This is a genomic window from Plantactinospora sp. BC1 (assembly GCF_003030345.1).
In the GTDB taxonomy this organism is placed as follows: domain Bacteria; phylum Actinomycetota; class Actinomycetes; order Mycobacteriales; family Micromonosporaceae; genus Plantactinospora.
Window position 1 is genome coordinate 7990447 of the sequence record NZ_CP028158.1, and the last position, 115343, is coordinate 8105789.

General features: G+C 71.8%; 101 protein-coding genes and 5 pseudogenes (2 of these 106 only partly in view). 58 read left to right on the top strand and 48 right to left on the bottom strand.

The window, feature by feature from the left end; genetic code table 11:
- Both C6361_RS38640 and C6361_RS35095 read left to right on the top strand, forming a co-directional pair.
- On the top strand, positions 1-4162 hold the 3' portion of the coding sequence (locus C6361_RS38640) for a WG repeat-containing protein (protein ID WP_234359193.1). The gene continues 386 nt to the left of window position 1, outside the view; only the last 4162 of its 4548 coding nucleotides appear in the window; the start codon falls outside the window, past its left edge; its stop codon occupies positions 4160-4162.
- Between the two features lie 129 nt (positions 4163-4291).
- The gene (locus C6361_RS35095) at positions 4292-5290 is read left to right on the top strand and encodes an aldo/keto reductase family protein (protein WP_107261608.1); all 999 of its coding nucleotides are present in this window, start codon (positions 4292-4294) and stop codon (positions 5288-5290) included.
- Positions 5291-5363: 73 nt separating this feature from the next.
- Here the strand turns inward: C6361_RS35095 and C6361_RS35100 are convergent, their stop codons facing one another.
- Entirely contained in the window at positions 5364-6161 is a 798-nt protein-coding gene (locus C6361_RS35100; RefSeq protein ID WP_107261610.1) for a site-2 protease family protein, read from the bottom strand.
- 5 nt (positions 6162-6166) lie between these two features.
- Entirely contained in the window at positions 6167-6367 is a 201-nt protein-coding gene (locus C6361_RS35105; RefSeq protein WP_107261612.1) for a hypothetical protein, read from the bottom strand.
- 148 nt (positions 6368-6515) lie between these two features.
- Here C6361_RS35105 and C6361_RS35110 point away from each other — a divergent pair.
- The 3 genes and pseudogenes from C6361_RS35110 to C6361_RS35120 form a co-directional block, all read left to right on the top strand.
- A pseudogene (locus tag C6361_RS35110) lies at positions 6516-8582 on the top strand (bifunctional adenosylcobinamide kinase/adenosylcobinamide-phosphate guanylyltransferase); the annotation flags it as partial.
- A gap of 160 nt (positions 8583-8742) precedes the next feature.
- Positions 8743-9549, top strand: a complete 807-nt coding sequence (locus C6361_RS35115) for an adenosylcobinamide-GDP ribazoletransferase (RefSeq protein ID WP_107270454.1) — start codon at positions 8743-8745, stop codon at positions 9547-9549.
- A gap of 83 nt (positions 9550-9632) precedes the next feature.
- Complete coding sequence (locus tag C6361_RS35120; RefSeq protein WP_107261618.1) at positions 9633-10925, top strand: DUF2314 domain-containing protein; 1293 nt, start codon at positions 9633-9635, stop codon at positions 10923-10925.
- A 16-nt stretch (positions 10926-10941) separates the two neighbouring features.
- On the opposite strand, the gene gcvT is transcribed toward C6361_RS35120, so the two are convergent.
- Positions 10942-12129 carry a glycine cleavage system aminomethyltransferase GcvT gene (gcvT, locus tag C6361_RS35125; RefSeq protein ID WP_107270455.1) on the bottom strand — a complete coding sequence of 396 codons (1188 nt, stop codon included), beginning with the start codon at positions 12127-12129 and terminating at the stop codon, positions 10942-10944.
- Positions 12130-12291: 162 nt separating this feature from the next.
- Between gcvT and C6361_RS35130 the strand changes: the two genes are divergently transcribed.
- Positions 12292-13875, top strand: a complete 1584-nt coding sequence (locus tag C6361_RS35130; protein WP_107270456.1) for a leucyl aminopeptidase — start codon at positions 12292-12294, stop codon at positions 13873-13875.
- Between the two features lie 45 nt (positions 13876-13920).
- On the opposite strand, the gene C6361_RS35135 is transcribed toward C6361_RS35130, so the two are convergent.
- Positions 13921-14247 carry a hypothetical protein gene (locus tag C6361_RS35135; protein WP_107261624.1) on the bottom strand — a complete coding sequence of 109 codons (327 nt, stop codon included), beginning with the start codon at positions 14245-14247 and terminating at the stop codon, positions 13921-13923.
- Positions 14248-14515: 268 nt separating this feature from the next.
- Here C6361_RS35135 and lpdA point away from each other — a divergent pair, with 268 nt between their 5' ends.
- The 4 genes from lpdA (at position 14516) to C6361_RS35155 (ending at position 19484) form a co-directional block, all read left to right on the top strand.
- Positions 14516-15904: a dihydrolipoyl dehydrogenase gene (lpdA, locus tag C6361_RS35140; RefSeq protein WP_107270457.1), complete on the top strand. Its 1389-nt coding sequence runs from the start codon at positions 14516-14518 to the stop codon at positions 15902-15904.
- A 71-nt stretch (positions 15905-15975) separates the two neighbouring features.
- Positions 15976-17847 (top strand): 2-oxoglutarate dehydrogenase, E2 component, dihydrolipoamide succinyltransferase, encoded by a 1872-nt coding sequence (gene sucB, locus C6361_RS35145; protein ID WP_107270458.1) that lies wholly within the window; start codon positions 15976-15978, stop codon positions 17845-17847.
- 141 nt (positions 17848-17988) lie between these two features.
- Positions 17989-18891: a TIGR01777 family oxidoreductase gene (locus C6361_RS35150; protein ID WP_107270459.1), complete on the top strand. Its 903-nt coding sequence runs from the start codon at positions 17989-17991 to the stop codon at positions 18889-18891.
- A 185-nt stretch (positions 18892-19076) separates the two neighbouring features.
- Positions 19077-19484, top strand: a complete 408-nt coding sequence (locus C6361_RS35155) for a hypothetical protein (protein ID WP_107270460.1) — start codon at positions 19077-19079, stop codon at positions 19482-19484.
- Between the two features lie 38 nt (positions 19485-19522).
- Here the strand turns inward: C6361_RS35155 and C6361_RS35160 are convergent, their stop codons facing one another.
- Together C6361_RS35160 and C6361_RS35165 are read right to left on the bottom strand one after the other, a co-directional pair.
- Entirely contained in the window at positions 19523-19915 is a 393-nt protein-coding gene (locus tag C6361_RS35160) for an SCO5389 family protein (protein WP_107261634.1), read from the bottom strand.
- Positions 19916-20020: 105 nt separating this feature from the next.
- Positions 20021-21013 (bottom strand): ATP-binding protein, encoded by a 993-nt coding sequence (locus C6361_RS35165; protein WP_107270461.1) that lies wholly within the window; start codon positions 21011-21013, stop codon positions 20021-20023.
- Between the two features lie 117 nt (positions 21014-21130).
- Here C6361_RS35165 and C6361_RS35170 point away from each other — a divergent pair, with 117 nt between their 5' ends.
- Positions 21131-22969 (top strand): DUF2079 domain-containing protein, encoded by a 1839-nt coding sequence (locus tag C6361_RS35170; RefSeq protein WP_107270462.1) that lies wholly within the window; start codon positions 21131-21133, stop codon positions 22967-22969.
- An 82-nt stretch (positions 22970-23051) separates the two neighbouring features.
- On the opposite strand, the gene C6361_RS35175 is transcribed toward C6361_RS35170, so the two are convergent.
- On the bottom strand, positions 23052-23576 hold the full coding sequence (locus C6361_RS35175; RefSeq protein WP_107270463.1) for a hypothetical protein: 525 nt from the start codon (positions 23574-23576) through the stop codon (positions 23052-23054).
- 93 nt (positions 23577-23669) lie between these two features.
- Here C6361_RS35175 and lipB point away from each other — a divergent pair, with 93 nt between their 5' ends.
- Positions 23670-24326, top strand: coding sequence for a lipoyl(octanoyl) transferase LipB (gene lipB, locus C6361_RS35180; protein WP_107270464.1), 657 nt, complete (start codon positions 23670-23672; stop codon positions 24324-24326).
- Positions 24327-24669: 343 nt separating this feature from the next.
- On the opposite strand, the gene C6361_RS35185 is transcribed toward lipB, so the two are convergent.
- The 5 genes from C6361_RS35185 to C6361_RS35210 all read right to left on the bottom strand — a co-directional run bounded on the left by C6361_RS35185 (position 24670) and on the right by C6361_RS35210 (position 29559).
- Entirely contained in the window at positions 24670-25323 is a 654-nt protein-coding gene (locus tag C6361_RS35185; protein WP_107257803.1) for an O-methyltransferase, read from the bottom strand.
- A 44-nt stretch (positions 25324-25367) separates the two neighbouring features.
- Positions 25368-26156: a nucleoside triphosphate pyrophosphatase gene (locus tag C6361_RS35190; RefSeq protein WP_107270465.1), complete on the bottom strand. Its 789-nt coding sequence runs from the start codon at positions 26154-26156 to the stop codon at positions 25368-25370.
- 94 nt (positions 26157-26250) lie between these two features.
- Positions 26251-27369: a type VII secretion-associated serine protease mycosin gene (mycP, locus tag C6361_RS35195; protein ID WP_234359194.1), complete on the bottom strand. Its 1119-nt coding sequence runs from the start codon at positions 27367-27369 to the stop codon at positions 26251-26253.
- Between the two features lie 1407 nt (positions 27370-28776).
- The gene (locus C6361_RS35205; RefSeq protein WP_107270468.1) at positions 28777-29241 is read right to left on the bottom strand and encodes a hypothetical protein; all 465 of its coding nucleotides are present in this window, start codon (positions 29239-29241) and stop codon (positions 28777-28779) included.
- A 90-nt stretch (positions 29242-29331) separates the two neighbouring features.
- Positions 29332-29559 (bottom strand): acyl-CoA carboxylase subunit epsilon, encoded by a 228-nt coding sequence (locus tag C6361_RS35210; RefSeq protein ID WP_107270469.1) that lies wholly within the window; start codon positions 29557-29559, stop codon positions 29332-29334.
- A gap of 91 nt (positions 29560-29650) precedes the next feature.
- Between C6361_RS35210 and C6361_RS35215 the strand changes: the two genes are divergently transcribed.
- The 7 genes from C6361_RS35215 (at position 29651) to C6361_RS35245 (ending at position 36403) form a co-directional block, all read left to right on the top strand.
- Positions 29651-31789: a serine/threonine-protein kinase gene (locus C6361_RS35215; protein WP_107270470.1), complete on the top strand. Its 2139-nt coding sequence runs from the start codon at positions 29651-29653 to the stop codon at positions 31787-31789.
- Between the two features lie 59 nt (positions 31790-31848).
- The gene (locus C6361_RS35220) at positions 31849-32109 is read left to right on the top strand and encodes a hypothetical protein (protein ID WP_107257807.1); all 261 of its coding nucleotides are present in this window, start codon (positions 31849-31851) and stop codon (positions 32107-32109) included.
- Between the two features lie 534 nt (positions 32110-32643).
- Positions 32644-32865 carry a winged helix-turn-helix domain-containing protein gene (locus C6361_RS35225; protein WP_107270471.1) on the top strand — a complete coding sequence of 74 codons (222 nt, stop codon included), beginning with the start codon at positions 32644-32646 and terminating at the stop codon, positions 32863-32865.
- Between the two features lie 42 nt (positions 32866-32907).
- Positions 32908-33648 (top strand): M50 family metallopeptidase, encoded by a 741-nt coding sequence (locus C6361_RS35230; RefSeq protein WP_107257809.1) that lies wholly within the window; start codon positions 32908-32910, stop codon positions 33646-33648.
- Between the two features lie 71 nt (positions 33649-33719).
- Entirely contained in the window at positions 33720-34745 is a 1026-nt protein-coding gene (locus tag C6361_RS35235; RefSeq protein WP_107270472.1) for a ketopantoate reductase family protein, read from the top strand.
- Between the two features lie 169 nt (positions 34746-34914).
- Positions 34915-35415 carry a SigE family RNA polymerase sigma factor gene (locus C6361_RS35240; protein WP_107270473.1) on the top strand — a complete coding sequence of 167 codons (501 nt, stop codon included), beginning with the start codon at positions 34915-34917 and terminating at the stop codon, positions 35413-35415.
- The gene (locus C6361_RS35245) at positions 35408-36403 is read left to right on the top strand and encodes a hypothetical protein (protein WP_159079633.1); all 996 of its coding nucleotides are present in this window, start codon (positions 35408-35410) and stop codon (positions 36401-36403) included. The genes C6361_RS35240 and C6361_RS35245 overlap by 8 nt, the downstream gene beginning before the upstream one ends.
- A gap of 16 nt (positions 36404-36419) precedes the next feature.
- Here C6361_RS35245 and C6361_RS35250 read toward each other — a convergent pair whose 3' ends face one another.
- Positions 36420-38012 (bottom strand): acyl-CoA carboxylase subunit beta, encoded by a 1593-nt coding sequence (locus C6361_RS35250; RefSeq protein ID WP_107271381.1) that lies wholly within the window; start codon positions 38010-38012, stop codon positions 36420-36422.
- 176 nt (positions 38013-38188) lie between these two features.
- On the opposite strand from C6361_RS35250, the gene C6361_RS39380 reads away from it, so the two are divergent.
- Together C6361_RS39380 and C6361_RS35260 are read left to right on the top strand one after the other, a co-directional pair.
- Positions 38189-39265 carry a biotin--[acetyl-CoA-carboxylase] ligase gene (locus C6361_RS39380; RefSeq protein WP_107270475.1) on the top strand — a complete coding sequence of 359 codons (1077 nt, stop codon included), beginning with the start codon at positions 38189-38191 and terminating at the stop codon, positions 39263-39265.
- A 243-nt stretch (positions 39266-39508) separates the two neighbouring features.
- Positions 39509-40105 carry a PH domain-containing protein gene (locus tag C6361_RS35260; RefSeq protein ID WP_107263806.1) on the top strand — a complete coding sequence of 199 codons (597 nt, stop codon included), beginning with the start codon at positions 39509-39511 and terminating at the stop codon, positions 40103-40105.
- 77 nt (positions 40106-40182) lie between these two features.
- On the opposite strand, the gene C6361_RS35265 is transcribed toward C6361_RS35260, so the two are convergent.
- The 3 genes and pseudogenes from C6361_RS35265 to C6361_RS35275 form a co-directional block, all read right to left on the bottom strand.
- Positions 40183-40683, bottom strand: coding sequence for a MaoC/PaaZ C-terminal domain-containing protein (locus tag C6361_RS35265; protein WP_199853164.1), 501 nt, complete (start codon positions 40681-40683; stop codon positions 40183-40185).
- A 424-nt stretch (positions 40684-41107) separates the two neighbouring features.
- A pseudogene (locus tag C6361_RS35270) lies at positions 41108-41537 on the bottom strand (GtrA family protein); the annotation flags it as partial.
- Positions 41538-41599: 62 nt separating this feature from the next.
- Complete coding sequence (locus tag C6361_RS35275) at positions 41600-42094, bottom strand: GtrA family protein (RefSeq protein ID WP_234359195.1); 495 nt, start codon at positions 42092-42094, stop codon at positions 41600-41602.
- A 457-nt stretch (positions 42095-42551) separates the two neighbouring features.
- On the opposite strand from C6361_RS35275, the gene C6361_RS35280 reads away from it, so the two are divergent.
- From C6361_RS35280 to C6361_RS35295, 4 genes are all read left to right on the top strand, one after another.
- Positions 42552-44423: a phosphoenolpyruvate carboxykinase (GTP) gene (locus C6361_RS35280; protein WP_107257816.1), complete on the top strand. Its 1872-nt coding sequence runs from the start codon at positions 42552-42554 to the stop codon at positions 44421-44423.
- Positions 44424-44545: 122 nt separating this feature from the next.
- Entirely contained in the window at positions 44546-45436 is an 891-nt protein-coding gene (locus tag C6361_RS35285) for a hypothetical protein (protein ID WP_107271382.1), read from the top strand.
- A gap of 11 nt (positions 45437-45447) precedes the next feature.
- Entirely contained in the window at positions 45448-46596 is a 1149-nt protein-coding gene (locus C6361_RS35290) for a geranylgeranyl reductase family protein (protein WP_107270477.1), read from the top strand.
- Positions 46597-46613: 17 nt separating this feature from the next.
- Entirely contained in the window at positions 46614-47384 is a 771-nt protein-coding gene (locus C6361_RS35295) for an isoprenyl transferase (RefSeq protein ID WP_107257818.1), read from the top strand.
- A gap of 45 nt (positions 47385-47429) precedes the next feature.
- On the opposite strand, the gene otsB is transcribed toward C6361_RS35295, so the two are convergent.
- The 3 genes from otsB to C6361_RS35310 form a co-directional block, all read right to left on the bottom strand.
- Positions 47430-48254, bottom strand: a complete 825-nt coding sequence (gene otsB, locus C6361_RS35300; protein ID WP_107257819.1) for a trehalose-phosphatase — start codon at positions 48252-48254, stop codon at positions 47430-47432.
- Positions 48255-48505: 251 nt separating this feature from the next.
- Positions 48506-48877, bottom strand: a complete 372-nt coding sequence (locus C6361_RS35305) for a hypothetical protein (RefSeq protein WP_107257820.1) — start codon at positions 48875-48877, stop codon at positions 48506-48508.
- Positions 48878-49036: 159 nt separating this feature from the next.
- A complete protein-coding gene (locus C6361_RS35310) occupies positions 49037-49477 on the bottom strand; it encodes a helix-turn-helix transcriptional regulator (RefSeq protein WP_107257821.1) in 441 nt (146 codons plus the stop codon).
- 264 nt (positions 49478-49741) lie between these two features.
- Here C6361_RS35310 and C6361_RS35315 point away from each other — a divergent pair, with 264 nt between their 5' ends.
- The 6 genes from C6361_RS35315 to C6361_RS35340 all read left to right on the top strand — a co-directional run bounded on the left by C6361_RS35315 (position 49742) and on the right by C6361_RS35340 (position 55288).
- A complete protein-coding gene (locus C6361_RS35315; RefSeq protein ID WP_107270478.1) occupies positions 49742-50101 on the top strand; it encodes a hypothetical protein in 360 nt (119 codons plus the stop codon).
- 162 nt (positions 50102-50263) lie between these two features.
- The gene (locus C6361_RS35320; protein WP_107257823.1) at positions 50264-50596 is read left to right on the top strand and encodes a hypothetical protein; all 333 of its coding nucleotides are present in this window, start codon (positions 50264-50266) and stop codon (positions 50594-50596) included.
- Positions 50597-50958: 362 nt separating this feature from the next.
- Positions 50959-52377, top strand: a complete 1419-nt coding sequence (locus tag C6361_RS35325) for a PhoH family protein (protein ID WP_107270479.1) — start codon at positions 50959-50961, stop codon at positions 52375-52377.
- 305 nt (positions 52378-52682) lie between these two features.
- Positions 52683-53372 (top strand): lytic transglycosylase domain-containing protein, encoded by a 690-nt coding sequence (locus C6361_RS35330; protein WP_107257825.1) that lies wholly within the window; start codon positions 52683-52685, stop codon positions 53370-53372.
- A 190-nt stretch (positions 53373-53562) separates the two neighbouring features.
- The gene (locus tag C6361_RS35335; protein ID WP_107263809.1) at positions 53563-54207 is read left to right on the top strand and encodes a rhomboid family intramembrane serine protease; all 645 of its coding nucleotides are present in this window, start codon (positions 53563-53565) and stop codon (positions 54205-54207) included.
- Positions 54208-54319: 112 nt separating this feature from the next.
- Positions 54320-55288 (top strand): NAD(P)/FAD-dependent oxidoreductase, encoded by a 969-nt coding sequence (locus tag C6361_RS35340; protein ID WP_107257826.1) that lies wholly within the window; start codon positions 54320-54322, stop codon positions 55286-55288.
- Here C6361_RS35340 and C6361_RS35345 read toward each other — a convergent pair.
- A complete protein-coding gene (locus C6361_RS35345; RefSeq protein ID WP_107271383.1) occupies positions 55267-56007 on the bottom strand; it encodes a TetR/AcrR family transcriptional regulator in 741 nt (246 codons plus the stop codon). The two genes, C6361_RS35340 and C6361_RS35345, sit on opposite strands and share 22 nt — an antisense overlap.
- A gap of 172 nt (positions 56008-56179) precedes the next feature.
- On the opposite strand from C6361_RS35345, the gene C6361_RS35350 reads away from it, so the two are divergent.
- The gene (locus C6361_RS35350; protein ID WP_107270480.1) at positions 56180-57106 is read left to right on the top strand and encodes an NAD-dependent epimerase/dehydratase family protein; all 927 of its coding nucleotides are present in this window, start codon (positions 56180-56182) and stop codon (positions 57104-57106) included.
- Between the two features lie 34 nt (positions 57107-57140).
- Here C6361_RS35350 and glpX read toward each other — a convergent pair whose 3' ends face one another.
- Positions 57141-58172 carry a class II fructose-bisphosphatase gene (glpX, locus tag C6361_RS35355; RefSeq protein ID WP_107270481.1) on the bottom strand — a complete coding sequence of 344 codons (1032 nt, stop codon included), beginning with the start codon at positions 58170-58172 and terminating at the stop codon, positions 57141-57143.
- A gap of 212 nt (positions 58173-58384) precedes the next feature.
- Here glpX and C6361_RS35360 point away from each other — a divergent pair, with 212 nt between their 5' ends.
- Both C6361_RS35360 and C6361_RS35365 read left to right on the top strand, forming a co-directional pair.
- The gene (locus tag C6361_RS35360; RefSeq protein ID WP_107270482.1) at positions 58385-59032 is read left to right on the top strand and encodes a DUF4245 domain-containing protein; all 648 of its coding nucleotides are present in this window, start codon (positions 58385-58387) and stop codon (positions 59030-59032) included.
- Positions 59033-59113: 81 nt separating this feature from the next.
- Positions 59114-59920: a hypothetical protein gene (locus tag C6361_RS35365; RefSeq protein WP_107270483.1), complete on the top strand. Its 807-nt coding sequence runs from the start codon at positions 59114-59116 to the stop codon at positions 59918-59920.
- A 114-nt stretch (positions 59921-60034) separates the two neighbouring features.
- Here C6361_RS35365 and C6361_RS35370 read toward each other — a convergent pair whose 3' ends face one another.
- Both C6361_RS35370 and xseA read right to left on the bottom strand, forming a co-directional pair.
- Positions 60035-60271 carry an exodeoxyribonuclease VII small subunit gene (locus tag C6361_RS35370; protein WP_107257831.1) on the bottom strand — a complete coding sequence of 79 codons (237 nt, stop codon included), beginning with the start codon at positions 60269-60271 and terminating at the stop codon, positions 60035-60037.
- 62 nt (positions 60272-60333) lie between these two features.
- The gene (xseA, locus tag C6361_RS35375) at positions 60334-61554 is read right to left on the bottom strand and encodes an exodeoxyribonuclease VII large subunit (RefSeq protein WP_107257832.1); all 1221 of its coding nucleotides are present in this window, start codon (positions 61552-61554) and stop codon (positions 60334-60336) included.
- Between the two features lie 190 nt (positions 61555-61744).
- Between xseA and C6361_RS35385 the strand changes: the two genes are divergently transcribed.
- A complete protein-coding gene (locus tag C6361_RS35385; RefSeq protein WP_107270484.1) occupies positions 61745-62779 on the top strand; it encodes a 4-hydroxy-3-methylbut-2-enyl diphosphate reductase in 1035 nt (344 codons plus the stop codon).
- Positions 62780-63102: 323 nt separating this feature from the next.
- Positions 63103-63573, top strand: a complete 471-nt coding sequence (locus tag C6361_RS35390) for a hypothetical protein (RefSeq protein ID WP_234359196.1) — start codon at positions 63103-63105, stop codon at positions 63571-63573.
- Positions 63574-63788: 215 nt separating this feature from the next.
- On the opposite strand, the gene C6361_RS35395 is transcribed toward C6361_RS35390, so the two are convergent.
- Together C6361_RS35395 and rmuC are read right to left on the bottom strand one after the other, a co-directional pair.
- Entirely contained in the window at positions 63789-67061 is a 3273-nt protein-coding gene (locus tag C6361_RS35395) for a S8 family serine peptidase (RefSeq protein WP_107270485.1), read from the bottom strand.
- 192 nt (positions 67062-67253) lie between these two features.
- Positions 67254-68435, bottom strand: a complete 1182-nt coding sequence (gene rmuC / locus C6361_RS35400) for a DNA recombination protein RmuC (protein WP_369930999.1) — start codon at positions 68433-68435, stop codon at positions 67254-67256.
- 71 nt (positions 68436-68506) lie between these two features.
- On the opposite strand from rmuC, the gene C6361_RS35405 reads away from it, so the two are divergent.
- Positions 68507-69307, top strand: coding sequence for a hypothetical protein (locus C6361_RS35405; protein ID WP_107270486.1), 801 nt, complete (start codon positions 68507-68509; stop codon positions 69305-69307).
- A 112-nt stretch (positions 69308-69419) separates the two neighbouring features.
- Positions 69420-70067 (top strand): hypothetical protein, encoded by a 648-nt coding sequence (locus tag C6361_RS35410; protein WP_107257837.1) that lies wholly within the window; start codon positions 69420-69422, stop codon positions 70065-70067.
- Positions 70068-70191: 124 nt separating this feature from the next.
- On the opposite strand, the gene C6361_RS35415 is transcribed toward C6361_RS35410, so the two are convergent.
- Positions 70192-72027 (bottom strand): glycoside hydrolase family 3 protein, encoded by a 1836-nt coding sequence (locus tag C6361_RS35415; RefSeq protein WP_107270487.1) that lies wholly within the window; start codon positions 72025-72027, stop codon positions 70192-70194.
- Positions 72028-72289: 262 nt separating this feature from the next.
- Here C6361_RS35415 and C6361_RS35420 point away from each other — a divergent pair, with 262 nt between their 5' ends.
- Complete coding sequence (locus C6361_RS35420) at positions 72290-74134, top strand: serine hydrolase (protein WP_159079634.1); 1845 nt, start codon at positions 72290-72292, stop codon at positions 74132-74134.
- Between the two features lie 138 nt (positions 74135-74272).
- Positions 74273-75295, top strand: coding sequence for an endonuclease domain-containing protein (locus C6361_RS35425; RefSeq protein WP_234359197.1), 1023 nt, complete (start codon positions 74273-74275; stop codon positions 75293-75295).
- A 50-nt stretch (positions 75296-75345) separates the two neighbouring features.
- On the opposite strand, the gene C6361_RS35430 is transcribed toward C6361_RS35425, so the two are convergent.
- The gene (locus C6361_RS35430; protein WP_107270489.1) at positions 75346-76056 is read right to left on the bottom strand and encodes a DUF4386 family protein; all 711 of its coding nucleotides are present in this window, start codon (positions 76054-76056) and stop codon (positions 75346-75348) included.
- A gap of 66 nt (positions 76057-76122) precedes the next feature.
- Here C6361_RS35430 and C6361_RS35435 point away from each other — a divergent pair, with 66 nt between their 5' ends.
- Complete coding sequence (locus C6361_RS35435) at positions 76123-76746, top strand: TetR/AcrR family transcriptional regulator (protein ID WP_107270490.1); 624 nt, start codon at positions 76123-76125, stop codon at positions 76744-76746.
- Here the strand turns inward: C6361_RS35435 and valS are convergent.
- Positions 76743-79355 (bottom strand): valine--tRNA ligase, encoded by a 2613-nt coding sequence (gene valS / locus C6361_RS35440; protein ID WP_107270491.1) that lies wholly within the window; start codon positions 79353-79355, stop codon positions 76743-76745. The two genes, C6361_RS35435 and valS, sit on opposite strands and share 4 nt — an antisense overlap.
- A 227-nt stretch (positions 79356-79582) precedes the next feature.
- Here valS and C6361_RS35450 point away from each other — a divergent pair, with 227 nt between their 5' ends.
- Positions 79583-80503, top strand: a complete 921-nt coding sequence (locus tag C6361_RS35450; protein WP_159079635.1) for an aminoglycoside phosphotransferase family protein — start codon at positions 79583-79585, stop codon at positions 80501-80503.
- A gap of 35 nt (positions 80504-80538) precedes the next feature.
- Here C6361_RS35450 and C6361_RS35455 read toward each other — a convergent pair whose 3' ends face one another.
- From C6361_RS35455 to C6361_RS35470, 4 genes and pseudogenes are all read right to left on the bottom strand, one after another.
- The gene (locus C6361_RS35455; protein WP_234359198.1) at positions 80539-82422 is read right to left on the bottom strand and encodes an ABC transporter ATP-binding protein; all 1884 of its coding nucleotides are present in this window, start codon (positions 82420-82422) and stop codon (positions 80539-80541) included.
- Positions 82423-82499: 77 nt separating this feature from the next.
- Positions 82500-84386: an ABC transporter ATP-binding protein gene (locus C6361_RS35460; RefSeq protein WP_107270495.1), complete on the bottom strand. Its 1887-nt coding sequence runs from the start codon at positions 84384-84386 to the stop codon at positions 82500-82502.
- Between the two features lie 171 nt (positions 84387-84557).
- Positions 84558-85070, bottom strand: a complete 513-nt coding sequence (locus C6361_RS35465; RefSeq protein ID WP_107257845.1) for a methylated-DNA--[protein]-cysteine S-methyltransferase — start codon at positions 85068-85070, stop codon at positions 84558-84560.
- 508 nt (positions 85071-85578) lie between these two features.
- Positions 85579-86731 (bottom strand): annotated as a pseudogene (locus C6361_RS35470) (bifunctional transcriptional activator/DNA repair enzyme AdaA); the annotation flags it as partial.
- Between the two features lie 323 nt (positions 86732-87054).
- Here C6361_RS35470 and ychF point away from each other — a divergent pair.
- From ychF to C6361_RS35500, 5 genes are all read left to right on the top strand, one after another.
- Complete coding sequence (ychF, locus tag C6361_RS35480; RefSeq protein ID WP_107257846.1) at positions 87055-88143, top strand: redox-regulated ATPase YchF; 1089 nt, start codon at positions 87055-87057, stop codon at positions 88141-88143.
- A gap of 83 nt (positions 88144-88226) precedes the next feature.
- Positions 88227-88466 (top strand): hypothetical protein, encoded by a 240-nt coding sequence (locus C6361_RS35485; protein WP_107270498.1) that lies wholly within the window; start codon positions 88227-88229, stop codon positions 88464-88466.
- Positions 88463-88858 (top strand): PIN domain-containing protein, encoded by a 396-nt coding sequence (locus C6361_RS35490; RefSeq protein WP_107270499.1) that lies wholly within the window; start codon positions 88463-88465, stop codon positions 88856-88858. The genes C6361_RS35485 and C6361_RS35490 overlap by 4 nt, the downstream gene beginning before the upstream one ends.
- A 132-nt stretch (positions 88859-88990) precedes the next feature.
- Entirely contained in the window at positions 88991-89293 is a 303-nt protein-coding gene (locus C6361_RS35495) for a DUF1905 domain-containing protein (protein WP_107257847.1), read from the top strand.
- 79 nt (positions 89294-89372) lie between these two features.
- A complete protein-coding gene (locus tag C6361_RS35500) occupies positions 89373-90068 on the top strand; it encodes an HAD family hydrolase (protein ID WP_369931006.1) in 696 nt (231 codons plus the stop codon).
- Between the two features lie 23 nt (positions 90069-90091).
- Here the strand turns inward: C6361_RS35500 and C6361_RS35505 are convergent, their stop codons facing one another.
- Positions 90092-90967 (bottom strand): SDR family oxidoreductase, encoded by an 876-nt coding sequence (locus tag C6361_RS35505; protein ID WP_107270500.1) that lies wholly within the window; start codon positions 90965-90967, stop codon positions 90092-90094.
- 189 nt (positions 90968-91156) lie between these two features.
- Here C6361_RS35505 and C6361_RS35510 point away from each other — a divergent pair, with 189 nt between their 5' ends.
- Complete coding sequence (locus C6361_RS35510; RefSeq protein ID WP_234359704.1) at positions 91157-91498, top strand: helix-turn-helix domain-containing protein; 342 nt, start codon at positions 91157-91159, stop codon at positions 91496-91498.
- Positions 91499-91523: 25 nt separating this feature from the next.
- Here the strand turns inward: C6361_RS35510 and C6361_RS35515 are convergent, their stop codons facing one another.
- On the bottom strand, positions 91524-91886 hold the full coding sequence (locus C6361_RS35515; RefSeq protein ID WP_107257849.1) for a PH domain-containing protein: 363 nt from the start codon (positions 91884-91886) through the stop codon (positions 91524-91526).
- A 56-nt stretch (positions 91887-91942) separates the two neighbouring features.
- The gene (locus tag C6361_RS35520; RefSeq protein WP_107257850.1) at positions 91943-92254 is read right to left on the bottom strand and encodes a 4a-hydroxytetrahydrobiopterin dehydratase; all 312 of its coding nucleotides are present in this window, start codon (positions 92252-92254) and stop codon (positions 91943-91945) included.
- Between the two features lie 269 nt (positions 92255-92523).
- Between C6361_RS35520 and C6361_RS35525 the strand changes: the two genes are divergently transcribed.
- A complete protein-coding gene (locus C6361_RS35525; protein ID WP_234359199.1) occupies positions 92524-92910 on the top strand; it encodes a (deoxy)nucleoside triphosphate pyrophosphohydrolase in 387 nt (128 codons plus the stop codon).
- Between the two features lie 84 nt (positions 92911-92994).
- Here C6361_RS35525 and C6361_RS39385 read toward each other — a convergent pair.
- The 8 genes and pseudogenes from C6361_RS39385 to C6361_RS35560 all read right to left on the bottom strand — a co-directional run.
- Positions 92995-93234 (bottom strand): annotated as a pseudogene (locus tag C6361_RS39385) (succinate dehydrogenase/fumarate reductase iron-sulfur subunit); the annotation flags it as partial.
- Between the two features lie 57 nt (positions 93235-93291).
- Positions 93292-94080, bottom strand: a pseudogene (locus C6361_RS35530) (succinate dehydrogenase/fumarate reductase iron-sulfur subunit); the annotation flags it as partial.
- On the bottom strand, positions 94080-96005 hold the full coding sequence (locus tag C6361_RS35535; RefSeq protein ID WP_107270502.1) for a fumarate reductase/succinate dehydrogenase flavoprotein subunit: 1926 nt from the start codon (positions 96003-96005) through the stop codon (positions 94080-94082). The pseudogene C6361_RS35530 and the gene C6361_RS35535, both read right to left, overlap by 1 nt.
- 12 nt (positions 96006-96017) lie before the next feature.
- A complete protein-coding gene (locus C6361_RS35540) occupies positions 96018-96839 on the bottom strand; it encodes a hypothetical protein (RefSeq protein WP_107270503.1) in 822 nt (273 codons plus the stop codon).
- Positions 96840-97131: 292 nt separating this feature from the next.
- Complete coding sequence (locus tag C6361_RS35545; RefSeq protein WP_107270504.1) at positions 97132-97884, bottom strand: hypothetical protein; 753 nt, start codon at positions 97882-97884, stop codon at positions 97132-97134.
- 80 nt (positions 97885-97964) lie between these two features.
- Positions 97965-99353 (bottom strand): TldD/PmbA family protein, encoded by a 1389-nt coding sequence (locus C6361_RS35550; protein WP_369931009.1) that lies wholly within the window; start codon positions 99351-99353, stop codon positions 97965-97967.
- A gap of 31 nt (positions 99354-99384) precedes the next feature.
- Entirely contained in the window at positions 99385-100821 is a 1437-nt protein-coding gene (locus tag C6361_RS35555) for a TldD/PmbA family protein (protein WP_107271388.1), read from the bottom strand.
- Positions 100822-100906: 85 nt separating this feature from the next.
- Positions 100907-101461, bottom strand: a complete 555-nt coding sequence (locus C6361_RS35560) for a Uma2 family endonuclease (RefSeq protein ID WP_107257857.1) — start codon at positions 101459-101461, stop codon at positions 100907-100909.
- Between the two features lie 679 nt (positions 101462-102140).
- On the opposite strand from C6361_RS35560, the gene C6361_RS39390 reads away from it, so the two are divergent.
- The 3 genes from C6361_RS39390 to C6361_RS37365 are packed head-to-tail and all read left to right on the top strand — an operon-like array spanning position 102141 to position 103931.
- On the top strand, positions 102141-102932 hold the full coding sequence (locus tag C6361_RS39390; protein WP_369931011.1) for an RHS repeat-associated core domain-containing protein: 792 nt from the start codon (positions 102141-102143) through the stop codon (positions 102930-102932).
- Positions 102929-103525, top strand: coding sequence for a hypothetical protein (locus tag C6361_RS37360; protein WP_159079636.1), 597 nt, complete (start codon positions 102929-102931; stop codon positions 103523-103525). The genes C6361_RS39390 and C6361_RS37360 overlap by 4 nt, the downstream gene beginning before the upstream one ends.
- Before the next feature lies 1 nt (position 103526).
- Entirely contained in the window at positions 103527-103931 is a 405-nt protein-coding gene (locus tag C6361_RS37365) for a hypothetical protein (RefSeq protein WP_159079637.1), read from the top strand.
- A 343-nt stretch (positions 103932-104274) separates the two neighbouring features.
- Here the strand turns inward: C6361_RS37365 and C6361_RS35570 are convergent, their stop codons facing one another.
- Positions 104275-105027: a DNA-binding transcriptional regulator gene (locus C6361_RS35570; RefSeq protein ID WP_107270506.1), complete on the bottom strand. Its 753-nt coding sequence runs from the start codon at positions 105025-105027 to the stop codon at positions 104275-104277.
- A gap of 355 nt (positions 105028-105382) precedes the next feature.
- On the opposite strand from C6361_RS35570, the gene C6361_RS37370 reads away from it, so the two are divergent.
- The 6 genes from C6361_RS37370 (at position 105383) to C6361_RS35595 (ending at position 112110) form a co-directional block, all read left to right on the top strand.
- Entirely contained in the window at positions 105383-105553 is a 171-nt protein-coding gene (locus tag C6361_RS37370; protein WP_234359200.1) for a hypothetical protein, read from the top strand.
- Between the two features lie 434 nt (positions 105554-105987).
- A complete protein-coding gene (locus C6361_RS35575) occupies positions 105988-107064 on the top strand; it encodes an ABC transporter ATP-binding protein (protein ID WP_199853165.1) in 1077 nt (358 codons plus the stop codon).
- A complete protein-coding gene (locus C6361_RS35580; RefSeq protein ID WP_107270508.1) occupies positions 107061-108089 on the top strand; it encodes an ABC transporter ATP-binding protein in 1029 nt (342 codons plus the stop codon). Before C6361_RS35575 ends, C6361_RS35580 begins: the two co-directional genes overlap by 4 nt.
- Positions 108090-108142: 53 nt before the next feature.
- Positions 108143-109201: an ABC transporter permease gene (locus C6361_RS35585; RefSeq protein WP_234359201.1), complete on the top strand. Its 1059-nt coding sequence runs from the start codon at positions 108143-108145 to the stop codon at positions 109199-109201.
- Between the two features lie 12 nt (positions 109202-109213).
- On the top strand, positions 109214-110212 hold the full coding sequence (locus tag C6361_RS35590) for an ABC transporter permease (RefSeq protein WP_107270509.1): 999 nt from the start codon (positions 109214-109216) through the stop codon (positions 110210-110212).
- A gap of 137 nt (positions 110213-110349) precedes the next feature.
- The gene (locus C6361_RS35595) at positions 110350-112110 is read left to right on the top strand and encodes an ABC transporter substrate-binding protein (protein ID WP_107270510.1); all 1761 of its coding nucleotides are present in this window, start codon (positions 110350-110352) and stop codon (positions 112108-112110) included.
- 52 nt (positions 112111-112162) lie between these two features.
- On the opposite strand, the gene C6361_RS35600 is transcribed toward C6361_RS35595, so the two are convergent.
- The 4 genes from C6361_RS35600 to metH all read right to left on the bottom strand — a co-directional run.
- Entirely contained in the window at positions 112163-112651 is a 489-nt protein-coding gene (locus C6361_RS35600) for a type II toxin-antitoxin system PemK/MazF family toxin (RefSeq protein ID WP_107270511.1), read from the bottom strand.
- Between the two features lie 125 nt (positions 112652-112776).
- The gene (locus tag C6361_RS35605) at positions 112777-113376 is read right to left on the bottom strand and encodes a TIGR03086 family metal-binding protein (protein ID WP_107270512.1); all 600 of its coding nucleotides are present in this window, start codon (positions 113374-113376) and stop codon (positions 112777-112779) included.
- A 234-nt stretch (positions 113377-113610) separates the two neighbouring features.
- Positions 113611-114213: a hypothetical protein gene (locus tag C6361_RS35610; protein ID WP_107270513.1), complete on the bottom strand. Its 603-nt coding sequence runs from the start codon at positions 114211-114213 to the stop codon at positions 113611-113613.
- 105 nt (positions 114214-114318) lie between these two features.
- Positions 114319-115343, bottom strand: the 3' end of a protein-coding gene (gene metH / locus C6361_RS35615) for a methionine synthase (RefSeq protein WP_107270514.1). 2623 nt of this gene lie beyond the right edge of the window; only the last 1025 of its 3648 coding nucleotides appear in the window; its start codon lies off the right edge, out of view; it ends in the stop codon at positions 114319-114321.

A 115343-nucleotide genomic window follows, 5' to 3' on the forward strand; every position in this document is an offset into this window, starting at 1 on the left:
GGGGCGTCCCGGACAGCCGGCCGGGGCACACCCGTCGGCCCGGGGCGACGGGCCGCCGCGCGAGACGCGTACCGGACGGCTCGACCGCTGGGACAGCCGGTCCGCCGGCTGGAACCCGCCGCCCGACTCCCGGGACGACGGCCCGGACTCCTGGGACCAGCCGTCGAACGGACGTGGCCGACCCGCCGCGGAGTACCGCGGCGGCGGTCCGGTGCCAATCGGCCGGGACGACCGGCGGCCGCCCGGTGGCGAGCCCGGACCGCGCGGAGGTCGCGGCGAGAGTGGCTTCGCCGGTGGCCGGGCGGCGTCGCAGCACGATCCGCACCGCCCCGGCGACGATCGCCCGGGCCGGGCCGGCGACGACCGGCCGGGCCGCTCAGGCGCCGCGCCAGAGCGGCGTGGACGCTGGCTCACCGGACCGGCGTCCGAGGAGACCCAGCCGCTGCCGGACCGGCGCCCGATGCCCTCCGATGGCCGGCCCGGACCACGGGACGGCCGGGGGCGGGTCGGGCCGGGTGCCCGCCCGGCCATGCCGGCGGCGTTCGACGGCCCCACCGGTCCGGAGCGGGGCGTTCCCGGGCCGGACCGCGCCGATGGTTGGGCGGCGCGCTCGGCCGGCCCACCGCATCCGGGGAGCCGCGAGATGCCACCGGGCCGGGAGATGCCACCCGGCCGCGAGATGCCACCGGGCCGGGAGGTACCACCGGGCCGCACTCCGCCCCGGGCCCGGCCCGACCGGCCCGGCTCCGAGCCTCCGGTCCGGCGCCCCGCCGCCGGACCGTCCGGTGCACCCAGTTGGCCGGCACAGCGCGGTCCGGCCCAGGAACCGCGCGAGGGCCGGCGCTTCCCCGACCTGGGCTCCGGCCGTCCACCGGTACGCGACCCGCGCGGCACCGATCCGGCCGTCCGGCCAGGCCCGGCGCCCCGGGGCGACCGAGTGGGACCGCCGACCCCGCCCGGCGTCGACCGGCCCGCCGCCGAACTGGCCCCGGGATACGGCCGACCGGAGCGGACCCCGGTCTCGGGTCCCGACCGGGTCCCGCCGCGCAGCGGCCAGCCCGACGACGCGCCGGTCCGCCCGGACCGGGTCGCCGGGTATCCGGTCGTCGCCGCCGGCACGGCGAGCCCGACCGATCGGGTCGGCCCGACCGTACCGCCCCGGCCCGGCGAACCGCCCCGGCCCGGCGAACCGCCCCGGCCCGGCGAGACCCCCCGGACCGGGGAACCCGCCCGGGCCGCCGAGCAGCCTCGCCCGGTCGAGCCCGCCCGCCGGATCGAACCGGCGCACCCGGTCGAGCCGGTACGCCGGGTCGAGCCGGTACGCCGGGTCGAGCAGTCCCGGCCGATCGAGCCCCGCCCGGTCGACGCCGGACGCCCGGTGGAACCACCCCGTCCCGTCGAGCCGGCCCGCGCGGTCGAGCCGGCCCGCGCGGTCGAGCCGACCCGGCCGGTGGAGCCGACCCGGCCGGTGGAGCCACCGCGCCCCGTCGCGCCACCCCGACCGGTCGAACCACCGCGCCCCGTCACGCCACCCCGGCCCGTCGAGCCGGCACGCCCCGTCGAGCCGCCCCGGCCGGTCGAGGCGGCCCGGGCTGCCGAGCCACCCCGCCCCGTCGAGCCACCCCGCCCCGTCGAGCAACTGCGGCCGGCCGAGCCACTGCGGCCGGCCGAGGCGGCCCGGGCCACCGAGCCGGCCCGTACGGTCGAGCCGGCCCGGCAACCGGATCCGGTCGAGCCGCCCCGGATCGCCGAGGCGGGACCCTGGCTCACACCGCCTCCGGTCGAGCCCGCCGGACCGGTCGAACCGGCGGAGCCGCCGCGCGAACGGGCAACGGGCTGGCTGACCCCGGCCACACCGTCGGACCCGGCCCCCACGCCGCCCCGCCAGCCGTCCGCGGAGGAGACCGGCGAGCGACCGCCGGTCACACCACCCCCGACCACGGGACTCCGGCTGGAGTTCCTGCCCGCGCCGACGCCCGCCGGCACACCGTCCCCGACCACGCCCGTCGAGTCGACGCCGCCCGCCAGCCCGCCCCCGGGCGCAGCGGTCGGAGCGGAGACCGGCGGACCGGTCGAGCCCGCCGCCACCCCGGAGGCGGGTCCCGCCATCGAGCCCGCCTCGCCCGTCCCCTCGTCCGGTCCTCCGATCGAACCGGCCGCCGCCGGGCCCGTACCGGAGGCCGGACGGGCCACCGATTCGAGTGAGACTTCCGTACCCTCCATGCCAAAGACCGGACCTGTCGCGGACCGTGCTCCAGTCGGACCGCTCACCGATGCCGCCCCGGCGGCCCCCTCCCCCACCGAGCCGGAGACCGGCCCGTCCTCGGCCGCCGACGGAGGTACCGGCGCTGCGGACCAGCCGCGCGGCGGCGACCCGGAGCTGACCGTCGACGCCGGGGCACCGGCGTCCCCGGCGGACGACCCGGCGCCCGAGGCCGTACCGGGTCCGCAAACCCCGACGGACGCGGCGGCGCGGAGCGCGCCGCCGGCGGCCACAGCCGCCGCAGCAGTTCCGGAGGAGCTGGCACCCGGCGCCGACACCCCGGCCTCCGCGCCCACCTCCGGCCCGGCCGCTTCCGGCCCGCCCGCCTCCGCGCCCGTCTCGGGGACACCGGCCGAGGCGCCCACGTCCGGGCCGCCGGCCGAGGCGCCCACCTCCGGTCCGCCCCTGGCGACCTCGCCGCCGGGTTCGCCGGTCGTCGAGGCGAGCCCGGACACGGTGCTGCCGACCGGGCCGGCCGCCGGGGCGGCGACCGCGCTGAGCGCGCCCACCATGCTCACCCCGATCATCCGGCCCGGCGAGAAACGCGGACCGGTCGAGCCGGAACCGGCCGACGTCACGCCGGAGCCGGCCGCCACCGACCCCGAACAGGTGCTCGCGTCGTACGAGTGGCGGTTCCACCACGAGACCCTGCGGGAGCTGGTCGAGGACCCCGAGTCGCTACGGGCGATCCGGGACCGGTTGACGGAGAAGCTCGAACCGGCGAAGGACAACGGCACCCGGGCCCGCCTGCTGAGCCTGCGCGCGGTGGTGTCCCGCATCCTCGGCGAGCTGGGCAAGGCGCTCTCCGACGGCAAGCTGGCGCTGGCCCACGCGGAGGCGACCGGCCAGTTGCGACGGATCGCGATCGCCCAGGCCCGGTTGGCGCACGTCCTCCAGTGGCGGGGCGACTTCGCCGAGGCGGACCGGCTCTTCGCGGAGGCGAACTCCTCCGAGCTGCCGGACCGGCTGCGGGCCACCATGCACGAGCACGCCGGGCGGTCCTGCTACGACCAGGGCCGCTACATGGAAGCCTGCAACCACTTCGAGAAGGCGCTGGAACTGCGCAAGGTCGAGGACCCGGATCTGATCGCCCGGACCGAACTCGCGCTCGACGCGGTCTTCAACAAGGTCGCGCAGAACGGCTGGGGCCCGTACCCGCGCGACCGGGACGAGATCCTCCAGGTGCACAAGCCGCCGGTGCCGAAGTTCAGCGAGAAAGTGCAGCGCTGGGGGTACGCCGACCCCGACGGCCAGCTCGCGATCGCGCCGAGCTACGCGGACGTGCAGCCGTTCCGGGACGGGGTGGCCTGGGTACGCCGGCCCGAGACGCGCACCTGGGAGCTGATCGACGAGACCGGTGAGCTGCTGATCGAGGCGTCCACCGGTTACCTGGGCGTCGGCTCCTTCTCCGACGGGCTGGCCTGGGTGTCCCGGGACGGCACCGGCGGCTGGATCGCGATCGACAAGGCCAACAAGGTGGTCATCCCGGCCGGCTTCGAGGACGTACGCCCGTTCCGGCGCGGTGTCGCCGCGGTCCGTCGGGGCGGCTGGGGCGCGGTAGACCGGACCGGCAAGGTGGTGCTGCCGACCCGTTACACCGGCTTCACCACCGCCCTCACCGACGGGCGGTACGTCGACGGTTTCACCGACGAGGGGCTGGCGATCGTCGACGCGGGCGGCCGCAAGGGTGTGGTGGACCGGTCCGGGCAGGTGCTGGTCGCGCCGGCCCACCCGGCGCTGGTGATCCACCCGGTCGCGTTCCTGATCGGCAACGGGACCGGGCAGTGGGGTGCGCTCGACCGCCGGGGCGAGCCGCTGATCGACCCGGTGCACCCGAGCCGGAACGACGTGATGGAGGAGATCGACCGGCTGCTCGCCGACACCAAGCCCGTGCTGTAGCGCAGCCAGCCTGTGTCCGTAGGGCAGCGAGTTCGGGCCCGTAGCGCAGCCAGGCCGTGCTGTGATCTGCGTTCCTCACCCCGTCGCCCAACCTGATCCACTCGGGGTACGAGGACTAGGGTCGTTGGTATGGAATTCCGACACCTTGGCCGCTCGGGCCTGCTGATCAGCGAGATCTCGTACGGAAACTGGATCACCCACGGCTCCCAGATCGAGGAGGACGCCGCGCTGGAGTGCGTACGCGCGGCTCTCGAGGTCGGGATCACCACCTTCGACACCGCCGACGTCTACGCCGGCACCAAGGCGGAGGCGGTGCTGGGCCGGGCCCTCAAGGGCGAGCGCCGGGAGGGCCTGGAGATCCTCACCAAGGTCTACTGGCCGACCGGCCCGGGTCGCAACGACCGGGGCCTGTCCCGCAAGCACATCATGGAGTCGATCAACGGCTCGCTGCGCCGGCTCCAGACCGACTACGTCGACGTCTACCAGGCGCACCGGTACGACTACTCCACGCCGCTGGAGGAGACGATGGAGGCGTTCGCCGACGTCGTGCACTCGGGCAAGGCGCACTACATCGGCGTCTCGGAGTGGAAGGCGTCGGAGATCCGGGCCGCGCACGCGCTCGCCCGCGAGCTGAGGATCCAGCTCGTCTCGAACCAGCCGCAGTACTCGATGCTGTGGCGGGTCATCGAGGAGGAGGTCGTACCGACCAGCCAGGAACTCGGCGTCGGCCAGATCGTCTTCTCGCCGATCGGCCAGGGCGTGCTGACCGGCAAGTACCTGCCCGGCCAGGAGCCGCCGGCCGGCTCCCGGGCGACCGACACCTCCGGCGGGGCGGGCTTCATCGCCCGGTTCATGTCCGACGAGGTGCTGACCCGGGTGCAGCGGCTCAAGCCGCTCGCCGAGCAGGCCGGCCTCAGCATGGCCCAGCTCGCGGTCGCCTGGGTGTTGCAGAACCCGAACGTCTCCTCGGCGATCATCGGCGCCTCCCGGCCGGAGCAGGTGCGCGACAACGTCAAGGCGGCCGGGGTGAAGCTCGACGCCGAGCTGCTCAAGGCGATCGACGAGATCGTCGACCCGATCACCGAGCGGGACCCGGCCAAGACCCAGAGCCCCGCCCAGCGCCCGTGATCTCGCGGCCGTCCTGACTGCGGCGGTCCTGACTGCGGCAGGCCCGCCCCGGCGTCACGCCGGGGCGGGTCGGTCAGCCCTGCCAGAAGCGGATCAGGCGCAGGCCCTCGACGTAGAGGTAGTCGGGCAGGCCGATCAGGTCACCGACCGCGAAGACCCCGTCGAAGAACCAGCCGCCGACGCGCGGATTCCAGAGCAGGGCGAAGAGCAGGATGAAGCCGAACGGCGCCATCAGGTCGTAGCCGCGCCGCCACTGCGCGTTCAGCCAGGGCTGGATCACGTTGCCGCCGTCCAGACCCGGTACCGGCAGCAGGTTGAGCACGCTCGCGGTCAACTGGAGGAAGGCGAGCAACGCGACGGCGGACCAGAACTCCGGCCGGGCCAGCACGTCCACCCCGATCGCGAACGGGATGACCAGCAGCAGCGCGAAGAGCACGTTGGTGGCCGGGCCGGCGAGGCTGACCAGCGAGTGCCGGAGCCGGCCGGGAATCTGGTGCCGGTCGACCCAGACGGCACCGCCGGGCAGGCCGATGCCGCCGAGCAGTACGACCACCACCGGCAGGATGATCGAGAGCAGCGGGTGGCTGTACTTCAACGGGTTGAGGGTCAGGTAGCCGCGGTGCGCCACCGCACGGTCACCGGCCCGGTACGCCACCACGGCGTGCGCGTACTCGTGCAGGCAGAGTGAGACCAGCCAGCCCGAGACGACGAAGAGGAAGACGTCGAGCCGGACGTTGCCGAACCCGTTCCACGCCATCGCGCCGCTGGTCACGAAGAGCGCGACCAGGGCCAGGAAGATCGGGCTGGGCCGGAACGCCTCCCGGGGCACGCCGAGGACCAGCCGGTCCCGGCCGCGTTGGTCGAAGTCCATCCGCGTCACTCGGCCGCGGGCAGCAGGCTCATCCGGTATTCCACCCGGTCGTCCTCGACCAGCAGCACCGAGGCGACACCCGAGGCGGCGAGCTCACGCCAGGTCTGGCCGATCCAGGACTCGGCGTCGGCCTGGCTGCTGAACGCCTCGGTCGGTCCGTTCACCGGATCGCCGTCCGCGCCCTCGTACCGCCAGCTCCACGGCATGTCGCGTCTCCCCTCGCCGATCTTCGCGCCGACAAACCTCCGCCAGCCTAGTCGGCCGGCCGGTGCCAGCCAGTCAGAGCGGTCCGGAGCGGGTTGCACACCCGTACCTCACCGCGAACTGCCCAGCCGAGCGCTCTAAGGTACGGGCATGTCCGTAGACGGGTGGAGCAGGCTCCTGGTGCTGGGCGGGATCCGTTCCGGCAAGTCCGAGTTCGCCGAGTCGCTGCTGAAGGACGTACCGGTTGTCCGTTATGTCGCGACAGCCGTGACCGATCCGGACGACCCGGAGTGGACGGCCCGGATCGATGCCCACCGGCTGCGCCGGCCGGCGGGCTGGACGACCGAGGAGGCCAACGCCGACCCGTCCCGGCTCGCCGGCCTGATCGCCGACGCCGGGCCCGGCGACACGCTGCTCGTCGACGACCTCGGCGGCTGGGTGACCGTGCTGCTCGACCCGGCGCACCAGCCCGCCGACGACGTCGCCACCATCGGCGAACTCGGGGCGGCGATCCGGGACTGCCCGGCCCGGCTGGTGCTGGTCAGCCCCGAGGTGGGGCTCTCGACGGTGCCGGTGACCCCGCTCGGGCGGGCCTTCGCCGACGCGCTCGGCACCACCAACCAGACGGTCGCGGACGCCTGCGACGCGGTGGTGCTGGTGATCGCCGGCCAGCCGGCCTGGTTGAAGGTCGGGGCGGACCAGCCGCCGCCGTCCCCGGACGGCGCCGGCCAGCCCGGGGTACCGGCGCAGGCCGACCGAGCCACCACCGACCGAGCCGCCGACGATCAAGCCGCCGCCGACCGAGTCACCACCGACCGGGCCACCGACGACCCGGCCACTCCGGCCGGGTCGGCCTGGACCGAGGTACTGGGCGCTGTGCCGCAGGTCCTCCGCCCGACCGTGATCCCGGCCCCGGCGGCCGAATCGGCGCCGCCGAGCGGGCCGGGGAAGACGGCGGGCTGGACCGCGCCGACCATGGCGCTGCCGATGGTCGCCACCGGCCTGGTCATCCAGCCCGGGATGGACCTGCCGATGCCGGACGAGTACGCCGGACCCGCCGCCGTCGACCGGCTCGGCACCCTCGACCTGCCCGGCGCCGGCCTCGGTCACCTGGAGCGGGTCGTCTCGTTCGCCGCCGCCACGCAGGGTACGGCGACCCCGCAGCCCTGGCGCTCGGTCCGGGTGCTCCTGCTGCACGGCGACCACTCCGGCGGTGCCGCCGCCGGCGCGGTACCCGGCGAGTCGGCCCGCCGCGCCGAGCAGGCCCGGCAGGGCGCCGGGCCGATCGCCCGGCTGGCGGCCGAGGCCGGCGCCACCCTCCAGGTGGTCGAGGCACCGCTCTCCCGCCCCGTCGAGGAGGGCCCGGCGCTGAGCGCCGAGGAGGTCGACGCGGCCCTGCGCTACGGCTGGCGGCTCGCCGAGGAGGCCGTGGACGCCGGAGTGGACCTGCTGGTCCTCGCCGCCACCGGTGCGGGTACCGAGGCCGCCGCCGCGGCCGTACTGGCCGCCACGGCCGGCGCCGAACCCGCAGCGGTACTCGGCCGGGTGGTGACGCTCGGCGGGAAGGTGGACGACGAGGCGTGGATGCGGCGCTGCGCGGCGGTACGGGACGCGATGCACCGCACCCGGCGCAGCCCTCGGGACGCCAAGGACGTACTCGCCGAACTCGGTGGCGGCGACCTGGCGATCGCCACCGGCGTACTGCTCGGGGCGACCGCCCGGCGTACCCCGGTGCTGCTGGACGGGCCGGTCGGGGTGGCGGCGGGCCTGGTCAGCCGGGACCTCGCCGGCCAGGCCCGGCACTGGTGCCTGCTGCCGGACCACGGCGACCACCCGGCCGTCAAGCTCGGCGCCGACGTGCTCGACCTGACCCCGCTGTTCGACTTGCGACTCGGCCTCGGCGAGGGCGCCGCCGCGCTGGCCGCGCTGCCGCTGCTGCGCTCGGCGCTGACCCTCGCCGGCACCCTGCCGGTGCACCCGAGCCTGGCCACCGGCGAACCGACCGACGGCGAACCGGCGAACCCGGCGGACGGCGGCGGGACCGAGCCGGCACCCGAGGACTCGCTCCCACCGGTGCCGGACCCGGCCGAGCCATGGGCACCGGGTCCGGCGACCGACCGGCCGGGGCAGGGCGACGACAGCCCCGACGACGACCAGGAGTTCATCGAGCCTCCGCCGGCCGGCCCCGGCCCGACCACCGTGCCGGAGGAGAGCACCGGGCCGGCAGACACCACCGGGCAGCCGTCGACGGACGCGCCGCTGCCGGGAGAGTCGACGACCGACACGCCGCCACTGCCGGGGCAGCCGTCGACCGGCCGCACCGGGCCGGCGGACGACCGGGACGCCGGGCGGGTCGGCGGCGCCACCGTGCCGCCGGGTGTCTGAGGACCGGTCCGAGGGCCGGTCCGAGAGCCGGTTTGAGGGCCGGTTCGCGGCCGGCGGCCGGCTGGCCCTGACCACCTTCACCGTCGCGCCGCTGCGGGCCGGTCGGGTCGACCGCGCCACCGCCGGTACGGCGATGACCCTGGCCCCGCTGGTCGGCGCCCTGCTCGGGGTACTCCTCGCCGGGCTGCTCGGCGGGCTGGCGGCGATCGCCCCGCCACTGGTCGCCGGTGTGGTGACCGTGGCCGCGGCGGCGCTGCTGACCCGGGGACTGCACCTGGACGGGCTGGCCGACACCGTGGACGCGCTCGGCTCGTACCGCTCGGGAGAGGCGGCGCTGCGGATCATGCGGCAGCCGGACGTCGGCCCGTTCGGGGTGACCGCGCTGCTGCTCGTACTCCTGCTCCAGGCGGCGTCGTTCGCGGCGCTGGCGGCCCGGCCGTGGACCGCGCTGCTCGCGACGCTGGCCGCCGGTGCCGCGACCGGCCGGCTGGCGGTGAGCTGGGCCTGCCGGCGCGGTGTCCCGGCGGCCCGCCCGGAGGGGCTCGGCGCGCTGGTCGCCGGTACCGTCGGCCCGGCGGCGCTGCTCGGGCTCTCCGCCGGGGTGGCGCTGCTCGCCGTGCCGGCGGTGCCGGGCCGCCCCTGGCAGGGGCCGCTCGCGGTCGCCGTGGCGCTGGCCGGCACCCTGCTGCTGCTCCGGCACGTGGTACGCCGGATCGGCGGCATCACCGGTGACGTGCTCGGCGCCAGCGTCGAACTCGGCGGCACGCTGTTCTACCTCGGGGTCGTGCTGACCGGCTGACCGGGCAGGCGTTCGCGGGTAGCGTTCGCGAAAGGGACACCGGCACGAGTGGCAGGCCGACAGGCGGTCGAGCGGGGGACGTTATGCTCATCACGGACGATTTCCTGCCCGTGCCGGTCCCGGAGTCGTTGACCGCGACCTATCTGGTGCCCACCACCGGCCAGGTCGACCCGGCCCCGGCGGAGGCGGTGGCGGCGCTGGGCGGCCGGCTCTCCGGGCCGGTGCACGACCTGGCCCGGCAGATGCTGGACAGCCCGCTGATGACGGTCGACACCCGGCCGATCGCCGAGTTCCCGCACCTGCCGCCGGACCTGCTGACCGCGTTCGGAGCCACCGACACCCAGCTGGCCCGGCTGGACGCCGCCACCGACCTGGTGGTGGTGCAGGCCAGCTACCGGCCCGGCTGGCCACCCGCGCACGAGTGGGCGGCCCGGACGGTCGCCTGCGCCGTCGCCGAGTCCCTCGGCGCCGACCTGGTGGACGTCTTCGCGTTGCAGTTCCTCGACCCGGCCACCGCGCTGCGCTCGCTGCCCGACGCCGAGGGCCGGGTACGCCTGATCGACTGGGTCCTGGTGCCGTACTCGTCCGACGACGGCGGGCTCTGGTTCACCACGAAGGGACTGCGCCGGTTCGGGCTGCTGGAGTTGCAGGCGCAGGGGGTGCCGACGCATCTGACCCGGGCCTGGGGCGCGGTGATGACCGGGGCGGCCCGACGACTGCTCCGGGCCTGGACCGACGGGCTCACCGACAGCGAGGTGCCGGCCTTCGTCCAGTTGCCGGTGGTCACCTCGGTCACCGGGCACGACATCGCGGTGGCGTACGGCAACCCGCAGCAGCACGACACCACCGGTCCGGCGGCGCTGCGGCTGGAACTCGACCCGGCCACCGACCCGGACGCGGACTCGTTCCTGACCCTGCTGCCGCCCTCCGGGCACCCCGGCCCGGCCGGGCGGTACTTCGCCGCCGTCTGCGCCGCCCTCTTCGGTGCCGCCGCCCAGTCCGACGTCCGGTACGCCCGCCCCGACGACGCGATGGCCCGGGCGATCGCCACCGCCCGGGACGGGCTGCCCGGCATCCGGGAGCGGTTCCTCGCCGGCACCCTGCCGGACGGGGTACAGCTGCTGGTCAAGTACGGCCTGCCGACCGACGAGGGGCCGGAGTTCGTCTGGGCCGGGGTGACCTCGTGGGCGACACCGGAACGGATCGTCGGGGCCAGCGCCAGCGACGCCACGGCCGATCCGGCGGTCCGGGTCGGCCGGCCCGTCGTGGTGGACGCCGTCGACGTGGTCGACTGGGCCCTGCTGGACGGCAGCGGGGTGATCGAGGGCGGCTGGACGCAGGCCGTACTCGACGCGGGCGACCGCTCCCAGCGCTGACCCGGCGCGGGGGCCGCTACCTGACGGAGGGTTGCACGAACGGTGGCCGGACCACCCGCATCGTCGCGCGGCGGCCCCGGACGTCGACCACGACCTCGTCGTCCTGGCCCAGCCCGGCGGCGCTGTCCAGCAGGGCGAGGGCGATGCCGGCCTTCCGGGTCGGCGAGAAGGTGCCGCTGGTGACCGTGCCGACCGGCGTGCCGTCGGCGGAGAGCACCGCCATGCCCGGCCTCGGGATGCCCCGGTCCAGCGCCAGCAGCCCCCAGAGGGTACGGCGGGGCCCGGCCGCCTTCTCGGCGAGCAGCGCGTCCCGGCCCCAGAACGCCGGCTTCTCCCAGCCGACCGCCCAGCCCGCCCGGGCCTGCACCGGGGTGATCTCCGGGGAGAGGTCCTGGCCGTGCAGCGGGTAGCCCATCTCGGTCCTCAGGGTGTCCCGGGCGCCGAGCCCGCAGGCGCGGATCCCGTACGGCTCGCCGGCCGCCAGCAGCGCGTCCCAGACCGTGGTCGCCGCCTCGGCCGGGACCACGAGCTCGTACCCGTGCTCGCCGGTGTAACCGGTCCGGCAGACCACCAGCGGCACCAGGTCGCCGGCCGGGGTGGGCGCCCCGGCGCTGGAGAAGCCGAGTTCGGCGGTGGAGAAGCTCATGTAGCCGTGCCCGGTCGGCAGTCCGAGGGTGCCGAGCAGCTCTGCCGAACGCGGCCCCTGCACCGCCAGTACGGCGTACGCGTCGTGCTCGTTCGTCACGGTGATCCCGGCCGGGGCGGCGGCACGGAGCCGGCGTACCACCTCGGCGGTGTTGGCGGCGTTCGGGATCAGGAAGACGTGCTCGGGGCCGTGCAGGTAGGCGATGATGTCGTCCACCACGCCGCCGGTGGTCTCGTCGCAGCAGAGCGTGTACTGCGCCCGTCCCGGCCCGATCCGGCCCAGGTCGTTGCTGAGGCAGGCGTTGACGAAGTCGGCCGCCCCCGGACCGGTGACCCGGGCCTTGCCCAGGTGGGAGACGTCGAACACACCCACCCCGGTACGCACCGCGGTGTGCTCCCGGAGGACTCCGCCACCGGCGTACTCCAGCGGCATGGACCAGCCGCCGAAGGCGGCGAACTTGGCGCCGAGCGCGGCGTGCCGCTCGTGCAGCGGCGACTGGCGGAGTGCGTCGGCGGAAGGTTCCGGGGTCTCGCCGGTCACCTGCGTCGGGTCGGTCATGGGTCGCAACCTACCTGCGATCCGGCTGATGGTTAGCATCGGCGGGACCCCTCCGGCGGACCGTCGGCGGGACAGCCCCTTCGTCCGGCGGGTAGGTTGCGCCGGAGACCACAACGCCCGGCCGCAACCAGGCGGCCGGCCACGCCCGTCCGGAGCCGCGCAGTGACATCGCCCAGCACCAGCCTCAGCCTGGTCGACACCGACCCCGCCGAACTCGCCGTCGACGCCGTCGTCATCGGGTTGCACAGCCAGACGGCGGACGACCCGGGCTCTGGCGCCGACGCCGCCGCGGCCCTGCTCCTCGCGACCGGCGCGGAGAGCATCGCCGCGGCGTTCGACGGCCGGCTGACGGAGACCCTGGCGCTGCTGGGCGCCACCGGCGGCCCGGGTGAGGTGATCAAGCTGGCCACCCTGGGCACCATCACGGCGCCGCTGGTCGTCGCCGTCGGGCTCGGTGCCGAGCCCACCGGCGCCGCCCCGGCACCGGAGACGCTGCGCCGGGCGGCCGCCTCGGCCGTCCGGGCGCTGGCCGGCGCCGAGCGGGTCGCGCTGACCCTTCCGCTGCCCGACGACGAGGACGGTCCGGCCGCGCTGCGCGCCACCGCCGAGGGTGCGCTGCTCGGGGCGTACCGGTTCGCCGGCTACAAGACCCGGCCGCAGCCGACCCGCCGCTCGCCGGTCGCCGCGATCGCGGTGCACGTGCCGGACGCCGGTGACGACCGGGCCCAGGCGGAGATCACCCGGGCCGGTGTGGTGGCCCGGGCCGTCACCCGTACCCGGGACTGGGTGAACACGGCGCCGAACGAGCTGCGCCCGCCCTCCTTCGCCGACTCGGTGGCCGCCGCCGCCCGGGAGGCGGGGCTCGGCGTGGAGGTCCTCGACGAGCAGGCGCTGGCCGCCGGCGGCTACGGCGGCATCCTGGCCGTCGGGCTCGGCTCGGAGGCGCCGCCCCGGCTGGTGAAGCTCAGCTACGAGCCGGCCGCCGCCGGTGCCGCCGGGTCGGTGAAGCGGCTCGCGCTGGTGGGCAAGGGCATCACCTTCGACACCGGGGGCGTCTCGATCAAGCCGGCCCAGGGCATGTGGGAGATGAAGTCCGACATGGCCGGCGCGGCGGCGGTCGCCGCGACGATGCTGGCGGTCGCCGAGCTGAAGCCGGCGGTGGCGGTGACGGCGTACCTGCCGATGGCCGAGAACATGCCGTCGGCCACCGCGTACCGGCCGGGCGACGTGGTGACGATGTACAACGGCAAGCGGGTCGAGGTGCTCAACACCGACGCCGAGGGGCGGATGATCCTCGGTGACGCGATGGCCCGGGCCTGCGAGGACGGCTGCGACTACCTGGTCGAGACCTCGACGCTGACCGGCGGCCAGGTGGTGGCGCTGGGCAAGCGGGTGGCCGGGGTGATGGGCAGCACCGACCTCTGCCAGCGGGTCCAGCAGGCCGGCGACGCGGCCGGCGAGCCGACCTGGCCGATGCCGCTGCCGGACGACGTCCGCAAGGGCATGGACTCCGAGGTCGCCGACATCTCCCAGGTGAACGCGTCGATGGACCGGGCCGGTCACATGCTCCAGGGCGGTGTCTTCCTGCGCGAGTTCGTCGCCGACGAGGTGCCGTGGGCGCACATCGACATCGCCGGGCCGAGCTACCACTCGGGCGAGCCGACCGGGTACTGGACCAAGGGCGGCACCGGGGTGCCGGTGCGTACCCTGCTGGAGCTGGTCGACGACATCGCCGCGAACGACTGACGCCGTGCGCCGCCGACCCCTCCGGCGGGGTCGGCGGCCGGGCGGTCAGGCCGTGGGCCGCCGCTTGCGGCGCTCGTTGAAGTCGCGCATCCGCTGCGGATAGCCGACCAGCCGCACGTCGTAGATCGGGATCGCCATCTTGTGCGCGAACCGCCGGGCGCCGTCCGGGCCGTCGATCCGGCGCCGGGTCCATTCGCCGTCGTGCGCGATCAGCATGACGGTGGTCTCGGTCACGGTCGTCCGGGGCTCGATGAACGCCTCGACACCGCGCTTCGACCGGACGAACTGTTCAAGATGGTCAAGATCGGCACGGCTGGCGGGACGGTCACCCGCCGTGACAACAGCCTTCTTGCGTCGGCGAAACCAGGCCAACCCGACCCTCTCCTCCCCGGCACGGCCGCCCCGCGACGAAACTGGCGACTTCCGGCAAGCGTACGTCCCGACGACGTGTCCTTGGGCACCTCGGTACGCGGCCCGCTTCCACTAGTGACAAGATGACCGAGGTGGGCGCTCCCCGGTCGGCGACTGTCAGTTCCGGAGAAAGTCCACGCCACGCCGGGCGGAGAACCCGACCGGGGTGGCGGTATGCCCGGTTGACCGGCATCACCCTCGTAGCAGCGACGCGACCTGGGAGTTAACTGTGAGCGAGCCGAACGGCGGAACGTTCGATGTCGTCATCCTCGGGGGTGGCAGCGGCGGGTACGCGGCGGCGCTGCGCGCCGCCCAACTGGACCTCTCGGTCGCGATGATCGAGAAGGGCAAGGTCGGCGGCACCTGCCTGCACAACGGCTGCATCCCCACCAAGGCGCTGCTGCACGCGGCCGAGATCGCCGACCAGACCCGCGAGTCGGAGCAGTTCGGTGTCAAGGCCGAGCTGGTCGGCATCGACATGGCCGGCGTCAACTCGTACAAGGACGGCGTGATCTCGCGGCTCTACAAGGGCCTGCAAGGACTCATCAAGGGCGCCAAGATCACCGTGGTCGAGGGTGAGGGCAGGCTCGTCTCCGCCGACACCGTCGAGGCGAACGGCGCCCGCTACACCGGCCGCAACGTCATCCTGGCCACCGGCTCGTACGCCCGGTCCCTGCCCGGCCTGGAGATCGACGGCGAGCGGGTGATCACCAGCGACCACGCCCTGACCCTGGACCGGGTGCCGACCTCGGCGATCGTGCTCGGCGGCGGCGTGATCGGCGTCGAGTTCGCCAGCGTCTGGAAGTCCTTCGGCGTCGACGTCACCATCATCGAGGCGCTGCCCCGGCTGGTCGCGGCCGAGGACGAGGAGTCCTCCAAGGCGCTGGAGCGGGCGTTCCGCAAGCGCGGCATCGCCTTCAAGACCGGCAAGCGGTTCGAGAAGGTGGAGCACACCGAGAAGGGCGTCAAGGTCACTATCGAGGGTGGCGAGACCTTCGAGGCCGAGGTGCTGCTGGTGGCCGTCGGCCGTGGCCCGAACACCGCCAACCTCGGCTACGAGGAGCAGGGCGTCAAGCTCGACCGGGGCTTCGTGATCACCGACGAGCGGCTGCGCACCGGGGTGCCGAACGTCTACGCCGTCGGCGACATCGTGCCCGGCCTCCAGCTCGCGCACCGGGGCTTCCAGCAGGGCATCTTCGTGGCCGAGGAGATCGCCGGCCGCAACCCTGCCGTGATCGACGAGAACGGCATCCCCCGGGTCACCTACTCCGACCCGGAGCTGGCCTCGGTCGGGCTCACCGAGGCCCGGGCCAAGGAGCAGTACGGCGCCGACAAGGTGAAGACCTACAACTACAACCTCGGTGGCAACGGCAAGAGCCAGATCCTCAAGACCGCCGGCTTCGTCAAGCTGGTACGGGTCGACGACGGTCCCGTGGTCGGCCTGCACATGGTGGGGGCCCGGGTCGGCGAGCTGGTCGGCGAGGCGCAACTCATCTTCAACTGGGAGGCGTACCCCGCCGAGGTGGCGCAGCTCATCCACGCCCACCCCACCCAGAGCGAGGCGCTCGGCGAGGCCCACATGGCCCTGGCCGGCAAGCCGCTGCACGCACACGCCTGACCACAGAATCTCCGCGCCCGCCCGGCACCAACCGGGCCAGGAACGCACAGGCCACGAAGGAGTCTTGAAAGATGCCGGTATCGGTCACCATGCCCCGGCTGGGCGAGAGCGTCACTGAGGGCACCGTCACCCGGTGGTTGAAGCAGGAGGGCGACCGCGTCGAGGTCGACGAGCCCCTGCTGGAGGTTTCCACCGACAAGGTCGACACCGAGATCCCCTCCCCGGCGGCCGGCGTGCTGGCCCGGATCGTGGTGAGCGAGGACGAGACCGCCGAGGTCGGCAGCGAGCTGGCGGTGATCGACGGCGACGGCGAGGCGGGCGGCGAGGCCCGGCCGGCCCAGCCGGAGGCGGCCGAGGCGGAGCAGGCACCCGCCGAGGCGGCGGCCCCGGCCGAGGAGCCGGCCGGCGAGCCGGAGCAGGCCGAGGAGCAGCAGCAGGCCGAGCCGGAGACGGTGGCCGCGCAGACCGCGCCGGCCGGCGACTCCGGCACCGTCCTCAAGATGCCGGCGCTGGGCGAGAGCGTCACCGAGGGCACGGTGACCCGCTGGCTGAAGGAGGTCGGCGACACCGTCGAGGCCGACGAGCCGCTGGTCGAGGTCTCCACCGACAAGGTGGACACCGAGATCCCCTCCCCGGTCGCCGGCACCCTGCTGGAGATCCGGGTCAGCCAGGACGAGACCGCGCCGGTCGGTGCCGACCTGGCGGTGATCGGTGCCGCCGGAGGTGCCGCCCCGGCCGCCGAACCGGCGAAGCCGGCTCCCGAGGCCGCGAAGCCGGCACCTGAGGCCGCGAAGCCGGCACCCGAGCCCGAGCCCGAGCCGGAGCCGGAGCCGGAGCCCGCGAAGCAGGCGGCACCGGCGGCCGGTGCGTCGTACCAGACCCCGGCGCCGGAGACCGAGCGTTCCGAGCAGCCGGCCCGGACCGAGCGGGCGGCCCAACCCGCCCCGACCGGTACCCGGGCTCCCGCGCCGGCCCCGGCGCCCTCCGGGGAGAACGGTGCCGGCTACGTCACCCCGCTGGTACGCAAGCTCGCCAGCGACCAGGGCGTCGACCTCTCCACCGTCAGCGGTACCGGGGTCGGTGGCCGGATCCGCAAGCAGGACGTACTCGAAGCGGCGGAGCGGGCCCGCGCGGCCGCGCAGGCCCCGGCCGCCCAGCCGGCCGCGGAGGCCGCCGCACCGGCCCCGAAGGCGGCACCGAAGGCGGAACCGAGCCCGCTGCGGGGCAGCACCCAGAAGCTGCCCCGGATCCGCGCGGTCATCGCCAAGCGGATGCAGGAGTCGCTGCACGAGATGGCGCAGCTCACCACCGTCGTCGAGGTGGACGTGACCAAGGTGGCCCGGTTGCGGGCCAGGGCCAAGGACACGTTCCTGCAGCGGCACGGGGTCAAGCTGTCGTTCCTGCCGTTCTTCGCGCTGGCCGCCGTCGAGGCGTTGCAGACCTACCCGGTGGTCAACGCCCGGATGGACCTCGACGGGGGGACGATCACCTACCCCGAGGCGGAGCACCTGGGCATCGCCGTCGACACCGAGCGCGGCCTGATGGTGCCGGTGATCCACAACGCGGGTGACCTGAACCTGGCCGGGATCGCCCGGCGGGTCGCGGATCTCGCCGAGCGGACCCGGACCAACAAGATCAGCCCGGACGAGATCGCCGGGGCCACCTTCACGCTGACCAACACCGGCAGCCGGGGTGCGCTCTTCGACACCCCGATCGTGCCGGCGCCGCAGTCGGCGATGCTCGGCACCGGCGCGGTGGTCAAGCGTCCGATGGTGGTCACCGACCCGCAGCTCGGCGAGGTGATCGTGCCGCGCTCGATGGTCTACCTGGCGCTCTCCTACGACCACCGGCTGGTCGACGGCGCGGACGCCGCCCGGTTCCTGACCGCGGTCAAGGAGCGGCTGGAGGCCGCCCAGTTCGAGGCCGAACTCGGGCTCGCCTGACCGCAGCAGCGTCTCGTACGGGGCGTCCGGCCATCGGCCGGGCGCCCCGTCGCCATTGCGGCGCCACCCCGCTCCGCCGTTCCGCCGGGGCGCCCGGAGCCGACCTCGGCCGATCCGGACGGAGTGGGCGAAGATACAGGGATGCGTATCCTGATCGCCGGCTCGTCCGGTTGGCTCGGCACCCGTCTGACCGATCGGCTCCGGGCCGCGGACCACGACGTCGTCCGGCTGGTCCGGCGCCGGACGCAGGGCCCGGACGAGGTGCGGTGGGATCCCGGCGCCGGTCAGCTCGACCCGGCGGTCCTGGTCGGCGTCGACGCGGTGGTCAACCTGGCCGGTGCCAACATCGGCGACCGACGCTGGACTCCCCGCTACAAGGAGGTGCTCCGGTCAAGCCGGGTCGACAGCACCGGGACGCTGGCCCGGGCCATCGCCGCACTGCCGGCCGAGCAGCGTCCCCGGACCCTGCTGAACGGCTCGGCGATCGGCTGGTACGGCGACACCGGTGACCGCCCGGTCGAGGAGGACGAGCCGGCCGGGGAGGGCTTCATGGCCGACCTGTGCCGGGTCTGGGAGGCGGCGACCGCCCCGGCCGAGCAGGCCGGGGTACGGGTGGTACGCCTGCGCATCGGCCTGCCGCTGGAGCACTCCGGCGGCCTGCTCAAGCCGCAGCTGCTGCCGTACCGGCTCGGCATCGCGGGCAAGTTCGGCAGCGGTCGGCAGTGGATTCCGTGGATCTCGATGGCCGACTGGCTGGCCGCGATGACGTTCCTGCTGGATCGCGAGGAGATCGCCGGGCCGGTCAACGTGGTCGGGCCGGCGCCGGTGACCAACGCCGAGTTCACCCGGGCGCTGGGCCGGACGCTGCACCGGCCGACGGTGATGCCGGTACCCGGGATCGCGCTGCGGATCCTGCTCGGTGAGCTGTCGGTCGAGTCGCTGCGCAGCCTGCGGGTGCTCCCCGGGGTGCTGAACCGGGCCGGTTTCGCCTATCGGCATCCCGACCTGGTCAGCGCGCTGGAAGCGGCGTTGCCCGGCCGCTGAACTGCCCCGTCGAACGCGGATCGAGGGTGCCGAAGCCGCCAAAGAGCCGACAGAAGCGAGAAGGTGTGCAAAAGTAGTTTCACCTTCCGTACCGGACAAAGCATCTGGTGTCCGGACATCGCAGTGGGCGGTCCGGCCGGGAAGGCGACCCGCGCCGCGAGCGGCGCCGCCAGGCTGGAGGCTCGATGACCGCCGAGGACCGGACCGGCCGACCGACCGTCCCGCCGCCACCACCGCGCAGGGCGGTCGCCGCCGCGCTCGCGCTCTCCGCCGGCCTGGCCGTCGCCGGTACGACTGTCGCGACCGTCAGCTGGCCGGGCGACCCGACCGGCATCACCGTCGCCGCGCCGGAGCCCGCAGAACCCGGCACGGTCACCTTCCGGGTGGTGCCCGCGCCGACGACCGCGGCACCGACGCCGCGACCGCCCACTCCCCGGCCGGCCCCCACGGGCCACCTTCCGGTCACCGGCGGCGGCGACCCGGTGCCCGGTTGGCTGCCGGCGCTCGGCGCCCTGCTGGTGCTGACCGGTGCCGTGACCGTCGTGGTCGCCCGCCGGTCCCGCCGCCCCGGCGGCGCGGAGCCGACCGGATAACCGGCCGGACCCCGCGCCGGGCGGTCGGGAGTCAGCGGTCAGCAGTCGCGCAGCTCCGGCGACTGGTTGCGGATCTGGGCGAGCGGCGAGACGAACCGCTGGTACGTCGTACCGCCCACCGCCCCCGGCCGGAACGCGGCCACCCGGTGGCAGTTCTGGAACGCCAGGCGTACCCCGAAGTGGCGTTCCAGCCCGCCCCGGATGGCGTCGCTGGCCAGTGCGCGGAGCAGTTGGCCCCGCTCCGCCTCACTCGGCGGCGGTACGGCATGGTCGGCGTAGTCGGCCGTGGTCGCGTGGACCCGGGCCGACACCTCGGCGACCACCGCCCAGGCGTACGGCAGGGAGCGCCGGACACAGTCGACGAACTCCTCGTCGTCGACCCGGCCGGCCTCGGCCCGCTCCAGCAGTGCGGTGGGTACGTCCAGGGACATTGTGTTCCTCCTGTCGTGGATTCGACCCGACCCGGGCTGGCTGGCCCGGACCGGCGGCACATCTCCGACCGGCACCACCGTTCGGGGTGCCGGCCACCGGGGCGGTCAGCGAACCGCCGCCTCCGACCCGGCCAGCGCCGGCGGTCCGGGCAGGTAGTCGGGGTCCACCTGGCCGGCCAGGTCCTCGCCGACCCGGTCGTTCGCCCAGGCGGCCGCGTTGCGCAGGTGGAACTCCACCGCGTGCCGCTGGAAGGTCGCCCAGTCCTGCACCTGTTCGTCGACAGTGACCCGGAGCAGGTCGAGCGCGGCCCGGTTGCCTGGCTCCAGGGCGTGCACCGGTGCCGGTACGCCCCGCTCGGCGCTGCGCACGTAGTCCGAGCGGGTCAGCCAGGTGAGCAGGTCGGCACCGACGTGCTGGCGCAGGAACTCGACGTCGCCCGCGTCGTCGACCTTGTTGCCGACCACGTGCACCCGGACGCCGTACTCCCGGGCGTAGCCGACGTACTGCCGGTAGACGCCGACGCTGCGCAGGGTCGGCTCGCAGACCAGGAAGGTCGCGTCGAACCGGGTGAAGAGCCCGGAGGCGAACGAGTCGGCCCCGGCGGTCATGTCCACCACCACGTACTCCCCCGGACCGTCGACCAGGTGGTTGAGCAGCAGCTCCACCGCGCCGACCTTGGCGTGGTAGCAGGAGACCCCGAGGTCGTCGGCGCCGAACGGGCCGGTCACCGCGAGCCGGACCCCGGCCACCTCGCGGACCACCGCCGCGTAGAGCGGGTTGTCGCCGTCGACCGGCAGCAGCCGGGAGCCGCGCCCCGGCGGGGTGGTCTTGACCATCGCCTCGACCGAGGAGATCCGCGGGTTCTCGCCGCGCAGGTACTCCTTGATCTGCGGCAGGTGGTCGCCGAGCGTCGGCAGCCGGGCCGCCTCCGCCTCGGTGGCGCCGAGCGCCGTCCCGAGGTGCTGGTTGATGTCGGCGTCGATGGCGAGCAGCGGCGGGGAGCCGCCGGCCGGGCCGGACGCGGCGAGATGCCGGGCGAAGAGGGCGGCCAGGGTGGTCTTGCCACTGCCGCCCTTGCCGACGAACGAGATTTTCACGGTACGGGTCCTCCGGTGCACTCTGCGACGTTAATCCAATTGGAAATCATTTCCATTGGACCCGTCAAGCTGCCCGCTTCCTCGGCGTGTCGGGCCGGGGTTGGTAACCTCCGGCCCGTGCCGCACTCCCCGCCCGCGCTCGCCGGGCCGACCTCGCCCCCGTCGCCGCCGTCGCCCACGCCCCCGGGCGCCCGACGGAGCCGCCGGACCGACCTGCTCGTCGCGCTGGTCGCGATCGTCGGAGCGGGCTGGGTCACCAGCGGACTCTGGCTCGACCCCAACGGCCGGGCGATCACCGTCAACTCCAGCGACCAGGCCCTCTTCGAGTGGCTCCTCGCGTACGGCGCGCACGCGCTCACCCACGGCCAGAACCCGTTCTTCACCGAGCTGGTGAACGTCCCGGACGGGGTCAACCTCGCGGTCAACACCTCGGTCACGGTCTACGCCGCCGTCTTCGCCCCGCTCACCTACTCCGTCGGCGCCCCGGCCACCTTCCTGGTGATCCTCACCGGCAACATCGCCGCCACGGCGTTCGGCTGGTACTGGCTGCTCTCCCGGAAACTCGTCCGGAGCACCCCGGCGGCGGTACTCGGCGGGCTCTTCATCGGCTTCGCCCCCGGCATGGTCGCGCACGCCAACGCCCACCTGAACTGGAGCGCCGGCTGGGTCGTCCCGATGCTGCTCTGGGGGATACTCCGGCTGCGCCGGCCCGGCCGGTGGCTCCGCAACGGACTGCTGCTCGGGCTGCTGGTGGCGATCGCCTTCTCCATCGCCGCCGAGGGGCTCTTCTTCACCGCCCTGGCCTGCGCGGTCTTCTTCGGCACCTGGGCACTCGACCGGCACCGCCGGGCCGAGGCGAGGGCGGCACTGCCGGACTTCCTGCGCGGGCTCGGCGTCACCGCGCTGGTGGCGTTCGTGCTGCTGGCGTACCCGCTGTGGCTGCACTTCCTCGGGCCGCAGCGGTTCCACGGCACCGGATTCGATCCGGTGATCCATGCCGAGGACATCGCCGCGTACGGGGCGTACCCGCAGCGGACCCTGGCCGGGGAGGCCGGGCTCGGCACCTCGCTGGCACCGAACCCGACCGAGGAGAACTCCTTCCTCGGGCTGCCGCTGCTGGTGCTGGCCGTGGTCTGCTTCGTCGTGCTGTGGCGGCGCGCCGGCCCGGAGCGCCGGGCCACGGTACGGGCGATCGGGGTGAGCACGCTGGTCTTCGCCGTACTCTCCTGGGGCCCCCGGGTGAAGATCTTCGGTACCCACACCGACGTGCCGCTGCCGTACGCCCTGCTCGGTCACCTGCCGGTCTTCAACGCCGCCCTGCCGTCCCGACTCGCCCTGGTGGTGGCCCCGCTGGTCGGGCTGCTGCTGGCGCACACCGTCGACCTGCTCCGGGCCGCCGCACCGTCCCGGCGGGCCCGGGCCGGCTGGATCGCCGGGTTCGCCGTGGCACTCTTGCCACTGCTGCCGGTGCCGCTGCTCACGACAGCCCGGGAACCGATCCCGGAGTTCGTCACCGCCGGCACCTGGCGGCAGTACGTCTCACCCGGCGGGGTATTCACCCCGCTGCCGCTCACCCTCGACCTGGCGCCGGACGGGCAACGCTGGCAGGCGTACGCGCTCAGCCACCGGCAGGGCGAGTTCCGGATCCCGTCCGGCTTCTTCCTCGGCCCCGGCGGGCCGGACGGCCGGGGCCGGATCGGGCCGGTGCCCCGGGCCACCGACGCGCTGCTGATGCGGGTGGCCGAGACCGGCGAACGGCCGGTGATCACCGACGCCGACCGGGCGGCCGCCCGGGCCGACCTGCGCTACTGGCGGGTCGAGGCGGTGGTGCTCACCGACCGGGCGCACGGGGCGAAGTTCCCGATCCACACCGACGCGCTGCGCGAGGTCACCACCGCGCTGCTCGGCCCCCCGGAGCGGGTCGCCGACGTCTGGCTCTGGCGCCTCACCCCCTAACCCCCACCCCCAACCCGACACCATCATGATCACGTAGCGTCCGGCCGACCGGGGGCAGCCGGACGCTACGTGGTCATGACGCTCACGCCGCTCCGGGATGTGCGGCGAGGATGCCGAGGGTGTAGGCGGCGGCGACCAGGCCGAGCATCAGCACCGCGACGCGGCGGAACCGGCGGGCCAGCGCCGGCAGTTCGGTCGGCAGCGCGAAGACCCGGCGCGGCCAGCCCCGCCAGGAAACCCACCAGAAGAGCGCGGTCGCGGCGGCCAGCAGCACCGCCTTGGCGGCGACCAGCAGCCACCAGCCGGTCGAGCGGTCGCCGGCCAGCAGCACCAGGACGAGTCCGGTCGCCCAGAGCACCCCGACCAGCCCGACCACGGGCCACCGGTTACCGTGCGCCAGCACCCGCTGCGCATCCTCCACCCGCTGCGCGTCCTCCGCCTCCTGCGCGTCATCCGCCTCCTGCCGCTCATCGGTTCTGCCGGAGGAGCCGCCGAGCATCCGGGTCAGTTTCGGCGCCACCACGAAGAGGCTGTACGCCATCGAGCCCAGCCACAGCGCCGAGACCCCGGCATGCAGCAGGATCATCGTGGTCGACAACGCGTCCATCCGGGCATCATCCCCGCCCCGGCCTCCGACCGCGCGCCGGTGAGCCCCGCCACGAACCGGAGCGACCCGCCGGTAGCCCACTAAGCTGGAGCGGTGACCAGCACAGTTGCCGGCTTGACCAGTCTCCGGCTCGGGACGGTCGACTATCTGGCGGCCTGGGACGAGCAGCGTCGGGTGCACGAGGCGGTGGTCGCCGGGGAGCGCCCGGACACCGTACTGCTGCTCGAACATCCCGACGTCTACACGGCCGGCAAGCGCACCGAGCCCTGGGACCGGCCGATCGACGGTACGCCGGTGATCGACGTGGACCGGGGCGGCAAGATCACCTGGCACGGTCCGGGGCAGCTCGTCGGCTATCCGATCCTCAAGCTCCCCGGCGCGGACACCGGGCTGCCGGTGGACGTCGTCGCCTTCGTCCGGCGCACCGAGCGGTTGCTGCTCGACGTCTGCGCCGAACTCGGCCTGCACACGGCGATGCTGGTCGAGGGGCGCAGCGGGGTCTGGGTGCCGGCCGACGAGCGCGGGCCGGAACGCAAGGTGGCCGCGATCGGCATCCGGGTGGCCCGGGGCGTGACCCAGCACGGCTTCTCGATCAACTGCGACTGCGATCTCGCCGCGTACGACCGGATCGTCGCCTGCGGGCTGCGCGACGTCGGCGTCACCTCGCTCAGCGCCGAACTCGACCGCCCCGTCACCACCGCCGAAGTGCTCCCCATCGTCGAGCGGCACCTCCGCACCCTGCTCCCCTGAGAGAGTGTTGTGATACCTCGGCGTGACCTTTGCTGACTCTTTGGACGAAGATCACTTCTGTGTCGTTGTGTTTGTAAACCGGCGTACGAGTCGTCGCTGACTGATCGGCAGTGGGCGGTGATCGAGAGCCGGGCGTTACGGTGGGCCATAGAGACCTCCGGTAGGTATGGGCGTCAGCACCTCACACCTCGCCGGAGGTCTCTCCATCGATCAAGCCGACACGCCGTCAACAACGCTCATGGTCACTACAGCTAGCTCCCCATCGGGTACGGGGTGGAGTCGGCTGCGGCGCCGGTTCCACCCGTACCGGTATCGGCTGGGCCCCAGTCGGTGTCGGCGGTGGTCAGCGGCGGCGGGCCAGGGTGAGGCCGTCGGCGATCGGCAGCATCACCAGGTCGACCCGCTCGTCGGCGAGTACCGCCTCGTTGAAGTCGGCGATCGCCCGGTCGGCCACGGTCTCCGGGGCGAGGACCCGGCCGCCCCGCAGCACGTTGTCCACCACGAGCAGCCCACCGGTACGCATCCTCGGCACCAACTCGGCCCAGTAGGTCGGGTAGCCCGTCTTGTCGGCGTCGACGAAGGCAAAATCGAGGTGTGGCTCGGAGGGGAGGGACCGTAGCGTCTCGGCGGCCGGGCCGATCCGCAGCTCGATCCGGTCGTCGACCCCGGCCCGCGCCCAGTACCGGCGGGCGACCGCCGTGTACTCCTCGGAGATGTCGAAGCAGGTCAACCGCCCGTCGGCGGGAAGGCCACGGGCGATCGCCAACGAGGAGAGCCCGGTGAATGTGCCGACCTCGACCGCCTGCCGGGCGTTCACCAGCCTGGTCAGAAAGGTGAGCAGCCCGGCTTGGTCCGGAGCGATCTGCATCCCGGCGTCGGCCGGCAACAGGGAGACCGTCTCGTCGATCAGCTCTCGGACGAGGGCGTCCGGCGGTGAGCCGTGCGCCAGGACGTACGCGTGGAGGTCATCGGTGAGCGGGATCGACTTCGTCGGCACCGCTCGACGCTATGCCAGGTTGGCGGCGGACGGTAGCGGTTCGGTCAGTGTGGGTCGTCCGCCGCTGTCGTCTCCGTCCCGAAGCCGGCACCGTTCGGGGCTGCCCGGTCAGTCCAGAGGTCGGTGATCCGCAGGTCGAGTTCGCCGAGCAGGTTGCGGAACAGCGGCAGGGAGAGCCCGATCACCGCCCCAGGATCGCCGTCCACCCGGTCGACGAACGGACCGCCCAGCCCGTCGATGGTGAACGCGCCCGCCACCTGCAACGGCTCGCCCGTCGCGACGTACGCGGCGATCTCGTCATCGGTGACCTCGGCGAAGTAGACGCCGGTGGCGGCGACCCGGGCCACCTCGCGCCCGGTCGACAGGTCGATCAGGCAGTGCCCGGTGTGCAGCACGCCGCTCTTGCCCCGCATCGCCTGCCAGCGACGGGTCGCCTCGTCCGCGTCGGCCGGCTTGCCGAGAATCTCCCCGTCGAAGGCGAGCACAGAATCACAGCCGAGGACGAGCGTACGGAGGTTGTGGTCGGGCTGCCTCCGGCTCTCGGCGCTGCTGCCGCTGTCGGTGCCGGCGCCACTGCCGCTGCCCGCGCTGGCGCCGCTGCCCGTGGTGGTGACATTGCTGTCGGTCAGGTCCGCGCCGAATCGCTCGGCGACGGTTCGGGCCTTCATCTGGGCCAGCGTGAGACTCAGCGCTTCGGGGGTCGACGGGTCCACCTGTGACTCGTCGACCCCGCTGACCAGCACCTCCGGCTCGATGCCAGCGGCCTGTAGGAGCTTGCGTCGGGCCGGGCTCGCGGAGGCGAGCACCAGCCGCAGCCGATTTTCCGTTCGCACGACGGCCAACGCTACCCGGCCCGACGAGGGCTACCCGCGCTCGGGCCGGGTGTGCGCATCGGTTCGATTCGGGACGGTTCGATTCCGGAGCGGCTCAGAGGCGTGGCTGCCGTCGCCGTAGCAGGAGCACCACCAGCAGGGTCACCAACAGACCGAGTACGACAAGCGCTATCAGGACACCGATCAGGATCGTCGAGCCGGCGTTCGACTTGTTCTCCGGCTCTGGAGCGGCGTTGTCAGCAGGCTGCGTCTGGGTGGGGCTGGGCGCGGCGCTAGCGCTCGGGTTGGCACTTCCCTCCAAGGGAGGTACGTCGGCCGTCAGCGCCTTGACCAGGTTCAGTACGCCGTACCCGTACTCCTCGTCGCGTCCCGGCGTTCCCTTGTCGTCGGCGGTAGCGGTGAGCCGATGTACGACTTCCTCAGCGGACAGATCCGGAAACTTGCTCCGTACGAGCGCAGCCGCCCCCGAGACGATAGCAGCAGAGTCAGACGTGCCTGAGGTTTTGCTATACCTGCCACCTTTGGCAGTGCTGTGAATATCAATGCCCGGCGCGGCAAGGACTACCTTTTTGCCAGTGACCGACGTGGTCGAGTAGTTGCCTTTGCGATCAGTGGCGCCGACCGCAACGACTCCTTCGAAGGCGGCAGGAAATCCAACGAGTATATGTCCCGGGCGATTCCCAGCCGATGCTACGACGACAATGTCCGCCTGGAGAGCAGCCTCGATTGCTTCACGGAGCCTCGACGACGATGACATGACGGCAGAGATGTTAATTACATCCACTTTCTTAGAAATTGCCCACTCTATCGCCTTCGCCGTATCGTCGGGGTCGCCCCCGCTCTTGCTCTTCGAGTCACGGATCGGGATAATCTTGGCCTTCGGAGCAACGCCTAGAACACCATTTGGGCCTCTCCCATGGGCTGCTATGAGCCCGGCCATGCTTGTTCCGTGTCCGCCTGGGTCACCATCCTCGCGGCCGTCGCCCGTTCCCCCTGAATATGCGACGGTGCCGGATAAGAGATTGTTGCGAAGGTCGGGGTGAGGATCAACACCGGTGTCGATTACGGCGATGGTGACCCTCTCGCCTTGGCTTATCTCGTGCGCATCAGCGATTTTGAGATATTTGAGGTGCCATTGATTGTTGCGTACCTGATCGGCGCGTGCTGGGGCGGCCGGCAAGACGGCGACGGCCGTGGCGCACAAGAGCGCCACGGCCGCACGTGCGGTGCGAGAAATCACCGCTTGTGGCCAATCGTTGGGCCTGGATCGATTCTGGTGCTTTCGCGACTTGGCATCATAACCGGCGCTACACCCTCGTCCGTCTCCCAAGGATTGTCGGGGTCCCAGTGTCGCCCTATTTCGTCGTCTTTGTTGTGATGGCCCGCTCGTGCTCCCGGGCCCATCCCAACGGTCTGACCTGTACTACCAAGGGACCGCCCCGACCCTGGGCGCTGTCCAGCCCCACCCGGTGTGGTGCCGCTTCCACCAATAACACCGCCAACTGGGTTGATGCGCTGTGCTGCTCCAGATATCGGAGCAGGTTGCGATAGGCCTATCCCCGGCTTTCCGCCGATCAGTCCTCCTGGAGGCATTGCCCGCGGACCTGTTCCAGCATTCGGGTTGAGGCCGGACTTAATCCCATTTTGCGTTAACGTCGAGGTCGTAGGATAACCAGAAGGTAGCGCGGACGGCTTGACTCCAGGCGGCAAACCCGGTGGCCGAGTGCCGGGCGGCAATCCAGGGGGAACCGGCGGAGGCGGCAGGCCCGGACCAATGGTGGGCGGTGGCGGTGGGATAACGCTTGGCGGCGTAGGTGGCACGGCCGGAGGTGCTATCGGGCCAGTGCCACCAAGGATCGGACCCATGCCAGGTACAGATGTGGTAGGAACGACGGTATGGACGGCTGGAGTTGCTGAGGGCGCATAGCTCGCCCCGCCGCCGGCTGGCATCGGCACAACGGGAGGAAGGACCGGAGGGCCGGAACTGCCCATAACGCTGCTCGTGCCACCTCCCGAGGGATCTTCTGAACCACCCGTCTGCTTATCGGTCTTCTTATACACGGGAGGCTTGCGCAGCTGTACCTGAGCGGTGGCGAGTTCGCTACTAAGTCCATACATAATGTGACGGGCGCGCCAGTTCAGGTCTTCCAGGTCGGCCTGGGTGGTCGGCTGCTGGCCCTCAGGAGGACGTCCGTTATTAGCCGTGACCGCAGCGTCGTACTGCTGCTTGGCCTTTTCCTTCGCGAGGTATTCCTTGTGGATTTCCTCAAGGTCCCTGCGTGACTCCCAAATTGCCTGGGTCACACCCGTTAAGGTCTGCTGGTTGGCGGCGGCCGTATCGTAGACGCCCTGTACCGTCTCGATGAGGTAGTCTAGTCGGGCGACGTAGGCTTTCGAGGCCTCGTTCTTTTCTGGCGGCCAAGCCTCGGCTAGATTCTCGCGGTATTGTTTCAATCGCGACAGGTGTAGCAAGGTGAGTTCGGAAGTCTTCCGCCAACCGCTCACGTGCTGCCAGTGCGTATCCGACTCTTGGTTCGCCAGCAGGGCCCACATCTGCGAGACATTCTGCGACGTCCAGTTGGTCGTACCGGAGATCTGGCCGCTCCGCCCGCCTCCGTCATCAAGCATCGGGGCTCCCCGTGTTTTCTGGGCCGCCCTGCGGCGGCGCTGCGCTCCGCGACCCGGGTGGCGGCGGTGCCGCTGCACCGGTCTGATCCAGCGCGTTCTCAACCTCCCGGACGCGGGCGTGCGAGAAGGCGTCGGAGTTGACGTAGTTCTTGCTGACGGTCTCAGCGGCGGTGGCGAGGCCGCCGGTGCCGTCGCCGACGTCCCAGATGCGGTTAGAGGTGTCCTGCTGGACATTCCGATGTGTGTCGAAGAACGACACGAGCTCGGGGAAGCCTTCGCTGGGCCGAGGCGGCTCGGGCAGCATGTCCGACTGGACTTCTTCCATGTGTGGGACGTAGTTCTTCTGGACCTCGGCCAGGAGCTGCTGGGCGAACTCTTCCATTCGCTGGATGTCAGCCTCTATGGCGCCGCCGTAGTCGCGCAGCCACGCAGGGCCGCGGTCTTCCTCAGGTATCACGTCTTCTCCCCAGGTGCTACGTACTGCCCCACACCAAGGTTAGTGGGTACGGGCCGGCGTGGGCAGCCCCGTCGGGGCGCCGAGAGCAGGTCAGTGAGGAAGGCCGGAGACCCGCCAGGCGTCACCACCGGTGTGGGCCGGCATGCCGGACCGGGACACCGTACCGGGGCGACCGCTCTGTGCCCAGGTCGACACGGCGGCGGGTCGGGCCGATGTGGTCGGTCGTGGACGGAGGAAGATCGCCCCGACCAGGGCGGCCAACTCCTCCGGGGTGGGGGTACCTCGGACCACCCGGAGCAGCGGTTCTTCGTCGGTCATGCCATTGAGGGTACGTCCTCGTCAATTGGTGGGCGTCTCAGATAGGCGTGCCGAGGGTGTGACTCTTGTTGCCGTTGGGTACCGTCCACGGGTGTCTAGTGCGCCTCCACAACTCATCGCTGACCGGTACCGACTTGTCGAGCCGCTCGGCCAGGGCGGGATGGGTCGGGTCTGGAAGGCGCGTGACGAGGTGCTGCACCGCGACGTCGCGATCAAGGAGTTGGTTCCGCCGCCGGGGCTGACCGAGGACGAGCGTCGGGAGATGCGCGAACGCTCGCTCCGCGAGGCACGGGCGATCGCCCGACTCAACCACGCGAACGTGGTCCGGGTCTTCGACGTACTGCGTACTGACGGTGATCCGTGGATCGTCATGGAGTACATCCCGTCGCGGTCGTTGCAGGACGTACTCGCCAGTGACGGGCCGGTGTCGCCGACCCGGGCCGCCGAGATCGGGCTCGGGGTGCTCGGCGCGCTGAAGTCCGCGCACCGGGCCGGGGTGATGCACCGGGACGTGAAGCCCGGCAACGTGCTACTCGGCGACGACGGCCGAGTGGTACTGACCGACTTCGGCCTCGCCACCGTGCCGGGTGACCCGAACGTGACCCGTACCGGACTGGTACTGGGGTCGCCCGCGTACATCGCGCCGGAGCGGGCGAAGGACGGCACGGCCGGGCCGGAGGGTGACCTCTGGTCGCTGGGCGCGACGCTCTACGCCGCCGTCGAGGGGCAGTCGCCGTTCGCCCGGCCCTCCGCGATCGCGACGTTGGCAGCGCTGGCCACCGAACCGCCGCCGGTGTCGCGCCGCGCCGGCCCGCTCAAGGCCGTGCTCGCGGGGCTGTTGCGCAAGGATCCGACGACGCGGATCAACGCCGAGGTGGCGGAGCGGTTGCTCCGTCGCGCGTCAGGCCGGCGCAGGAACCCGGGGCTGTCACTGCTTGACGGGGTACGCCGACCGGGGCCGCACGGCCCGCGCGAACCGGGCGAGCCGCGTACCCGGATCGTGCCGTTGCCGTCGCCCCGGCAGGCCCCCGCCGCGCCACCGACCGCACCGCCCCCTGCCCCGGCGACGCCGCCGGCCGCCGAGACGACCAAGTTGCCGGCGTCTCCACCGGCTGCCGAGACGACCAAGCTCCCGGCCGCCCCGCCGGCTGCCGAGACGACGAAGCTGCCCGCCCCGCCGGCCGAGAAGGAGCCGGCGGCGGAGGCACCCGCAGCGGAGGTGTCGGAGGAACCCGCCAGCTCGGACAGCGCCCGCCCGCCCGCCGAGCCGACCGTCGTCGTGGTGCCCGGACAGTCGGCCGACGAGGTCGAGGCGAAGTCGGAGCCAGCGCCAACTGCGGTCCAGCCGAAGGCGGAAACCTCGTCCTCAGAGCAGTCGCCGGCAGACCACCAGGCAGACCAGGCAGCTCGGCAGGCAGACCAGGCGGCGCAGCCGGAGAACCTGGTGGCGCAGCCGGCGGGCCGGGCGGCGGTCCCGACGAGCCGCGACGAAGAGTACGGCGACCGGCGTGGCCCGCTGGCCGCCGTCGCGGCCGGCAACCGCCGGATGTGGCTGCTCGGCGGGCTGGTCGTACTCCTCCTGCTCGCCCTCGTCGTGATCGTGCCGCTGACCCGCGACGGCGAGTCGGGCAGCGAGGACCGGAACCCGAGTTCCGGTTCCGCACCGACGAGCCAACCGCCGGGTACGCCGTCCGCCGATCCCACCAGCGCACCCCCGGAGCCCACACCGGCGGCGACCACCGCTCAGCCGGCCCAGCCGCCGGTGACGCCGACGGGTCAGGCCGCTCCGCAGCTACCGGCGGGTTGGAAGCTGCACCAGGACCGAACCGGGTTCGCCGTGCCGGTGCCGAACGGGTGGACGGTCAGCAGGGAGGGGCCGCGGGTCAAGTTCAACGATCCCGACAGCCGCCGCTTCCTGATGATCGACCAGACGAACGATCCTCGGCCGGATCCCGTCGCGGACTGGACGGAGCAGGAGCGGTATCGACGGGGCGACTACACGAATTACCAGCGGGTGACGATCCGGTCGGTCGACTACTGGCTGAAGGCCGCCGACTGGGAGTGGCTGCACGACGAGGGCGGAGTGCGGATGCACGTCCGTAACCGGGGCTTCGTCACCAGCAGCAAGAAGGCGTACGCGATCCGCTGGGACACCGAGGCGGCCGACTGGGACCGTGAACTCGCCACCTTCAAGATCATCGCGGACGGGTTCCGACCCGCGAAGAGTTGACAGGCATGACCTCACTTTCATCGGGGTAGTGATGATCTCGACGGAAGGAGGTACGACTGATGCGTTCCCGACATCATGCGACGAAGCCGAGCATTGCACTGTGGATGCTGGTTGCGATCGGCGATCTCGCCATACTGGTGGCGAGCGTCGGAATGGTCGCGCTGATCGCGCTCGCGAGCGTCGTCACCGTGGCCGTCGCTACGGTCGGCGCTTGGTTCTTGCTGCGGCGAGGCGTGCAGAACCAGACGGCGGTGCCAGCCCAGGTCGCCATGCCCACGACGGGCCCGGCGCAGGCGGGGTCCGCCGCGCAGCTCCGCTGAGACTGGACAACGAGGGATAGCGACAGCGAGGGATAGCGGCAGCCGGATCAGTTATCGACCGGAGAGGTGATGACAGGTCCCGCTGCCGCTAACTCATGTCAGGGCTGCGGCCAGCGGCTGTTGAGTCGTCGCGCCACCTCCGCGATGTCGTGCCGGTCCCGGGCGAGCAGGTCACTGCGGGCGTCGCGGTAGCGTGGACAGGGCCAGCGACGCCGGCACGCGACACACCGCCACAAGCCGAGTAGCCGCCACAGTGGCGCCGGGCGATGTCGTTCGACGATTGCCATGGAGCGGTCGCGTTCCATTGCGGACCTCCGGCGGTTGTGGGGCGCGCGACGGCTCGCCGGGCTGTCGGAGGGAGACGAGCCGCCGCGCGGGAGACCGACCCACCAGGCTGCGGACCAGGAGAAATCGGCTACCTGAACATAGGGCATCTAGATGCTTCAGGCAACCCTTGATGCATCCTTAGGCATCCTTAGGCTTGTGCAGGCACGAGGCGCGTGATCGAATACTCCTGCGGACCAGGGAGTATCGGTGACAACATCAAAGACCCAGAAGATCATTGATGACATCACCCGCAAGATCGCGGCGGGTGAACTGAAGCCTGGCGACCAAATCCCCAGCGCGGCCGACCTGCGTGCCGAATACGGCGTCTCCATCACGGTGGTTCGGGGCGCCATCAACTGGCTCAAGGCAACCGGCGCGGTCAAGGGCGTGCCGGGTGTCGGAGTCTTCGTGGCCGAGGGCAAGGAATAGGCAGCCCGCTGGGCAGCGGCGACGTGAGCTAGGCTCGCTCGGATGTCAGTGGACGGCTTGACAGACCTCTGGGACAAGCTCTTCGGGGCGCAGCCCGACCCACCCCCGCTGCTGGTCCTGATCACCGGGCTGGTGGCCCTCACCGTGGTGCTCACTCGGCTGCCCTGGCGGATCGGCCGCAACGCCATCACGATCGCGCACGAGGGTGGGCACGCGCTCGCGGCCGTACTCACCGGACGTCGTCTCCAGGGCATCCGGCTGCACTCGGACACCTCCGGGCTGACCCTGTCGGCGGGCCGGCCGACCGGTCCCGGGATGGTATTCACCCTGCTCGCCGGCTATCTGGCACCGTCGCTGATCGGGCTGGCCGGTGCCTGGGTACTCGGCGGAAACCGGATCACTCTGCTGCTCTGGGTCGCGGTCGCACTGCTGCTCGCCATGCTGGTGATGATCCGCAACGTCTTCGGCATCATCTCCATCGTGGTCACCACCGGGGTCGTACTCGGGGTCTCCTGGATGGCGTCGCCGGAGGTACAGGCGGCATTCGCGTACACCGGGGTCTGGTTCCTGTTGCTCGGCGGCGTACGGCCGGTGGGTGAACTCCAGACGCTGCGGCGGCGCGGTCAACTGCCGCAGTCGGACGCCGACCAGCTCGCCTGGCTGACCCGGGTACCGGGCCTGGTCTGGGTCGGGGTCTTCGGCGCGGTCAACCTGATCGCCCTGCTGGCCGGAGCCGCCCTGCTCACCGGCCCGATACTGAACTCCACCGGCCTGCCCGGCTGACCAGCGGGCCGGGCCGAACGCCGACCACGCCGAGCCGACCACGCTGAGCGGCCGAGGAAACAGGGGACGAGATGCGTTACGTGATCATCGGTGCCGGCGCGGTCGGCGGCACCATCGGGGTACGGCTCGGCGAGGCCGGCCGGGACGTGACCCTGGTGGCCCGGGGCGCGCACCTGGCCGCGATCCGGGCGCACGGGCTGACCCTGAACACCCCGGACGGCGAGTACGTCGGCCGGCTCCCCGCCATCGGCGACCCCGCCACGGACCGAGTCGACCAGCCGCTGACCCCGGACACCGTGCTGGTGTTGACGGTGAAGTCGCAGGACACCGAGGCCGCGCTGCGGAGCTGGGCCGACCTCCCGGTCCAGGGCGGCGGCACGGCGGCAGAGCGGCTGCCGCTGCTGACCGCGCAGAACGGGGTGGCGAACGAGCGCGCCGCCGCCCGGCTCTTCGACCGGGTCTATCCGGTCTGCGTCTGGCTCCCGGCGACCCACCTCGAACCCGGACGGGTGGTGGCCAGCGGTCACCCGTACTCGGGGATGCTGCATCTCGGCGCCTTCCCACACGGTTCCGACGACCTCGCGCGGCGGATCGGCGCGGACCTGGCGGCGGCCCGGTTCCTCGCCCCGGTCCGCGACGACGTGATGCGCTGGAAGTACGGCAAGCTGCTGCGCAACCTCGGCAACGGCGTCCAGGCGCTCTTCGGCCTCTCGGTCGGCGGTACCGCATCCGGGGCCGACGACCGGCGGGCGGCCCGGGCGGCCGAGCTGCTCGCGGCGGTACTGGCCGAGGGGGAGGCGGCGCTCGACGCGGCCGGGATCGGCTACACCTCGCGGGCGGAGGAAGCCGACGAGCGCGGTGACCGGGTCGAGGCGGTACCGGTGGCCGGGCAGCCCCGGCAGGGCGGCTCGACCTGGCAGAGCCTCGCCCGGGACGCCGGATCGGCCGAGACGGACTACCTCAACGGCGAGATCGTGCTGCTCGGCCGGCTGCACGGGGTGCCGACCTCGGCGAATGCGGCGGTGCAGCGGGCAATGCGCCGGGCGGTCCGCGAACACATCCCGGCCGGCGAGTTCCCGATCGCCGACCTGACCTGAGCTGACCTGAGCTGACCTGACCTGAGCTGACCTGAGCTGACCTGAGCTGACCTGACCGGTCCCGCCGAGCCCAGACCGAAGGGCATCGTTGCCGAACAGTTTGCACCCGACCCGCAACCGCACCCCGGGGCCCAGGCGTATTGGCTATGTCCGGCAGGGGAGGTCGCAGGTGCCCGACGTCGACGACTTCGACGAGTTCTACCGGGGGAGCCGGCAACGGCTGCTCGGGTACCTCTATCTGTTGACCGGTGACCTGGCCGAAGCCCAGGACGCCGTCCAGGAGGCGTACATCCGGGCGTGGCAGCGCTGGTCGCGGGTGTCCGGGTACGCCGATCCGGAGGCGTGGGTACGGGTGGTGGCCGCCCGGGTGGCGATCAGCCGCTGGCGCAGCCTGCGCAGCCGGAGCCGGGCGTACCTGCGGCACGGGTTGCCGGCCGACACCCCGGCGCCGGGTACCGAGACGATCGAGGTGGTCGCCGCGCTCCGCCGGCTGCCGGAGGAGCAACGTACCGCGATCGCCCTGTACTACCTGCTCGGCCTGCCGGTGGCCGAGGTGGCCCGGGAGACCGGGGCACCCGTCGGCACCGTGAAGGCCCGGCTGGCCCGTGGCCGGGCGGCGTTGGCCGGCCTGCTGACGGTCGTGGATCTGGAGGAGGCCGCCGATGCCTGAGTTGATGTCCACCCGGGCCGCCCAGCCCGGGTACCGGTCCGATCCGTCGACGGGTCGGTCGGCACGCCCTTCCACCAGCGGTCCGACGGATCTGTCGGCCGGGGTGGGGCCGGAGCTGGCGGACCGGATCGCCGAGGAGGTCGCCACGGTCCGCTGGCTCGCGCCCGAGGAGATCCGCACGCGGGCCCGGCGACGCAATCGGATCAGGTCGCTGGTCGGGACGGTCGCGGTGCTCGTCGTGGTCGCGTCGGGCTCGGTGATGGCCGTCGAGCGGTACGTGCCACGGCCGCTGCCGGCCGGGGAGCAGCCGCTGCTGGCCGGACCGTCGGTTCCGGTGCCGTCGCCGGATCCGGTCGCCATCCCGGCGTCGGCACTGCTGCAACCGGAGGACGTCGGGCCGGGGCTGGTGGTGGAACGGGAGGAGGTGCGGCTGGAGACGGTGGTGGAGGTGGTCGATGCGACCGTGCCGCTGGGCTGCCCCGGGTACGCCCTACGGGACCGCTACGACGGGCTGGCCCGGGTGGTCCGCCGGCACACCGTGCAGCAGCCGCCGACGGTACCCGGTGACCCGCAGAGCGGCGCGCCGGTCGTACACGAACGGGTCTTCCGGCTCCTCCCCGGCGCGGCCCGGCAGGTCTTCGCGGACGCCCGTGCGGTGCCCGACCTCTGCGCCGAATATCGCACCCCCGGGGCGATCGAGGTCGACGGCCGCGGGCTTGCCGTCGACGCGGAGCACCGCTGGCGGGTCCTGGCCGAGGACTTCGCCGGGGACGAGTCGGTGCTGCTGGACTGGCGGACCACGGTCCGCCGGCAGGACAGTGCGGCGGTGGTCGACGGCCCGGCCAGCCGGCTGGTCGGAGTCGTCCGGGTCGGCGACCTGGTGGCCACCGTGGACCGGGTCGACGAGGCGCCGGACCCGAAGCGCGCCGAGGCGTTGACCCGGCGCGCCGCCGTCCGGCTCTGCGAGGCCGCGAACCCGCCCTGTTGAGTCGCCCCGGCCGGGGTCAGAGCGGGATGTTGCCGTGCTTCTTCGCCGGCAGCGTCTCGCGCTTGGTGCGGAGGATCCGCAGCCCCCGCACGATCTGGCTCCTGGTCTCCGCCGGCCGGATCACCGAGTCGACGTAGCCGCGCTCGGCCGCCACATAGGGGTTGGCGAGGGTGTCCTCGTATTCCCGGATCTTCTCGGCCCGGACGGCGGCCGGATCGTCGGCGGCGGCCAGCTCGGCACGGTAAAGGATGTTCACCGCCCCCTGCGCGCCCATCACCGCGATCTGCGCGGTCGGCCAGGCGAAGTTGAGGTCCGCGCCGAGGTGCTTGGAGCCCATCACGTCGTACGCCCCGCCGTACGCCTTCCGGGTGATCACGGTGACCTTCGGAACGGTGGCCTCGGCGTACGCGTAGATCAGCTTGGCGCCCCGCCGGATGATGCCGTCCCACTCCTGGCCGGTACCGGGCAGGAAGCCTGGAACGTCCACAAAGGTGAGTACCGGGATGTTGAACGCGTCGCAGGTGCGGACGAACCGGGCGGCCTTCTCCGAGGCGGCGATGTCCAGGCAGCCGGCGAAGTGCATCGGCTGGTTCGCCACCACCCCGACCGGCCGCCCCTCGACCCGACCGAAGCCGACCACGATGTTCTGCGCGTAGAGTGGCTGTACCTCCAGGAACTCCCCGTCGTCGAGAACGTGCTCGATCACCTGGCGGATGTCGTACGGCTGGTTCGCCGAGTCCGGGATCAGCGTGTCCAGTTCCCGGTCGACGTCGGTGACCTCCAGCTCGGCCGGGGCCTCGAAGACCGGCGCCTCGTCGAGGTTGTTGCTCGGCAGGTACGACAGCAGCGCCCTGACGTAGTCGATCGCGTCGTCCTCGTCGGTGGCCAGGTAGTGCGCGTTGCCGCTGCGGGTGTTGTGGGTACGCGCCCCGCCCAGCTCCTCCATCGCGACGTCCTCACCGGTCACCGTCTTGATCACATCCGGCCCGGTGATGAACATGTGCGAGGTCTGGTCGACCATCACGGTGAAGTCGGTGACCGCCGGGGAGTAGACGGCCCCACCCGCACACGGACCCATCACCAGGGAGATCTGCGGGATCACCCCGGAGGCGCGGACGTTGCGGAAGAAGATCTCGCCGTAGAGGCCGAGGCTGACCACGCCCTCCTGGATCCGGGCGCCGCCGGAGTCGTTGATCCCGATCACCGGGCAGCCGATCTTCATCGCCAGGTCCATCACCTTGACGATCTTCTCGCCGAAGACCTCGCCGAGGGAGCCGCCGAAGACCGTGAAGTCCTGGGCGAAGACGCAGACCTGCCGACCGTCGACGGTGCCGTACCCGGTCACCACGCCGTCGCCGTACGGGCGGGTGCGGTCCAGCCCGAAGTTGGTCGACCGGTGTCGGGCCAGCCCGTCCAGCTCGACGAAGGAACCGGGGTCGAGCAGCAGCTCGATCCGCTCCCGGGCGGTCTTCTTGCCCCGGGCGTGCTGTTTCTCCACCGCCCGGGCCGAACCGGCGTGCACCGCCTCGTCGACCCGGCGGTCCAGGTCCGCGAGGCGGCCGGCGGTGCTGTGGGGGTCGACGTCGGTGGTGCTCGGCTGCCCAGTCACGTTCGCGATCGTAACGACGGCCGGCGCCCCGGCCACCGCCCGGTGGCGGGGCGTGTGCCGCACCACCCGGCCCCGGGACTCGATCTCCGTGCGGGGAGCCCGGCCGGCGACCGGCGGGAGGACCCCGCCGCGACGGTCGGCCCCGCACCGGCGGGCCGGAGCCGTACGCTGGGCTGATGCGGGGATCGCCGTACACCGACCTGGACCGTCCGCCGCTCGACGCGCGGCGGCTCCGGCGGGCCCTGATCACCCCGGAGAGCCTCTGGACCCGGCTGATACTGCACCGCGAGACCGGGTCGACGAACGCCGACGCGGCCGAGGCCGCCCGGGCCGGTGAGCCGGAGGGGCTGGTGGTGGTCGCCGAGCGGCAGACCGCGGGGCGGGGCCGGCGCGGGCGTACCTGGGAGTCGCCGGCCCGGGCCGGGCTCGCGGTCAGCGTGCTGCTCCGGCCCGGGTTGGCCGAGCCCGACCGGGACTGGCCGGCGGTGCCGGCGTCCCGGTACGGCTGGCTGCCCCTGCTCGCCGGTGTCGCCCTGGTGGAGGCGGTGGACCTGCTGGCCGAGCTGGACTCGGCGCTGAAGTGGCCGAACGATCTCCTGCTCTGGGCCGGCCCGCGCAACGGCCGCCCCGCCGAGCGGTCCCCGGACGAGACCGGCCGCCCCGCCGAGCGGTCCCCGGACGAGACCGGCCGCCCCGCCGAGCGGTCCCCGGACGAAACCGGCCGGTTCCCGGACGAGACGGGCCGGTCCCCGGCCGCGGCGGGCGCCGAGGGTCCGTCGACCGATGCGGCCGGTGGCCGGCCGAACGGCGAGGCGAAGGCCGCCGGGATCCTGGCCGAGGGGGTCTCCGCGGCCGGTGCGGCGGACCCGGGGGTGGTGCTCGGGCTGGGCGTGAACGTCACGGTCCGCGCCGACGAGCTGCCGGTCAACCCGACCGGGCTGCCGGCCACCTCGCTGCAACTGGCCGGTGCGGCGGCCACCGACCGGGACCCGCTGCTGCGGGCGCTGCTGCGTGGGATCGACCGCTGGTACGGCCGCTGGCGGACCGCCGGTGGCGACGCGCTCGCCTGCGGCCTGCACGAGGCGTACGTGCGCAACTGCGCCACCCTGGGCCGCGAGGTACGGGTGCTGCTGCCGGCCGGGGACGAACTGGTCGGCACCGCCAGCACGGTCGACCCGGACGGGCAACTGGTGCTCGCCACCGCTGACGGCGAGCGCCGGGTCGCCGCCGGCGACGTCCTGCACCTGCGCTGACGTCCTGCACCTGCGCTGACCACCAGCGCTCACCCGCGACCGGATCGGCGACCGGATCGGCGGCGGGGAATCGATTGCGGGCATCGGCTGCGGAGTCGCCGCGAAGTCGACGACGACCGTCCGACTCGCCGCCGCCTTCGCGGAATCCCGACTGTCGATAAAGAGTCGATACCGGATACCACGGCGGTGGCGCGGAACCGCTACGGTCACCGCGGACATTCGGTTATGGACGAGGAGGATGGGGTGGCTTTCCCTGAGGACGTGCTCACCCAGGACGAGCATGTCGTAACGCACCTGCACCCACACTGGAAGGCGTTGATCCGACCGGTCGTGGTGCTGGTGCTGGCCGTTGCCGCCGTGGTCGCCGGCCTCGTTCTGCTGCCGTCGAGCGGTGCCGGCACGGTGCTCGGTTACGTGATCGCGGCGGTCGCGCTGGTGCTGGTGGTCTGGTTGAGCGTCCGGCCGTACCTGGTCTGGCGGACCACGCACTATCTGTTCACCAACGAGCGGGTGCTGTTGCAGAAGGGCGTCTTCTCCCGCGACCGCCGGGACATCCCGCTCGGCCGGATCAACGACCACTCGATGAACCAGAAGTTTCTCGAACGGCTGCTCGGCTGCGGCACGCTGACCATCGAGTCGGCCGGCGAGCGGGGCCAGTCGGTGCTGGAGGACATCCCGGGCGTGGAGCGGGTGCAGACCATGCTCTACGAACTCGTCGAGGCCAACCACGACAAGCACTCGCTCGGTGACGGCGAGATGCGCGAGATCATGGCCGACATGGCCGAGGGCAAGCCGCTGCGCGAAGAGTCGAACAAGCCGCTGCGCGAAGAGTCGAAGTAACGTCCGGAAGGGCCCCTGGCACCCGAGTCGCCGCGCGCGGCCGGGCAGGGGCCCTTTCGTTCGGGCGCCCGGCCAGGTCAGCCCGGCGGCAGCGGCTCCCGCATGAGGAACCAGCCCCGGAAGCGGGTACGCAGCACCTCGCGGTCCGGTTTGCCCTCCGCGTCCAGCCGGTCCATGCTGGCGGTCAGGGTGACGGTCCCGAAGCCGGGCCGCGCGACCGACGGCTTGCTGCCGAGTACGGTCAGCCGGGTCGCCAGCCGGTCACCGGCGCGTACCGGGGCCAGCCAGCGCAGCTCCTCCAGCCCGGGTGAGGCGTCCCCGGCGGCTCGGGCGAGCACGTGGTCGACGTACGCCCGCATGAAGAGGCTGACCGTGAAGAAGCCGCTGGCGATCAGTCCGCCGTGATGGCTGCGCCGGGCCAACTCCTCGTCGACGTGGTACCACTGCGGGTCGAAGCGCCGGGCGAAGTCGACCATCTCCCGCCCGTCGACGACGGTGATCCCGAGGTCGAAGGAGCGGCCGGGCGTCAGGTCCTCGAAGAACAGTTCGGCGGGCGCGCCGGTACCCGAGCGGCTCACCGCGCCGCTCAGCGGGCTGACGAACGCCGGGGAGCGGCGTTCAGCTCGGCGGCGAGTTCGGTCTCCAGCGCGGCGTCGATGGTCTCGGCGAACTGGACCTCGAGCGGCTGGGCGGAGGCGTCCGGCGTCCCGGCAGCGGTTCGCCGCCCGTTCGCGGCGGGTGTGGCCGCGCGGTCGGGTACCCCGGTCTCCGGACCCGCGCCCTGGCCGCCGCTGGCAACCTGGCCGCCGCTGGCAACCTGGCCGCCGCCGGCAGGCTGGGCGCCGGCAGTGTCGGGCTCGGTCAGCTCGCCGACCGCCTCGGCGAGTTCGGCGACCGGGTCGAGCTCGGCCAGGAAGTCGTCGTCCAGCTCGGCGGTCCGCTTGGAGGCGGTGGTGCCGCCCGCCGCACCGTCCTCGACCGGGACGAACGACCTGTTCGGGGATTTCCGGAAGACAAAGGTGCGGTAGGACCAGAACCGGAAGATGGTGGCCAGCCCGACGCCGACCGTCTTGGCGACGTTGAGCGCCAGCAGGCTGCTGATGCCGAACCCGTACTTGGCCACGGCCAGCACGCCCAGCTCGATGGCCAGCCCGGCGCCGTTGAAGAGGAAGAAGAGGGCGTACTCGCGGCGCATTGCCGACTTCGGCCGGTCCCGGTAGGTCCAGTGCCGATTCATCAGATAGGACGAGACGGTGGCGACGACCGTGGCGATGACATTCGCCTTCAGTTGCCCGTCAGCGAACACGGTGAGCGCCAGGGCGTTGAACACCGCGTAGTTGATGGCGGCGTTCAAACCCCCGACGGCACCGAATTTCAGCACCTCACGCAGGAACTTCTGCCAGCGTTCGGGCAACAGACGGGCGAAACGCATTCGACCACCTTAGGGCAGATCTGGGCGCCGGGTGCGCCGACCGGACGGAGGTGGGTTGCCGGTCACTGCCTCTTGTGACTCTGCGTGATCACATCCGGTGCGTCGGCGGCCGCCGGGCCGACGAAGACGAACCGGCGGTAGGACCAGAACCGGAAGAAGGTGCCGAGCGCGGCGCCGACGAAGTTGGCCGCGATGTTGTCGGCGACCAGCGACTTGAACACGCCCGGCCAGATGCTGCCGAGCCCGTAGTGGCTGATGGCCAGGCAGGCGAGGCCGATGCCCAGGCCGACGGCGTTGAAGAAGAAGTAGAGCGAGTATTCCCGGGCCATGCCGGAGCGTTCCCGGTGCCGCCAGGTCCAGAACCGGTTGCCGACGAAGGCGACGGTCGCGGCGATGACCGTGGAGAACGTCTTCGCGGTGAGGGTCTCCCAGCCGAGGCTCGCGTTGGCGTAGTTGAACAGTACGAAGTCGACCACGAAGGCCACCCCGCCGACCGTGCCGAACTTGCCCAGCTCATGGATCAGGTGACCGAACCGGTCCAGAAGGGTGCGAATCACGCCGCGTCGTGCATCCGGCAGGGAGGGCTGTTCGCCGGTAGCGGTCGAGGACACGGCTTGAGCGTACCGGTTGCCGCTCGTCCGCACGGGCCGCAACCGGCGACTCGCGGCGCCGGACCCCGTCCGGCCCGGCGTGCCGAGCGTGCGGGTCCGGCGAACGGAGGGTCGGATGTGACGTCAGGGTCACCTGGCGTCACTGACCACTGTGAGGATGCCGTGACGCAATGCGGTTGCTCTGAAGGATTTGCGTGAAACTGCGCGTGGGAGCGAGGAAAGAATCGCCTTACCGCAGCCCGGCCGCATCTTGTGCAGTTCTTCACAACCAGTCTCGCTGCCCCGAACGCCGGCTCGGTTTACGCTGACGGAAATCCCAGGCTTTCACAAGGCGACGCGGTCGCCGGTCTGTTCGGCACCGCGCGCCCTGCAATCGGTCAGCGTCGACCAAAGGAGAACTGTCATGGCCGCTCCGGCTACTATCCGGGGTCTCGATCAAGCTCCGACAAGCCATCCGAAACTACTCGCCTGGGTCAAAGAGGTAGCCGAACTCACCAGTCCCGACCAGGTGGTCTGGGTCGACGGCTCGGACGAGGAATGGCGCCGGATCACCGACGAACTGGTCGACGCCGGCACCCTCGTACGCCTCGATCCGGCCCGTAAGCCGAACTCGTTCTGGGGGCGTACCGATCCCGGCGATGTGGCCCGGGCCGAGGACCGCACCTTCATCTGCTCGGTCGACGAGGGCGATGCCGGCCCCACCAACAACTGGATGGCCCCGGCCGAGATGAAGCGCATCATGACCGACCTCTACCGGGGTTCGATGCGCGGACGCACCATGTACGTCATTCCGTTCTGCATGGGTCCGCTGGAGGCGGAACAGCCGATGTTCGGCGTCGAGATCACCGACAGCCCGTACGTCGTGGCGAGCATGCGCATCATGACCCGGATGGGTACGACGGTGCTGGCCGGGATGGGGGAGGACGCGGACTTCGTGCACGCGCTGCACTCGGTCGGTGCACCGCTGGAGCCGGGCCAGTCGGACGTGGCCTGGCCCTGCAACGACACCAAGTACATCTCGCACTTCCCGGAGACCCGGGAGATCTGGTCCTACGGCTCCGGCTACGGCGGCAACTCGCTGCTCGGCAAGAAGTGCTACTCGCTGCGGATCGCCAGCGTGATGGCCCGGGACGAGGGCTGGCTCGCCGAGCACATGCTCATCATGAAGCTGACCTCGCCGGAGGGAACGGTGAAGTACATCGCCGGCGCCTTCCCGTCCGCCTGCGGCAAGACCAACCTGGCGATGCTGGAGCCGACCATTCCGGGCTGGAAGGTCGAGACGATCGGCGACGACATCGCCTGGATGCGGTTCGGCCCGGACGGCCGGCTCTACGCGGTCAACCCCGAGTACGGCCTCTTCGGCGTCGCGCCCGGCACCGGCTGGAAGACCAACGCCAACGCGATGCGCACCATCGACCTGGGGAACTCCATCTTCACCAACGTCGGGCTGACCGACGACGGTGACATCTGGTGGGAGGGGATGAGCGAGCCGCCGGCCCACCTCATCGACTGGAAGGGTCGGGACTGGACCCCGGAGAGCGGCGAACTCTCCTCGCACGCCAACAGCCGGTTCTGCACCCCGCTGCTCCAGTGCCCGATCGTCGCCGACGAGTTCAACGACCCGAACGGCGTACCGATCGACGCGATCCTGTTCGGCGGGCGGCGCAAGGACACCATCCCGCTGGTCACCGAGGCCCGGGACTGGGTGCACGGTGTCTACATGGGAGCGACGCTCTCCTCGGAGACCACCGCCGCCGCCTCCGGCGAGGTCGGCGTGGTCCGCCGGGACCCGATGGCGATGCTGCCGTTCATCGGCTACCACGGCGGGGACTACTTCCGGCACTGGATCGAGATGGGCAAGGGCACCGACGGCGACGAGTCGAAGCTGCCGAAGATCTACTACGTCAACTGGTTCCGCAAGAACGCCGACGGCGACTTCATCTGGCCCGGCTTCGGCGAGAACTCCCGGGTGCTCAAGTGGATCGTCGAGCGGCTGGAGGGCCGGGGCGAGGCGGTCGAGACGCCGATCGGGTTCGTACCGGCCCCGGACGCGCTCGACGTCGACGGGCTGGACATGAGCCCGGAGGACCTGCGGATCGCGACCCGGGTGGACGTCGAGGAGTGGCGCGACGAGCTGCCGATGATCACCGAGTGGTTCGAGAAGTTCGGTGACAAGCTGCCCGGCGTGCTCTGGGCCGAGCTGGACGCGCTGCGGGCCCGACTCGACGACGAGGCGGCCCGGGTCGGCGTGGACCAGCCGCGTTCGGGCCGCTAGGCAACACCCGACCGACCAGCCGTGTTCGGCCCGCCGGGCACGGCCGGCCGACCAGCCGGCCCGGCCCGCTCCGCACTCCCGAGCGGGTGTGCCGGTGGCCCGGGTCGGGCATCATCGACGGCATGACGACGGCCGCCGCGACCGAGGTCCGGCGGCCGTCCGCCGTCCGCGTGCTGACCTGGCTGCTCGCCGCGACCGCGGCGGCCACCGTCGCGGTCGACGCGCTCAACTGGTGGTACGCCGACGAGCGCGGCTTCGGGCTGGCGGTGCGCAGCGGCTGGGCGCTGCTGCGTACCCTCGGCTTCCTGATCCTGATCCGGCACGTCCGGCGGGGCCGGGCCGGTGCCCGCCCGCTCGGGCTGATCCTCGCGGTGACCACCGTCTTCGCGGTCGGCCGGCTGATCGTGCCCCGGGCCGGCGTACCCGCGCTGCCGGGAGTACTCGGCTTCGCCGTACTGGCCGTACTCTGCGTCGCCGTCGTCTGGCTGCTCTACCGGTCGCCGTCGCTGCGGGAGTACCTGGTCCGGCACCCGAGCCGGCTGGTCGTCGACCGGCGGGGCATCTCCTGGCGGGAGGTCACCCCGCGCCGGCCGCCGGTCACCGGCTGGCTGCTCACCGCCCGGGTCGCCGCGTTCACGTACGGGCCGCTGACCCTGGTGCCCTGTCTGGTGGCGGTCGGCACGATTCTCGACGGCCGGCTGCTCGCGGTGCCTACCCTGGTGCTGTGGTTCGGCATCGGCATCGGGGTCAGCTACGCGGTGCTGTTCTGCACCTTCTTCCTGCTCCGGGGCAAGACCTGGGCGAGCGGCCTGCTGGTGCTGGTCAGCGTGGCGGTGGTCGCGGTCGACCTGGCGTTCTGCTGGCTGCTGCTCGGCGTCGACGGCCTGGTCCGGGACGGTGTGCCGCTGGTGGTGGCCGCCGGGCTGACCCTCTACGCGCTGCGCCGGGCGAGCCGGGCGGCCCGGGACGGGGTGCCGGCGGGTTCGCCGGTCGGTGCCGCCCGGCCGGGCTGAGGTGACCGGCGGTGGAGACCGTCGACGTCGCGGTGGTGGGTGCCGGGCCGGCCGGGGCCAGTGCCGCGTTGGCGGCCCGGCGGGCCGGAGCACGGGTACTGCTGCTCGACCGGGCCGACTTCCCCCGGGACAAGGCGTGCGGGGACGGGATCGCCGCACACGCGCTCGACGTACTCGCCGAACTGGGGGTTTCCGACCCGGTGTCCGGCTACCGGCCGGTGCCGGCGCTGCGGCTGGTGGCGCCCGGTGGCGGGAACGTGGCGCGGCGGCTGCCCCGGCCGGCGTACACGGTGCCCCGCCGGGTCTTCGACGCCCGGCTGGTGGCGGCGGCGCTCGCGGCCGGCGCGGAGCTGCGCCGGCACGCGGTCCGGCGGATCGAGCGCTCCGACGGCCTGGTCGTGATCGACGGTACGATCGCCGCCCGCGCCGTGGTCGGTGCCGACGGCGCCGGTTCGGTGGTCCGGCGGGCGCTGGGGCACGGACCGAATCCGGACGGGCACCTGGCGCTGGCCATCCGAGGGTACGCCCCGAACCCCGCCGGCCCCACCGAGCAGCGGATCGTCACCTCGGCCGCGCACTGGCCGGGCTACGCCTGGGCGTTCCCGATCGGGGACGGGCGGGCGAACGTCGGGTACGGCGAGGTGCTGGCCGGCCGTCCGCTGCGCCGGACCGAGCTGCTGGACCGGTTGGCGGCGCTGCTGCCCGAGATCGACCCGTCGACCGTCACCGGGCTGCGGGCGCACCACCTGCCGCTCTCCACCCGCCGGCCGGCGCCGGGCCGGGGCCGGATCGTGCTGGCCGGGGACGCGTTGTCGCTGGTCAACCCGTTCACCGGCGAGGGGATCTTCTACGCGGTCCTCTCCGGTGCGCTGGCCGGGGTGGCCGCCGCCACGGCACCGCACGCCGCCGCCGACCGGTACGCCGCCGCGCTGCGGTCGCGGCTCGGCGCTCACCTGCGGGACAGTTCGGCGGTGGCCTGGCTGGCTCGCCGGGCGCCGGTGGTGGACGGGGTGGTCCGGGCGGCCGAGCGGGACGCCCGGGTCTTCCGGACGCTGGTCGAGCTGGGCCTGGGTGACGGCCGGCTGGACGCCCGGACATTGACCAGGGTCGCCGGCGCGGTGGCCGGTTCGGCCGGGCGGCACTTCCGTCGTCGATTCTGATCGGTACGCTGCAAGGGATGAGTCTGCGCGACCTGATCTACTCGGTGTATGAGCGCCGTCTGACGGCGAAGCTCGCCGGTAAACCCGTGCCGAAGCATGTCGGGGTGATGTGCGACGGCAACCGGCGCTGGGCCAGGGAGATGGGGTACGTCGACCCCAACGACGGGCACCGGGTCGGCGCAGCCAAGATCAAAGATGTCCTGGGCTGGTGTGACCAGGCCGGGATCGGGCACGTCACGCTCTATCTGCTGGCCACCGACAACCTGCGCCGGCCGGCCAGCGAGCTGGACCCGCTCGTGCAGATCATCGAGGACCTGGTGGTCGAGCTGGCCGAGGAGGGCAACCCCTGGCGGCTGCGGATGGTCGGCGCGCTCGACCTGCTGCCGGCGCAGACCGCCATCACGCTCAAGTCGGCGCAGGAGCGCACCCAGGACCGGGTCGGCGGGGCGCAGGTCAACATCGCGGTCGGCTACGGCGGCCGGCGGGAGATCGCCGACGCGGTCCGGTCCCTGCTCTACGAGCACGCGGCGGCCGGCGGCACCATCGAGGAACTCGCCGAGGTGCTCGACGTGGACCACATCGCCGAGCACCTCTACACCCGGGGGCAGCCCGATCCCGACCTGGTGATCCGGACCAGTGGCGAGCAGCGGCTCTCCGGCTTCCTGCTCTGGCAGTCGGCGCACTCCGAGTTCTACTTCTGCGAGCTGAACTGGCCGGACTTCCGGCACGTCGACTTCCTGCGCGCACTGCGCTCGTACGCGAACCGGCAACGCCGCTACGGCGCATAGCCGGCGCCACGCCCGACCAGCGGCGTGGCGCTTCGCGGCGCCGGGTCAGGTGAGCCGGTGCAGGGCCTCGGTGAGGAAGTCGCCGAGCGCCTCCGGCGACTCGATGTTCAGGTCGGCGGCGGTGGAGACCTCGTCGCCGGTCTCCGGGTTGGCCACGGCGACGCAGACGCCGAAGAAGTCTGGATCGGCCGCCTCGCGGGCCCGCAGCGCCGCGAACGCCTTGATGTCCGAGACGTCGTCACCGAAATACCAGGCGCAGCCGGCGTCCCGGACCGCCTCGTCGATCACCATTCCCTTGTCCCGGTCGACCGGCGGCTTCAACTCCAGCACCATCCGGCCGACCTGCACCCGCAGGCCCAGCCGGTCGGCCTGGTCCCGCCCCCAGCGCTCGACCTGCTCGGCCAGGTGCGGGGCGGTGCGGTAGTGCAGGGCGACGGAGAGCCGCTTGTATTCCACCAGCGTGCCCTCGGGCAGCTCGGCCCGGGCCTGGTCGGCGAGTTCGGCCATGGTGGGCACGAAGGGCAGCGCCGCCTCCACGGTGACGGTCTCGCCCGAGGCGTGCAGGTGCTCCAGCCCGTAGAGGCCGTAGAGGTCGACGCCGGGAGCACCGGCGAACCGCTCGCGGAGGAACTCCACCGGCCGGGCCGAGACGATCGCCACCCGCTGCACCACCTCGGTGAGCGCGGTGATCGCGGCCAGCGCCTTCGGGGCCGGCTCGACGGTGGTCGGATCGTCCCGGACCGGGGCGAGAGTCCCGTCGAAGTCGAAGAAGAGGACACAACGCCCGGCCCGCTCGGCGGTCGCCCGCCACGCCTGCTCGGCGGTCAGAGGAGGGGTCGGGGGTTCGCCCCCGGTGTTGATCGGCCGCACGGGCGTCAGCGTACCCCGGCGGGTTGCCACCGCAGACGTCGAAGCGAAAACGTCTCACTCGTCGAGGCGGCAACCTCGATCGTCGGTGGCAACCCGTCGACGGTACCGGTGTGGATCCGCCGGTGGCTGGCACGGCAACCTGCCGGCGGTGCTGCGGCGATCTCCCCTTGTCGCCGCGGTCGGCTCGCGCGTCTCCCGCCCGGGGTCGACCCTCGGTGCGGTCGGGCGTCGTGTCGCCGCCCGGCCGACCCTCAGTCGTCGCCGCCGAGCATCGCCCGGCGGCCGTGCATTCGGGGCCCGATCGGCACCACAGCCGAGTCCTGGTTGCGGCTCAGCAGGTAGCCCTCGACGAACCCGGTGTTGTGGTCCCCGGTGTTGCGGTCGAGCTCGTTCAGTCGGGCGATCAGGAACTCGGTGAGTGCGGTGATCCGGGCGTTGAGCCGCTCGTGGAGATCGGCGATGACGGCCAGCACGATGGCGGTACCGGTGGCGGTGATGGCGAGCACGTTCACGAGGAACGGCACCGGGTCGCCGCCGTGCACCGTTCCGACCACCACGTTCGCGGTCACGCACAAGGTCAGGGAGACCGCCGCGACAACGACAGCCATCCACTTCAGGGTCATGGCTGACCCTCCTTCTGTCCCGCAGGGCTGAATTCGGCCTTGTCCCGTCCCCCCGCCGACGACGAGCCCAAGCAGTACGAAGAGGGACGTTAGCGCGACTGATTGATTCCTGGAGCTGATTGGTTGGGACTCATGCGCGAAGTTGCGCCATCTGAGTAACTACCCGGCTTGCTTTCGCCCTTTTCGGACTTCCAGCGGCAGAGGCGGGCGATACGCCAGATAGCGGATGGTCTCTCGAATGTGGAACTTCTCCGCGTCCGAGACGTTAGGGTCGACCAGCCGGCGCAGCAGCGCCTCGACGTCCGGGTCCATCGGCGGGGCGCTCGGCGCCGGGCGGGACGGGGTGGCCCGGTCCCAGCCGAGCACTCCGAACGCGACACTCGGATCCAGCCCCAGGCCCTCGCAGAACGCGACCACCCGGGCGGCCTCGGGGTCACTGGCCCACTCGCCGCGTACCCAACGGTTGATGGTCTGGCGGGACACACCGGTGCGCCGGGAGACCTCGGTGCCGGTCCAGGCGCGGGTGGTGCGGGCGTCGTCGAGTGCCTTGCGTACGAAGGCAGCGAACGCGATCTTCCGTCCGTGGGCGCGGTCCGGCACCCGGTGACGGTACGGCCAGCCGCCCGCCTCCGGGGGGACTGCGGCGAGCCTGTACTGCGTGCGTGACAACGGCTCACTTTTCCGGCGCGCGGTGCTCTTGCTTGTGTCGAGGGGTATCACGTGGCAACAATAGGTGTACGTAGGTGTGGGGGTAATCAGACGAAAAGCTGATACTGTCACGCGTACGATACGCCCTACCGTTTGTCTCGTGCATGAGACGTTTCGTGCTCGCGAGGGTGACACCCTCGCGACTGGAGGAGTCCGGTGACCGAACTAGCAACCCGGGCCCAGGCATTCGGTCTGATCGCCGACGGCGTCGCCGCCGGTCTCAGTGCGCCATGGCGGCTCTACCTGGCACGCGGCTGCCGCTACCTCTCGCTCAACGTCGGTGACCGTGCCGAGTGGAACTCCTGGCGTACCCACCTCGGCTGCCCCGAGCTGAGCGTCCGGGTGTACGACGCCGGTGGCGAGATCCGCCGCGCCTCGGTCGCCGAGGTCGTGCTGGACGGCTGCCGGATCAGTGTCGAACTGGTCGAGGAGGTGAGCACGGAGGATCTCGACCGGCTGCTCATCACCGATCCCACCTCCCTCGACCCGACTCCCTCCGACCCGGAGGAGAAGTGACCCGGCCGACGACCGTCCGGTCGGGTGTGGAACTGAAGGACAGCGACGAGCGGAGCGAGGAGATCGGGTGAGCGAGAGTTACCAGCGAACCGGCCGGCTCAGGCCCCGGACTTCCGGCGTCGGCGGGCGACCTGGCGTCGGCGAGCGGTGCGAGGAGACACGGTGAGTCCGTTCTTCGTGGTCTTCCTCCTGCTCCTGCTCGTCTCGGCCAGCTACGCGGCCGGGCGGCTGCACGGCCAGCTCAGCTACCGGCTCGGTTACCGGTTCGGTTACCGGCAGGGATATTTCGACGGGGACCGGGGGGCCTGGAACCGTCGACGCAGGGAGGCGCAGGCGGCCATCGCCTCGGTGTTGGCGGTGCCATCACCCACCACACCGCACATCGCCCACACCGTCGTAGGTCAGGGAACGACGTATACGGGCGCCTCTTTCGCGGGGACCGCGACCAACGGCGGACGGCACTCCACCGACGCCCTCGCCGTCAGGAACGCCTGACCGGCGGCGCGGTGGGGTGAGCGGTCACCCGCGAGCGCGGTGCGCAGGTCCGTGAGGATCCGCACCGTCGGGATCACGTCAGACCGGTGACGGTGATCCCACCGGCCGGGATGCGCGCAGGGGGCATGCATCCCGGCCGGTCCGCCGCCCGGTGTCGTGCGATGTCGCACAGCCGCCCGCCCTAGCCCAAGCTGGCATCCCCCGGTTAGCGTCTACGCATGGCACGGGGTCGTCCCGAGCCAGCCGGCCGGCCCGGACTCTGCGACTGCACGTGCCACGGGGCCCGCATCCGACCCCGTGTCTCCGGGCACCGGACGAGGCGGAACGCGGGTGGACGGGTGCACACCCGCCGGAGCAGGCCTGTGACGAATCGCCGTACCACCCCTCGGGCCGACGAGCAGAACCCGGCCGCCACCAAGACCCCGGCCCGGGCCAGGAGCGGACGCCGTACCCGGACGACCGAACCGGCGACCAGTGCGGAGCCCGCACCAGGACCCCGGGCGTACGTCCTGGACACCTCGGTACTGCTCTCCGATCCCGGCGCCTTCCACCGGTTCGCCGAACACGAGGTGGTGGTGCCACTCGTGGTCATCTCGGAGTTGGAGGGGAAGCGCCACCACCCGGAACTGGGCTGGTTCGCCCGGCAGTCGCTGCGGATGCTCGACGAGCTGCGGGTGAAGCACGGCCGGCTGGACCAGCCGGTACCGGCGAACGACTCGGGCGGCACGCTGCGGGTGGAGCTGAACCACGCCGACGACGGCGTACTGCCGCCGGGGTTCCGTACCGAGTCCAACGACACCCGGATCCTGTCGGTCGCGCTCAACCTGGCCGCCGAGGGGCAACCGGTCACGCTGGTCAGCAAGGACATGCCGCTGCGGGTCAAGGCGGCGTCGGTGGGACTGACCGCCGACGAGTACCGGCACGGCCAGGCCAGCGATCCGACCTGGACCGGCATGGCCGAGCTGGCGTTGGCCGAGGAGCAGGTCAACCAGCTCTACGAGGGCGCGGCGCTGGACGTGGACGCCGCCGCCGGGCTGCCCACGCACACCGGCCTGGTGCTGCACTCGCCGCGCGGCTCGGCGCTGGGCCGGGTACTGCCGGACAAGACCGTACGCCTGGTCCGGGGTGACCGGGAGGCGTTCGGCCTGCGCGGCCGCTCGGCCGAGCAGCGGGTCGCGCTCGAACTGCTGCTGGACGAGTCGATCGGCATCGTCTCGCTCGGCGGCCGGGCCGGCACCGGCAAGTCCGCGCTGGCGCTCTGCGCCGGCCTGGAGGCGGTGATGGAGCGGCGCCGGCACAAGAAGGTCATCGTCTTCCGCCCGCTCTACGCCGTCGGCGGCCAGGAACTCGGCTACCTGCCCGGCTCGGAGGCGGAGAAGATGTCGCCCTGGGCCCAGGCGGTCTTCGACACCCTCGGCGCGGTGGTGCACGAGAACGTGATGGAAGAGGTGCTGGCCCGGGGGATGCTGGAGGTCCTGCCGCTGACCCACATCCGGGGGCGGAGCCTGCACGACGCCTTCGTCATCGTCGACGAGGCGCAGTCGCTGGAGCGCGGCGTGCTGCTCACCGTGTTGTCCCGGGTGGGTCAGGGCTCCCGGGTGGTGCTCACCCACGACGTCGCGCAGCGGGACAACCTGCGGGTCGGTCGGCACGACGGTGTGACGGCGGTGATCGAGGCGCTGAAGGGGCATCCGATCTTCGCCCACGTCACCCTGAACCGGTCCGAGCGGTCCCCGATCGCCGAGGTGGTCACCGACCTGCTGGAGGACATCCCGTTGTAGCCGGGCGACCGATCGGCGGGCGAGGCTGCGTGGGGTTTGTCCTAGTTTATGCCGAAAAACGGCGTGACCCAGTTCACAAATTCCGCCTCTCATTTCCCAACCGCCTCACCTTGCGCAATCGTGTCCTTCGAGCGCCCACGTCCCGGGGGCATCGCTGGAGATCAGTTCTCCTCGCGGGGCGGAGGCACCGACGGACAGCGGTCGGTCGGGGTCGCGGCCCACCGGGTCGGGGCGCTCGCGGCGTGACCAGCGGGCCTTTCGCCTCCGGTGCGCCGCGACCCTGATCCCGACGAGAGGACCACTTTGTGAGTCGGCTGTCGAGCCGGTTCGCTGTCCGGGGAGTCGCGGTCGCCCTGCTTGTGGGGGGCGTCGGCGGCGGTTACTACCTCGGCGAAGACCGGGAAGCACAGCAACACAACATCGAGGCCGAGTCGGCGTTCGACGCGCAGCAGGCCGAGTGGGACCTGCTCCGCGAGCGGCACGCGGCGCACATCCGAGCCACCGCCGAGCAGCGAGCCGCCGAGGCGGAGGCCGCCCGCAAGGCGGCCGAGGTCGCCAAGGCGGCGGCGGAGCGGGCCAAGAAGGCGGAGCAGGCCGCGAGCCGTAAGCGCGAACGCGAGAAGCAGGAGAAGAAGGAGGCGGAGGAGGCCACGAAGCCCTACACCGGGCCGATCCCCGCCTCGTGCAACGAATACAGCGGTAACCGCAAGATCGGCTGTGCTCTCCTGCTCGAAGAGGGCTTCAAGCTCGCCGAGATGCCCTGTCTCGACAAGCTCTGGAAGAAGGAGAGCGGCTGGAACCACAAGGCCGAGAACAGGTCGTCCGGCGCGTACGGCATCCCGCAGGCGCTGCCCGGCAGCAAGATGGCCTCGGCCGGCAGCGACTGGAAGACCAGCCCGGCGACCCAGATCGAGTGGGGGTTGGGCTACATCAAGGGCCGCTACGGCACGCCCTGTGACGCCTGGGCACACTCCCAGGACGTCGGCTGGTACTGAGCGCGACGCGAGAGGGCGGGGGTCCGGACCGATCGGTCCGCACCCCCGCCCTTCCCGTCCGGTGGCCGAGCGGCCTGAGATCCCGACGACAGCGCGCCGAGGTTCGCACGGGCTCTTCCGACCCCTCGACGTGCTCCGCTGGCGGTCGGCCCGGGAAGCTGATAGCAACTTGAGGGTGACGTTCGACCCGATGTCCCGCGGCAACGACCCGAACCGGTTCGGCACCGAAGCGTTCTACGCGGCGCTCGGCCGGGCCTTCGTCGCGATGTGCGCCGTGGTGCCGGTGCTCTTCGTGATCGAGGCGCTCGACGTCTGGCTGAACGCCGGATTCGACACCACCGCCGGGATCATGCCCCGGAACATCGCCGGGCTCGACGGGATCTTCTTCGGGCCGTTCCTGCACCACGGCTTCGACCACCTCTACAGCAACAGCGTGCCGCTGATCCTGCTCGGTACCTTCGTACTCGCCACCGGGGCGCGGCGGTTCCTCTACTCCACGCTCCTGATCATGTTCGTCAGCGGGATCGGCGTGTGGATCACCGGATCGCCCTCGTCGATCGTGGTCGGGGCCAGCGGCGTGGTCTTCGGCTACCTCGGCCTGCTCTTCATGCGGGGGATCGTCGAGCGGAGCTGGTGGAACTTCGGCGTCGTGCTGCTGGTCGGACTGCTCTACGGCTGGCAACTGCTCGGGGTGCTGCCCACCGACGAACCGATCTCCTGGCAGGGGCACCTCTTCGGGCTGCTCGGCGGGCTGGTGGCCGCGATCGTCTTCCGGCGGCGCCGGCCCCGCGACGACGACCCGTACCGGTCGGAGTCGACCATGACGCTGCCCTGACGCTGCGTACACCCTCGGGTGGGACGGCTATTGCTTCGATGCCTGTTGTCCGCCTACGGTCGGATCAGCACAGCCGCTGATCAGTCCGTAGTCGGAGAGCGACGGTGAGCACATGCGTGAGGTCGATGTCGCGATAATCGGGGCCGGCCCCACCGGCCTCTTCGCGGCCTACTACGCCGGCTTCCGTGGGCTGTCGGTCGCGGTCATCGACGTGCTACCCGAGCCGGGCGGACAGGTCACCGCGATGTACCCGGAGAAGGTCATCTACGACGTCGCCGGGTTCCCGTCGATCAAGGGCCGCGACCTGGTCGCCAACCTGGTCACCCAGGCCGCGTCCTTCAACCCGGAATACCTGCTCGGGGTACGCGCGGAGAAGCTGTCGTACCTGGACGGCAAGCCGGTGCTCAGCCTCGCCAACGGCGACATCCTGCACTGCGGCGCGATCATCGTCACCGCCGGGCTGGGCAGCTTCACGCCCCGCCCGCTGCCGGCCGCCGAGAACTTCGTCGGCAGCGGCATCGTCTTCTTCGTACCGCACCTGGCCGATCTCGCCGGCCAGGACGTGCTGATCGTCGGCGGCGGCGACTCCGCCTTCGACTGGGCGCTGGCGCTGCAACCCCTGGCCCGGTCGGTCACCCTGGTGCACCGCCGGGAGAGGTTCCGGGCCCACGCCGCCACCGTCGACCGGGTACGCGAGCTGCCGGTACGCATCGTGGTCAACGCCGAGGTGACGACCCTGCACGGCGAGGGCGCGGTGACCGGGGCGGAGATCGCGGTCAAGGGTGGCCCGACCGAAACGATCCCGGTCGACACCGTGGTCGCCGCGTTGGGCTTCACCGCCGACCTCGGCCCGCTGACCGAGTGGGGCCTCGACCTCGACAAGCGGCACATCCTGGTCGACAGCACCATGGTCACCAACCTGCCCCGGGTCTTCTCCGCCGGTGACATCACCGAATATCCGGGCAAGGTCCGGCTGATCGCCACCGGCTTCGGCGAGGCGGCGACGGCGGTGAACAACGCCGCCGTGGTGATCAACCCGGCCGCGCACCTCTTCCCCGGTCACTCCTCCGACGCGGGCTGACCCGGCTCGTCGGGCCGATCCGGCTCGTCGGGTAGGCCGGCCAGGTCGGCCATCAGCCGCATCTGGTGGTCGAAGTACGCCGCGTAGTCCTCGACCACCCCCTGGGCGAGCCGGCCGAACACCTCGAAGCTGACCAGGCCGAAGAGCTGGCTCCAGGCGGCCATGCAGCGGACGAGCTGCTCCTCGGTGAGTACCCCGGGACGTTGCTGGAGCAGCCGGGCCAGGTCGGCGCGGACCGGGGGCGGCACCGGGGTGGCGTCGGGTGGGGCGAGCCGGCCGGCGGCGGCCCCGTCGACCATGATCTCGACCAGGGCGTAGACCACCCGCTGGGCCGGGACGACGGTCTCGGCCGGGGCGGCGTAGCCGGGCACCGGGCTGCCGTACAGCAGCGCGTACTCGGCGGGGTGTGCGAGTGACCAGGCCCGTACGGCGTGGCTCACCCCCAGCCAGCGTCCGCGCAGGTCGTGCCGGTCGACCGCCGCGTCACCCGCCTCGGCCGCGTCGCCGAGCGCCTGGTACGCCTCCACGATCAGCACGGTGAGCAGCGCGTCCCGGCTCGGGAAGTACCGGTAGACGGCCGACGAGACCATGCCGAGGTCCCGGGCGACGGCCCGGAGCGAGAGGTTGCCGCCCTCGGTCGCGAGGTGCCGCCGGGCGACCGCCTTGATCTCCTCGGTCATCTCGGCGCGGACCCGGGCCCGGATCGATGGTGCGGACATGCCGCCACCCTGCCACACCCCGGCGGTCTGCCGAGCGCACCGGTGCCGAATGTGAGCGCCGGACAAAAACGAGAGCGGTGCTCTTGACGGCGCGGCCGTCGGAGGGCAGGCTGTGGAAGCCAGGCGAGAGCACTGCTCTCGAAGCAGAGAGTTGATCTGAAAGGTGGGGTGGATGGCACTCCAGGTGATCGTCGGCGCCGGCCCGGTCGGCCAGGGCGTGGCCCGGCTGCTCGCCGACCTGGGCGAGCGGGTCCGGCTGGTCAGCCGCCGGGGCGGTGGACCGGAGCATCCCGGCATCGAGCGGGTCGCCGCCGACGCGACCGACCCCCGGCTGGCCGAACTGGCGCACGGGGCGGCGGCGATCTACAACTGTGCCAACCCGGCGTACCACCGCTGGGCCACCGACTGGCCGCCGATCGCCGCCGCGCTGCTGGCCGTGGCGGAACGCAGCGGGGCGGTGCTGGCGACCACCGGCAACCTGTACGGCTACGGCCCGGTGGACGGGCCGATCACCGAGAGCGCGCCACTGCGCCCGAACGGCGTGAAGGGCCGGGTCCGGGCGCGGATGTGGCAGGACGCGCTGGCCGCGCACGAGGCGGGGCGGGTCCGGGCGACCGAGGTACGCGGCTCCGACTACCTCGGTGCGGGCGCGCAGACCATCTTCACCCTGCTCGCGATGCCGAAGGTGCTGGCCGGGAAGCGGGCGAGCGTACCGGCCGACCTCGACGCCCCGCACAGTTGGACGTACGTCGGCGACGTCGCCCGTACCCTGGTCGCCGCTGCCGCCGACGAGCGGGCCTGGGGACGGCCCTGGCACGTACCCGGTCAGCCGCCGGTCTCGATCCGGGCGCTGGCGACCCGGCTCGCCGAGCTGGCCGGCGCCCCGGCGCCGCGACTCACCTCGATGCCGCCCGCGCTGCTCTGGCTCGGCGGGCTCTTCGACCCGACGGCGCGGGAGCTGCGGGAGACGGCGTACCAGTTCCGCCGGCCGTTCGTGCTGGACTCCTCGGCGGCGACCGCGACGTTCGGCATCGAGCCGACCGGGCTGGACACCGCGCTCCGGGAGACCGCCGGACTCGCCCCGGCGGTCTCCCGCTGATAGGCCGACCCGTCCGGGGCGATCCGGCCCGAGGCTACTCCTGCTCGGCCAGGGGACGGCCGTCGAAGTCGATCGCCGAATAGAGCGCCAGCTTCTCCAGCCGGTGGTACGAGTCGATCACCCGGATCGTGCCGCTCTTGGAGCGCATCACGATCGACTGGGTGTACGCCCCACCGGCCCGGTAGCGGACCCCGCGCAGCAGGTCGCCGGAGGTGATCCCGGTGGCCACGAAGAAGGCGTTGTCCCCGGTCACCAGGTCGTCGGTGTGCAGTACCCGGCTCAGGTCGTGCCCGGCGGCGAGCGCCTTCTCCCGCTCCTCGTCGTCGCGGGGCCAGAGCTTGGCCTGCATCGCCCCGCCCATGCACTTCAGCGCGCAGGCGGCGGTGATGCCCTCCGGGGTGCCGCCGATCCCCATCAGCACGTCGACGCCGGACTCGCCCCGGGCGGCGGCGATGGCCCCGGCGATGTCGCCGTCGGAGATGAACTGGATCCCGGCACCGACCCGGCGGATCTGTTGCACCAGTTCCTTGTGCCGGGGGCGGTCGAGCACGCAGACCGTGACGTCGGAGACCTCGGTCCCCTTGACCTTGGCGATCCGGCGCAGGTTCTCGGCCACCCCGGCGTTGATGTCGACGACGTCCGCGTAGACCGGGCCGACCGCGAGCTTCTCCATGTAGAAGACGGCACTCGGGTCGAACATCGCGCCGCGTTCGGCCACCGCGAGCACGGCCAGGGCGTTCGGCATGCCCTTGCTCATCAGGGTGGTGCCGTCGATCGGGTCGACCGCCACGTCGACCTCCGGCCCGGTGCCGTCGCCGACCTGCTCACCGTTGAAGAGCATCGGGGCGTTGTCCTTCTCGCCCTCGCCGATCACCACCACCCCACGCATCGGGATCGAGTTGATCAGCTTGCGCATGGCGTCGACGGCCGCGCCGTCGCCACCCTCCTTGTCGCCCCGGCCGACCCATCGGCCGGCGGCCATCGCCGCCGCCTCGGTGACCCGGACGAGATCGAGGGCAAGGTTGCGGTCGAGGTTCTGTGGCACCCGGGTACGGGTGTTCGTCATGTCGGCTCCTCCTCGCGACACTGCGGGGTGGCCCGGCACAGCGTGGCGCGCGCCGCCGGCCTTGTCAGGAATCCTGACACGCTGGTCAACCTAACGCCGGTCGGGGGGCCGGTGGCCCGGATCGTCGGATCCGCTGGGGCGGTCCGGCCGGGGGAGCACCGTGGCGGGCCTGCCCGGCGGGGCGTTGCCGGCGAGGCTGTCAAGATAGTGGGGTGAACTCCACGCAGCCTGCCGACCGCACCCCGGACGACCAGCTCCCGGCCGATCCCGCCACGGCCGCCGCCACCCGGCCGGAGAACGCCGGGCCGAAGGGTGCCGGGCCGGAGGACGAGCAGGTGGTGCCGGCCGCGATCAGGTCACAGCGGTCGACCAGGGACGTCGTCATCTCGCTGCTGGTCCTGCTGGTGCCGATCGCGCTCCTGATCGGCTTCGGCCGGGTCGTCCTCGGTGCGGAGCAGCCGGTGGTGATCGATCCGGCCCCGGTCTTCCAGGAGGCCCGGAACGCGAACGCCTTCCCGGTCAGCGAGCCGACCGGCCTCTCCGACGACTGGCGTACCGTCACCGCCCAGTTCCGCCGGGAGGCCGCCGGTGCGACCCTGCGGCTCGGCTACCTCAGCCCGGACGGCGGTGGGGTGCAGTTGGTGCAGAGCAGCCTGCCGGCCGACGAGCTGATCCCGGCCGAGCTGACCCGGGACGGTCGGCCGCAGGGCACGGCCGAGGTGGCCGGACGCAGTTGGCAGCGGTACACGGCCCGCCCCGGCGAGTCGGCCCTGGTGCTGCTGGAGCCCGGCCGGACGGTGCTGGTGGTCGGTCGGGTGCCCGAGCGTGACCTGCGCCAGATCGTCGCCGCCATGCGGTAGTCGTCCCCTCCCGGTACGCTGCGTGCCTAAGCGTCACGGGTGGGCGGATGCCCGCCGGGCACTCTCTGGGGAGGATCGACAGTGACATTCCGACGGTGGAGCGTCGCCACGCTCGCGGCGGTGGCCCTGTTCACGCCGGCTCTGACCGCCTGCGGGGGCGAGGGCACCGAGCCGGAGGCGTCCGGTTCAGCGGCACCGGCGATCCCGGCGGACGCCAAGGAGGCGCTGCTCGCGTCGACCAAGGAGATCACCAAGGGTAACTTCAAGTTCAGCATGACGGGCGCGGATCTCGACGGCCAGGGCTTCGTGCACCAGCCGAGCCAGAGCGCCCAGATGACGATGAAGGCCGGCAACGACGAGTTCTCGATGGACATGGAGATCGTCTACATCAAGCCGGACAGCTGGGTGAAGATGACGATCGAGGGTGCCGAGGGCGTACCGGGGCTGGAGAAACTGAACTCCGGCAAGTACCAGCACCTGGACCAGTCCAAGATCACGGGCGCCCGGGGGCTCGGCTTCGACTTCACCGACGTCGACCCGGCCGGCAGCGAGGCGCTGACCAAGGCCATCGTCGACGTGCAGAAGACCGCCGAGGGCGCGTACAGCGGCACGATCGACCTGACCAAGGCCACCGGCGCCGGCATGGTCGACGAGGACGCGGTCAAGCTGCTCGGCGCCGAGGCGACCAAGCTGCCGTTCGAGGCCAAGCTCGACACGCAGGGCCGGCTCAGCTCGCTGACCATCCAGCTGCCGGCGGTCGGCGGCGGCAAGGCGCAGGAACTGAAGGTCGGCTACTCCGACTACGGCGCGGCGAGCCCGGCCAAGGCGCCGCCGGCGGCCGAGGTCGTGGAGGCGTCGCCGGAGACGTACGAGCTGTTCAACAAGTGAGTACCGGTGCCGGGTGGGGTGGCCGCGGCCGCTCCGCCCGGCACCCGGGTGCGATCCACGCCCGGCGGTCGGCCCTGAGCGGACTCGACGGTCAGCCCTGAGCGGACTGGGCGGTCAGCCCTGGCCGCTCTCCCGGGCCTGCCGGACGGTGTCGATCCGCTGCCGGGCGCCGTCGAGCCAGCCCTGGCAGATCTCGGCCAGCCGCTCACCCCGCTCCCAGAGCGCCAGCGACTCCTCCAGCGAGGTGCCGCCGGCCTCCAGCCGCTCGACCACCGTGGCCAGCTCGGCCCGGGCCTGCTCGTAACTGAGTCCGTCGCCCGGCCCGCTCGCGCGTTCTTCCGTGTCAGTCATGGTGGCTCCCATCTCAGCACACCGCCGCCGGACGCGGCTGCGCGCACACACCCGTACGACGGCTACGGCTCGACGACCGCGCCCAGTTCGCCCTCGGCGAGACGTACCCGCAGCGGGTCACCGGCGGCGACCTCGCCGGGTGCGCGTACGACGTGCCCGTCGGCGCGCTGCACGATGGCGTACCCCCGGTGCAGGGTGGCCGCCGGGGAGAGCGCCCGCAGCCGCGCCACGGTGTGCCGCAGTTCCCCGGTCGCGGTGCCGAGCCGGTGCTCGACGCAGCGGACGGCCCGGTCCCGCAGTGCCGTCACGTCGGCGGCCCGCTGGTCGAGCAGCACCTCCGGCCGGGCCAGTGCGGGGCGGGAGCGCCAGGCGTCGAGGCGGTGCGCCTCCCGGTCGACGAGTCCGATCATGGCCCGGTCGAGCCGGTCCCGGGCCATCCGGATCAGCCGGGTCTCCTCGCCGAGATCCGGCACGATCCGCTTGGCGGCGTCGGTCGGCGTCGAGGCGCGCAGGTCGGCGACATAGTCGACCAGCGGCGCGTCCGTCTCGTGGCCGATCGCGCTGACCACCGGGGTACGGCAGCCGAAGACCGCCCGGCAGAGCGCCTCGTCGGAGAAGGGGAGCAGGTCCTCGACGCCGCCACCGCCCCGGGCCAGCACGATCACCTCGATGCTCGGGTCGGCGTCGAGCACCTTGAGCGCGTCGACGATCTGCGGTACGGCGGTCGGGCCCTGCACCGCCACGTTGACCGTACGGAACTGGACCGCCGGCCAGCGGCGCCGGGCGTTCGTCAGTACGTCCCGTTCGGCCGCCGAGGCCCGGCCGGTGATCAGGCCGATCCGGCCGGGCAGGAAGGGCGGCCGGCGCTTGCGGGACCGGTCGAAGAGCCCCTCGGCGGCGAGCAGCTTCTTCAGCTTCTCCAGCCGGGCCAGCAGTTCGCCGAGACCGACCTGCCGAATCTCGTCGGCCCGCAGGCTCAGGGTGCCGCGCGCGGCGTAGAACTCGGGCTTGGCGTGCAGCAGCACCCTGGCACCCTCGGCCAACTCCGGCGCACCGGCGTCCAGTACGTCCCGGTTGGTGGTGACGGTGAGGCTGAGGTCCGCCGACGGGTCGCGCAGGGTGAGGAAGACCGTCGCCGCGCCGGGGCGCCGGCTGAGCTGCGCCACCTGGCCGTCCACCCAGACCCAGCCCAGCTTGCCGATCCAGGCGCTCAGCTTCTGGCTGACCACCCGGACCGGCCACGGCTCGTCGGGGGTACTGCGCGGGGTGCCGGCCTCGGTCATCCGGTCAGCCTACGGCCGCCGCCGCCCGTCCCCGGTGCCGCGCCCGTCCCCGGTGCCGCGCCCGTCCCCGGTGCCGGGCCGGTCTCCGGTGCCGGGCCGGTTCCCGGTGCCGCGCCGGTCTCCCGGGTGCGGCGGTGCCCCGGCACGGCGGCCAGCGGGCGCGACCACGGGCGGAACGTAGACTGGGCGGGTGACCGAGGCTCAGGCGACACCCCAGACCGGCAAGCGCGTCCTGTTGGCCAAGCCCCGCGGCTACTGCGCCGGCGTCGACCGTGCGGTGCAGACCGTGCAGGAGGCCCTGAAGCTCTACGGGGCGCCGATCTACGTCCGCAAGCAGATCGTGCACAACAAGCACGTCGTCTCCACGCTGGAGCGGCAGGGCGCCATCTTCGTGGAGGAGAACGAGGAGGTGCCGGAGGGCTCGACCGTGATCTTCTCCGCGCACGGCGTGGCGCCGGAGGTCTACGAGCAGGCGAGGACGCGCTCGCTGAAGGCGATCGACGCCACCTGCCCGCTGGTGACGAAGGTGCACCACGAGGCCCGGCGGTTCGCGGCGGACGATTACGACATTCTGCTCATCGGTCACGAAGGGCACGAAGAGGTGATCGGCACCGCAGGCGAGGCGCCCGCGCACATCCAGCTCGTGGACGGCCCGGACGACGCCGACAAGGTGACCGTACGGGACCCGTCGAAGGTGGTCTGGCTCTCCCAGACGACCCTGTCGGTGGACGAGACGATGGAGACCGTCGCCCGGCTCAAGCGCCGGCTGCCGCTGCTCCAGTCGCCGCCCAGCGACGACATCTGCTACGCCACCCAGAACCGCCAGCACGTGGTCAAGGAGATCGCCGCCGACTGTGACGTGGTGATCGTGGTCGGGTCCCGCAACTCGTCGAACTCGGTCCGGCTGGTCGAGGTGGCGGTGGACGCCGGTGCCCGGGCCGGCTACCTGGTCGACTACGCCTCCGAGATCTCCGACGAGTGGCTGGTCGGGGCCAACACGGTCGGCCTGACCTCCGGGGCGAGCGTCCCCGACGACCTGGTCATGGAGGTGCTCGACCACCTCGCCGCGCGCGGCTTCGCCGACGTGACCGAGGTGACCACCGCCGACGAGCGGCTCACCTTCTCGCTGCCGCAGGAGCTGAAGCGCGACATGAAGGCCGCGGCGGCCAAGGCGGCGGCCCAGCAGGCGGACCCGTCACTCGCGACGAGCGCCGCGAACGGCTGACCGGACGCATTCGCGGCGAGCGCCACGACCGGCTGACCGCGTACTCGCGGCGAGCGCCGCGACCGGCTGACCGCGTACTCGCGGCGAGCGCCGCGACCGGCTGAGCGCCGGCCGCTCGGCGTGGCCGCGGGCGCCAGCGCCGTCCGGCCGCCGCCGCACGCACCCTCACCTGGACACCAGATGCGTTATCGGTAGGCGGTAACGCATCTGATGTCCAGGTCGGTTACCTCAGTGACGCTGCGAGACGACTCCGGCAGCATCGGATGGGACGGTGGTACGGCATGGCGTGGAACGGGCGGTCCGGCGTACCCGTCGGATCTGTCATGACGACGCGCTGGATGGCCGGCGCCGTGCTCGCCGCCGGGTTGGCCCTCGCCGGCTGCGCGGACTCCGGCTCGACACCGCCCAACGGATCAGGAGGAAGCCCGGTGACCGTCTCCCCCTCGCCGGAGCCGACCGCTTCCCCCGGCCCGTCCGGCCCCGATCCGTCCGGCCCCGGCCCGACGCACCCCGGACCGACGAACCCCGGCAACCCGAGCGTGGACCCGGGGACTCCGACGGGACCGCCGCGCGGCGGGGCGGCACCGAGCGGTACGACCACGCTGAGCGGTACGGTCCGGGCCGGTGTCGAGCCGAACTGTCTGCTGCTCGACAACTACCTGCTGGTTGGCGGGCCCCGGGACGTGATCGCCGCCGGAGCCCGGGTGACGGTCGTCGGCGAGGTACGCGCCGATCTGATGACCACCTGCCAGCAGGGGATCCCGTTCCAGGTGCAGAGCGCGACCCGGAGCTGACCGCCGTCAGTGGCGGAATCAGGGAGCTGACCGAGGCGCCGGCGCTCGCCTTCGGCCCCACCGCCTGGCGGGCCTTCGTGGCCCAGGTCGACCGACGCGGGTAGTACACCGCCACAGACGGCCAAAGCGGGTAGTACACCGCCACAGACAGCCGAAGCGGGGCCGGTCCCAGGTGGGGACCGGCCCCGCTTCGGTTCAGCGGATCGTCGTCGGGGTCAGTTCACCGCGTCGACAAGCACCAGGGCGTCGCCGACCACGGCACCGTCCACGGTGACCACCCGCATCTCGCCGGAGAGCTGCCGCCCGGCGGCCGGAGCCGTCAGCGCGGTCACCGAACCGGTGATGGTGGTGCTGTCCTGGTACGCCAGCGACTCGTAGTTCGCCGGAGTCGACAGGTTGCCGAGGGCCGGGGAGAAGAAGACGTCCCGGTAGTCGAGCTGGGTGGTCCCGGCCGGCACCGAGTACCCCTCGATCTCGATCTCGTACGTCCCCGCCGCCGGGTTGGCCAGCGAGACCGACTCCTCCGAGTCACCGTCGGCGTCGTACGCCACCCGCACGCCGTCCTTGTAGACGTAGAGGTCGAGGTCGGCACCGGCGTCGCTGGTGTTGCCGATCGCGACGTCGAGCCGGCTCGCCCCGGCCGGTACCGCCACCTCGTAGCTGAGCACCTCGTGGTGTGCGATGGTCGGCCGGGTCTCCCGGGTGCTGCCGAGCGGCCCACCCGACCCGGTGACGACGACCGGACCGAACTCGTTGGTCAGCTCCCAGCTGACCGGGGTCGGCTCACCGGCCGGCACGCTGAGCAGCTCGGTCACGTCCGGGGTGACCTCGACGCCCTGCACCCGGGCCTGGATCTGGTACGGGTTGCCGAGCAGCGGCGACGTACGCCGCGACTCGACCTCGATCTCCCACACCCCCGGGATCGGGTTGTCGTACGACCGCTCCTCCGGCTTGCACGCGGCGGCGTCGGAGAAGTTGGTGAAGCAGGCCGTGCTGGCGGTCGGGTCCACCGGGATGCCCCACGGGTTGATCGCGATGAACCGGGTCTGCGAGCCGGGGGCGATGCCGGTCAGGTTGACCTGCAACGAACCCGCGCCCTCCGGCACGGTGACGAAGTACGTCTTGAAGAGGTTGCGGTCAACGTTGCCGGCGGCCGAGAAGGAGAAGTTCTTCTTCTTCGGCACCTCGGCGATGGTGACCGCGTTCATGAATTCGAAGTCCACCGCCGGGGTCGCCGGGTCGTCGACCTCGACGATCGCACTGTGCACCCCGACGCCCGCCTTCGCCTCGACGCTGAACGTCACCGCCTTGCCGAGTGGCAGGTCGAGGTGTGCCGGCAGGTTGCCGAAGACGTTGCCGGTGTTGCCGACCAGCCGCAGGTCGTGCCGGACGGTCCCCTTCGGGCCGCTGTTCCGGGTCACCTTCACCTTGTAGCTCTTCGCCACGTTCGGCTTCTGCCCGCCGGCACCGACGGCGCAGCGGTTGTAGATGCCGGTACCCCGGAACGGGGTGGCCAGCATGCCGGCCAGCGGCGTGCAGACCGGGGCGTCGACCGTGTAGCCCCGGGTCTCCAGCGCGGCACCGGCCAGCAGTTGCCAGGCGGCCGGGACGTTGAGCTGCCCGTTGCCCTGGCCGTGCGCCGGTACCCCGTCGATCCAGGACGCCGACGAGTAGATCGCCCGGCGCAGCGCGGCGGTGGTGACCAGCTTGCGGTTCGCCTTGGCGGCCGAGAGCAGCAGCGCGAGGCCGCCGGTCACCTGCGGCGCGGACATCGAGGTGCCGTTGATCATCTGGTACCCCGGCGGCAGCGGGTAGCCCGCCTCGGGCACCGGGTTGCCCGGCAGCCAGAGCGGGGTGGTGGAGATCGCCGACCCCGGCGCGGTGATGTTCGGCTTGAACCCGCCGTCCTCCCGCGGACCGCGCGAGGAGAAGTAGAGCAGCTGGTACGGCGTGCGGGTCTCCGAGCCGTAGTTGGCGAGGTAGGTCTCCTGGCTGATCCCGGCGGCGACGCTGACGATGTTGGTCACCGTGGAGGGGTCGCCGATGGTGTTGATGCCGGGGCCGGAGTTGCCGGCCGAGAAGACGAGCTGCACGCCGAGTTCGTTGACGATCCGGTCGTACAGCTCGGCCCGCAGGTCACTGCCGTCGTTCATCGGGCCGAGGCCGCCGATCGAGATGTTGACCACGTCGACGTCCCGGTTGACCACCAGCTCGACCATGCCGTCGGTGAGCGCGGCGAAGGTGCAGCCGCCGCCCCAACTGCACGCCCGGGCGGAGACCAGCTTGGCGCCGGGCGCCCCACCGTCCAGGTTGGCGTTGCCGAGCATGTCGTTCGCGGCGGTGATGCCGGCGACGTGCGAGCCGTGCGGGTCCTCGACCACGCCGATGTTGACGAAGTCGTACGCGCCCGGCAGGCCGGCCGGGGTGGTGTCCACGTCCTCGCGGAACTCGACCACGAACGGGGTCTGGTCGCGTACCGGGGTCTCCGGCCGGTCGGTGCCGAAGTGGCCCACGTCGTAGCGCTCGGCGTACGGGCGCATCACCGGGTCGTCGGTGAAGTTCCGGTTCCCGTTGGCGTCGACCCGGATGTCGTGGCTCGCCGGGTCGTAGAGGATGCCGAACAGGTCGCTGGTGTCGCCGTCCCGGTTGATGTCGCCGCCCGGCGCGCTGCCCGCGGTGATCGACTCGGCGAACCGGTTGATCCGGTACGTCCCGGCCGGCGCGGTCCAGGTGGCACCCGCGTAGCTGAAGCTCGGGCCGGTCACCTCGTCGCGCATGATCCGCCAGGTGGCGTCACCGTCGAAGATCGGGTCGGTGGCGGTGAACCAGTCGGCGATCTTGCGCTCACCGGTCGAGGTGGTCTGCAACGCCGGGTGGTCGAGGTCGACCCCGGTGTCCATGATGCCGATCGTGACGCCCCGGCCGTCCCAACTCGGATGCGCGGCCTTGAAGTCCACCGCACCGATCTCGTGGGTCGGCATGTAGGGGTTCTTGGCCGGCGTGTCGGCACCCGGTCCGCTCACCGCCGCCTTCGCCCGGGCCTGGGCCTGTGCGCGGGCCGGGGTCGGCTCGGGCTTCGGCAGCTCGACCTTCTCGTCCAGGTCGACCGCGGCGACGCCGGGCAGCGCGGCGGCGGCCGGCACGGCCGAGGTCGGCACGCTGGCGCGGAGGTAACCGACCTCGTCGGCCCGCTTGGCGATGATGCCGCCGAGCTTGCGCAGCCCCGAGACGACGGCGCCGGAGCGTCCCTTGTCGGCGGCGATCAGCAGCGTCACCCGGGCTTCCTTGCGGGACTTCGCCTCGGCGAGGAGTTCCAGGTCGCGCGGACCCAGGATGTCGGTGGGATCGGTCTTCAGGGTTTCCGGGGCGGCGGTCGGATCGGCGCTCGCCGGGTTGGCACCGGTGGCCAGGGTCAGGCCGCTCAGGACCAGGGCCGAGGCGAGTACCCCGGCCGAGGTCCGTCGACGCCACGTGCGGGATCTACTCACGTTCGTGTCCTTCGGGAGAACAGGCCCTGGAAGGCAGGGCACACGTGACCGGAATCCTCGGACGCCGTACGCATGCCTGTCACTATCGCGCTGCGCGTTGTGACCACCCCGTGATCTGTGTGGACCGATCGGCGGGCCGGCGGCGCGGATCAGCGTCGATGACCGGCTGAACGCCGGTTCCGATCTGGACGATCAGAGCTGGGGCGACCGGGGGATCTCCAGTTGCCGGGCGGCCGGCGGGTCGACCAGCTCGGGCGCCTGCGGCTGGCGCGGCGCCGTCTCGACCTGCGGCGGCACCGGCAGCTCGTCGCCGGCCACGCCCAGCTCGGCGAGCTTGCGCGCGCTGACCAGCACCCGGGCCTCCAGCGAACCCACCGCCCGGTTGTACGCGGTCACCGCCCCACCCAGCGCCCCGCCCAGCTTGGAGACGTGCTCGCCGAGGGTGCCGAGCCGGCCGTACAGCTCGCGGGCCAGCGCGTGCACCGCCACCGCGTTGCGGGCCAGCGCCTCCTGCCGCCACGAGTACGCGACCGTACGCAGCAGCGCCACCAGGGTCGCCGGGGTGGCCAGCACCACGTTGCGGGCGAACGCGTGCTCCAGCAGCGTCGGGTCGCGTTGCAGCGCCACGTCGAGGAACGGGTCCGCCGGCACGAAGAGCACCACGAACTCCGGGGACTGGTCGAAGGCGGCCCAGTAGGACTTGGCGGCCAGCGCGTCGACGTGCGCCCGCAGGTGCCGGGCGTGCGCGTCCAGGTGCCGGTCCCGGCCCTGCTCGTCCCGGGCCTCCATCGCGGTCAGGTACGCCTCGAACGGCGCCTTCGCGTCCACCACCACCGAACGGCCGCCGTGCAGCCGGACCACCAGGTCGGGGCGGACCGTCTGGTGCTCGGTCGCCGCCGTCACCTGCTCGGCGAAGTCGCAGTGCTCCAGCATGCCGGCGGCCTCCACCACCCGGCGGAGCTGGTGCTCGCCCCAGCGGCCGCGTACCTGCGGGGCGCGCAGCGCGGCGACGAGCTGCTTGGTCTCGGTACGCAGCTCGCCGGAGACCGCGGTCATCGAGCGGACCTGTTCGCGCAGCTCGGCGTACGCGTCGACCCGGTCGTGCTCCAGCTCGGCGACCCGCTGCTCGTAGCGGCGCAGCGTCTCGTGCAGCGGCGCGACCGCCCGGGCGACCGCCTCCTGCGACTGGGCGGTCGCCTCGTAGGAGAGCGCCCGCATCGACTGCTCCAACCGGCCCTCGCCCTCCCGGGTGGCGCGCAGGGTCGCGTCCAGCCGGGCGATCTCGGCGGTCGACCGCGCGGTCGCGGCGAGCCAGCCGATCACCCCGCCCGCGACGAGGCAGACGATCACCACGGCCACGGTCGAGAGGTCCACCTCACAGAGCATGCCAGGCGCCGGGCGCAGCGGCGCGAGTACTCGCCGGTGGTGGTGGGTACCGTGGGGTGATGGGCGAGGTGATCTGGTTCCTCCTGCTGGTGGTGCTGCTCGGTGCTGCGGTTCTCTGGTGGCGGCGCGAACGTGCGGCCCGGCAGGCCCGGGAACTCGCCGACGCGCGGGCCGAGGCCGGTCGCTGGTACGAGCGGCTGGGCGGGCAGTTGATGAACCTGCACGGCGACGAGCCGGCGGTCCGGCAGGCGCTGGCCGACGCGGGGGAGCGCTACAACGCCGCCGGCAGCCAGCTCGAACAGGCGCGCAGCGCCCGGCAGTACGAGCTGGCCCGGGAGACCGCCCTGGAGGGCTTGGCGTACGTCCGGGCGGCCCGGGTGGCGCTCGGCATCGACCCGGGGCCGGAACTGCCGCCGCTGGCCGCCGCCCGTGGGGTCGGTGCGGTCACCGTGCCCAGGGAGGTGCAGGTGCAGGGCGAGACGTTCCGGGCCGGGCCGAATCCGGGCTCGGCGACGCCCTACTACTACCCGGGCGGGCGGATGCAGGGCCGGCCCGTGCCGGCCGGCTGGTATTCGACGCCGTGGTGGAAGACCGGCCTGGCGGCCGGCGCCGGGGTGCTCGGCGGCATGCTGATCGCCGACGCGCTCTTCTCGCCCGCCTTCGCCGACCCCGGGTACGGCTACGACGCCGGCTACCAGGAGGGTTTCGCCGACGGCACGGACTACGGCGACGCGGGGGACGCCGGTGCCGCCGGGGACGCCGGTGCCGCCGGGGACTACGGCGGTGGCGACTTCGGTGGCGGTGACTTCGGTGGCGGTGACTTCGGTGGCGGCGACTTCGGCGGTGGGGGAGATTTCTAGCCGTACGCTCTGATTGTCCCGGCGTCTCGGCCGGCCTTCGGGTTAGCCGTCCGGCGGATGGTAGGGCTGACCGGATGGTTCTTCCCAGGGGCAGCCGGCAGAGTCGTCAACTGTGAGCGTTGAGGTGGAGACCGTAGGGAGGCGCCGGCCGGTGATCGCCGGACGCTGGGTGACCAGCCTGGCCGCGGCGGGCCTCGGGGTCGTGGCGGTGACAGTGACCGCACAGTCGATCGACCGGTTTCACTGGTGGGCCGGCTTCGTCCTGGTACCCGGAGCCCTGGTCGCGGCGTCCGGCGGACCGCTGCTGGCCCGTGGCGGCGGGCGCGCGTTCGTCGGCTACCTGCTGGCCTGCGTCGGCGGGCTGGTCTTCGCGGTCGGCGCGATGCTGATGCTCGGGGTGATGGGGCGCGGCTGGCCGTTCATGATCACCCTGCCGGGGCTGGCCGTCGCCGGCACCTATTACTGGCGGTCGCCCGACCCGCTGCCCCGGGCCTTCCACCGCACGGTGGCGTTGCTGGCGCTGAACACGGCCGCGCTCGGGGTGACCTTCCTGCTGCTGGTCAACGACGCGCTGGACTTCGGCCCGACCGGCTGGTGGGGCGCGTTCATGATGGTCGGTGGCGTGATCATCCTGGCCAACGGGCTGGAGCTGCTCCGGCACCGGATCATGTACCGGGCTCAGGCCGTCACCCTGGCCGTCGGACCGGCGGTGATCGCCTTCCTGCTCGGGCTGCGCTTCCTGCGCGACTGGCCGTTCTGACCCCGGGGGCGTCCCCCGGGGTCAGCCGTGCGTGCCGTCAACGCGTGCGTGCCGTCAACGCGTGCGTGCCGTCAACGCGTGCGTGCCGTCAACGGGGAGTCGCGTCACCGGGGGGCAGCCCCCGTCAGCGGGGGAGCCGCCAGGTGAGGCCGTGGCCGTATGGGTAGCGGACCGCCGTCGGGTCGGCCGGGTCCGGGACGCTGACCGGCAGCTTGCCGCGCGGCGCGACCTCGCCGACGAGTACCCGGGTCAGCGCCTCCATCGACGCCTTCGTGTAGCCGAAGGTGACGAGCTGGGTCGGTACGTCGTCGAAGTGCCCGACGTCGTAGGCGTCCCGTACCGCGACCACCACGACCGGCCGGCCGGTGGCGGCCAGCGCGTGCACCAGCTTCTGCTGCCGGGCGTTCGGGTCGGTGACGGTGGTGTCGAAGGACTTCTGGGTCAGCACGATCGTCAGGTCGTTGGCCTGGGCGGCGGCCACCGCCTCGGCGATCTTCGCGTCGTTCGGCAGCCCGGTCGGCAGCGCGGTGGTCCGGTTGCCCCGGGCGGCCAGCCCCGCGGCGAGGGTGCCGACGTTGTCGAAGGCGCCGGAGTTCCAGCCGGTGACCAGCACCGACCGGTCGGCCCTCGGCAGCGGCAGCAGCTTCGCGTCGTTGCGGACCGCGGTCACGGTACGGTCGGTGATCTTCCGTAGCTCGGTCTGGTGGGCGGGCTGCCCGACCACCCGCTCGGCGGCGGCCGGGTCGACCGGCGGCACCCCGTCGAGTACGCCCCGGCGCTGCTTGAGGGTGAGGATCCGGCGTACCGACTGGTCGATCCGGGCCTCGGTGAGTTCACCGGAGGCGACGGCGGCGAGCACGGAGTTGACCGCCAGGTCGAGGTTCGGCGGCATCAGCAGCAGGTCGGCGCCGGCCTTGAGGGCGAGCACCGGGACCCGGTCGTCGCCGTACTGCTGGCGTACCCCGGCCATGCCGAGCGAGTCGGTCACCACCACGCCCCGGAAGCCGAGCCGGTCCCGGAGCAGCCCGGTGAGGATCGGCGCGGAGAGCGTGGCCGGGTCGCCCGAGTCGTCCAGCGACGGTACGACGATGTGCGCCGTCATGATGGTGTCGACCCCGGCCGCGATGGCGGCCCGGAACGGCGGTTCGTCGAGCCGCTGCCACTCGTCCCGGGTGTGGTGGATCACCGGCAGCGCGGTGTGGCTGTCGTCCCGGGTGTCGCCGTGTCCGGGGAAGTGCTTGGCGGCCACGCTCACCCCGGCGCCGGCCTGGAAGCCGACCACCTGGGCGGCGGTCATCCCGGCCACCAGCAGCGGGTCGGAGCCGAAGGAACGTACCCCGATCACCGGGTTGGCCGGGTTGACGTTGACGTCGGCCGACGGCGCCCAGGCCTGCTGGACGCCGACCGCCCGCAACTCCCGTCCGGTGATCCGGGCGGCGGTGAACGCGTCGACCAGGCTGCGTCCGGCGCCGAGCGCCATGTTGCCGGGGAAGAGGGTGGCCGGGGCCGGCAGCCGCTGCACGATGCCGTGCTCCTGGTCGGTGGAGATGAGCAGCGGGATCCGGGGGGCGTTGGCGGCGGCGCTCGCCTGGAGCCCGTTGGAGAGCGCGGCGATCTGCCGGGGCGAGTCGAGGTTGTGCGACCAGGTGAAGTAGATGACCCCGCCGAGGTGGTATTTCGCCACCACCTCGGCCCCGGTCTCCACCCCGTAGGCCTGCCGGTTGGCGGCGGCGTCGGCCGCGCTCGGCGCGGTGGCGGAGCCGCCGTAGACGTAGGTGGCGAAGAGCTGGCCGACCTTCTCCGGCAGGCTCATCCGGGCGATCAACCGGTCCACCGTGGACGACGACGCCCCGCTGGACGGTGCGGTCAGGTGGGGCGGTGCGGCCTGGGCGGGCGGGCTGGCGCCGCCGGCGAGGAGCAGGGCGACCGTGACGCTTGATGCCAGTAGCCGGGACCGCATGGCACCTCCAGGTGATTCATCAGACCCTATAAATTAGTCCGCCCCGCCGTCTCGGGCAAGAAGCTTCTCTGTTATTGCCAAGGTCGAAGGAAACCTTCATCCTGGTCGTGGCGGCCGAGAGTCGTGGCGGCCGAGAGTCCTGGCGGCCGAGAGTCCTGGCGGGCGAGAGTCGTGGTCGTCGAGAGTCGTAAGTGACGAGGGTCGTAACTGACGGAAGTCGTGGCCGACGAGATCGGTCGACGACCGGCACGGAGGTGTGGCGATGCGTCGTCGGAGGATCGGCAGTGGACTCCTCGGTGCCGGAGTCGGCACGGCTCTCCTGGTCACGGCCCTGGCCGTGCCACAAGCGGCGACCGCCAGCCCGGAGGCCGGTCAGGCGGTGGCCGCCGGGCGGGGTGGGGGATGGCAGGGCGGGCCGCCGAGCGTCGGCCCCGGCGACGTCCGGTTCGAGCGGCGCACGCTGCGGCCCGGCCGGCCGCAGGAGGTCGGCCTGCTTCCCGAGTACGTCGACCGGCTGCGCACCGACGCCGAGGCGTACCTGGCGCCGACGCCGGACCACCCGACCTTCCCGACGTACGCCGGGGCCGTACTGCTCGCCGCCAAGGACGGGGTGATCGTCCGACACGAGGCGGTCGGTACGGCGGTGAAGTACGAATCGGTCGGGCCGGCCCCCGGCCGCGTCGGAGTCGAGTTGCCGGCCGAACAGCAGATCCCGATGCGCAAGGACACCATCTTCGACCTCGCCTCGATCTCCAAGCTCTTCACCACAGTGGTGGCACTGCGCCAGGTCGAGCGCGGCACCGTCGAGCTGGACGCGCCGGTGGTGCGCTACCTGCCGGAGTTCGCGGCCGGCGGCAAGGAGGCGGTGACCGTACGGATGCTGCTCACCCACACCGGCGGACTGCCCGCGTTCGCGCCACTGTGGAGCAGCTACCCGACCCCGGAGACCCGGGAGGCGGCAGCCCTGGCCACCCCGTTCGCCGCCGGTGCCAGCCCCGGCAACCAGTACGTCTACTCCGACCTCGGGCTGATCGCACTCGGCGTACTCGTGGAGCGGGTGACCGGCCGCCCGCTGGAACAGCTCGTCGCCGCCGAGGTGACCGGGCCGCTGCGGATGGTCGACACCGGCTACAACCCGGCAGCGGCGCTGCGGCACCGGATCGCCGCCACCGAATACCAGCCGTACGCCGACCGTGGCATGGTCTGGGGCGAGGTGCACGACGAGAACGCCTGGGCACTCGGCGGGGTGGCCGGGCACGCCGGACTCTTCTCCACCGCCGCCGACCTGGCCATCTTCTGCCAGATGCTGCTGAACGGCGGCGAATACCGGGGCGCCCGGATCCTGCGCGAGTCGACCGTGCGGGACATGCTGGTCAACTACAACGCCGGCCTGGAGAGCCGCTATCCGGAGAGTGACCGGGGGCTCGGGGTCGAGCTGCACAAGCACTGGTACATGTCCGGGCTCGCCTCGCCGGTCGCGTTCGGGCACACCGGGTTCACCGGTACCTCCATCGTGATCGACCCGCTGTCGCACACCTTCCTGATCCTGCTCAGCAACCGGGTACACCCGGACCGGAACTGGGGCAGCAACAACGTGGCCCGGCGGGCGCTGGCCCGCGACCTGGCGTACGCGACTCCGGTCCGGCCGCTGCTGGGCGGCACCGCCTGGCGCGCGGACGACCTCGACGGCGGCAGCGTCACCCTCACCGCGCCGCTGCGCCGCGCCGCCGGCCGCGCGTCGGTGGCCAGCTTCCAACTCTGGTACGACACCGAGCCGCGCTACGACCTGCTGCACTTCCAGACCTCGGCGGACGGCGGCGCGACCTGGACCCCGGTCGACGTGACCCTGGTCGGGCCGACCGGACGGTGGACCGCCGAGGGATCGGTCACCGGCTACGGCGGCCGGCGCTGGTGGCAGGCGTTCGCGGAACTGCCGGCCGGCACCACCGACCTGCGCTGGAGCTACACCACCGACGGCAGTTCCCGGGGCCGGGGCGTCTACGTCGACGGCCTGCTCGTGGTCGGCACCAACGGCCTGCTCTTCTCCGGCGAGGGCACCGACGCCACCCGATTCGCCCCAACCGGCTGGCGCCCCGCCGACCGCTGACCGGCTGTCCAAGATTCTTGTTGCGCTGTGGTCAGCTACGCGCCACGAATCAACAAGAATCTTGCGGCGCCCTTGGGTTGTCCACAGGTGCGCGGGTGGGTGTGGTGCGAGTGGGGGGCGGGTGGGGAGACTTGCGGGGTGTCGGTGCGGGGGAGGGGTTCGGTCGGGGCCCGGGGCGCATCCGTTGGTGTTCCCGGGCAGTGGGCTCGACCGGAGCTGCCCGGCGAGGAGGCCGACGAGTTCGACTGGTTGGCGTTCGAGCAGTCCGGTGTGGTGACGAGCCGGCAGGCGGCGGAGTCGCTCGGCAGGGCCACCGTGCGTGGTCTGGTGCGGTCCGGCAGGTGGCGTGCGATCTGCCACAACGTGCTGCTCACCGGCAACGGCCGACTCACCCGCGACCAGCAGTTGTGGGTCGCGGTCCTCGCGTCCGGCAGCGACGCCGTGCTCGCCGGTGCCACCGCCGCGGCCGAGGCGGGCGTACGCGGGCTCCGGCAGGAACCGCTGCACGTGCTCATCCCCGCCAACCGGCAGGTGTCCGGCATCCTGCGCCGGTTGCCGCTGGACATGCCGGCCGTGCTGGTACGGCGCACCACGATCCTGCCCGAGTCGCACCTGCAGGTCGGCCGGCCGACGCGTACGAGCGTGGCCCGGGCACTGGCCGACGCGGCGGGTTGGGCGCGCTCCGACGACGAGGCGCGGACCGTCCTCGCGGCCGGCTGCCAGCAGCGGCGTACGACGGCCGGTGAGATCCGGGGCGTGGTGGCGGAGCTGCCGAAACTGCGGCGTCGACCGTTGATCCTGCGGACCCTCGACGGCATCGAGGGCGGCGCGCAGGCGCTCTCCGAGCTGGACTTCGTGGCACTGTGCCGGCGGTTCCGGCTGCCCCTGCCGGAACTCCAGCAACGGCGGGTGGATGCCGGTGGCCGGGTGCGCTACCTGGACGCCTACTGGCGGCGGTGGCGGCTGCATGTCGAGATCGACGGCGCGCACCACATGGATGCCCGGCGCTGGGCGGCGGACCTGCGCCGGCAGAACGACATCTGGATCGCCGGTGACCGCATCCTGCGGTTTCCGGCCTGGCTCGTCCGCAGCCGGCCGACGGAGGTGGCCGACCAGTTGCGGGCGGCACTGGTGGCGGGCGGCTGGTCCGCCGACCGGTGACCCAGGGCCGGGGGCCGGCCGCCTCCGGGTGAACGCGTCAGCGAGGGTGCTCAGGGTGTGGCGAGGGCGGACGGAACCTCTTCCTCGACCCCTCGGATCAGAACGACGCTGTACCCGACGATCCAGACCAGCCAGAGCAGCCAGCCGACCAGGCCGAAGAGGGCGAGCGGGTTGACCCCGTCGGCGCCGTACGGGCTGGTGGTGGCGGCGAGGAAGAGCAGCGCCGCGCCGAGCAGGCCGACGGCGGCATGCCAGCGGCCGACCAGGCCGGCCCGCCGGCCGCTGACGGAGAGGCCGAGCAGCGCCGTCGCCAGGAAGATCTGGTTGAAGCCGAAGAGCGCGTTGTGCAGGCCCCAGAGCCCGGCCACGGCGCCCAGGTCGTGACTGGCGGTGCCCGGGTCGTGGGTGGCGGTGGTGGCGACGGCCAGCCGGGCCGCTCCCACCCCGGCGAACGCCACGCACTGCATGAGAATGCCGGCGAGGCCGACCAGGGCCCAGCCGTCGCCCCGGATCCGGTCGTGGCGCCACAGCGCGGCGAAGACTCCGGCGGCGAAGATGGTGGCCAGCAACCAGGCGGTGGGCAGCAGGGCGGAGGTGAGACGGAGTGCGTCCGACGCGTCGGCGTGCAGCCTGGCTACCTCGTCGAATCCCACCGCGTCGGAGGGGGTCGGGAAGCCGGCCGAGACCAGCGCCAGGTTGCCGCCGAGCAGCAGCAGTACGAAGCCGATGCCGGAGAGGCCGGCCAGCCGGGTGAAGCGCATGAGCTGCCTCCAATTGGCTTTACGCGAATTATATTGAATATAGGCAGCGACAAGAGGGAGGACAAGATGGCGGCAGCGCCGGAACGGCGGCGGTACGACTCGCTGGTCCGGACCGCCCAGGCCGACGAGACCCGCCGGCAGATCGCCCAGGCGGCCCGCCGGCTCTTCGTGGCACAGGGGTGGGGGCAGACGACCGTACGGGAGGTGGCCCGCGAGGCCGGCGTCTCGGTCCCGACGGTCTACTCGGCGTACGGCAACAAGAAGGGTCTCGCCATCGCGCTGATGGACGCCGCCGACCTCGCCGCCGACCCGGATCGGCTGGTGGCGGAGCTGGCGGCCGCCGACGACCCGCCCGGTCAGCTCGCGGTCTCGGTCGCCTTCCACCGCAGGCTGTACGAGCGGGCGGGAGACGTGATCCTGCTGCTCCGCGAGGGCGGGCGGACCGAACCCGAACTCGCCGCCGCCTACCGCGAAGGACCCCGGCGCGGCGAGGAGGCGCTGCTACGGCTCTTCTCCTCGTGGCCCACCGGCGCCCTCCGGGACGGCGTCGACCCGCGTACCGCCGTCGACATGTACGGGGCGATCTGCGGCATCGACGCGTACACCGGGTTGACCGCCGGACGCGGCTGGTCGCCAGAGCGCGTCGAAGGCTGGTGGACGGGCCTGCTCACCCGGGAACTGCTCGGCTAGAAGGCGCAGGCGATGACGAGTTCCGGGGTGCGGTCGGGCAGGAAGTCGAGCTTGCCGATCCGGCCCGCCGCCTTCAGGTCACCGGCGATGCTGGCCAACTGCTCCAGCATCGCCGCCGGACCGAGCGCCTCGGCCAGCGGGATTTCGGTACGCATCGACACCTTGCGCTCCGACTTCGCCCGGCGGATCTGGGTCAGTGCCGCGCCGGCCAGCTCCAACAGGGCCGGGTCGCCGTCGGCGGCCACCCGTTGGATCTCGTACGTCGTCGGCCAGGGCGAGCGGTGCACCGAGCCGTACCGCCACCAGGACCAGACCTCCTCGGTGACGTACGGCAGGAACGGGGCGAAGAGCCGCAGCAGCGTGGCGAGGGCGGCGGCGAGTGCCGCACGGGCCGAATCGGCACCCGGCCCCTCGCCGTACGCGCGTTCCTTCACCAACTCGATGTAGTCGTCGCAGAACCGCCAGAAGTACGCCTCGGTGACCTGCATCGCCTCGGTGTGGTCGTACCTGTCGAAGGCGGCGGTGGCGCTGGCGACCACGGTGGAGAGTCCGGCGAGCATCGACCGGTCCAGCGGTTCGGTCGCCGACGCCCGCAGGGCGTCGCCGGCACCGAGGCCGAGCGCGAACTTGGACGCGTTGAGCAGTTTGGTGGCGAGCCGCCGGCCGATCCGGATCTGTCCCGGGTCGAACGCCAGGTCGGTGCCGGGCCGACCGTTCGCCGCCCAGTAGCGGACGGCGTCCGGGCCGTGCTCCTCCAGCAGCCCCAGCGGGGTCTGCACGTTCCCCTTGGACTTGGACATCTTCTTGCGGTCCGGGTCGAGGATCCAGCCGGAGAGCACCGCGTCCCGCCACGGCAGCACCCCGGCCTCCAGGTGCGAGCGCACCACGGTCGCAAACAACCAGGTACGGATGATCTCCTGCCCCTGCGGCCGCAGGTCCATCGGAAAGACCCGGGCGTAGAGGTCGGGATCGTCGAGCCAGCCGCCGACGATCTGCGGGGTCAGCGACGAGGTGGCCCAGGTGTCCATCACGTCCGGATCGGCCATGAAACCACCCGGCTGGCCGCGCTGCGCCTCGGTGTAGCCGGCCGGGACCTCGGAGGTCGGGTCGACGGGCAGCGTCGCCTCGTCCGCCGTGAGAGGCTGGGCGTAATCCGGCTCGCCAGCGTCGTCGAGCCGGTACCAGACCGGGAACGGCACCCCGAAATAGCGCTGCCGGCTGATCAGCCAGTCCCCGGTCAGCCCGCCCACCCAGTGCTCGTAGCGGTGCCGCATGTGTGCCGGCACCCAGTTCAGCTCGCCGCCCCGGTCGAGCAGGGCGGCCCGCAACTCGGCGTCCCGACCGCCGTTGCGCAGATACCACTGCCGGGTCGAGATGATCTCCAGCGGGCTGTCGCCCTTCTCGTAGAACTTCACCGGATGCGTGACCGGCCTCGGCTCGCCGTCCAGGTCACCGGAGTCGGCCAACAGCTCCACGATCCGCCGCCGGGCCGCGTTGACCTTCAGCCCCGAGAGTTCGGCGTACCGGGCCGGGTCGACCCCGGGCGGTGGCTCCGGCAGCAGCCGGCCGTCCCGGCCGATCACCACCCGGGCGGGCAGCCGCAGCTCCCGCCACCAGGTCACATCGGCCAGGTCACCGAAGGTGCAGGTCATCACCAACCCGCTGCCCTTGGCCGGATCCGCCAGCGGGTGGGCGTAGACGGTCACCTCGGTGCCGAAGAGCGGGGTGCGGACGGTACCGCCGACCAGGTCCGCGTACCGCTCGTCGTCGGGGTGGCAGACCAGCGCCACGCAGGCCGGCAGCAGCTCGGGGCGGGTGGTCTCGACGTACACGTACGGGTCGTCGCGGCCGGGGCCGGGGCCGATCGGGGTACCGGCGCTGCCCGGCCCGGAGGCGAGCACCTCGAACCGGATCCGGTGGTACGCCCCCGGCCGCTCCCGATCCTCCAGCTCCGCCTGGGCCACCGCCGTGCCGAAGCCGACGTCCCAGAGCGCGGGCGCCTCGGCCGAGTACGCCTCACCCCGGGCCAGGTTCCGCAGGAACGCCCGCTGCGCGGTGGCCTGCGCCGTACGGCCGATCGTGGTGTACGTCAGCGACCAGTCCACCGACAGCCCGAGGCGTCGCCACAGCTCCTCGTAGACCTGCTCGTCCTCGGCGGTCAGCGAGGCGCACAGCTCCACGAAGTTGCGCCGGGAGATCGCGACCGGATGCCGCCGGGCCTGCTCGTCGACCGGTCGCTGCGGCGGCCGCCACTGCGGGTCGTACGGCAGGCTCGGGTCGCAGCTCACCCCGTAGACGTTCTGCACCCGACGCTCGGTGGGCAGCCCGTTGTCGTCCCAGCCCATCGGATAGAAGACCGTCCGGCCGCGCATCCGCTGGAACCGGGCCACCGTGTCGGTGTGGGTGTAGGAGAAGACGTGCCCCATGTGCAGTTCGCCGGATACGGTCGGCGGGGGAGTGTCGATCGAGTACACGTCCGACCGGCTCTTGCTCCGGTCGAAGGCGTACGTCCCCTCCTCCTGCCACCGGCGGGCCCACTTCTCGGCCAGCCCGTCCAGGCTCGGCCGCTCGGGGACACCGGTGCGCTGGTGCCGCGCCGCATCCGTCATTGGCCGATGGTACGGGAGACGACCGGGCGGCCGACCGGGATTTCCGCAGCGCAGGCCCGGCCGTCGGAGGGCACGCGGCCGCCCCGACGTGACCCCGGCCCGCGGGCAGTCCGCGTGACGACGGCCCGCGGTCGTCGCTTCGAGGGGATCGGTGTCGACCCCCGCACCATGGCGCCGGGGTACGACACCCCGGCCCGGCCGGTGATCGGCAGGCTACGGTGGACGGCGTGATTCCCGAGGCGCTGGCCCGCAACGCACGGCAGGTGTGGGGGGCGGACGGCGTTCGCTGGCTCACCGAGCTGCCCCGGGTACTCGCCGAGGTGGCCGCCGACTGGGAGCTGACCGTCGGTGAGCCGTTCGACCTGTCGTTCCACTACGTCACGGCGGTGACCTGTGCCGACGGCCGACCGGCGGTACTGAAGCTGGGCGTGCCGAGCGGGGAGTCGCTGCGTACCGAGGCGGCGGCGCTGACCGCGTTCGCCGGGCGGGGCGCCGTACGCCTGCTCCGCGCCGACCTCGACCGGGCCGCCCTGCTGCTGGAGCGGGCCGAGCCCGGCTGGCGGCTGCGTGACCTGGTGCCCGGCCGGGACGCCGAGGCGACCACGGTGGCGGCGGAGCTGCTGCGCCGGCTCGCCGTGCCGGCGCCGGCCGACTGCCCGCTGCCGGACCTCTCCAGCTACATCGCCGGCTTCGATGAGTACCTCGCGGTGTGGGGGGAGGACGGACCGCTCCCGGCCGACCTGGTCGGCCGGGCTGGTGGCCTGATGCGCGAGCTGTGCGCGTCGGCGCCGGAGCGGGTGGTGCTGCACGGCGACCTGCACCACGACAACATCCTGCGCGCGGAGCGCGAACCATGGCTCGCGATCGACCCGCACGGGCTGGTCGGCGACCCCGGCTTCGAGGTCGGCGCGCTGCTCTACAACCCGGAGCCGGGCGACCGGGACCCGGCGTTGACCGCGCTGGTGCCGGCCCGGGTCGAACAGCTCGCCGACCTGCTGGCGATGCCGGTGGACCGGGTGGTCGGCTGGGGCTTCGTGATGGCGGTGCTGTCGGACGTCTGGACGGCCGAGGACTGGAAACCGGGCGACCGGTCGCCGGCCAGCCGCGGCCTGGACGTCGCGCGGCTGCTGCTGCCCCGGCTGGGCTGAGCCCTTCCAGGCCGATCCGTGCAGCAGCGGCCCGGTCAGTGCAGCAGGGAGTCCTGCCACTGCCGGTGCAGGGCGGCGTACCGGCCGCCCCGGGCGATCAGCGTCTCCGGGGTACCGTCCTCGACCACCCGGCCGCCGTCCAGCACCAGCACCCGGTCCGCGATTTCCACAGTGGACAGCCGGTGGGCGATCACGATCGCCGTCCGGTCGGCGAGGATGGTCCGCAGGGCCCGCTGCACCAGCCGCTCGCTCGGAATGTCGAGTGACGAGGTGGCCTCGTCCAGGATCAGTACCGCCGGGTCGGCGAGGAACGCCCGGGCGAACGCGACGAGCTGCCGCTGCCCGGCCGAGAGCCGGCCGCCGCGCCGGTGCACGTCGGTCTCGTACCCGTCGGGCAGCGCCGCGACGAAGTCGTGCGCGCCGATCGCCTCTGCCGCCGCCACCACGTCCGCGTCGTCCGCCCCCGGCCGGCCGAACCGGATGTTGTCCGCCACCGACCCGGCGAAGAGATGGTTCTCCTGGGTGACCATCACCACCGCCCGGCGCAGGTCGGTGTCGGCGACGTCGCGCAGGTCGACGCCGTCCAGGGTGACGGTGCCCCGGGTCGGGTCGTAGAACCGGGCCACCAGCTTCGCCACCGTCGACTTCCCCGCCCCGGTCGCGCCGACCAGCGCCACCGTCTGGCCGGCCGGGATCGACAGGGTCAGCTCCGGCAGGACCGGGGTGTCGCAGCGGTAGCCGAAGCTCACCGCCCGCAGTTCGACGGCACCCCGGACCGGCCCGGCCGGCAGCGGGCGGGGCGCGGCCGGCTCCGGTACGCCGGGCCGCTCGTCGAGTACTCCGGCCAGCTTCTCCAGCGCCGCCGTCGCGGACTGGAGAGCGTTGTAGAACTGGCTCAACTCCTGCATCGGCTCGAAGAACCGGCGGAGGTAGAGCAGGAACGCGGCGAGTACCCCGATCTCGGCGTGCCCGCCGATCACCCGCATGCCGCCGTACGCCAGCACCACCGCGATGGTCACGTTGCCGATCACCTTGATCGCCGGGGAGTAGGTGGCGATCAGCCGAAACGCCCGCAGGTTCGCCCGCCGGTGGTCATCGTTGAGGGCGGTGAAGATCTGCTGGTTGCGCGGCTCCCGGCGGAACGCCTGCACCGCCCGGATGCCGCCGAGCGACTCGACGAAGTGGACGATCACCAGCGCGACCGTCTCCCGGGTACGCCGGTAGGCGGACGCGGAGGCGCGGGCGAACCAGCGGGAGAGCCAGAGCAGGAACGGGAAGGCGAGCAGGGTGACCACGGCCAGCGGCGCGTCGAGCCAGAGCAGGACGCCGGCCACCGAGACGATGGAGAGCACGGCGAGCACCAGGTCGTCGATGCCGCCGTCGACCAGTTCGGCGATCGAGTCCATGTCACTGGTCAGCCGGGCCACCAGCCGGCCCGAGGTGTAGCGCTCGTGGAAGCTGACCGAGAGCCGCAGGAAGTGCTCGTACACCCGGCGGCGCAGGTCGAGCAGGATGGCCTGGCCGATCCGGGTGGAGAGGGTGAGGAAGCCGCGCTTGCCGGCGTACTCGGCTCCGGCGGCGAGCCCGAACGCGGTCGCCACCGCGACGAGTGGACCCGGATCACCGGCCCGGAGCGGTCCGATCGCCCGGTCGATGCCGAGCATCACCAGGTACGGCCCGGCCATCCCGGCCGCGTTCTGGAGCAGCAGCAGGGCGACCGCCACGCCGATCAGCCTGCGGTGTGGCCGGATCAGCGAGCCGAGCAGGACCCGGCTGCGGTTGCGGAGCCTGGCGATGCCCTGTGCGGTGCCGGTCTCGGCGGCGGTACGGTCCGCCTCCGGATCGGCGGCGATCCCCCGCCACCGGGCCAGCCCCGCGGCGCTGGTCGTCGCGGTGTCGGCGGGCTCGGCCGCCCTCACGCCGTCGACCGGACCAACTGCCCTCACGCCGTCGACCGGTCCTGCTGCGGTCACGCCGTCGACCGGTCCTGCTGTCGTCATGACCGGACCAGTCCCAGGTCGTCGGTCTCCTCAACGGCTTCCGCGGTCCCCTCGGCCTCCCCGGCGGTCTCTGCGCTCTCCCCGGCGGTCTCGGCGGAGAGCACCGCCCGGTAGGCGGGCACCTCGCGCAGCAGTTCGGCGTGGGTACCGACGGCGGCGATCCGGCCGTCGGCGAGCAGCGCCACCCGGTCGGCGAGAGCCACGGTCGAGGGCCGGTGCACCACCACCAGCGCGGTGGTGTCCCGCAGCACCTGCGCCAGCGCCCGCTCGACCAGCGCCTCGGTGTGTACGTCCAGCGCCGACAGCGGATCGTCGAGCACGAGTACGCCGGGCCGGCCGAGTACCGCCCGGGCCAGGGCCAGCCGCTGCCGCTGCCCGCCGGAGAGGGAGAGCCCCTGCTCGCCGATCCGGGTGTCCAGACCCCACGGCAGGTCGTACACGAAATCGGCCTGGGCCACGGCGAGCGCGGCGCGTACCTCGTCGTCGCCGGCATCGGCCCGGCCCAGGGTGAGGTTCTCCCGGACGGACATCGAGAAGAGCGTCGGCTCCTCGAACGCGAACCCGACCCGGCTGCGCAGCGAGTCGAGCCGGAGGTCCCGGATGTCCCGCCCGTCCAGGGTGACCTGGCCGGCGGTGACGTCGTAGAGGCGCGGCACCAGCGACAGCAGGCTGGTCTTGCCGCAGCCGGTGGCACCGACGATGGCCAGCGTCTCGCCGGGTTGGACCGCCAGGTCGACGCCGCGCAGCACCGGGGGATCCTGCGGGTAGCCGAACCAGACCCCGTCGAAGCGGAGCGCGCCGCCCCGACCGGCCTCCTCCGGCCCGGCCAGCGCCACCGCGCCCGGCCGGTCGACGATCGTGGGACGCGTGTCGAGTACCTCGTAGATCCGGTCCGCCGCCGTCATCGCCTCCTGCGCGTTGGCGATGATCCAGGCGAGTGACTCGATCGGCCAGACCAGCATCAGTTGCAGGCTGACGAAGGCGACCAGCTCGCCGATGGTCAGCGAGCCGTCCGCGACGGCCACCGCACCGGCGACCAGCACCGCCGCCAGGGTCAGGTTGGGGATGAGGTCGAACTGTGCGGAGGTACGGGCCAGCAGCCGGCCCTTGCCGGTCGCGGTGTCGTGCAGCGTACGGCTGCCGGCCGCGAACCGCCCCGTCATCTCCGGGCGCCGGCCGAACGCCTTGACGGTGCGGATGCCCTGCGCCGACTCCTCGATCAGGGTGGCCAGGTCGCCCTGCTCGTCCTGGAGCCGCCGGGCCGCCAGCAGATAGGCCCGGGTGAAGCGGCGGGTCGCCAGGAACAGCGGTACCGCGCCCGCCGCGACCAGCAGCCCCAGGCCCGGGTGCAGCGTGATCAGCAGGGTCACCACGGCGACGTAGGTGGTGACGTTCACGACGAGGAAGAGCAGCCCGAAGGAGAGGAAGCGCCGGATCACCGACAGGTCACTGGTGACCCGGGACAGTAGTTGCCCGGACTGCCAGCGGTCGTGGAAGCCGATGTGCAGCCGTTGCAGGTGGGCGTAGATCTCGTCGCGGATGGTGGCCTCCATCCCGACCGCCGAGGAGGAGTGGGCCCACCGCCGGATGAAGATCAGTGCCGCTTCGGCGAGCCCGAGCAGCAGGGCCAGCCCGCCGAGCCGGAGCAGTCCGCCGGGGTCGCGGTGCGCGATCGGGCCGTCCACCGCCCGCTGCACCACCAGCGGTACGCAGATGCTCGCCCCGGTCGCCGCGAACGCCGCGAGCAGCAGCCAGACCAGTTGACCCCGGTACGGGCGGAGGTAGCGCCGCAGCCGCCAGAGGTTGCGCGGCAACGGGTTGCCGGGCAGCCGGAAGCCCGGCCGGCCCCGGACCGTGGGCTCGTCGTCACGATCCGGCGCCATGCCCTGACGTTAACGGTAAATCCAGCCTCCGGTTGAGTCGTGTTGTTGTCACCTGGTGTCGTTCGGCAGCGCCTCGCCGGGGCGGCGGCACCGGATCGACGCTGATCCACCACTCAGCGCCGGTCGGCGTACCGCTACCGGGACCGGTCGGTGTATCGGGTCGCGCGACGGTCACCCGTTGACCGGGCTCCCCTCGTGCGCGAGCAGCCAGCGCTTCACCGGCAGCCCCCAGCGGAAGCCGCCGAGCCCGCCGTCGGTACGCAACACCCGGTGACACGGTACGAAGAGCGCGGCGGCGTTGCGGGCACAGGCCATCGCGGCCGCCCGGACCGCCCGGGGCCGGCCGGAGAGCTCGGCGAACTCGGTGTAGGTGACCGGCTCGCCCGGCTTGACCTGCCGCAGCGTCTCCCAGGCGTGGGCCAGGAATGCGCCGTCCGTGTGCTGCGCGACCGGCACCGCGTCGATCGCGGTCAGGTCCCCGTCCAGATAGGAGCGTACGGCCGAGGTGACCGGGCCGAGTTCGGGCCGCTCCCGCACATCGCGGCGCAACCGTGGGTGCACCAGCCCGAGCAGGGTGCCGGAGTCCGTGCCGAAGCCGGCGGCGTGCACCGTTCCCTCCCGGTCGGCCAGCACCGTCAGGGCACCGGCCGGCGTCTCGATCCGGCTGCTGTACATCTCGTTCATTCCGCTCTCCATAGTCTGATCACCGCGTACGAGCGCCAGGGCCGCCAGCGGCCGGCGTACGCGTCGAGGCTCTTCGGGTCGTCGGGGAGGCCGAGCGCCGCGGCGCCCCGGCGTACCCCGAGGTCGGTGGGGAGGAAGACGTCGGGGTCGCCGATCGCCCGCATCGCGACGTAGCCGGCGGTCCACGGGCCGATGCCGGGCAGCGCGGTCAGCCGGTCGACCAGCTCGGCCCGGTCCGCGCCGGGGTCCAGGTCCAGGTCGCCGGCGGCGACCGCCTCGGCCAGGGCCCGGATCGTCGCCCGCCGGGCGGCCGGCATGCCGAACGCCGAGTCGGGCAGCGCCAGCACCTCCTCGGCGGACGGAAACGCGCGCAGCCCGCCGCTCCCGCCCGGGCCGGGCGGGCTGCCCACCGCCCCCGCCGCCGGCTCGACCTCCGGCCCGGCCTGGTCGGTGCCGGGCAGGGTGTCCCGGGGCGGGGTGGTCGGCGTGCCGGCGGTGGTCGCGGCGGCGAGCCGGGCCAGCACGGTACGCGCACCGGCGACCGAGACCTGCTGGCCGACGATCGCCCGGACGGCCATCTCGAAACCGTCCACCGCACGGGGTACCCGGATGCCGGGCTCCTTCGCCACCGCCTCGGCGAACGCGGGATCGGCGCCGAGCAGGGCGTCCACCGCCTCCGGGTCGGCGTCCAGGTCGAAGAGCCGGCGGCAGCGGGCCACCGCCGGGGCCAAATCGCGGACGTCGGTGAGCCGGAGGGTGGCGGCGACGTACCCGGGCATCGGGGTCAGGGCGATCTCGGCCGGTCCGTTCGGCAGCCGCAGGCCACGGCGGTACGACCCGGCGCCGACCTCCTCGATCCCGGGCACCGCCCGCAGGGCGAGGAAGTCCAGTAGCGCGTCGGCGTGCAGCGGTGCCCGGTAGGCGAGCCGCAGCGTGATCGTCCCCGGTACGCCGTTGCCGTTCGGGCCGCCCGTCGTGCCGTTGCCGTGCGGGCCGCCTGTTCTGCCGTTGCCGTTCGGGCCGCCCCGGACGGTCGCGGCCGCCAGATCAGCGCTGCGCAGCGGCCGGGAAGCACGGCGGGAGCCCGTACCGGCGGTGCGGCGGGCGGCGTCGCGCAGCGCGGACGGCGCGACCGCGTACACCTCGCGGATCGTGTCGTTGAACTGCCGTACGCTGCCGAAACCGGCGGCGAAGGCGATCTCGGCCAGGCCGAGGTCGGTCGTCTCGACCAGGATCCGGGCGGTCTGCGCCCGCTGGGCCCGGGCCAGCGCGAGCGGCCCGGCGCCCACCTCCGCGACCAGCATCCGGTTCAGGTGCCGCTCGGTGTAGCCGAGCCGGCTCGCCAGCCCCGGCACCCCCTCCCGGTCGACCACGCCGTCGGCGATCAGCCGCATCGCCCGGCCGACGACGTCGGCCCGGACGTTCCACTCCGGCGAACCGGGGGCGGCGTCCGGCCGGCACCGCCGGCAGGCGCGCAGTCCGGCCCGCTGGGCGGCGGCGGCCGACGGGTAGAACCGGACGTTGTGCCGCTTCGGGGTCGTCGCCGGGCAGGACGGCCGGCAGTAGATGCCGGTGGTGGTGACGCCGGTGTAGAACCAGCCGTCGAACCGCTGGTCCCGGCTGTCGACCGCCCGATAGCACCGCTCGAAGTCCAGCTCCATGCCTTCGATGGTGCACCGTGCCGGCCGCGCTGACTCGCGGAAATCGGACCTGGCCGTGCGTACCCGCACCCGGGTGGTCCGGGTCACCCGCCGGAACTGGCCCGGCCACGCCGCCACGCCGCCGCGCCGGCCCCGCCGCCACGCCGCCACCCCGCCACGCCGCCGCGCTGACCCCGCCGCCGTGCCGGCCGCGCCAGCGGTGCGGCCGCCGGTCTCGCCCGTCGCGGTGCCGGTCCGGCGGCGTCCGTAGACTTCATCCCGGGCCGGGCCGGTGGACCGCACCGGGTCGCGCGGAAGGTTACGAGAGAGGCAGTCGCGTTCGCATGACTTCACTGACCATCGGCATCGTCGGCCTGCCCAACGTCGGCAAGAGCACGCTCTTCAACGCGCTGACCAAGAACGACGTACTCGCGGCGAACTACCCGTTCGCCACGATCGAGCCGAACGTCGGGGTGGTCGGCCTGCCGGACGAGCGGCTGGACAAGCTCGCCGAGATCCACGGCTCGCAGAAGATCATCCCCGCGCCGGTCTCCTTCGTCGACATCGCCGGCCTGGTCCGGGGCGCGTCGAAGGGGCAGGGCCGCGGGAACGCGTTCCTGGCGAACATCCGGGACGCCGCCGCGATCTGCCAGGTCGTCCGGGTCTTCTCCGACCCGAACGTCGTACACGTCGACGGCAAGGTCTCGCCCGGCGACGACATCGAGACGATCAACACCGAGCTGATCCTGGCCGACCTCCAGACGATCGAGAAGGCACTGCCCCGGCTGGAGAAGGAGGCGAAGGTCCGCAAGGACCGGGCCGCCGCCGTCACCGCCGCGAAGAAGGCGGCCGAGCTGCTCGACACCGGGGTCACCCTCTACGCGGGCGCGGCCAACGCCGGGATCGAGGTCTCCGAGCTGCGCGAGCTGCACCTGCTGACCACCAAACCCTTCCTGTACGTCTTCAACGTCGACGAGGCGGAGCTGAACAACGCCGACCTGCTCGACGAGCTGCGGCTGCTGGTCGCCCCGGCCGAGGCGATCTTCATGGACGCCAAGGTCGAGTCGGAGCTGACCGACCTGCCCCCGGACGAGGCGCGGGAGTTGCTGGAGTCGATCGGGCAGTCCGAGCCCGGTCTCGACCAGCTCATCCGGGTCGGCTTCCGTACGCTCGGTTTGCAGACGTACCTGACCGCCGGGCCGAAGGAGGCCCGGGCCTGGACGATCCCGATCGGGGCGACCGCGCCGGAGGCGGCCGGTGTGATCCACTCCGACTTCCAGCGCGGCTTCATCAAGGCCGAGGTCGTCTCGTACGACGACCTGGTCGCCGCCGGCTCGATGGCGGCGGCCAAGGCTGCCGGCCGGGTCCGGATCGAGGGCAAGGACTACGTCATGCAGGACGGCGACGTGGTCGAGTTCCGGTTCAACGTCTGAGCTCGGTTCAACCGTCTGTCGCCTGGAGTCTGCGCTCGACGGAACCGCACCTCATGGCGGTAATACCATGGTATGGTCGGTCCATGGCCAGGACGAAGAAGGTTACGATCACGCTGCCGGTGGAACTGCTGGAGAGCATGAAGACGCACACCGACAACGTCTCCGGCTACCTCGCCGAGTTGGCCGAGCGGGCCGAGCGACGCAGGCTCCTGCGGGAGGAACTGGACCGCTATCAGGGGGAGTTCGGGGCGTTCACCGACGCCGAGATGGCTGAGGCCAGAGCCCTCCTGCACGGACCCGAGGAGTCGGAGCGCGCGGCGTGACCCTTGAGTCGCTGGTGCTTGACTCGCAAGGTTTCGCCGGGTGGATCGACCGCGATCGCAAGGTGATGCGATTGCTCGAGCAAGCCGAGCGTGACGGGGCCGATCTAGCCATGTCGGCCGCCACGATCATCGAGGTTTCCCACTCTGGCGTTGACCTTGCGCGGATGAACTGGTTGCTCTCCCGGATCCGGGTGGAGCCGGTGACGAAGGAGAGTGCCCGTCGCAGCGCGGGGCTGTTGCAGGCGGCGGGCCTCCACGGGCACAAGTACGCCATCGATGCCATGGTCGCCGAGGTGGCGCTACGGCTACCTGCGCCGGTGGTGGTCCTGACCTCCGATGTTGACGACATGGTCAAGCTATGTGGGCAGCGGGTGCGGGCCATCGGGCTGTAAGCGGTTTTCCGTTGTGGCAGAGGCTGTCCGATTCGCTGGTCCGCGACGGGATGTGGTCGAGTTCAGGTTCAACGTCTGATTCGACGCACCGTCGCCCGCTCCGGGTGCGGCGGGCTGGTTCAATGGATCGCCGTGGAATGGGTGTTCGACGGCGAGGTCATCGAGTGGCGCGGACCGGCGCCGTACTTCTTCGTCGCCATGTCCCCGGCCGACAGCGCCGAGCTCAAGGAAGCGGCGCGATCGCTGATCTACTGGGGTCAGGTTCCGGTGCACGTCGTCATCGGCGGTACGGAGTTCAGGACAGCTCTCTTTCCCCGGGGCGGCCGTTATCTGGTACCGCTCAAGGACGCGGTCCGGAAGGCCGAAGGCATCGGCGAGGGTGACGTCGTGGCGGTGGTGTTGCGTCCGGCCCGGGGACGTGACGTCCGGCGGTGACGGAGTCGTGTCGGGTGCAGGCCCAACCTCGGAGTGCCGGCGGCTGTCGTGATCATGAGCAGTTCCGACGATCGCGTCTATGATCCACTCGCACCGCGACCGTGACGGAGGAACCCACGTGATCGACGCGATCGTTTTCGATGTCGGCGGAACGATTCTCGACGAGTCCCGCGAGTTCGAGACCTGGGCGGACTGGTTGGGCGTTCCACGGCACACGTTCTCGGCGGTCTTCGGCGCGGTGATCGCCCGGGGTCTGGACTATCAGGAGACGTTCCGGGTCTTCCGACCCGGGTTCGACCTCGCGGTCGAGATCGAGCGCCGGGCGGCGGCCGGCATGCCGGAGTCGTTCGGCGAAGAGGATCTCTACCCCGACGCGCGGCAGTGCCTGACCTCCCTGAAGGATCAGGGCCTGTTCGTGGGCCTGGCCGGCAACCAGCCGGCCTGGGCAGAGACGGCTCTCCGCGCTCTCGACCTCCCGGTGGACATGATCGGCACCTCGGGCGGCTGGGGCGTGGCGAAACCGTCACCAGCCTTCTTCGAGCGGGTCGTCCGGGAAGGCGGTGGTGACCCGTCGTCGATCCTCTACGTCGGTGATCGGCCCGACAACGACGCACGCCCGGCCGGGGCGGCCGGGATGCGGACCTGTCTGATCCGGCGCGGTCCGTGGGGTCACATCCTCGACGACCCGGCCGGCTCCGAGCAGTGCCTGTTCCGGATCGATTCGCTGGACGAACTCCCGAGCCTGGTCGCGAAGCACAACGCCGCAGCCGGCTGACTCGCCGCGGGGGAACCGCCTTCTCAGCCGGGTTGCCCGGCCAGGCCCGCCGCGATGGTGTCCGCGATCGGGGTGGTCGGTCGGCCGGTGAGCCGGGAGAGGTCGCCGGGGGTGCCGGCGAGCAGACCTCGGCTGATCGCCTCGTCCACGTCGACCAGTACCTCGGCCAACGGGCCGGGGACGCCCGCGCTGGTCAGCAGCGCCGCCCGCTCCGCCCCGGGCAGCGAGGTGTGTACGACGGTCCGGCCGGCCTGCCGGGAGACCTCCTCGGCGAACTCCTCGAAGCTCCACGTGGTGTCGCCACTCAGCTCGTACGCCCGGCCCAGGTGCCCGTCCTCGCGGAGTACCACGGCTGCGGCGGCGGCGTAGTCCGCCCGGGTGGCGGTGGCGATCCGGCTGCCCGGGGTGACGTTGGTGACGATGGCTCCCCGGCTCAGGATCCCCGACAGCTCGTTGACGGCGTACACCTCGGAATACCAGTTGTTCCGCAGGAACGTGTACGGCAGACCCGAGTCGAGGATCAACTGTTCGGTCTCCCGGTGCTCGGTGGCGAGCTGGAAGTCGGCCCGTGGGCCGCCGAACACGCCGGTGTAGGCCAACTGGGCGACGCCGGTGACCCGGGCCGCCTCGATCACCGCGGCGTGCTGTGCGGTGCGCCTGCCGACCTCGCTGCCGGAGATCAGCAGCACCCGGTCCTCGGGCCGGAACGCCCGGGTGAAGGTTTCCGGCTCGTCGTAGTCGGCGATGTGCAGTCCGACGCCCCGGGCCACCAGGTCGGCCGCCCGCTCCCTGCTCCGGGCGACGGCGGTGATCCCGTCCGCCGGTATGCCGGCCGCGAGCAGGTCGGCGATGACCAGGCGGCCGAGCTGGCCGGTCGCGCCGGTGATCACGATGCTCATCCGAGTGCTTCTTCCGATCGGTGTCGACGGGTGTGGTCGGTAGCTCCGAGGCTCACCCTAGAGCCGGTATATGCCCTGGTGACAGTACCCACTTCTGAGTAAGGTACTGACGTGAGCGTAAGTGCGGAGTCGATTCCCGCCGGGCCGGTCCCGTCCGGTCCGGCCGGCAGGCGAGCCGACGTCAACCGGGTGGACTGCCCGTCCCGGGGCGTGCTCGAACATGTCACCAGCCGCTGGGGCGTGCTGGTGCTGGCCGCGCTGCTGCACCGGTCGTACCGGTTCAGCGAGCTGCGCCGCCAGGTCGGCGGGGTGAGCGAGAAGATGCTGGCCCAGACCCTGCAGACCCTGGAGCGGGACGGCTTCGTGCACCGCGCGGCCCGGCCGGTGATCCCGCCCCGGGTGGACTACTCGCTGACCCCGGCCGGCCGGGAGGTCGCGGAGCAGGTGTCGGCGCTGGCGCGCTGGGTCGAGGGCCGGCTCGACGACGTGCTCACGGCCCGGAAGGCGTACGACGCGACGCGGGAGTCCTGAACTCCGGCGTCGGCGCGGTCGCCGCTCAGGAGATGTAGTGCAGGATCACGTTGTGCACGTGGTGGCTCTTCTGGTCGCCACGGAACTCCACCTCGTAGGTGTGGGTGCCGACGTGGATCGCGATGGCGCCGGTGGAGAAGAACGACCCGCCCCAGGACTTGTTGCTGACCACGCTCACGCTGGTGATCTTCGAGTACGGGATGCTGGTGATCGCGAACTTCTTGCCGACGAACGACTTGTCCTGGATGATCACGCGCCGGTCGGTCAGCCCGATGAACCCGGTGCCCGCGCCGATGGCGTCGTAGACGGCAATGACCCGTTCGCCGTCGAGGAGGCCGCTCTCGATCTGCTTGAGCTGCTCCCGACGGTCATAGCTGACGTTGGCCATGATCCGAGGGTAGGAGGGGCGTGCCACCCGGGCGCCGCCCCGCCGGCCGGGCCCGGTCAGTGCGGAGCGGTCACCGCGCGGTAGACGTCCTCGACCCGGGCGGCAAGCGTGACCTCACCCTCGGTGATCTCGCCGTCGTCGCGGGGGCCGATCCTGATCTGGGTGTGTCCGTCCAGCCGGCGGATCTCCGGACGGAGATGCAACGCGTCCGCGATGATCTTTATCCGCTCGGTGAGGGCCGCGTGCTGGGTGTCGTCGAGGATGAGGGTCCTTTTGATCTGCTGTCCCTCGCGGGTCCAGCCGCCCAGTAGGGTGAGTGCGTCGCTCAGGTAGTCACGGTCCATCCGGCCACCCCACAGAGCACGCATCGCCAAACCTCCCAGGCGTCGTTGCCGGCTTGTGGCCAAATCGTCGCCATCCCGTGTCTCGGTCGGTGCTCCCTAGTCTGTCGCTGGCCGGCTGGTGTGTCCACGTCCACCCTTCCGTCTTCTGTTGACCGGTGGTCCCGGCGCAGCTACCCGAATTCCCGATTGATCTGGCACGCTGGACGCCCGTGCGGACCGATTGGGCGAACGGTAACGACCGTGATGGGCATACCGAGGGGCATTCCGGGCGTGGGCGCCGGGAGCCGAAGGTCGTGGTGGGCGCCGCCATCGTGGTCGCCGGCCGGGTACTGGCCTGTGCGCGATCTCACCCGCCGGAGGTCGCCGGCCGCTGGGAGTTTCCGGGTGGGAAGGTCGAGCCGGGCGAGTCCGAGGTCGCCGCATTGATCCGGGAGTGTGCCGAGGAGCTGGGCGTACGCGTCGAGATCGGTGACCGGGTCGGCCGGGACGTCCGGATGGGCCACGGCCGTTCGGTGCTCCGGGTCTATCTGGCCGAACTCGTCGACGGGGACCAGCCGCAGCCGCTGGAGCACTCCGAACTCCGCTGGCTGCGCCCGGAGGAGCTGGACAGCGTGCCGTGGCTGCCGGCGGACGTACCGATCGTGGCGGCGCTGCGCCCGCTGCTGGCCGCCGCCCCCTGACGAGGCCGGACCGGGGCTGATCGACCTCCGGGCCGTGGGCCGGGGACCGCCGGGTGGCGGCCCCTGCCCACGACCCGGAACGGGTCAGTCCTTTGCCGGCGGCTGGTCCGGGTGGCTGTAGTTGAGCCCCTCGGCCGGCAGCGGGAAGGTCACGTCGTCGCCGAAGGGCGAGGGCGCGGCCGCCTTGTCGAAGGTGAACTCGCTGATCGCCAGCCGGCCCCGGGAGTCCAGCGGCGGAGCGGTCGGGTGCGGGACCTGCCGGCCCCAGTGCACGCCGCGCTCCGCGCTGGTGTCGGGGTCGTGCGACCCGCCGCCGTGCGCGTGCGCCGTGCCGAGCTGGTCCGGGTCGCGCGGGGGTTGGGCCTGCGCGGCCTCGTCCTGCTTGCCACGGCGGAAGATCTTGCTACCGAGCCACACAACAGGATCGTACCGTCGGTCGACGACGCGTTCCTTCATTGGGATGATCGCGTTGTCAGTGATCTTGATGTGCTCGGGGCAGACCTCGGTGCAGCACTTGGTGATGTTGCAATAGCCGAGCCCCTGCGACGCCTGGGCGTACTCCTTGCGGTCCGACTTCGCGTCCAGCGGGTGCATGTCCAGCTCGGCGGCGCGGATGAAGTAGCGCGGCCCGGAGAAGGCGACCTTGTTCTCCTCGTGGTCCCGGACCACGTGGCAGGTGTTCTGGCACAGGAAGCACTCGATGCACTTGCGGAACTCCTGCGACCGCTCGACGTCGACCTGCTGCATCCGGTAGTCACCCGGCTCCAGGTCGGCCGGGGGCGCGAACGCCGGGGTCTCCCGGGCCTTCTCGTAGTTGTACGAGACGTCGGTGACCAGGTCCCGGATGACCGGGAAGGTCCGCAGCGGGGTGATGGTGACCGTCTCGTTCTCCTCGAACGTCGACATCCGGGTCATGCAGCCCAGCCGGGGCATGCCGTTGATCTCCATCGAGCAGGAGCCGCACTTGCCCGCCTTGCAGTTCCACCGGCAGGCCAGGTCCGGCGCCTCGGTCGCCTGCAACCGGTGGATGACGTCGAGGACCACCTCGCCCTCGTTCACCTGCACCTGGTAGTCGGTCAGCTCGCCGCCCGACTCGTCGCCGCGCCAGACCTTGAAGTTGCGGGTGGAACCGGCCTTGCCGGCGCCGCCCGGCGCGTTCTGTGTCGCCATTACTTGGCCGCCTCCTCAGCGTGCGCCTCTGCGGTGAGGGCGTCGAAGTCCGCCAGTTCGTCTTCGGTCAGGTACTTGGCCAGCTCGGCGCGGTCGAAGAGCTGGATCAGCTCGGCCCGCATCTTCGGCAGCGGCTTCTGCTCCAGGCGTACCTTGTCGCCGTCGAGCGAGCAGACCAGGTTGACCGTGCGCCACTGCGGCGCCATGGTCGGGAAGTCCTCCCGGGTGTGCCCACCCCGGGACTCCTCGCGCTCCAGCGCCGCCCGGGCGGTGCACTCCGAGACGACCAGCATGTTGCGCAGGTCGAGCGCCAGGTGCCAGCCCGGGTTGTAGCGTCGCCCGCCGGCCACCGCCACCCGGGTCACCCGGTCGCGCAGGTCGGCCAGCCTGACCAGCGACTCCTCCAGCTCACCCTTGCGCCGGATGATGCCGACCAGGTCGCCCATCACCGCCTGGAGGTCCTGCTGCAACGTGTACGGGTTCTCCCCGCCCTCGCGCTCCAGCGGGGCCAACGCCCGGTCCACCGCGGCCTCGACGTCCGACGCCGCCACCTTGGGGCGGGCGGGCAGCCGCCCGGCGTACGCCGAGGCGTGCTCGCCGGCCCGCTTGCCGAAGACCAGCAGGTCCGACAGGGAGTTGCCGCCGAGCCGGTTGGAGCCGTGCATGCCGCCGGAGACCTCACCGGCGGCGAAGAGCCCCTGCACGTGCCCGTGCGCCGCACCGCTGTCCGGGTCGACCTCGACGCCGCCCATCACGTAGTGGCAGGTCGGGCCGACCTCCATCGGCTCGGCGGTGATGTCGACGTCGGCCAGCTCCTTGAACTGGTGGTACATCGAGGGCAGCCGGCGGCGTACCTCCTCGGCCGGCAGCCGGCTGGCGATGTCCAGGTAGACGCCGCCGGCCGGGGTACCCCGACCGGCCTTGACCTCGGCGTTGATCGCCCGCGCCACCTCGTCCCGGGGCAGCAGCTCCGGCGGGCGCCGGTTGTTGTCCGGGTCGGTGTACCAGCGGTCCGCCTCCTCCTCGGTCTCCGCGTACTGCTTGCGGAAGACGTCGGGGACGTAGTTGAACATGAACCGCTTGCCCTCGGAGTTCTTCAGCACCCCGCCGTCGCCCCGAACCGACTCGGTGACCAGGATGCCCTTCACCGAGGGCGGCCAGACCATGCCGGTCGGGTGGAACTGGAGGAACTCCATGTTGATCAGCGTGGCGCCGGCCCGCAGTGCCAGCGCGTGCCCGTCACCGGTGTACTCCCAGGAGTTCGAGGTGACCTTGTAGGAGCGGCCGACGCCGCCGGTGGCCAGCACCACGGCCGGGGCCTCGAAGAGGACGAACTCTCCGGACTCCCGGTAGTAGCCGAAGGCGCCGGCGATCTTGTCCCCGTCGAGCATCAGCTCGGTGATGGTGGTCTCGGCGAAGACCTTGATCCGGGCGTCGTAGTCGCCGTGCGTCTTCTTGTCCTCCTGCTGCAACGAGACGATCTTCTGTTGCAGGGTGCGGATCAGCTCCAGCCCGGTCCGGTCGCCGACGTGCGCGAGGCGCGGGTACTCGTGGCCGCCGAAGTTGCGCTGCGAGATCTTCCCGTCCTTGGTGCGGTCGAAGAGCGCACCGTACGTCTCCAGCTCCCAGATCCGCTGCGGCGACTCCTTCGCGTGCAGCTCGGCCATCCGGAAGTTGTTCAGGAACTTGCCGCCCCGCATGGTGTCCCGGAAGTGCACCTGCCAGTTGTCCCGGCTGTTCACGTTCCCCATCGCGGCGGCGGCGCCGCCCTCGGCCATCACCGTGTGGGCCTTGCCGAACAGCGACTTCGAGATGATCGCCGTCCGCTTCCCGGCGAGCCGGGCCTCGATCGCCGCGCGGAGGCCGGCGCCACCGGCACCGATGACGACGACGTCGTAGTGGTGTCGTTCGATTCGGGTAGTCATGTCAGAGGCCCTTTAGTTGATGAACCGCAGGTCGTCGAACCAGTTCGCGGAGAGCGCCATGACGTAGAAGTCGGTCAGCGCCAGGGTGCCCAGGGTGATCCAGGCGAGCTGCATGTGCCGGACGTTGAGCTTGGAGACGAACGTCCAGGCGCGGTACCGGACCGGGTGCTTGGAGAAGTGCTTCAACCGCCCTCCGGTGATGTGCCGGCAGGAGTGGCAGGAGATCGTGTACGCCCAGAGCATCACCACGTTGCCGAGCAGGATCAGGTTGCCCAGGCCGAAGCCGAAGCCCTCGGGGCTGCGGAAGGCGAGGATCGCGTCCCAGGTGTTGATCAACGAGATGATCACGGCGGCGTAGAAGGTGTAGCGGTGCAGGTTCTGCCCGAGCAGCGGGAAGCGGGTCTCACCGGTGTAGGTCTTGTGCCCGTCCGGGACCGCGCAGGCCGGCGGCGAGAGCCAGAACGACCGGTAGTACGCCTTGCGGTAGTAGTAGCAGGTGAGCCGGAACAGCAGCAGGAACGGCAGGGTCAGCGCGGCGTCCGGGATGATCCACCAGCCGGGCAGCACCCGCCCGAAGTGCGCCGCCTCGGGGATGCAGGCCTCGGTCACGCACGGCGAGTAGAACGGGGTCAGGTAGTGGTAGTCCGCCACCCAGTAGAAGTCGTGCATGAATACCCGCACCGTCGCGTACGTGACCCAGGCGCCGAGCCCGATCACCGTGATCAGTGGAGCGAACCACCAGCGGTCGGTACGCAGGGTTTTTGCCGTGATGGCCGCGCGCTGGCGCACGCTCCCCGGCAGTCCGGCCGGAGGTGGGGCCGTCCTCGTAGTCATCTATGTCTCCCTGACGGGGCCCGGTCGCTATGACGGGCACGGATGGTGTTCCGGCGGGGCGCGCGGGGCAGGGGAAAACCCGCAGCCGCGCTACCTGCGTCCGCGTCGGTGCACACGTTACGCCGCACGTTGACAGGCACATGCGCAAGGGAGTCTCGCGGGTTTCCTGCCGATTACGAAAGTCCCGCTCCCGGATCCGGGCGCGGTTGTGCAGAACTTCACTCGGTGCGACCGCCGTCGACCCCGGCGGCCGGTCACCGGCGTCGACGTACCGCCAGCGGAACGCGAAGGTTCACAGGTCCGGCGCGGCGAGTCTGCGGGCGGCGGCCGCACACTCCTCGGGCCCGTGCTGCAACCGGTCCAGCACCGGTCGGCCCGCCGGATCGCGCGGCGCGATGAAGAACGCCGGCTCACCGTTGGTCACCTGCCGGTCGAGCGCGTCCGCGTAGCTGGCCCGGGCGTCGACCAGCCGCTGCCAGGACTCGCCGCGACCGTCCCGCTCGCCGTCGTCCGGGTCGTCGTCACGCCCACCCCACCAGCCGCGTAGCCGCTCGATCTCGGAGAGGAACGGCCGTACGGCGGCGTTCTCGTCCCGGATCGCCGCGGCCCGTTCCCCCGGGCCTCCGGTCGCACCGGGCGGGATCAACCGGTTGAGCCGCTTCTCCAACTCGCGGCAGGCGCTCTCGCCCCGGGCCTGCACCGTCCGCTCGCGGTCGGACTCCCGGGCGAACCGGCCCAGCCCGGCCGCGAACGCGCCGAGGCAGCCGCAGACCAGCAACACCACGACCGCCGCACCGGCGATCGCCGCGATGGTCAGCCGGCGGCGTCGTCGGGCGGCCGGGTCGGGCTCACGTGGCTGCCCGGCCGACCCGTCGGTGCCGGCCGGCTCACCCGGCGGTACGTCGCCGGCCCCGCCCGCCGGCCCGGCCGGCCGCTCGGTTCGCCCGGCACTGCTCACCGACCCGGTCCGGTCCGGGTCGCCAGGCCCGTAGCGGGAGCCGGGGCCCGCGTCGTCGGCGGCGGGGGTGGTCGCGTCGTCCGTCACGCCACACAGTCAAGCACCGCGACGCGATCCGGGCATCCCCGCGCCGGCCGACGGGCACGTCCCCGCCCTCCGGGCGCCGGTCAGCCGGAGGCGCCGCCGGTGAAGTTCCACGAGGCCAGTCGGACCGGCGGCGCCGACCACCAGGCGCTGCTGAAGGTCTGCGACTGCAACGCCGGATGCCGGCCGATTCCGAGTACGGCGCCGGGGGCGAGCGCCTGCGGATAGGACTGGGTGAACCGGAAGTTCTGTACGGCGGCGGCCACCTCACCGTCCTCGATCAGCCACACGCCGTTGCGGGTCAGTCCGGTGACGACCAGACTCCTCGGGTCGAGAACCCGGGTGTACCAGAGGTCGGTGACCAGCAGCCCACGCCGTACCTGGCCGACCAGCGCGGCGGTGTCCGCGTCGACCACCGGTCCGGAGACCTCGCCCGGCCGGGTCACCCCGTTCGGCGAGGCGGCCGGCGCGAGCCCGAGGTGCAGCGGTACCGCCCCGAACGACGCGCCGCCCGGCACCGCGTGCCCGGTAGAGGCGGTACCGGCCTCGGCGGCGGTCCTCCGGTCGTGCGTGACCGTCCGGGTGACACCGTGCTCGACCAGCGCCATCGGGGTCCGGCGGGTGCCCTCGGCGTCGAACGGCAGTGCCGGGCCGGCCAGCGGATAGTCCAGCAGCGTCACCGAGCGGTCGAACTGCTCCTCGCCCGGCACCGCGAACGAGCGCTGCTCGTTGTACGCCTTGCCGTTGAAGCCGTACGTCGCGAGGTTCTGCAACAGGTCGGCGACGGCGGTCGGCTCCAGCACCACCTCGTACCGCCCGGGTGGAAGTTCTACCGGGGCGACCCCGGCCCGCGCCTTCACCGACGCCCGCGCACCGAGCACCCCGCCGTGCAGGTCGGCGAGGCGGAACGAGCCCAGCCGGGCCACCCCGTCCGCACCGCCGCACCGGGCGATCCCGTCCATCGCCGCCTCGGTGCTCCGGCCGGTCACCGCGTGCCCGGCCGTGTTGGCGAACGCCCCCTCCCGCCGACCGGTACGGCAGTAGCCGGCCGCCTCCAGTCCACCGACCGCCTCGACGAACTCGCGTACCCGCTCGGCCCGCTCTTCCGGCCCGGCCGCCGCGGTGGCCTCGTCCCAGTTGCCGTCGTCGTCCACGGCGGTCGGTGGGGTCAGCCCCGGCCAGCCCGGGTCCGGCGGACAGTGCCGGACCGCCGCGACCGTACGCTCGACCAGGTCACGCACCCCCTCGGCGCTGACCACGGTGGACGATCCGGTCGCGGTACGCCCGTCGAGGTGCAGCCGCAGCCGTACCGTCGTGGCGACGTCGGCCAGGTTCTGGTGGATGAAGGAGTTCGCGAACCGGGTCAGCGCCAGCTCGGCCCGCTCGGTGCCGACCTCCGCCTCGGCACCCGGCCCGGCGACCTGCCGGACCAGTTCGACGACCCGGCCGGCGAGGTCGAGTGGGGATGTCATCGCTGCCTCCATAACCGCTCACACTCAACAGTCACCCGCGGACTCCGACCCGGACGTTGCGGAACCGGGCCGGCGCGGCCGGGTGGCCGGTGTGGCCGATCTGCCCCGGCTGGCCCTTGCCACAGTTCGGCGTGCCCCAGGCGACGGTCTCCGAGGAGAGCATGTCCATCGAGCGCCAGAACTGCGGCCCGATACCGGTGTACGTCGGATTGCGCAGCATCCGGCCCCGCCGGCCGTTCTTGACCTCCCAGCCGATCTCGCAGCCGAACTGGAAGTTCAGCCGCTTGTCGTCGATCGACCAGGAGCGGTTCAGGTCCATCAGCACACCGTCGTCGGTGGCCGCGATGATCTCGTCGAGGGTGTGCGGACCGGGCTCCAGCCCGACGTTCGTCATCCGGACCATCGGCAGCCGGGCCCAGCCGTCGGAGCGGACGCTGCCCGCGTAGTCCAGGCCGGCGACCGCCGCCGAGTCCCGGCCGGCGAGCGTACCGACCCAGCGACCCTCCCGGACCGCGTCCCGCTTGGCCGCCGGGGTCCCCTCGTCGTCGAAGCCGAAGCTGCCGAGCGCGCCGGGGATGGTCGGGTCGATGGTGACGTTCATCAGCTCGGAGCCGTAGCGGAGCGCCCCGAGCTGGTCGAGGTCCAGCCAGGAGGTGCCGGCGAAGGCGGCCTCCCAGCCGAGGATCCGGTCGAGTTCGATGGCGTGCCCGACCGACTCGTGGATCTGCAACGCCATCTGCTCGCTGCCGAGGATCAGGGTGGTCTCACCGGCCGGGCAGAGCGGTGCGGTCACCAGCTCCCGGGCCTCCTCGGCGATCCGGGCGGCGTGCGCGGTCAGGTCGAGCGAGTCGACCAGCTCCCAGCCCTGGGTGCCGTACTGGCCCCGATAGCTCGGGTAGGAGCGGCGCTGCGTCTCGCCGTCGCCGAGCACCGTCGCCGAGATCCCCGCCCCGGACTCCCGGATGTGCTGGTCGATCCGGTGCCCCTCGCTGGAGACGAACCACTTGCGGGTGTCCCAGATCTGGTAGAGCCCCTCGGCCAGGTCGGCGCCGTGTTCCCGGGACGTCCCGGTGGCCCGGACCAGCAGGTCGCCCTTGTCGGAGAGCGGCACCGAGAGCGGGTCGACGGCGCACGGCGAACTCCACGACCCGGTGCTGGCCGGCGCCGGCAGCAGGCCGCCGCCGGGACCGGCGACCCGGCCACTCGCGGCGGCGATCCGCGCGGCCCGCTCACCCGCCGCCCGGGCCGCCGACTCCGCCAGCTCGGGTACGGCGTAGAAGCCCCATCCCGAGCCGACGAGTGCGCGTACCCCGATCCCGGCGCTCTCGTCCTGGGTGACGGACTCGATCTCGCCGTTGCGGGCGGACATCGACTCGTACCGGCGGTGCATCACCCGCGCGTCGGCGTACCGGGCCCCGGCGTCGAGGGCGGCCTGTACCGCCGCCGTCGCCACGTCGAACTCGGCCATCGGCATCTCCTCGCTGGTTCGCCTGTTCGCCTGATCCGGCCGCAGCCGAACCCGATCATGGATGACCTTATGCGAGGAGACGGGTTCAGCGCGGGGGTAGCAGGTCGTCCGGTCGGATTTCCGCCGCCACCGGCTCGGTGAGCCGCAGGGATTCGCCGGCCTTGGCCACCGCATGCTCCACATAGTGGGAGCCGTCCAGGCGGTGCAGCCGCAGCGTCCCGGTCTCCTGCTCGACCAGCAGATACCACGGGATCCGGGCGGCGGCGTAGTAGTGCATCTTGAGCACCTTGTCGGTGGCGGCGTTGCTCGGCGAGCTGATCTCGCAGACCAGCCGGACCGCCGTACCGTCGACGACCAGCTCGTCGAAGTCGATCTCGCCGGTGACGACCAGGTCGGGGATCGGAATCCGGCCCGGTTGCAGCCGCACGTTCACGGCCTCCAGGACGTGTAGTCCAACGGTTTCCGCGCCTGTCTCCAGAGCGTTGCCGAGACGACGCGAGATGTGCTGGTGGCGAGGAGTGGGGGCAGGTGTCACGTGGAGGCTCCCGTCGAAGAGTTCGACGCGATCCCGGGTCTCGCCGAGGGCGAGGTATTCCGCTTCGGTCCACGGCCCGCCGTGCTCGAACACCGCCGCGGTCATGGCCACCTCCGGTCCGTCGTCGTGACTCGGTAGTTCGCCTCCGGTACGGCGCCAGTCTGGCACAGCGATCCGACGCGAGCGCTGTCATCCAGGTGTGCGGCGCACGGGGAGGTGTGGCTGACGGCATCCGGGAGCGTCAGCGCCCGGGCCGGAACGTGGAGTTTCCTTCTGTTCTGTGACTACCAGTTGTAACGGCTCTTACAGCTGATCTTCGATGTCTGTAAAGAGGACGCCCTCGGCCGGCTCGCAACCGCCTGGACACCGAAGAGTGGGGTGAGCTGCGAGGCCGGTCCGACGGTTGCCGACCTGGGCGGGCCGGCGCCGTACTGGCACGACTGGATGTTCGACTCGACCGGTTCCCGGCTGACCGAGACCAGTCACACCACCGGCGGTGACACCACCCGTACCCACGCTCTGCCGAACGGTGGGCAGGGTGTGGTGCGGCCGCATGCGGTCACCTCGATGACCACCGCCGCTCCAGGGCAGCCGGATGTGGTGTCGAGGTATGGCCACGACCAGGCGGGCAACACGACCTGCCGGCCGGCGGGGACCACCGCGAACGACTGTGTCACCGCCGCGAACAGTCAGACCCTGGGCTGGGACGCCGAGGCAAGCTCGCCACTGTGCGGCCGGTGGGCAGACGATCGAGACCAACATCTATGACGCCGACGGTGTGCGGTTGATCCGCCGTGACGCGACCGGGACGACGCTGTATCTGCCGGGACAGGAGGTTCGCCGTGAGGGTGGGGTGAACACCGGGACCCGGTACTACAGCTTCGCCGGCACGATCTGCGCCAGCCGCAAGGGTGCCTCCAGCAGCACAGATCTGACCTGGCTGTATCCGGATCATCAGGGAACCCAGCAGACCGCCATCAACGCCGGCACCCAGGCGGTCAGTGTTCGTCGGCAGACACCCTACGGCGACGCCCGGGGCGAGAATCCGGTCTGGGTCAACGGTAAGGGCTTCGTCGGCGGTGACATCGATCCGACGGGCCTGGTCAACATCGGGGCCCGGCAGTACGACAAGGTCCTGGGGCGGTTCATCTCGGTGGACCCGGCGCTGGACCTGACCGACCCGCGGCAGTGGAACGCGTACGCGTACAGCCACAACAGTCCGGTCACCCACTCCGACCCGACCGGCCTTCGGCCGGAGTGCGGTGGCGGCACCTACAACTGCAGCAACGACTTCCGAAGGCCAACCCCGAGGTCAACAAGGGCAACTGGCCCGACAGCAAGCGAAAGAACACGGCCGCCTCTGACGAGTACGCCGCGAAACTACGCGCCCAGGCGATTGCGGAACGAAAGAAGCGCGAGTGTCAGGCCAGCTTCTGGTGTCGTAACGCCGGGAAGGTCGGCGTGGCTGCCGGCATTGCTGCCGGTGTCATCGTCGGCGCGGCCTGCACAGCAGGAAGCTTCGGTGTCGGCGCCGTCGGTTGCGCAGCCATCGGCGGCTTCGTCGGCGGTGCCGTGAGCTCCCTCGCCACCAACGCGCTCGATGCCGAAGACGAAAGCGGCTGGCAGATTGCCGGCGAAGCTCTCCTCGGAGGAGCCGTCGGAGCAGCATTCGGCGCTGGCGGAGCACTCATTGGCCCTGCCGCTGCCGGTGCAGGAGGTGCGTTGGCAGCGGGTCTCAAAGCCGCTGCGCCACCGACAGTGGCCGCAGGCAAAGGGGTGGCGCAGGCTGCGGTTGCCGGTGCGGCGCGCGGACTTGCAAGGACCGTCCCCGTCGGCACTAAGCCAAATAGCGCAATCTTCTACTCTGGCCCAGGAAATCGTGAAAAGGCAAACCTGTATGCGGCGGCGCTCGGCAAGACTACCATCGACCGCACTATTGGCGGTAGGATCATGAATGGTTTGAGGCTCTACAAGTACCTACCAGGCGATATGGCGGATGAGCCATGGAAGATCATGTCTCAGCGGTTCGCGGGTGGTGCTTCCGGCCGCGCGTACGCCTTCGCTAGGGGTGCTAGACCGGATCGCGTATTCGGCCGGATCGAGCTTCCGGTTCTAATTGCAAATCCGGCGGTAAGAAACATTCAATACATTGGCGGAAGGCCCTTCTGACATGATCTCTCAAGGAATGGGTGGGGATTATCGGATCCGAATTACTGGAGATTTCGGGTTAACCTATCTTGAGGGGAATAGAAGGCTGGATCTTAAGGCAGAGTTCCGCGATCACGTACTATACTGGGAGACCGATTTGGCATGGAAGATAGGGGGTGGCCGTGAGCTGGTCACAAAAGAGGAGGCTCGGAGGATACTGGACCGGATCTGGCTCTACCTTAATGTCGAGAGAAACATGAAAGTGGATATTGTTGACGAGAGTGGTGTAAGTCTGCGGGGAGAGCAGGGGTGGCGGGCTTCAGAACTGAAGCAGGAGGATTGGGAGCGCCTGCATCGGTACTGGGAAAAGCGGGAAGGTAGGGGCACTCCTTTTCGTCGGCTGTGGAGGCTTTTCGTCGGTCGGTGAGGATGGGATCCCCTAAGCTGTTGTGGTGCCAGGATCCAGGGTTACGCCTTCGGCTTTCTGCATCTACCGGAAGTAGGCCATGCGCCTATCGGAGTCGTCATTTAGCGAGCAGCGGTAGGAATGCCTGTCTTTCCTGATCTCGTTGCGTGACGCCGTCTTACGTTCTGAGTATGAGCCGGTTGCCGCAACAGCAGCAGTATCTCGTTCAATCGTCCCGGGGCCCAAAGCGGGACTGGGCGCTGCCCGACTAGGAGGTGGTCGAGCTGCTTGCCGTTGGCCGACTCCGCGTCGGCGAGGTTCACCGTTGACACTGGTTCGCGCAGGCGGTCTGCTCGCTTCTGCCTTAATCCGGCGTTCGGTTGTAGCGGTCCATCGTGGCCTTGTTGGTCGAGGCGTCCCGGAAGACCAGTTCCCAGGGTCCGGTGTTGATGTCCATGTCCTTGCCGAACCCGACCCACTTGCCGGTCATTCGCCGACCGGTCGGCTCGACCAGCATCTGAATGGCCCCGTGATACCGGCCGCCACGGTAGTAGCCGCTCGGGTCGGTCTGCTCGATCCAGGTGCCGGTGACGACGCTGCCGTCGACCGTCATGTCGATGGTGAGCGAACCCTCCGCGGTGTTCGGCAGGCTGCGTATCGTCAGCCGGTCGCCGTGCTGCAACACCACCACGAAATGCTGACCGACGAACGCCCCGTCCCGACCGCTGGAGAAGTACTCGTACCGGCTCAGCCAGATGCCTGAGTAGTTGCGGTGCGGACTGCCCTGCGATGACGGCGCACCAGCGGGAATCACCGGAGCGCCAGTCGGCGGCACGAGATCGTGTCCGCCCTGACCGTCTGGCGTCACGTTGGCGTATGCGGCGGCCGCGAAGCCCAGGGACTCGATGGGCAACCCGGTGACCACCTCCAGCGCACGAGCGTAGACAGGTCGGGGGGCGGTGATCGAGCCCGACTCCCAGCGCTGCACGAGTCGCTTGTTGGCGTCGTTGGGCTGGCCGGCTCGACGGCCGGCGTCCTGGAGGGCGCGAGCAAAGTCGTCCTGACTCATCCGCATGCCCAGTCGGACGGCTCGAAGAGCACTGTTTGGCGCGGTCATACGGTCACCGTAACGCTAATGTCGCCGGAATGTCGCCCTCAAAGCCGTCGTTCCGTCGTCAGATGCGTCATCGCGGAGGGTAAGTGTCTCGCGACATGTTGTGTTCATGCCCTTTCCGAAGGAGGAACGATGCTGACACGAACCCGAGGATGGATCTGGCTGCGACAGCGCAGAGTGCGGGACTACCGGTGGGATGGTCGTCGGTGGGTGAGGGTGCCGGGGCCGAAGCGATGACCACGAAGCCGCCACACATCCCTCCGCCCGAGATTCCCGAACTACCCGCCGGAACCTTGCTCCGGCTGCGGTCCGGGGACTGGTACCACATCCACGACCTGCCCTGCACCGCGTATGCGCCATGACGGTGACCAAGGTCCATGCCGGCGTGACCCGGGAGGACGGCGGCCACGTCTGGGTCTGGGTCACCGGCCACGACCATCCGACCTGCTCGTGGTCGTCGGTGGAGCCGCACGCGCCCTGCATCGAGTTGATGGTCCGCCTCGACGTGCTGCGACGACATGCGCGGTGAACCTCCGCCGCAGTCCGATGTCCTGGGGGCCGCGCGGCGTCTCGTCCGGGCACACGAGGGCGGCGGTTGTCCCGCCTGCGGCCCGGACGGCTGCCCGGTGGACGAGTGGGCGGCGGTGGCGCTGTTCGAGGACGCGGTGGCGGCGGAGCCGACGGGACCGAAGACGCTTGACGACGTACGTCGGATCGCGGAGAGGATCCGGAGCGGCATCGATGGGGTGGGTGGGGTCGACAGGGCTGGACCGGAGCCATTTGAATAGGGCGATACACCGGTCCTCCGGTCCGGGGGAGCCCGGCGGACCGGAGAGATCGGCACCTGTAGCTTATTTTCACCCTCTGAACTCTGCTGTAGGTTACCTTCACGCTCCCCGCGTTCACGCAAGTCAGCCGGGTGAGCGGCGGAGCCGGTGACGGAGCAGGAAGAGGAGGGCGCTGGTGGGAACGCCGGAATCGACAGCGTCGTCCGCGACCCCGACGGGCGAGGCGTACCTCCAGGTGCGGGACCTGCGGGTGCGGTTCCGCACCGAGGACGGGGTGGTGCGGGCGGTCGACGGGCTGTCGTTCGCCGTCGAGCGCGGGCGCACCCTCGGCATCGTCGGCGAGTCGGGCTCGGGCAAGAGCGTCACCAGCCTGGCCGTGCTCGGCCTGCACGACCCGAGGCGTACGGAGATCAGCGGCGAGATCCTCGTCGGTGGGCGGGACATCGTGGGGCTGTCCGATGCGGAGTGCCGCAGACTGCGCGGCCGGGACATGGCGATGGTCTTCCAGGATCCGCTCTCCGCACTGCACCCCTACTATCCGGTGGGCCGGCAGATCGCCGAGGCGTACCGGGTGCACCATCCCGGTGCCGGTCGCCAGGCCGCCCGGCGACGTGCGGTTGAGATGCTGGGCCGGGTCGGCATCCCACAGCCGGAGCGCCGGGTCGACGACTACCCGCACGAGTTCTCCGGCGGGATGCGGCAGCGGGTGATGATCGCCATGGCGCTGGTCAACGACCCGGATCTGCTGGTCGCCGACGAGCCGACCACCGCGCTGGACGTCACCGTGCAGGCGCAGATCCTCGATCTGCTCGCCGACCTCCAGTCGGAGTTCAACTCGGCGATCGTGCTGATCACCCACGATCTCGGCGTGGTCAGTCAGGTCGCCGACGACGTACTCGTGATGTACGCCGGCCGGGCCGTCGAGCACGGCAGTGTCGAGCAGGTGCTGCGCCGGCCGCAGCACCCGTACACCTGGGGGTTGCTCTCCAGCGTGCCGTCGTTGCACGGCGACGCGGACGCGGACCTGGTGCCGATCCGGGGCAACCCGCCGAGCCTGATCAACCTGCCGCCCGGCTGCGCGTTCCACCCCCGCTGCCGGTACGCCGACCGCACCGGCGGACGCGCCTCGACGGAGGTCCCCGAGCTGCTGCCGGTGGCCGAGGCCGGTCACCGGGTCGCCTGTCACCTGCCCGAGGCCGACCGGCAGCGCTACTACGCCGACGAGATCGCCCGGGTGGGGGTGGCGCGATGAGAGCGGACCAGCGGATCGAAGCGGCACCGGGGTCTGTCGATCTCTCCACCGAGCCACTGCTGACCGTGACCGGGCTGACCAAGCACTTCCCGGTGCGCTCCGGGTGGCGCCGTCGTGGCCTGGTGCGGGCGGTGGACGGGCTGGACTTCGAGGTCCGGGCGGGGGAGACCCTCGGCCTGGTCGGCGAGTCGGGCTGCGGCAAGACCACCACCGGCCGGCTGCTGGTCCGGCTGCTGGAGCCGACCGCCGGCAAGATCGTCTTCGAGGGGCGGGACATCACGCACGCCTCCCGGGGCGAGCTGCGACCGCTCCGCCAGGACCTCCAGATCATTTTCCAGGACCCGTACGCCTCGCTGAATCCCCGGCACACCGTCGGGCGGATCGTGGCGATGCCGTTGCAGGTCAACGGGATCGCACCGCCCGGCGGGGTGAAGCAGCGCGTCCGTGAGCTGCTCGAACTGGTCGGGTTGAACCCCGAGCACTACAACCGCTATCCGCACGAGTTCTCCGGCGGGCAGCGGCAGCGGATCGGGATCGCCCGCGCGCTGGCCCTGCGGCCGAAGCTCGTCGTCGCCGACGAGCCGGTCTCCGCGCTGGACGTGTCGATCCAGGCGCAGGTGGTCAACCTCCTCCGCGACCTGCAACGGGAACTGGATCTCGCCTTCGTCTTCATCGCACACGACCTCGCCGTGGTCCGGCACTTCTGCCAGCGGATCGCGGTGATGTACCTCGGGAAGATCGTGGAGACCGGGGACCGGGTGGAGATCTACCAGCGGCCACGGCATCCGTACACCCGGGCGCTGCTCTCCGCCGTACCGGACGTGACGAAACTGGGGCCGGCGGGGCGGATCCGGCTCAGCGGGGACGTACCGACGCCGCTGGATCCGCCGTCCGGCTGCCGGTTCCGTACCCGCTGCTGGAAGGCCCGGGAGATCTGCGCGACCGAGGAGCCGGCACTCATCGGGTACCCGGGCGGTGGCGGCGCGGTGGCCTGCCACTTCCCGGAGGAGGGCGAGCTGTCATGAGTGAGGCGAGCTGTCGTGAGTGAGGCGAGCTGTCATGAGTGAGGCGAGCTGTCGTGAGTGAGCAGCAGATCACGGCACAGGTGGGGGCGGTCGCGGCCGGAATCGGCCCGGCGGCGCCGGCTCCGGAGGACGTACCGGACGGCACGCCACCGGAGGGGAGCGTCGCCAAGGCGGTCGAGGCGGCCGAGATCGTCGGCCGGTCGCCGGGGCAGCTCGCCTGGCGGCGGTTGCGCCGGGACAGGGTGGCGCTGGTCAGCGGGGCGGTACTGGTCTTCTTCGTGCTGCTGGCGGCCGCCGCGCCGCTGGTGGCCCGGCTCTACGGCAAGGGTCCGGAGGACCGGTTCCCGGAACGGCTGGACCGCAACGGCTTCCCGCTCGGCTACGCCGGAGTCTCCGGCGAGCACTGGTTCGGCATCCAGCCGGGGATCGGGCGGGACATCTTCATCCAGGTGGTCTACGGGCTGCGTACCTCGTTGATGATCGCCTTTACCGCCGCCGTGCTGACGATCGCGCTCGGCGTGGTGATCGGCATCCTGGCCGGGTACGTCGGCGGCTGGCTCGACGCCATGATCACCTGGATCATCGACCTGGCGCTCGCCTTCCCGTTCTACATCTTCTGCTTCGCGTTCGTGCCGCTCGCGGTGAACCAGTTCTACGGGCCGCGCGACGAGGTGGCGTCCTGGTTCCGGCCGGCGCTACTAGTGTTGATCTTCGTACTCTTCAACTGGACCATCTCCGCCCGGCTGGTCCGCGGTCAGGTGCTCTCGCTGCGCGAGCGGGAGTTCGTCGAGGCGGCCCGGGCCTCCGGGGCGGGGCTGGGGCACATCCTGTTCCGGCAGCTCCTGCCGAACCTCTGGGCGCCGATCCTGGTGACCTTCTCGCTGAACGTGCCGGCCCTGATCACGGCGGAGGCGGCGCTGTCCTTCCTCGGCATCGGGGTGTTGGAACCGACCCCCGACCTCGGCCGGTTGATCAACGACAGCGTGCGCTACATCCGGGACGTACCGAGCTTCACCATCGTGGGCGGGACCACGCTCTTCCTGCTGGTGCTGGCGTTCAACCTCTTCGGCGACTCGCTGCGCGACGCGCTCGACCCGAAGTCGAGCAGGTAGGAGGGGTCGGACGTGCTGCGATTCGTGGTCAAGAAGATCCTGCTGGCGCTGACTACCCTGCTCGCGGTCAGCGTGATCACCTTCGGGATGTTCTTCGCGGTGCCGAACAACCCGGCCGAGCTGATGTGCGGGGACAGCAAGAACGTCTGTAGCCCGGAGCGGATCGAGATGATCGAACGCCGGATGGGGCTCGACCGGTCGATTCCGGTGCAGTACGGCGACTTCATGCGCGGCATCTTCGTCGGTCGTACCATCGGCTCCGGCGAGACCGCCCGGGACTGTCCGGCGCCCTGCCTCGGCTTCTCGTTCCGCAACGACGAGCCGGTGACCGGGATCGTCGGGCGTACCCTGCCGGTGACCCTGAGCATCGTCTTCGGCGCGGCCGTGGTCTGGCTGCTGCTCGGCATCTCGATCGGGATGGTCTCGGCGTTGCGCCGGGGGACCGCCTTCGACCGGCTGGCGGTCGGCACCTCGCTGGTCGGCGCCTCCATGCCGATCCTGCTCTTCGGGCCGCTGCTGCTGATCGGCCTGGTCTACGAGACCGGCCTGCTGGGCTATCCGCGCTACACCCCGTTGACCGAGAATCCGCTGGCCTGGGCGTCGGCGATGATCCTGCCCTGGTTCGCGCTCGGCTTCCTCAATTCCGCGACCTACGCCCGGCTGGCCCGGGCGCAGATGCTGGAGACTCTCTCCGAGGACTTCGTCCGGACCGCGCGGGCCAAGGGACTGAGCAAAATCACCGTGTACGGCCGGCACGCGCTGCGCGCCGCGATCACCCCGATCATCACGATCGCCGGTCTGGACCTCGGCGCCTACCTCGGCGGCACGGTCATCACCGAGACGGTCTTCGGGTTCACCGGGCTCGGCAAGACGGCGCTGAACGCGGCGCTCAACCTGGACATGCCGATCGTGATGGCGACGGTGCTGCTCGCCGCCGTCTTCGTGGTCGCCGCCAACGTCCTGGTCGACGTGCTCTACGCGGTGGTCGACCCCCGGGTCCGGCTCGGATGACCGTCCGGTGGCGGGTGCGGAAACGTTGTCCCATCGTTACTGCTATGAAACTTACCTTCAAGTTCCTTTGAGTGAATATTTCCTTCAACAGATCGATGCCGATCCGACCTGCGGGAACGAGACCAGGAGGACTTCCTATGCGACCCAGGCTCGCGGTGGCCGCGACGAGCGCCGCGCTCGTACTCGCGACCAGTGCGCTGGCCGCCTGCTCGGAGAACACCGGCGAGAACGGTGACTCCGACAACGGCGGCGGCAAGCAGTTCACCAGCTCGATCGCGACCGACCCGAAGGACTCACAGGGGCCGGCGGCCGAGGTGTCCGGGGCGAAGCCCGGCGGCACGCTGAAGCTGATCCAGGAGGAGGACTTCGAGCACCTGGACCCGCAGCGGACCTACACCTTCTTCGGGATGTCGATCCAGCAGATGTTCCTCCGGACGCTGACCGTCTTCAAGGAGGACGGCAACGGCAACGTACTGCTCGTCGGTGACCTCGCCACCGACCCCGGCAAGGACGTCAACAAGGACTGCAAGACCTGGGAGTACACCCTCAAGGAGGGGGTGAAGTTCGAGGACGGTACGCCGATCAGGGCGGCCGACGTGGCGTACGGGATCGCCCGCTCCTTCGAGGAGAGCATCGACGGCGGGCCGACGTACATCCAGGAGTGGCTGGCCGACAACGCGACGTACAACGCGAACTACAAGGGGCCGTACACCTCGGGCATCGACGACGTCCCCGGGCTGGTCGTGCGCGGCGACCGTACGCTGATCTTCAACTTCGCCAAGCCGCACTGCGACCTGCCGTTCGCGCTCTCGCTGCCGACCTCGGTACCGGTGCCGAAGGCCCAGGACACCCGGACCGAGTACGACCGCCGGGTCGTCTCCTCCGGGCCGTACAAGATCAAGGAGTACATCAAGGACACCCGGTTCGTGCTGGAGCGCAACCCGAACTGGGACCCGAAGACCGACCCGCTGCGGCACGCCTACCCGGACGCCATCGAGGTCGAGATCGGCCCGAACGACACCGCCGCGACCGAGCGGGCGCTCGCCAGCCAGGGCGCCGACCAGTTCGCTGTCGCCTGGGACGAGGTCCCGCAGGCGCTGGTCAACCAGGTGCTCGGCGACACCTCGCTCGGTGAGCGGGCGCTGCGCAAGACCGCCCCGTCGGTCTGGTACCTGAGCATCAACAACGAGCGGATCAAGGACGTGAAGATCCGTCAGGCGATCGCGTACGCCATCGACAAGCAGGGCATCCTCGCCACCCAGGGCGGCGACGCCTCCGGCAAGCTGACCCACACCCTGCTGGCCGACACCACCATCGGCCGGACGGCGTACCCGAACCCGTACGACGGCGGGCCGACCGGCAACCCGGAGAAGGCCAAGGAGTTGCTCGGCGGGCAGAAGCCCAAGCTGGTCTTCATGTCCCGGAACAGTGCCTTCGGCCAGCAGACCGCGCCGATCGTGGAGCAGAGCCTGGAGCGGGCCGGCTTCGACGTCACCGTGCAGTACGTCGACCAGCCGACCCACAACCCGACGGCCCGGACCCGGGGCAACCCGTACGACATCTACCTGTCGAACTGGGCGGCGGACTGGCCGAGCGCGGTCTCGACGATCCCGGTGCTCTGGGACGGCCGCAAGCTCGGGCCGCAGGGCAACTCCAACGTGTCGTACTTCAACGCCGACGACGTGAACGCCGAGATCGACCGGGTGAGCAACCTACCGGCCGGCGAGGCGGGACCGGAGTGGGCCAAGCTCGACCAGATGATCATGGAGAAGTACGTCCCGGTCGTGCCGATCTACCAGGACAACAGCTTCCTGGTCACCGGCAGCAAGGTCGGTGGCCTGATCATCTCCGAGCAGTTCGGCACCCCGGTCTTCTACAACGCCCACATCAAGCAGTAGTCCGGGTCCGGGCGGGGCCTCTCCGGTGCATCCGGAGGGGCCCCGGCTCGGCTCAGCGCCAGCCGTACCCGGTGCGCAGCGCCCGGCCGACCAGGTCGAAGCGGGCCCGGTCCAACACCGCGCCCTCCCGCCGGATGCTGTCCTCGCGCATCGTCAGCACCCGGTCGAGCCGGACCCAACTCGGCCGGTTGTCCCGGTCCCACTCGCCGGGGCCGAGGGCGAGCCAGTGCCGCTGACCGTCCCGGTCGCTCTTGCTGGAGAGCATCAACCCGAAGAGGGTCCGGCTGACCCGCCCGACCACCAGCACCGGACGGTCCTTGCCCTGGCGCGGATCGTCCTCGTAGGACACCCAGGTCCAGACGATCTCGCCCGGGTCGGCCTGTCCGTCCAGCTCGGGGGCGTAGACCAGCTCCCGGCGCTGCAACGCGGAGACCTGGCGTCGCCGTGCGAGCTGGGCGGGGACGGGTCCGGCGCTGCGAGCGGGGGCACGCCGGGTCACCCGGCTGACGGTCGCGGTCACGCCCTTCCAGAGATTCGCCACGGCGGAACCCTACCCGTCGCCGTCGCGCCGATCCGGCCCGGCTCGATCGCGCCGATCCGGCCCGGCTCGATCGATCGGAGCCGGACCGGAAGGAACCGGGCGGTACCAGCGCGAGGGCCGGCGGTTCAGCGGGGCGGCGGTGTCCAGCCGGGGTCCCGGCCGGCGAAGCCCAACGCCCGGTCGAACGGCGGCGCGTCCGCCGGCACCGGCACCACCGGCCCGAACAGCCCCTCGCGGCCGGCGGCCTGCTCGGGGCGGGCCGACTCGGCGGTGAACTCCAGCACCGCCTCGGTGCTGGCCGGATCGCAGTGGAACGGCTGGCCGGTCGCCTTGGCCAGATCCCAGCCGTGCAGCACCAGCTCGTCCAGCGCGACCATGCCCATCACCTCGGCCGGCATCGTCACCCCGCCGGCCGTGGTCATCCCGGCCCAGGCCGCCGGCTGCCGCCAGGACTCGACCAGCTCGGTCAGCCTCGCCGGCAGGACGGTGCGCCACTGCGGATCGAGGTTGTCGGGACTGGCCGGCGGTGGCGGCGCGGAGGCGCCGGGGCCGTCCCCGCCGGACTTCCGCGCCGCCCAGGTGAAGGCGAGCGAGAGACCCATCAGGTGGTCCAACAGGGCGGCCACCGAGGTGTCGGTGCTCGGCGTCGGATCGGTCAACTGGTCGTCGGTCACGCCGCCGACCAGGCGGATCACCTCCTGTGCGGCAGGACCCAGGTCGAGCATCCGCGTCTCCCTTCGACGACTGGTGTGCGTGGGCACGTCGGGCTCGACCCGTCGACCGACGGGACGTGCCGCAGCGGCGTGCCGGCGGGTACGTCACGGACCGGCCGAACCGGCCCGCGTCCGACGGGTCGGTTCGAGGTCGGTTCGAGGCCGGACCGAGGCCGGACCGACCGTCCGGGAGACTACCCACCGGCACCGACAGTCCGGGCCGGAAACCGGCCGACGGGTGCGCGGTCAGCCGATCCGGAGCACCAGGTCGCGGAGCCAGACCGACCAGCGTGGACTGTCGTGCACCCGCTCCGGGACGAGGTAGCGCTCGTGGTCCGCCCGGCGGATCACCTCGTCGCGTACCGGCAGCAGCGTGATCTCGACGCTGAACGGGCGTACCGACCGGCCCAGCGACCGTTCGACCTGGCGTACCAGACCGGTGGTGGCCGAGTTACCCGGAGCCGGCCGGGTGAGGGAATCCCCCTGCCGGGCGAGGTGCCAGTCCCGGGCCTCCGGCCAGCGTTCCGCGACCACCCGGCGCAGCGCCGGCCAGGGTGCCAGGCCGAGCGGATCCGGAGTGTCGTCGGCGGGCTCCAGGCCGGCGCGCGGACGGGGACGCCGTCCGGCCGGGTCGACCAGCGAGAGCCACCAGCCGAGCCACTCGGCGCCGGGCACGGTGCCGAGCGGCCGGGTCGGCGCCGGAAGTTCGTCGAGGTCCAGCGGGCCGGGTACCAGCCGGTGCGCCGGCACCTCGATGCACTCGCTCGCCCGGATCCACAGTGCGCAGTCGACCAGATGGTCCCACCTGCGGATGCCGATCCGCCAGGAGAGCGGGCCTCGCGGTTCCACCGGCGTCTCCTCCCCTAGGCCCCCACTGACCAGGGTAATGAGCCGAACGGAGGACATGCGGAGACAAAAGGGTGGATAGCTGGCTAACCGATCGGGCGATGTCGGTCACTGTTCGGGGTCGTACCCCAGGTTGGGGCGGAGCCAGCGCTCGATCTCGGCGACCGGCAGACCCCGCCGGGCCGCGTAGTCCTCGACCTGGTCCCGGCCGAGCCGGCCGACGGTGAAGTACCGCGACGACGGGTGCGCGAAGAGCAGCCCGCTGACGCTGGCGGCCGGCGTCATCGCGTACGACTCGGTCAGGCCCATCCCGAGCGCCTCGGCGTCGAGCAGCTCGAAGAGCCGCCGCTTGAGGCTGTGGTCGGGGCTGGCCGGGTAGCCGAGGGCGGGACGGATGCCCCGGAACCGTTCGGCGTGCAGATCCTCGATCGCCGGGTCGGCGTCCGGCTCGTACCAGTCCCGCCGGGCCTGTAGGTGCAGGTACTCCGCGAACGCCTCGGCGAGCCGGTCGGCCAGCGCCTTGACCATGATCGCCCGGTAGTCGTCGTGTCGCGCCTCGAAGCCGGCGGCCAGCTCCTCCGCACCGTGGATCGCCACCGCGAAGCCGCCGAGGTGGTCACCGGCCGGCGCGACGTAGTCGGCGAGGCAGCGGTTCGGCCGGCCGGCCGGCTTGGCGGTCTGCTGGCGCAGCATCGGGAAACGGGTGTCGGCCTCACCGGTCAGCACGATGTCGTCACCCTCGGCGTGCGCCGGCCAGAAGGCGTACGACCCGACGGCGCGAAGCGAGCCGTCCGCGATGATCTGGTCGAGCATGGTGTTGGCGTCGTCGTAGAGTTCCCGCGCCACCGGCTGGTCGAGGATCGCCGGGAACTTCCCCTTCAGTTCCCAGGCGAGGAAGAGGAACTGCCAGTCGATCATCTCGCGCAGTGCGGTCAGCTCGGGCCGCACGACGCGTACGCCGGTGAAGGCCGGCACCGGCGGCTCCGCGTGGTCGACCTCTTCCCGGTTCTCCCGGGCCTGGTCGAGGGTGAGCAGCGGAACCCGGTCCCGCCCCTCGTGCTGCTCGCGCAGCCGCTGCTGCTCGGCCCGGTTGCGCACGTCCAGTTCGGCGGCCCGCTCCGGGTTCAGCAGGT

What these genes read in the sequence shown, in the direction of transcription:
- C6361_RS35095 (WP_107261608.1), top strand. Translation starts at nt 4,292, where the DNA reads ATGGAATTCCGACACCTTGGCCGCTCGGGCCTGCTGATCAGCGAGATC.
- C6361_RS35100 (WP_107261610.1), bottom strand. Translation starts at nt 6,161, where the DNA reads ATGGACTTCGACCAACGCGGCCGGGACCGGCTGGTCCTCGGCGTGCCC.
- C6361_RS35105 (WP_107261612.1), bottom strand. Translation starts at nt 6,367, where the DNA reads ATGCCGTGGAGCTGGCGGTACGAGGGCGCGGACGGCGATCCGGTGAAC.
- C6361_RS35120 (WP_107261618.1), top strand. Translation starts at nt 9,633, where the DNA reads ATGCTCATCACGGACGATTTCCTGCCCGTGCCGGTCCCGGAGTCGTTG.
- gcvT (WP_107270455.1), bottom strand. Translation starts at nt 12,129, where the DNA reads ATGACCGACCCGACGCAGGTGACCGGCGAGACCCCGGAACCTTCCGCC.
- sucB (WP_107270458.1), top strand. Translation starts at nt 15,976, where the DNA reads ATGCCGGTATCGGTCACCATGCCCCGGCTGGGCGAGAGCGTCACTGAG.
- C6361_RS35150 (WP_107270459.1), top strand. Translation starts at nt 17,989, where the DNA reads ATGCGTATCCTGATCGCCGGCTCGTCCGGTTGGCTCGGCACCCGTCTG.
- C6361_RS35155 (WP_107270460.1), top strand. Translation starts at nt 19,077, where the DNA reads ATGACCGCCGAGGACCGGACCGGCCGACCGACCGTCCCGCCGCCACCA.
- C6361_RS35160 (WP_107261634.1), bottom strand. Translation starts at nt 19,915, where the DNA reads ATGTCCCTGGACGTACCCACCGCACTGCTGGAGCGGGCCGAGGCCGGC.
- C6361_RS35175 (WP_107270463.1), bottom strand. Translation starts at nt 23,576, where the DNA reads ATGGACGCGTTGTCGACCACGATGATCCTGCTGCATGCCGGGGTCTCG.
- C6361_RS35210 (WP_107270469.1), bottom strand. Translation starts at nt 29,559, where the DNA reads ATGACCGACGAAGAACCGCTGCTCCGGGTGGTCCGAGGTACCCCCACC.
- C6361_RS35220 (WP_107257807.1), top strand. Translation starts at nt 31,849, where the DNA reads ATGCGTTCCCGACATCATGCGACGAAGCCGAGCATTGCACTGTGGATG.
- C6361_RS35230 (WP_107257809.1), top strand. Translation starts at nt 32,908, where the DNA reads ATGTCAGTGGACGGCTTGACAGACCTCTGGGACAAGCTCTTCGGGGCG.
- C6361_RS35235 (WP_107270472.1), top strand. Translation starts at nt 33,720, where the DNA reads ATGCGTTACGTGATCATCGGTGCCGGCGCGGTCGGCGGCACCATCGGG.
- C6361_RS35245 (WP_159079633.1), top strand. Translation starts at nt 35,408, where the DNA reads ATGCCTGAGTTGATGTCCACCCGGGCCGCCCAGCCCGGGTACCGGTCC.
- C6361_RS39380 (WP_107270475.1), top strand. Translation starts at nt 38,189, where the DNA reads ATGCGGGGATCGCCGTACACCGACCTGGACCGTCCGCCGCTCGACGCG.
- C6361_RS35280 (WP_107257816.1), top strand. Translation starts at nt 42,552, where the DNA reads ATGGCCGCTCCGGCTACTATCCGGGGTCTCGATCAAGCTCCGACAAGC.
- C6361_RS35285 (WP_107271382.1), top strand. Translation starts at nt 44,546, where the DNA reads ATGACGACGGCCGCCGCGACCGAGGTCCGGCGGCCGTCCGCCGTCCGC.
- C6361_RS35295 (WP_107257818.1), top strand. Translation starts at nt 46,614, where the DNA reads ATGAGTCTGCGCGACCTGATCTACTCGGTGTATGAGCGCCGTCTGACG.
- C6361_RS35305 (WP_107257820.1), bottom strand. Translation starts at nt 48,877, where the DNA reads ATGACCCTGAAGTGGATGGCTGTCGTTGTCGCGGCGGTCTCCCTGACC.
- C6361_RS35335 (WP_107263809.1), top strand. Translation starts at nt 53,563, where the DNA reads ATGTCCCGCGGCAACGACCCGAACCGGTTCGGCACCGAAGCGTTCTAC.
- C6361_RS35340 (WP_107257826.1), top strand. Translation starts at nt 54,320, where the DNA reads ATGCGTGAGGTCGATGTCGCGATAATCGGGGCCGGCCCCACCGGCCTC.
- C6361_RS35345 (WP_107271383.1), bottom strand. Translation starts at nt 56,007, where the DNA reads ATGTCCGCACCATCGATCCGGGCCCGGGTCCGCGCCGAGATGACCGAG.
- C6361_RS35350 (WP_107270480.1), top strand. Translation starts at nt 56,180, where the DNA reads ATGGCACTCCAGGTGATCGTCGGCGCCGGCCCGGTCGGCCAGGGCGTG.
- glpX (WP_107270481.1), bottom strand. Translation starts at nt 58,172, where the DNA reads ATGACGAACACCCGTACCCGGGTGCCACAGAACCTCGACCGCAACCTT.
- C6361_RS35370 (WP_107257831.1), bottom strand. Translation starts at nt 60,271, where the DNA reads ATGACTGACACGGAAGAACGCGCGAGCGGGCCGGGCGACGGACTCAGT.
- xseA (WP_107257832.1), bottom strand. Translation starts at nt 61,554, where the DNA reads ATGACCGAGGCCGGCACCCCGCGCAGTACCCCCGACGAGCCGTGGCCG.
- C6361_RS35390 (WP_234359196.1), top strand. Translation starts at nt 63,103, where the DNA reads ATGACGACGCGCTGGATGGCCGGCGCCGTGCTCGCCGCCGGGTTGGCC.
- C6361_RS35405 (WP_107270486.1), top strand. Translation starts at nt 68,507, where the DNA reads ATGGGCGAGGTGATCTGGTTCCTCCTGCTGGTGGTGCTGCTCGGTGCT.
- C6361_RS35415 (WP_107270487.1), bottom strand. Translation starts at nt 72,027, where the DNA reads ATGCGGTCCCGGCTACTGGCATCAAGCGTCACGGTCGCCCTGCTCCTC.
- C6361_RS35420 (WP_159079634.1), top strand. Translation starts at nt 72,290, where the DNA reads ATGCGTCGTCGGAGGATCGGCAGTGGACTCCTCGGTGCCGGAGTCGGC.
- C6361_RS35430 (WP_107270489.1), bottom strand. Translation starts at nt 76,056, where the DNA reads ATGCGCTTCACCCGGCTGGCCGGCCTCTCCGGCATCGGCTTCGTACTG.
- C6361_RS35435 (WP_107270490.1), top strand. Translation starts at nt 76,123, where the DNA reads ATGGCGGCAGCGCCGGAACGGCGGCGGTACGACTCGCTGGTCCGGACC.
- valS (WP_107270491.1), bottom strand. Translation starts at nt 79,355, where the DNA reads ATGACGGATGCGGCGCGGCACCAGCGCACCGGTGTCCCCGAGCGGCCG.
- C6361_RS35460 (WP_107270495.1), bottom strand. Translation starts at nt 84,386, where the DNA reads ATGGCGCCGGATCGTGACGACGAGCCCACGGTCCGGGGCCGGCCGGGC.
- C6361_RS35465 (WP_107257845.1), bottom strand. Translation starts at nt 85,070, where the DNA reads ATGAACGAGATGTACAGCAGCCGGATCGAGACGCCGGCCGGTGCCCTG.
- ychF (WP_107257846.1), top strand. Translation starts at nt 87,055, where the DNA reads ATGACTTCACTGACCATCGGCATCGTCGGCCTGCCCAACGTCGGCAAG.
- C6361_RS35485 (WP_107270498.1), top strand. Translation starts at nt 88,227, where the DNA reads ATGGCCAGGACGAAGAAGGTTACGATCACGCTGCCGGTGGAACTGCTG.
- C6361_RS35500 (WP_369931006.1), top strand. Translation starts at nt 89,373, where the DNA reads ATGATCCACTCGCACCGCGACCGTGACGGAGGAACCCACGTGATCGAC.
- C6361_RS35505 (WP_107270500.1), bottom strand. Translation starts at nt 90,967, where the DNA reads ATGAGCATCGTGATCACCGGCGCGACCGGCCAGCTCGGCCGCCTGGTC.
- C6361_RS35515 (WP_107257849.1), bottom strand. Translation starts at nt 91,886, where the DNA reads ATGGCCAACGTCAGCTATGACCGTCGGGAGCAGCTCAAGCAGATCGAG.
- C6361_RS35520 (WP_107257850.1), bottom strand. Translation starts at nt 92,254, where the DNA reads ATGCGTGCTCTGTGGGGTGGCCGGATGGACCGTGACTACCTGAGCGAC.
- C6361_RS35535 (WP_107270502.1), bottom strand. Translation starts at nt 96,005, where the DNA reads ATGACTACCCGAATCGAACGACACCACTACGACGTCGTCGTCATCGGT.
- C6361_RS35540 (WP_107270503.1), bottom strand. Translation starts at nt 96,839, where the DNA reads ATGACTACGAGGACGGCCCCACCTCCGGCCGGACTGCCGGGGAGCGTG.
- C6361_RS35550 (WP_369931009.1), bottom strand. Translation starts at nt 99,353, where the DNA reads ATGACATCCCCACTCGACCTCGCCGGCCGGGTCGTCGAACTGGTCCGG.
- C6361_RS35555 (WP_107271388.1), bottom strand. Translation starts at nt 100,821, where the DNA reads ATGGCCGAGTTCGACGTGGCGACGGCGGCGGTACAGGCCGCCCTCGAC.
- C6361_RS35560 (WP_107257857.1), bottom strand. Translation starts at nt 101,461, where the DNA reads ATGACCGCGGCGGTGTTCGAGCACGGCGGGCCGTGGACCGAAGCGGAA.
- C6361_RS37365 (WP_159079637.1), top strand. Translation starts at nt 103,527, where the DNA reads ATGATCTCTCAAGGAATGGGTGGGGATTATCGGATCCGAATTACTGGA.
- C6361_RS35570 (WP_107270506.1), bottom strand. Translation starts at nt 105,027, where the DNA reads ATGACCGCGCCAAACAGTGCTCTTCGAGCCGTCCGACTGGGCATGCGG.
- C6361_RS37370 (WP_234359200.1), top strand. Translation starts at nt 105,383, where the DNA reads ATGACGGTGACCAAGGTCCATGCCGGCGTGACCCGGGAGGACGGCGGC.
- C6361_RS35580 (WP_107270508.1), top strand. Translation starts at nt 107,061, where the DNA reads ATGAGAGCGGACCAGCGGATCGAAGCGGCACCGGGGTCTGTCGATCTC.
- C6361_RS35595 (WP_107270510.1), top strand. Translation starts at nt 110,350, where the DNA reads ATGCGACCCAGGCTCGCGGTGGCCGCGACGAGCGCCGCGCTCGTACTC.
- C6361_RS35605 (WP_107270512.1), bottom strand. Translation starts at nt 113,376, where the DNA reads ATGCTCGACCTGGGTCCTGCCGCACAGGAGGTGATCCGCCTGGTCGGC.